Source organism: [Brevibacterium] flavum (assembly GCF_019317305.1).
GTDB classification, from domain to species: Bacteria; Actinomycetota; Actinomycetes; order Mycobacteriales; family Mycobacteriaceae; genus Corynebacterium; species Corynebacterium glutamicum.
Map to the genome: position 1 here is coordinate 922,747 of NZ_CP079240.1, position 115,343 is coordinate 1,038,089.

Consider the following 115,343-nt stretch of genomic DNA (forward strand, 5'->3'; position numbering starts at 1 on the left):
AAGCTCAACAGGGCGAGGAAGACCATGACGATGGCGATCATCCACATCCACACTGCTCCGTTAGAAAACAGGTAGACGGCTACGGCTCCGCCGCCGAGGATGAGTCCAAGGCACAGTGCTGAGATCTGGAGTCGCTTTGCGTCGCGGAGGATTTCGTTGTTCTTCTTGGCGTAGGATTCGTCCACGTCGAAGGAGAAGTTGTGCACGTTATAGCTCTTTCTTGGGTAGTGGGAAGAGGATGTCGTCGGCGTCGAGGATGCGGTATGCGTAGCCTTGTTCGGCGAGGAATCGCTGGCGGTGGGCTGCGTATTCGGTGTCGAGGGTGTCGCGGCTGACGATGGAGTAGAAGTGGGCTTCGCTGCCATCGTGCTTGGGTCGCAGGAGGCGGCCTAAGCGTTGGGCTTCTTCTTGTCGGCTGCCGAATGTTCCAGAGACCTGGATGGCTACGGATGCTTCGGGCAGGTCGATGGAGAAGTTCGCCACTTTGGAGACAACCAATACGGAAAGTGAGCCGGAACGGAATTGATCAAAGAGGGCTTCACGCTTTTTGTTGGGCGTTTTGCCGTCGATGACTGGTGCGTTAAATTCTGCGCCTAGTTCTTCTAGCTGATCGAGGTAAGCGCCGATGATCAGCGTGGGCTTGCCAGCGTGCTCTTCGAGGAGTTTGCGCACCACGGCCACCTTAGTGTGGGCAGTGGCGGCTAGACGGTAACGATCTGCCGACTCGGCAGTCGCGTACACCATGCGCTCAGCATCGGTCATGGTGGAGCGGATTTCTACGCAGTCGGCGGTGGCGATGAACCCTTGGGACTCGAGGTCTTTCCATGGTGCATCGTAACGCTTGGGGCCGATCAGGCTGAAGACATCGCCTTCTCGTCCGTCTTCGCGCACGAGGGTGGCAGTCAGTCCGAGGCGTCGCCTGGATTGCAGGTCGGAGGTCATGCGGAAAACGGGGGCGGGAAGAAGATGGACTTCGTCGTAAATAATTAAGCCCCAGTCGCGGGAATCAAAAAGCTCGAGAGCTTTGTATTCGCCTTTGGTACGCCTGGTGACTACTTGGTAGGTGGCGATGGTGACGGGTCGGATTTCTTTGCGTTCGCCGGAGTACTCACCGATTTCGTCTTCGGTGAGTGTGGTGCGGCGAAGAAGTTCGTCTTTCCACTGTCGGCCGGCCACGGTGTTGGTGACAAGGATCAAGGTGGTTGCCTGTGCACGAGCCATGGAGGCTGCACCGACCATGGTTTTACCAGCGCCACAAGGCAGCACGACTACGCCGGAACCGCCTTCCCAGAAGGAATCGGCTGCCATTTGCTGATAATCGCGCAGCGACCAGTCTTCAAATTCAGTGGAGAGACCAATGGGGTGGGATTCACCGTCCACATATCCCGCGAGATCTTCCGCTGGCCAACCGACCTTGAGCAGTTCCTGCTTGAGGCGCCCGCGCTCTGACGGATGGACCACGATGGTTTCAGGATCCACTTGTGCGCCCAGCATGGGTTTGATCTTTTTGTGCCGGGAGATTTCCACCAGGATCGCAGGTTCGCCAGATTCAAGGATCAGCCCGTGTGCGGGGTGACGGTGCAGGCGCACACGTCCGTAGCGGGACATCGTCTCTGCGATGTCGATCAGGAGCGCTTGCGGAACGGGGAAGCGTGAAAAACGCTCCAGCATGTCCACGACTTGTTCGGCGTCGTGGCCTGCGGCGCGCGCGTTCCACAACGCCAGAGGGGTGATGCGGTAGGTGTGAATATGCTCGGGTGCACGCTCGAGCTCCGCAAAAGGTGCTAGAGCTATGCGTGCTTCGCCTGCTTGGGGGTGATCTATTTCTAGCAGGACTGTCTTATCGGATTGGACGATTAAAGGTCCATCGCCAAAAGCCACGAAATGCTTCTCCTAACGAGGTTTAAACGTCCATTATGTCACTTCTAGGCTAGTTATCCACTATTACTTCTGTGATCCTGTGCAACATGAAACGATGCACCGCACCTGTGGCTTCATCCACAGCGTCCACCTGCCCGGCGTTGACGGTTAAAGGCTTGACGACGCGGTGCACGGCCACGCCTTGCTTATCGACGAACCCCAACGTCACCGTGCGCTGCCCTCGCACTGCAGCCTGCAGAACCGAGAGCGTCGGCTGTGTGGAAACAGTTCCTTGAGATGCTGAATTTTCCCGTCGGATTGCTTTGACTGCTGCCTGTACCCGGCTTTCATCCAGTGCCGGAACAACTGGTGGTGGGGAAGCTGCGGGCACACGTGCAGGGGATGGCGAGATATTCAGACTTGCGCCTTCGCCGTCTTCTGCCACAGGTTGGAACCCGGCAGCACGCAGCACAGTGATCACCTGAAGCAGGGGTGCTTGAGCAATCGCAACGGTGGGAGCGATCTGCCGAAGCGCCACATCGGCGCCCGCCTCCACTGCGGAATGCAGCAAAGCGGGATCGTCGCTACGGATATAGGACAGTGCAGGGCCGCCTCGGAGGGTGCCGTGCTTTCTGGCGATATCGCTGAGCAAATAGCCCACAGATTGGGGCAGATCTGTCATGGAATGTTTTTTGAGAAACTCCAAGATTTCCGGGGTGGTGAGCCCAAGATCCAGAGCATGCCTGATGGATTTCTCGCTGAGTCGATACACCGAGGCCAAACCAGGTGATTCCAACGATGCGATCGAATCCATGGTTTTTTGCATCGCAGGGGTTAGTGGTCCTGGAACCATGATGGTGAAATCGCCTTGCACGATGAAATTCTCCACCGGCGCAGGAGCCTTGATTACCTCCGTAGGGTTTTCGCCATCAATTAAAGCCTGACCCGCTGCGGTCACGCCTTGAGAATATGCTCCGATCCACTGGGCTTCCTGGACCAGCTGTGTGATGGTGTCAGGATTCATCCGACTCGCCGCAAGGGGATAATGGAATGCTAAATCCGCGTGCAGATTGTCCACTAAAACCCTAGATAAAGAGGACAGGATCTTCGCACGAGCATCAGGAAGCGAATCAATGATGCTTGTTTTACTGAGAACATGGATTGGCTTGTCCTTATCATCAGCCTGACCCACCAACCACGGCGCGTAAGTTTGCTTCCACCAACCAGACATCAACGTGCCCAATTGGTGCGCCAGATCAGATTCCATCCATTCGTCAGCCAGCGGGGTGGGAGCGACGTAATCGCCGCCATCATCATCCATGGGCAATGGATCGGGCACGCCTTTACGGATTAGACCGCTGGCCATACCCAAACTCAGTAGACGTGCCAGCTCGGTCTCATCAAGGTCTAATTCCTTGCTCAGGCGAGTCACCACGCGCACACCGAGGGCTCCGACTTTCAGCGTGGGGGCGGGAACGTGGCTGACGGCGTCGATAAGCAATCGCATGTGCCGCACCACCTCAAGGCCGGCTGCAATGCCGCCATCATTCGAACCTGGCGCCGCCGTGCGCGGAATTGGGCGCACCTGAGCGGGCAGCTGCTCGCGGCCCTCAATCACACGCCGCACCATCGCCGGCAGGCGCACGGTCTGCTCATCCACGCGCGCCAACAACCCCGACGCCAGCAACTGCGGAATCGGCCGCGACGGATCCGCATCAGGCGCCGCATCGCGCGTCAGACCGAAGCCACCCGACGCCGCCAGAGTGTGCAAAAGTTTGCGGTGCCTATCAGAAAGCTTATCGACGCTTTCCCTCACCTGTTCCTCACTCTGCCCGCGATCACTTACCTCCGGAAGCAACCGCCAATGAACAGGCAACGCAGGCATCGTCTCCTGAGCAATCATCAACTGGTCATCGCCATAAACCAACGCGAAATTTTTCAGCGTGGCAAGAGCCGCATCAATCGTGTCTTGCGCTGGAAGATCCTCGGCCAACGCCACATGCAAATATTCCACCACTTCGGGGGCAGTAACCGGGTGGAGTTCACCACCAAGGTTGGCCACGGCCTCCAACACACCAAGTTCCAACGCATTGAGTTTCAACACCGCGCGAATCGCAGACGCCCTCAGCTGTAAACGCGCAGCAAGAGAGGCCAAATTAGGTGGTAAAGGGAGAACCGTATCGGGTCGATTTCTAAGGATTGTGGAGAGCTGATCATCACTTTGAGTATCCAACCACCCCTTGAGGGTGGGGATGGGGGAGTCTTTTTTCATGATGTTGTTAAGTTTAAGCCTAGTTGAGGTGACTTTTGTTCCCAGAGTTTGAAAGAATGTATGGCATGGCAAACGTAGAGAAGAAGCACTTCGTCGATCCGGCATGGCCGGAGCACAATCCAGCTGACGGACACGTCGTTACTGAACTCATCTCCAAGGTCGCAGGCGCGTCCAGCCCATGGGGCGATGACAAGGAATTCCCAGTTTCTGCAGAAGAGACCGGATACGTTCACCCGTACACCCGGATCAACCGCTAAGAAACTTAAAAAAGAGGCAACCCGTTTCGGCGGTGTTGCCTCTTTTTTCATGCGGTTTTTCTACTGGGCGTACTTTTGGCACCAAGGTTTCGGCAAAATGGTGGCCAAAATCAGGAAATCTTGGTGCCCAATTCACAAAAGGGTGACTTGCGCGTCGTGAAATGGCATGCAAAAAGGGAGGGAACCCGTTTAAGGTTCCCTCCCTTTTAAAAAGTGCAGCTAGATTTAGCCGACGAAAGCGTTGTAGTAAGACTCAACCTCAGCTGGAACGGTGATGCCGTACTGAGCGAGGGTGCCGGTGACAGCGCCGTAGGTGGACTTGATGGTGTTCAAGTCGGTGGAGCCAACTGCGATGTTGGCTGCAGGAGCGTTGTACTCAGCAACAGCTGGTGCAGCTGCAGCTGGCTCTGGGGTAGAGGTGGTAGCGGAGAGGTCACGCTGGGTTGGAGCGGAGTTCAGTCCAAGGGAAGCGGAGCAAGCAGGCCATGCGCCCCAGCCCTGACCAGCCAAGGTGCGCTCTGCAACAGCGATCTGCTGCTCACGGGTTGCCTGGTATGCGTAGGTAGCGAACTCCTGGCCGCCGTAAGCAGCCCAGGTGCTAGCGGAGAACTGCAGACCACCGTGGTAGCCGTTACCGGTGTTGATTGCCCAGTTACCACCGGACTCGCACTGTGCGAGGCGATCCCAGTCGGAATCAGGTGCAGCAGATGCGGAAGGAGCCATGATGGTTGCAGCAGCACCGAAAGCGATGGTGGAAGCTGCGAGCTTGGTGAACGCGGAGCTAGTCTTAGTGGAGTGACGTCCCATGAAAAGTTTTCCTCTCATTTGTCGCCGTCGAGGTTAGCTGTCGGGTTAGAGCGGAGGAGTTGCTCTGCCAGTGGATGTCTGGCTTCACCCCAAGGAGTTGGCCTCCATGCCTTCTTTTGTGAAAAGATGGCGGGTGGTTTCCCCGTCCCTGTCTGCAATATGGCCCACATGAATGCGGGAGTTTGTGGTTTAAAGTTCTGTTGCACCAAGGAGGTTGTTCAACTTCCGACCCCAGACAGGGTTTGGCGATGAGCCGGACTTGCAGATGAACTGTTGCGGTGCCTGGGATACACGGTAACCCGAAGGTCACGATTGTGTCACGTTATTTACGAAATCTATATCAATCTGGCTTTGGTGCGACCTTGAAGTCGCAGGTCATCCCGCCTGAAATATCGAGTGTGATTTATGTTACATTTTGGAATATTTCGGGTAACGATGTAACTTTCCGGGAAATTTTTAACGCGATGCTTGCGGTGTATAATAATTTCTTCTGGTCAAAAATAGTTGATCAATTTGAATCAGCATATGAATTAGGAATGAAAGTGGTGAGGACAAGTGCCTGTCGGAACAGTGAAGTGGTACGACGCGGAGCGTGGTTTCGGCTTTGTCTCCAATCCAGGTGGTGAAGATTGCTTCGTAGGTAAGCAAGTACTTCCCAAGGGAGTCACCGAATTGCACAAGGGGCAGCGAATCGATTTTGACTTCGCCGCAGGCCGTAAGGGCCCTCAAGCACTTCGAATAAAGATTCTTGAAACTCCACGCAGGCGTCCACAGCACAAATACAAGCCAGAAGAGCTCAACGGAATGATCTCTGACCTCATCACGCTTCTAGAAAGTGGAGTGCAACCAGGCCTTGCCAAAGGGCAATACCCGGAGCACAAAGCTGGAGCGCAGGTAGCAGAAATTCTTCGCGTTGTTGCGAAGGAGCTTGAGTCTTAAAACAATAAGGAGAGGATCCGAAAACGGATCCTCTCCTTATTGTTTGTGAGTGAGTTACTCGTTCATCGTGGATAGCGACCACGTGACGGTGTAAGGGCTTTCCTCACCATTTTCATCCTCACCGATCATCACAGCGGACACTTCCACTACGACCAGACGTGGGCGCTCCGCACCCTCTTCGGTTGGATCCACAGAACCAGGAACGGTTGCCTCGGTGGCGTCGTAACTGGTGTGGTAGAACTCGTCATTTGCAGCCGGATCATCATAAATGGTCAACAAGTACCAGTCATGATCATGAATTGCCTCTGGAATCGTCAGGTGCAACTCTTCATCAGCACCAACTTCCAGCGTTGGCACCTCGTTCTCTTCGCATTCAACACCTGGTTCACACATGCTGAATGGGAATACCTCGATTTCACCAGCGGGAGAAGATGCTGAGATAGAGATCTCTTGGGGGAGTGGCTCTGGGCGATTGTTCCACCATTGCTGGAACACCACAGACAAAATCACCACCAATAACACAGCAACGATAAGGCTGAGAATCTGAATGAGGTTTTTACGCTTGGTCTTCCGGCTTGCCATGAGTCTTGATTCTAGTCAGCAGGGACGAATCTAACCTCATAGAGGTCAGGCCAACGCTTACCAGTGATATAAAAACGATCGGAATCCGGAATATGTGCAATGCCGTTGAGCACATTGTTTGTATCTGGTGTGGCGTTGTTAGGAATATTTGAGGCATCGATCACTGCGGTGACTTCGCCGGAGTTCGGATCGATTCGCATGATGTCTGTATCGAGGAAAATATTGGCATATACCTCGCCATCGACGCATTCGAGCTCATTGAGGTTCCCAACCGGAGAGCCGTCTAGTGTCACATCTACAGTGCTGTTCTCTGCAAAGGTTTCCGGATCCCTAAAAGTGAGGGTGGAACTTCCATCAGAGGTGATGAGGGCATCGTCAGTTGAGCAAATTCCCCACCCCTGGCCATCATATGAAACGCGATCTAACTCCTCGAGAGTATCTGCATCACGCTTGAAAGCGACACCTTCATTCCATGTCAGCTGCCAGATGGCATCACCAGACTTGGTGATGCCTTCGCCGAAGAATTCTGGATCAAGCGATTGGGAAACAGATTCCTGGCCATCAACGGAGCTGCGATAGATTCGGGAACCACCGTATTGGCCAGTTCCCACAATCAGCTCGTCGCCATCTAATTCCAACCCCTGAGTAAACGAGGTGGAATCAAAAGAGTGGGTGGAGATAATTTCTGGAACCAGATGCTCAACGACAGCCTCTGAATCTGTTGGGGGAGTGGAACACGAAGCCAAAGGGAGGCTGGAGAGGATCGCTAAGGATGCAAGCTTTTTCACAGCCCCGAGAATAACAGTCGAGCGACCTACACTTGCTGTGCAGTGCTCCATAGATAGTCATTGACTTCAGAAAACGTCGGCACGAAAGCTGCCACGGGTCGCGTTTCTGAGACTGGGAATTTGGAACCGTATTCGAGCCATGCAGCGACGCGACGGATGCCGGACAAAGAATCCACCAGCCACACTTCCGAAGAGCGCAAATCATTGATGTTGAAGCCTTGCTCTCGAGGCTTTGCATTACAGCCTTGTTCCTGCAGGTAGGCAATGACCGTTGATTCCAGAACAGACGGCAGCGACCTGGGGTGCGTGGAATGAAACACGGTGTCGCCCTTAATCGCCAAGAGAGAGGCATTGATAGCCATGATCACCTGGCCGGACTCGTCGACAAGCAACCCATCATCGGCGCCCTGGCGGCGGCTGTTTGCGGTGGCCATGTTCTGCCACGCGATATCGTGGCCTTTAATCTTTGGATGTAGACGCTCATCGCGGTGGCCGTGGGTATCAAGGGTGACCAGTGAATTTAACTTGCGGGGCGGGCGCAGCTCGACGTTATAGTGGTTATTTTCAATCGTGACAGCTGCCTGAACACTGCCCGGAGCTTCACGCAATTGAGTGATGATGCGATCATGGAACTGTGAAGCAGTAGGGGCTGCCGCCTCGAGGCGATCGATGTGGCCCTGAAGATTGCGGATGTGTCCGTCAACCATGAGAAAACTTGTGGTCACCACGACGTGTAGTTAGACCTTCCGGAATCGAAAAAGCTGGTGAAAGTGCATTTTATTTGAGATTATCACCCTACTAGCCAAACTACGGATTTAGCGAGTCCACCCCTTGAGTTACAGTGTGGGCGTAGGTGAAATTGGTTTGGGCCACTGGGGTGGGTTTTTGGTGGGTTCATCACTTTTAGGCGGTGGACTTGCCCCATCTGGTAGGCAGATGGAAAAATTCTGTTGCGCTAAAGGTTTCAGCTAAAAGAAGAATCCTTGCTAGTGGAATCAGCTGAGTTTTCCACGAGTTTTCCAGCTTTCTCACAACTTGAATAGAAATTGAGGTATCCGGCAATGACGTCAGGGAAATCAACGAGTGCTAGGGGAGCCCTAGACCGGTATTTCAAAATCTCGGAGCGAGGATCAAGCATTGGCACGGAAATCCGTGCAGGTGTGGTCACATTCTTCGCGATGGCCTACATCATCATCCTCAACCCCTTGATCCTTGGCACCACCCCTGACGTAGAGGGCAACACCCTAGGCATCGCACAGGTTGCAGCGGCAACAGCGCTTGCCGCTGGTGTCATGACCATCGCGTTTGGTTTGATTGCGCGTTATCCATTCGGCATTGCTGCTGGCCTGGGAATTAACACCATGGTCGCCGTGACACTGGTTTCAGGTGAGGGCCTGACCTGGCCGGAAGCAATGGGACTTGTGGTCCTTGACGGTGTGGTCATTGTTATTTTGGCTGTGTCCGGCTTCCGTGTTGCTGTGTTCCGTGCGATCCCAGCATCCATGAAGGCGGCCATCAGCGTGGGTATCGGCCTGTTCATCGCCATGATCGGCCTCGTGGATGCAGGCTTTGTTCGCCGTATTCCAGATGCTGCCGGTACTACTGTGCCAGTGACCTTGGGCATTGATGGTTCCATTGCGTCTTGGCCAACGTTCGTGTTCGTTGTCGGTGTTCTTCTCTGTGGCATCCTTGTTGTCCGTCGAGTTCGCGGTGGACTGTTTATCGGCATTTTGGGAACCACCATTTTGGCGATCATCGCAGAAGCAATCTTTGATTCCGGTGCGTCCTTTGAAAATGGTGAAGCAAACGCAGAAGGCTGGTCACTCGCCGTTCCTGGTCTCCCAGACTCCTTCGGTGGCATCCCGGATCTTTCCATCGTCGGCGCAGTTGATTTGATCGGTGCGTTCAGCCGCATCGGTGTGGTCGCCGCGACCTTGCTGATCTTTACCCTGGTCCTTGCAAACTTCTTCGACGCCATGGGCACCATGACCGCTCTTGGTAAGCAGGGCAACTTGGTTGATGATGAAGGCAACCTTCCAGACATTAAGAAGGCACTGGTTGTGGAAGGCGCAGGTGCCATTGTCGGTGGTGCTTTCTCTGCATCCTCCAACACCGTGTTCGCTGACTCTTCTGCAGGTGTTGCAGACGGCGCACGAACCGGCCTTGCCAACGTGGTCACCGGCTCCTTGTTCTTGGCTGCCATGTTCTTGACCCCACTGTATGAAATCGTCCCCATCGAAGCAGCAGCACCAGTGCTCGTAGTTGTTGGCGCGATGATGATGGGGCAGGTTACCGAGATTGATTTCTCCAAGTTCTACATCGCATTCCCAGCGTTCTTGACCATTGTGATCATGCCTTTCACCTACTCCATTGCAAACGGCATTGGCGTTGGATTCATCATGTACGCCATCATGGCTGCAGCGGCAGGCAAAGCAAAGCAAGTGCACTGGCTGATGTGGCTGGTCGCTGGACTCTTCGTCGTGTTCTTCGCGATTGATCCCATCATGGAAGCTGTCGGCTAATGACAACGCGCACGGTAATTTCTGATCCCGCAGATCCTCGTCTGGATGATGTCCGCGATCTTAACCATTCCGATTCCCGGCCAGACCTACCCGGTGGCAAAGGCCTTGTTGTTGCCGAAGGTCCGTTGGTGGTTGGTCGGCTTCTGGAATCGCGTTACCCAGTGCGTGCGATCGTCGGGTTTAAAAACAAGCTGGATTCTTTCCTCGACAGCATCGATGCATCCCTCGTTGAAGGCATCCCAGTGTATGAGGTATCCCGCGAGCTCCTCGCGGAGGTCGCAGGTTTTGATATGCACCGCGGACTTCTGGCGACAGCTGATCGCACCGAGGAGGCAAGTGTTGCGCAGGTTCTAGAAAACGCCCGCACCGTGGTGGTGCTGGAAGGCGTAGGCGATCACGAAAACATCGGATCCATGTTCCGCAACGCAGCAGGCATGGGCGTTGACGCCATCTTGTTCGGCAACGGTTGTGCCGATCCTTTGTATCGACGTGTCGTTCGAGTCTCAATGGGCCACGTGCTCCGCCTGCCGTTCGCACACTTGGAAGGCACCTACACCACGTGGCAGCGCAGCTTAGAGCAGCTCAAAGAAGCCGGATTCCACCTCGTTTCACTCACCCCAGATCCAGAGGCGGAACACCTCGAAGATGCGCTCGCAGGCAAAGACAAAGTGGCTCTACTCGTGGGCGCTGAAGGCCCAGGCCTGACCGAGCATGCGATGCGCGCCACCGATGTCCGCGCCCGCATCCCGATGGCGCCGGGTACCGATAGCTTGAACCTGGCTACCTCGGCGGCGATTGCGTTTTATGAACGGGATCGCTCACAGCGTTAAGTAACAGCGCTAAGTAGTAGCGCTAGCGGTCAGTATGGCGGAGTCTTTCCGCCATGTTTGACCCGAATTCGCGGCTGGCTCGCCACAGAGATTTACCAAATTTCTGTGCTGAGCTGGCCGCTTTTTTCGCGTTTGAGGTAATGCGCTTGGACACCACTCGATCGGGTGCCTCGTATTCTTCGTAGTCGTCGTAGAAGGCGGATTCGCGCAGTCCTAGCTTTTCGACGGCGGACCTTGTCACTTCCTCGCTGTTAATTATGCGGGGTGCAGCGATGCGCGGCTCGGGGCGACCATCGGTGGCATAGGCAACGACGTTGATGTCAGGGGAGGTGGTGGTGTCGAATCCGAGCCATGCACGTTGTGCTTCGTGGACTAGTTCGATGGGGTTGAAGGGCAACGACAGCGCAGTTTTCCGGGTGCCTTTTTTGCCTGCCCAGTAGGGGGTTTCAAAGCCGCCGGGGATGCCGTTGTCTTCGAAGACGCGCTCTTCATAGGCGATGAAGGATCGTTTGATCTCACCGTTGTAGATGTGTGCGAAGCCACCAAGGGTGGTTTCTTCATTGACGGCGAAAATGTAGACATCTGTTGCCGGGACGCTGCGCAGTAACCGAGGATTCAGCTTGGATAAAGAGGTGACATCTTCCAACACGGTTTGAATGATGGTGATGCCCGGAAAACCAGCGATGTAGAACTCGTTGGCACTAGCAGGAACGGATCTGTTGAGGGCGAACTGCCCGATGGGGGTAATTGGCCACGTTGGGTTGAGCTGTGCCAACAGTTTTCGGCCATATCCACGATCCGCCCGAGGTTCCGAGCGGATGATGGATTGGGGATCGGATGCGCTAACAAACCAGAGGGTGACGATCGCCGCGTTTTCTCCCAATTGACTTGGCATCAGCACATCCTATTTCTTCGGGCGCTTTGTGTTTGCGCGAACTCCTAAAAGAACATCTTCCCAGTGTGGGGTTACTGCTTTTCGACGCCTGTTGCGTGGGCCTTCCGCATCGACTTCAGGTTCGTTGTCGTTGGTGATTTCAGCAACGGCATCGGATTCTGAGTCTGGTGCGTCGTCAGGGCTTGGTACGGTGTCGAAAACATCGGTTTCGTCGTCGTACTGTTCCTGGGTGGAGTTTACGGACGTCAAGGTACGTACCGGCTGAATGAATTCAGGATCGATCAAATCGGCTGCGACTGGGGTCCGCGGATCAGCGGTGGGATTGCTGGTGTTGTGCAGGTTTAACGTCCACTCCGCGTAGTTGTCGCTGAGTCCTGCCTTCCAATCAACTCGCACGATCCACTGGTTGGTGGCGTCTTTGTAGGCGTCCCAGCGTGCTGCGGTGAGATCGTGGCCGCGAGTGGCAAACGCCGTTGCAAGAATTTCCCAGAGGGTCAGTTTTGCAGGACCATTTTCCCTGATGGGGTGTGATTGCTTAGCCAAGTCGGCAATGCGGGCACGTTCCAGCAAAACGGGGTGGGCATAGGGCTCAACGCGGGCTTCGGTGACGCCGATTTCTTCGGCTAATTCTTCGATGGTGGCGCCTGAGCGAACCCGAATCTGAATTTCGCGGGGTGACATCGTCAGGGGAGCGCTGATACGAGGGTCAATTTCTTTTTCCTCACGGGGCTCTTCTACCGCAGCGACCGGCTCTAGAACAGGAGGTGGGACCTCTTTGTGTTCTTCGGGTTCTGGGGCGCTCTTAATCTCGCTATGACCTGCAAGAATGGCGTGGAGTTCATCTGTTACAGCAATGAAAAATTCCTCAGCGCCATCCTCTTCGGAGGTCTTGAAAACCAAGGATGATTCGGTGGAATCACCGCTGATCAGGAATATTTCCCGCATGTTGACTCCTTCTAGCTGGGTTAAGTGATCACCCAAGCTTAACTAAAAAACACCCCGTACTGGTGTAACTGTACGGGGTGTTTTTCAAAGTGGGGGTATTACTTCTTTGCAAAACCGCCATCGAGGATGAAGTCGATTGCTCCGGTGAGCTTTTCCACATCGGTGGAATCGATCGCTGGGAACATACCGATGCGCAGCTGGTTGCGTCCCAGCTTGCGGTAAGGCTCGGTGTCCAGGATGCCGTTTGCGCGCAGTATCTTAGCGATCACTGCTGCGTCGATGGAGTCATCGAAGTCGATGGTGCCGACAACGAGGGAGCGCTTAGCTGCATCTGCCACGTATGGGGATGCCTCCTCGCGAGCCTCAGCCCAGTTGTACAGGGCGGAGGAGCTTGCTGTGGTGCGAGCAACCATTCCATCCAGGCCGCCGTTGGAGTTCATCCACTTGACCTGGTTGTCCAGCATCAGCAAGGTAGCAACAGCTGGGGTGTTGTAGGTCTGGTTCTTCAGGGAGTTATCCACTGCGGTCTGCAGGTTGAGGAACTCAGGGATGAAGCGATCGGAAGCGTTGATCTTCTCGATGCGCTCGAGAGCTGCTGGGCTCATCGCTGCAAGCCACAGGCCACCGTCGGATGCGAAGCACTTCTGTGGGGAGAAGTAGTAAACATCGGAGTTCTTGATGTCTACTGGCAGTCCACCAGCGCCGGAGGTTGCGTCAATGGCAACCAGGGAGCCTTCAGAGCCTTCGGGGCGAAGAACTGGAACCATGGCGCCAGTGGAGGTTTCGTTGTGTGCCCATGCAATAACATCGGCGCCTTCGAATGCCTGTGGGGCCGGAGCGTCACCGGTTTCTGCGGTGACGATCTCTGGCTCGTCGAGCCAAGGAGCAAGCTTAGAAGCCTTTGCAAACTTGGAGGAGAACTCACCGAAAGAAAGGTGACCGGACTTCTTTTCAATGAGTCCGAAGGTTGCTGCATCCCAGAATGCGGTCGCACCACCTAGGGAAAGGATGATCTCGTAGCCTTCTGGAAGGGAGAAGAGGTCGGAGAGTCCCTCGCGGATTGAACCCACGACGTTTTTTACTGCCGGCTGACGGTGTGAGGTACCGATGACGGATGCGGATCCGTCGACAATAGCCTGAATCTGTTCTGGTCGAACCTTGGAAGGTCCGCAGCCGAAACGGCCGTCGCCAGGGATGAACTCAGAGGGCAGGGTGGGGAAGTCGGTCATGTCTTCGGGCAACTTTCTGCGCTTGGAAGTAAAAGGGCCAGGGATCGTTAACGATCTGACCCAACAACTATAACCCTGAAGCTGTCAGTTCCTAGCACCCTAGATTCTTCACGCAGTCTCCCAAACGATGAAAAACGCCCAAAACTGGCGACACCGAACTATTGAAAACGCGGGGGTTAGTTGACCAGCCACCAATTTGGGGGTAGTTCAAAGTTTTGCAAAGTTTTCAATTTCTAGGTTGTTAATATCCCCTGAGGTTGCGTTATAGGGTGGCGAATTGCATGGGGAAAGCTACTTGGCACCCATCCTTGTCGTGTGCATCACAAACTTTGCTAAACTGTGTACCAGTCCACTTATTGTGGGATTTTTAATGCCTTAAAGGCCAGCATTTTCACCCTCTAGCGGGGTTGAATGCTGGCCTTGAGGGTGCAGAACTAAATAGCAGCACATCGGCACAATTGATCTGAGTTCTATTGGCGTGACCGTGGCTACTGATTACGGTGGCTGTGGGTGGTCGGGAATGATGTAACCAACGTGATTGTGGGGGAATTGGCTCTCACTTCGGATATGGCTAAACCGCATTTATCGGTATAGCGTGTTAACCGGACCAGATTGGGAAAGAAATGTGTCGAGTAACAAAAACTGACATGCGCTTGGCGCATCCCAGTTGGTAAGAATAAACGGGACTACTTCCGCAATCCGGAAGAGTTTTTTTCCGAACAAATATGTTTGAAAGGGATATCGTGGCTACTGATAACAACAAGGCTGTCCTGCACTACCCCGGTGGCGAGTTCGAAATGGACATCATCGAGGCTTCTGAGGGTAACAACGGTGTTGTCCTGGGCAAGATGCTGTCTGAGACTGGACTGATCACTTTTGACCCAGGTTATGTGAGCACTGGCTCCACCGAGTCGAAGATCACCTACATCGATGGCGATGCGGGAATCCTGCGTTACCGCGGCTATGACATCGCTGATCTGGCTGAGAATGCCACCTTCAACGAGGTTTCTTACCTACTTATCAACGGTGAGCTACCAACCCCAGATGAGCTTCACAAGTTTAACGACGAGATTCGCCACCACACCCTTCTGGACGAGGACTTCAAGTCCCAGTTCAACGTGTTCCCACGCGACGCTCACCCAATGGCAACCTTGGCTTCCTCGGTTAACATTTTGTCTACCTACTACCAGGATCAGCTGAACCCACTCGATGAGGCACAGCTTGATAAGGCAACCGTTCGCCTCATGGCAAAGGTTCCAATGCTGGCTGCGTACGCACACCGCGCACGCAAGGGTGCTCCTTACATGTACCCAGACAACTCCCTCAACGCGCGTGAGAACTTCCTGCGCATGATGTTCGGTTACCCAACTGAGCCATACGAGATCGACCCAATCATGGTCAAGGCTCTGGACAAGCTGCTCATCCTGCACGCTGACCACGAGCAGAACTGCTCCACCTCCACCGTTCGTATGATCGGTTCCGCACAGGCCAACATGTTTGTCTCCATCGCTGGTGGCATCAACGCTCTGTCCGGCCCACTGCACGGTGGCGCAAACCAGGCTGTTCTGGAGATGCTCGAAGACATCAAGAACAACCACGGTGGCGACGCAACCGCGTTCATGAACAAGGTCAAGAACAAGGAAGACGGCGTCCGCCTCATGGGCTTCGGACACCGCGTTTACAAGAATTACGATCCACGTGCAGCAATCGTCAAGGAGACCGCACACGAGATCCTCGAGCACCTCGGTGGCGACGATCTTCTGGATCTGGCAATCAAGCTGGAAGAAATTGCACTGGCTGATGATTACTTCATCTCCCGCAAGCTCTACCCGAACGTAGACTTCTACACCGGCCTGATCTACCGCGCAATGGGCTTCCCAACTGACTTCTTCACCGTATTGTTCGCAATCGGTCGTCTGCCAGGATGGATCGCTCACTACCGCGAGCAGCTCGGTGCAGCAGGCAACAAGATCAACCGCCCACGCCAGGTCTACACCGGCAACGAATCCCGCAAGTTGGTTCCTCGCGAGGAGCGCTAAATTTAGCGGATGATTCTCGTTCAACTTCGGCCGAAGCCACTTCGTCTGTCATAATGACAGGGATGGTTTCGGCCGTTTTTGCATGAAACCAAAAAATACGATTTTCAAGGAGCATGTACAGCACATGGAAAAGCCACAGATTGAGCTACCGGTCGGTCCAGCACCGGAAGATCTCGTAATCTCTGACATCATCGTTGGCGAAGGCGCAGAAGCTCGCCCAGGCGGAGAAGTTGAGGTCCACTACGTGGGCGTTGACTTTGAAACCGGCGAGGAGTTTGACTCTTCCTGGGATCGTGGACAGACCAGCCAGTTCCCACTCAACGGCCTCATTGCAGGTTGGCAAGAGGGAATTCCAGGCATGAAGGTCGGCGGACGTCGTCAGCTGACCATTCCACCAGAGGCTGCTTACGGCCCTGAGGGTTCCGGCCACCCACTGTCTGGCCGTACCCTGGTGTTCATCATCGATTTGATCAGCGCATAATTTTCTTTACTGCGCTAAACGCTCAAATCGTGTGAAGCGACTGTCGCGTCCCGCCCTCTCCGGATTGTTATCCAATTCGGAGAGGGCGTTGCTGATTGTGCCGAGAATTTCTTCAACAAAGTGCTCGGTTTCGGCGACGATCCCGTCGATAAGCCCTTGGCTTAAAAGTGCGTGCGCCTGCACGCCTTGTCGCTCCATGATTTCCGTGGCGTGGTTGGTGTCGCGGAAGAGGATGGCCGAGGCGCCCTCTGGTGGCAATGCGGACAGCCACGCGTTTTCGGCCGCGTAGACCAGATCGGCGGGAAGCATGGCCAGCGCGCCACCGCCAACGCCCTGACCAATAATGACCGAAACGGTGGGGAGGGGAGCGTCGATAAGCTTGGACAAGGTGCGCGCAATCGAGCTTGCGATGCCGAGCTCCTCAGCCGCCTGTGACAATTCGGCGCCGGAGGTGTCGATGATGGACACGATCGGCAGGTTCAGCTCGCGCGCCAACGAAATGCCACGGCGCGCAAAACGCAGCTCCTGCGGCCCAAGAGTGAAGCGCCGATCCTGCCCAATCAGCACCACAGGCCGGCCCTCGATGCGCGCCAAGGCAACGCGCACAGCCGGGCTCAACGCGCCAGCACGCGCACCAGATAGCTTGACGACGTCTGCCCCCAACGTTTCCATAATCTCCCCGATTCCAGGCCTGTGCGGGTCACGAGAACGCGCAATCGCCTCCATCACAGGAAGCGCTGCGCCAGGAGTTGTTGGAGAAAAACGATCGGTTGCCTCTGCAGGCTGAATAATCTTGAGCGTTTTTGCCACCGCTGCACGCAATTGGAGCGGCGACACAATGCCATCAATCACACCAGTTTTCACCAAATTCTCCGCCTGCTGCACACCATCTGGAAGCGCACGCCCGGTAGTCAACTCCACCACGCGAGGGCCCAGGAAACCGATCTGCGCGCCGGGTTCCGCAAAAGTGAGATGCCCAGATGAACCCCACGAGGCCATGGCGCCACCCATCGTGGGATTGCGCAAATACACCAGGAACGGCAAATGTGCTTCGCGGTGGCGTTGCACAGCCGCGGTTATAGACACCATCATGACAAAGGCTCGATTGTCTTCCTGCATGCGCGCACCACCGGAAGCAGGGGAGACCAGCAGTGGGAGTTTCAGCTCTGTGGCGCGGTGAATCGCCTTCATGATGCGCACCGACGCGACCGTGCCCAAAGAACCGCCGAGGAAGGAAAAATCGGACAAAATAACGGCTACCGGAATGCCGTCCACGGTGCCTTCTCCAGTAATCACCGATTCATCGCATTCGGCCTTGCTTCGAGCCCGCTCCAAGGTCTCTGCATAGCCTTGATTGAGGTTGTCATATTGGGGAGTTTCATCCCAAGAAATGAAGCTGTCAGGGTCCAAAACCGAGTCTATGAGCGTCAATGCTGAAGTGTGTTCCATGCCCCACACCATAGTCGGAAAACGCTTCTCCACGGCTGGAAAAATGGCTTTGTTAATTAATGTGAATGTCTCTGCATACCTATTTAGAAGCGGAAGATCTAGGTCCAATTCAGGCTATCGATTGCGCAAAACTGACGGATTATGCGTTTCATCCCACAAAACTATTTTTTCCTAAACGACCCGAACATAGCCTAAAACCAGACAGAATGGTGATATGTGAAGCCCGTTAACTATTGCACTGTTGTGTTTGCAATCTTTGCAAAAGGGGTATTTCGGGGCAAAGAGGGGGTAGATCGGGAACTTTTATAAATGCAGGTAAAACACTACTTTTAAGTTCAATTTAAGGTATTGGGGGGAGTGAGTTTTCCAAATCGCTATCGCATTGCAATGTGAGTTAGGTAACTTCACATTCACACGTTTAGCTGTGATCGACAACATACTTCGCGGTCGTCGGCCAGATGTGGTGAGAAACATATAAGTTGCTTTATTTTAAAGCCGGCATTGCTTAAAGAGTGGCCGATCACCGACTCCCGCTCGAGGGATATGAAAGCGAGATAAGTTTCCAGTGAATGCAGAACAAATCACCCAGGGGCGTCGCCAGCCGACGGCTCAAGAGTTTCGGGACATGCAGGCGAGCCCAGAATTTGGAGAGCTCCGCAGCAAGTTCCGTTCCTTTGCTTTCCCAATGACCGTTGCCTTCTTCTTGTGGTACGTCGTCTACGTTTTGGTTGCATCCTTTGCGTCAGAGTGGATGGCAACCCCAGTTTTCGGCGCAATCAACATCGGCCTAATCTTCGGCTTCCTTCAGTTCGTAACCACATTCATCATTACTTACATCTACGTCATGTTTGCGAACAAGAACTTGGAGCCTCGTCAGGCTGCTATTCGCCAGAAGATGGAAGGTTAATCAGATATGAATTCCACTATTCTCCTTGCACAAGACGCTGTTTCTGAGGGCGTCGGTAATCCGATTCTTAACATCAGTGTCTTTGTCGTCTTCATTATTGTGACGATGACCGTGGTGCTTCGCGTGGGCAAGAGCACCAGCGAATCCACTGACTTCTACACCGGTGGTGCTTCCTTCTCTGGAACCCAGAACGGTTTGGCTATCGCAGGCGACTACCTGTCTGCAGCGTCCTTCCTCGGTATCGTTGGTGCAATTTCACTCAACGGTTACGACGGATTCCTTTACTCCATCGGCTTCTTCGTCGCATGGCTTGTTGCACTGCTGCTCGTGGCAGAGCCACTTCGTAACGTGGGTCGCTTCACCATGGCTGACGTGCTGTCCTTCCGCCTGCGTCAGAAACCAGTCCGCGTCGCTGCGGCCTGCGGTACCCTCGCAGTTACCCTCTTTTACTTGATCGCTCAGATGGCTGGTGCAGGTTCCCTTGTGTCCGTTCTGCTGAACATCCACGAGTTCAAGTGGCAGGCAGTTGTTGTCGGTATCGTTGGCATTGTCATGATCGCCTACGTTCTTCTTGGCGGCATGAAGGGCACCACCTACGTTCAGATGATTAAGGCAGTTCTGCTGGTCGGTGGCGTTGCCATTATGACCGTGCTGACCTTCGTCAAGGTGTCCGGCGGCTTAACCACCCTGCTGAACAAGGCTGTTGACACTCACGCAGCATCTGAATACGCGACTACCAAGGGTTACGATCCAACCCAGATCCTGGAGCCTGGCCTTCAGTACGGTGCAACTCTGACCACTCAGCTGGACTTCATCTCCTTGGCTCTCGCTCTGTGTCTTGGAACCGCTGGTCTGCCACACGTTCTGATGCGCTTCTACACCGTTCCTACCGCCAAGGAAGCACGTAAGTCTGTGACCTGGGCTATCATCCTCATTGGTGCGTTCTACCTGATGACCCTGGTCCTTGGTTACGGCGCTGCGGCACTGGTCGGTCCAGACCGCGTCATTGCAGCACCAGGTGCTGCTAATGCTGCTGCTCCTCTGCTGGCCTTCGAGCTTGGTGGTTCCATCTTCATGGCGCTGATTTCCGCAGTTGCGTTCGCTACCGTTCTCGCCGTGGTCGCAGGTCTTGCAATTACCGCATCCGCTGCTGTTGGTCACGACATCTACAACGCTGTTATCCGCAACGGTCAGTCCACCGAAGCGGAGCAGGTCCGAGTATCCCGCATCACCGTTGTCGTCATTGGCCTGATTTCCATTGTCCTGGGAATTCTTGCAATGACCCAGAACGTTGCGTTCCTCGTGGCCCTGGCCTTCGCAGTTGCAGCATCCGCTAACCTGCCAACCATCCTGTACTCCCTGTACTGGAAGAAGTTCAACACCACCGGCGCTGTGGCCGCTATCTACACCGGTCTCATCTCCGCGCTGCTGCTGATCTTCCTGTCCCCAGCAGTCTCCGGTAATGACAGCGCAATGGTTCCAGGCGCAGACTGGGCAATCTTCCCACTGAAGAACCCAGGCCTCGTCTCCATCCCACTGGCATTCATCGCTGGTTGGATCGGCACTTTGGTTGGTAAGCCAGACAACATGGATGATCTTGCTGCCGAAATGGAAGTTCGTTCCCTCACCGGTGTCGGTGTTGAAAAGGCTGTTGATCACTAAATCTAGTTTCTGAAGTTATTTAAACCGCCCACTCTCCAGTCGGAGGATGGGCGGTTTTCGCATGCAGTACTATTAGTGGACGTGTCAAGAACTTCTAAGGTTCACCCGGGGTGGCGGGTGTCTACTGTCCTTTTAGCAGGAGTAGTTATTATTGGCGGAATTTTTACTCTCCCTCAGAAGGAGGAAGTAAAGGTTTCCGAATTGCAGCCACAGGCCAGCGCTGCATCCATGCCGTCTTCATCTTCCGCAGCTGCGAAAGCAGTGGAAGAAAGCCCTCTAACGCAGTTTGTGGAAAACTCGACAGGCTCCCAAATTACGTACATGAGCCTGAAAGACGATTTCCATACTGGCACGTCTACGGAACGTTTTGCGCGCCCAGCGTTAAGTTTGGCTAAGCTCTACATCGCTGAATATGTGCTCGAGCACGGCACGAACAATGAGAAGTCTTTGGCGATGGAAATGATCAAAGATTCCTCCGACGTATCCGCCGAAATCTTGTATGAGGCGTACCCAGAATCAATTGAGGAGATTGCGGATCAATACGGATTGCTCTCCACAAGGGGAGACGCGCACTGGGGATACTCGGTGACATCCACTTACGATTTGGTGAAATTTGTCAGCGCTCTCATTATCGATGATCCAGATTCACCGATCCTTGAAGCGATGCGTAATGCCAGCGCAGTCGCGGCTGACGGTTATCCGCAAGACTGGGGGACAGCGGTGCTTGATGAGGCAGAAGGATCCAAATGGGGATGGTCTGATGATCTCATGCTGCACTCCTCTGTGACCTTTGGCGAAGACTATGTTGTGGCAGCTGCTGTGACTGGATCAAAAGAAGACCTCACCCAATTGGTGGAAAACCAATTGGGTGAGGTTGTGAGTCAGCACGGCTAGTTTAGCTAGATAGGGTGCCAAGAATCTTGATTACTTGGTTGATGGTGTCAGCATCAATTCCAGTACCTGTTCCCGTGTTGGAGTTTCCAGGAATGGTGGGGATGGCATCGTCAACCGCGTTGCCTGGGGTCCACTGACCCCAGTCGTCTGCATAGACATTGTTCATGTCGATGCCGACTCCGTCGAGGGTGTCCTTATCAATGCGGATCTGGTGGATGGTGGTGCGTGGGTGGATCTTTCCTTCTGATCCCCAGTTGTGCATCCAGAAGAATTCTCCAAGGCCGTCGGCGATAGCCCAATCAATGACGTTGTAGTTGCCGTAGACACCTAACTGGTAGCCGGCAGCGGACAGCGCAACATTGAATGCCTGGAGGTAGGGGCGAATCTGATTGGTGTATTCAGACCGGCTTGGGTTGTCGTCGATCGCCACGTAGATGGGGCGATTTTTAGGGCCACCAGCTGCCACGTGAAGCGCAATTGCCTGTGGAGCATGGGTTGCCGCTCCTGCGGCGCCGTTCTTCCAATCGGCGGTCTCTTCCTTTCCGTATTGATAGACGGATGCGGTTTTGAGGCCGTTTTGTTCAAAAGTTCGGGTTTCTGCCAGTGTGACTGGCTTGCCGATCATCCAGGATTCAGCGTCGGGGCGTCGCTTTGACACGTAACGGACAGCTCCAAGGTGCCCTGCATTTTTAATGGATGCTGCGCTGGGGACGCCTGCTGCGTAGTCGATGACGGTGCCCTTGATTGCTCCAAGGGCGTTGGCCTTTGGCATAAACATGCTGGCAGCGCCGATAGTGGCAAGTCCTGCGGTGGCTTTTAAGAAGCCTCGGCGGTTTATTTGCATGTCCAAAAGTTCTCCCAAAAATAAGTATTAATCCCACCAGTAACAGTGGTTAACAATAACAACACTCATTTAAAAGGGCTAGGGGTGGGATTTTTCGACCTGTAACGACACCATTATCTTGTGATGTTGCTCACGGTGAAAGGTTTGTTTCCTGCAAAAACAAGAAATTGCCAGAAAAACATGAGGGTTTAGTCATCTATTTCGGCTACGCTCACGTAACCTACGCATTCGTAAGTGGTCATGGGTCCAAGAAGCCCATTCCAAGACTTAGGAGCTTTATTTCGTGAGTATTTCTTCACTGACACCGCTGCACTCTTTCAAAGAGCCAGCAATTCTGTACGCCGGTCAGGCTTCTGCCTGGCAGCAGGTGATCGCTGATTCCAGCGAAGACCACATCACCGCAACGCACCTGCGCGAGCTCCTGTCTCGCTCCCGTGCAAAGACTGCACCTTTCGCTCGCCAAATCACCGCCATCGTGCCTGGCTCACTTGCTCGTCTTGAGGAACTGACCCGCGAAGACGCACAAATCGGTGCAGACATCGACGCACAGCCTGCCGTTTCCATTCCAGGCATTCTGCTGGGACAGATCGCTGCAACCCGTCAGCTGCGTGACCTCGGACTCGATGTCGCAGCAGCTTCCCGCCTTGGACACTCCCAGGGCATTTTGGGCGTTGAAGCAGTAGACAATGAAGAAGACGTTTTAGCTTTCGCCATCCTGCTGGGCGCAGCAGCTTCCCAGTTCGCTGGCAAGGGCGCACATATGCTCTCTGTTCGCGGCCTGTCCCGTGAGATCATCCAGGACACCATCGCTGGTGTCGATGGGGTAGAGGTCTCCCTGCGCAACGCTCGTGCACACTTTGTTGTCTCTGGTAAGCCAGAGGCACTGAAGAAGGCTGCTGCTGCTCTACAGCGCGCAGCTGATGCTTACAACGAAGACATCAACGAAAAGCGCAAGGGTGGATCCCTGGCAGAGCCTCAGTTTGACTACTTGGATGTGGCCATTCCTTTCCACCACTCCTCCATGCAGGACGCAGCCGACTTGGCTGTCGAGTGGGCAACCACCTGTGGCCTAAACGTCAACGCGCGCGCGTTGGCAGAAGCAATTCTAGTTAACCCAGCTGACTGGGTTGAGCAGATCGCAAACCTCAAGGCTGATTACGTTCTTTCCCTCGATGCAGGAGTCAGCCGTTTCACCGCTCCATTGCTAGACGGTCGCGGAATCTCTTTGGTTCCTGCGTTCTCCGCTGCAGAGCGCGACAACTTGGCTCGCCCTGGCTTCCACGTTCCTACCGCTGAGGATTGGTCCGAGTTCGCTCCAAAGCTGGTTAAGCTTCCAAACGGTGAGCACAAGGTTCTCACCGGGTTCTCCCGCCTGACTGGTTATTCCCCAATCGTCCTGGCTGGCATGACCCCAACCACCGTTGATCCTGAGATCGTTGCGGCTGCAGCGAACGCTGGACACTGGGCCGAAATGGCCGGTGGCGGACAGTACTCTGAAGAAGTTTTCACCAAGAACAAGGAAAAGCTCGTTTCCCTGCTCAAGGTTGGACGCTCCGCACAGTTCAACTCCATGTTCTTCGACCGCTACATGTGGAACCTGCAGTTCGGTGCACAGCGCATCGTTTCCAAGGCACGTGCAACCGGTACCTCCATCAACGGTGTTGTTGTCTCCGCTGGTATCCCAGAGGTTGAGGAAGCAACTGAGCTGATCAGCGATCTGAACGCTGATGGCTTCCCATACGTTGCATTCAAGCCAGGCACCGTGGATCAGATCCGCGCAACCCTGAAGATTGCTGATGCAAACCCAGAGACCAAGATCATCATCCAGATCGAGGACGGACACGCTGGTGGCCACCACTCCTGGGTAAACTTGGACGATCTGCTCCTGACCACCTACGCAGAGCTGCGTTCCCGCAAGAACGTTGTCGTCATGATCGGTGGTGGCATCGGAACCCCTGCAAAGGCTGCTTACTACCTGACCGGTGAATGGTCCACCGATTTGGGCTTCCCAGCAATGCCAGTGGACGGCATCCTCGTGGGTACCGCTGCCATGGCAACCAAGGAAGCAACCACTTCTCCTCAGGTCAAGCAGGCACTGGTCGACACCCCAGGTGTTGATCCACACGACGCTGGCGGCTGGGTTGGCCGTGGCGATGCTCGTGGTGGCGTGACCTCTGGTCTGTCACACCTGCACGCTGACATGTACGAGCTGGACAACGATTCCGCTGCAGCTTCCCGCCTGATCTCTTCCATCGATTCTGATGATTACGCAGATCACCGCGAAGAGCTCATCGAGGCTATCAACAAGACCGCTAAGCCTTTCTTCGGCGAGGTCGAAGAGATGACTTACGCAGAGTGGATCCAGCGTTGGGTTGAGCTTGCTTACCCAACTCAGGACCCAACCTGGGATGATCGTTTCCTCGATTTGGTTCACCGCATTGAAGCTCGTCTCAACGAGGCAGAGCACGGTGCCATCACCACACTGTTCCCAGACCATGCGTCTGTGGAAAATGAGGAAGAGGCCGTCGAAAAGCTTCTTGCTGCTTACCCGCAGGCCCGCGAGATCCAGGTCTCTGCGCGCGACGCCGCGTGGTTTATTGGTCTGTGCCGCAAGCACCACAAGCCTATGCCTTGGGTTCCAGCAATCGATGCTGACCTGGCACGCTGGTGGGGCCTTGACACCCTGTGGCAGTCCCAGAACGAGCGCTACGGCGCGAACTCAGTCCGCGTTATCCCAGGACCAGTCTCCGTCGCCGGCATCGACCGTGTTGACGAGCCAGTTGCAGAGCTGCTCGGCCGCTTCGAAGCTGCCTGCGTTGACGCTCTCGACGGCGAGCCAGAAGAGATCTTCGCTCGCCTCAACGAGTCCAAGAACGAGCGCGAATTCCTGCTGGCTACCCCACACATCGTGTGGCACGGCAACCTGATCGACAACCCAGCTCACGTCCTCAACGAGGGTGCTTTCGAGCTCATCGAGAAGGATGGCTACTGGGTCATCCGTATCCTGGCTGATTCCTACTTCGACGATCTGCCAGTTGAGCAGCGCCCATACCTGGTTCAGCATGTTGACATCCCAGTTGAGCTGGGCGACGCTGTTGCAACCGGTGGCTCCCCAGTTGTTTCCCGTGAGAAGCTGCCTGAGTCTGTCTTCGCACTTCTTGCTGGCGTTGCTGGTGTTGGATCTGTTTCCGCTGCTGGCGATGAGATCAAGGCACTTCCAGAGGCAGTTCAGGACGGCACCCCATTCGGCACCGTCCGCGATTCTTTCACCCTGCCTGCATCCCTGCTGACCGCACACACCGCAGTCACCGGCGCAGCGCTGGAAGCACACAACGTTGGCACCCCAGACGTCCTCATGGGCGCTTGCTGGCCAGCAATCTACGCAGCGCTTGGCACCGGTAAGCTCTCCGATGGCTATCCAGTCATCGAAGGCCTGCTCAACGCAGTCCACCTGGATCACCTTCTTGATCTGCGCATCCCACTCGAGGAGCTGGCAAACGGCCGCACCATCGACGTTGAGGCACGCACCGACTCCATCGAAGAGTCCGCATCCGGCCGTATCGTTACCGTGCGCATCGTGCTCACCACCGAAGGCGAAGTAGCAGCCAAGCTGGTTACCCGCTTCGCAATTCGTGGACGCATCACCACCAACGAAATGGCTGCACCAGCAGATTCCTACGGCGCACGCGACGAAGTTGTCGAGGCAACCCCTCGTTCCTTCATCCGCCAGGCAACTGTTTCTGCACCTGCAGACATGACCCCATTCGCCATGGTTTCTGGTGACTACAACCCAATTCACACCTCTGACAACGCTGCAAAGCTTGTTGGCCTGGACGCAGCTCTTGTCCACGGCATGTGGCTGTCCGCTACCGCACAGCACCTCGCTGGTCTTGGCTCTGAGGTCATTGGTTGGACCTACTCCATGTACGGCATGGTTCAGCTCAACGACGTTGTTGACATCACCGTCGAGCGTGTTGGCCGCGCAGGTCTGAAGCCTGCATACGAGGTCACCTGCCGCATTGATGGCAACGTTGTCTCCCGCGGACAGGCGCTGCTCAAGGCTCCTTCCACCGCTTATGTTTACCCAGGCCAGGGCATCCAGGCTAAGGGCATGGGTCAGGGCGATCGCACCGCAAGCGCAGAGGCTCGCGCGGTGTGGGAGCGTGCAGATGCACACACCCGCGCAAACTTGGGCTTCTCCATCCAGCAGGTCATTGATGAAAACCCAACTGAGCTGAAGGTTGGGGACACCACCTTCGTGCACCCAGCTGGCGTTTTGAACCTCACCCAGTTCACGCAGGTCGCGCTCGCCGTGGTTGCCTACGCTCAGACCGAGCGCCTCAAGGCTGCAAACGCAATTATCGACGACTCCCTCTACGCAGGCCACTCCCTCGGCGAGTACACCGCACTGGCATCCTTGGGCAACATCTTCGAACTCGAAGGCGTCATCGACGTTGTGTTCTCCCGCGGTTCCGCAATGCACTCCCTGGTTCCACGTGATGAGAAGGGCCGTTCCAACTACGGTCTTGCCGCATTCCGTCCGAACATGATCAACGTTGCAGCCACCGAGGTGGAGAACTGGGTTGACCGTGTCGCTGAAGAATCCGGCGAATTCCTGCAGATCGTTAACTACAACGTTGATGGCCAGCAGTACGCAGTCGCAGGTACCTTGGCTGGCCTGAAGGCCCTCAAGGCTTCTGCATCTGCAAACCCACGTGCTTACGTGAACATCCCAGGCATTGACGTACCATTCCACTCCAGCGTCCTGCGCCCAGGCGTTCCTGCTTTCGCAGAGAAGCTGGACGAGCTGCTGCCAGAGACCATCGACATCGATGCTCTTCGCGGCCGCTACATCCCGAACCTGGTTGCTCGTCCTTTCGAGCTCACCCAGAGCTTCGTGGATGCCATCCTTGCTGTTGTTCCATCCGAGCGCCTCAAGGGCATCAAGGTGGAGGACACCGACGAGAACACCCTGGCACGCCTGCTCCTCATCGAGCTTCTGTCTTGGCAGTTCGCATCCCCTGTGCGTTGGATCGAAACCCAGGCTCTGATCATCGACACCGTCGATCAGATCATCGAGGTCGGCTTGGCAGCATCGCCAACCCTGACCAACCTGGCACTGCGCACCATGGATGTCATTGGCAAGTCCCGCCCAGTATTCAACGTGGAGCGCGACCAGGACACCGTTATGCTCAACGATGTTCGCCAGGCACCAGTTGCAGAGGTTGAAGAAGAAGCAGTTGAGGAAGCACCTGCAGCAGCCGCAGCTCCAGCAGCTGAGGCACCAGTTGCTGCAGCTCCAGTAGCCGCAGCCGCACCTGCACCTGTTGGAAACGCACCTGAACTGAAGTTCAACGCTGCCAATGCCATCATGGTTCTCTTCGCTTTCCAGAACAAGATCAACATTGATCAGATCACCGCAGCGGACACCTCTGAGACCCTGACCAACGGTGTGTCCTCACGCCGTAACCAGATGCTCATGGACATGTCCACCGAGCTGTCCGTCCCAACCATCGACGGCGCAGCTGACGCTGACGTAGCTACCCTGCAGGGACGTGTTGTCACCGCAGCTCCTGGCTACAAGCCTTTCGGACCAGTTCTTTCCGAGACCGTTCGTGCACGTCTGCGCGCACTGACCGGTGCAGCAGGTCTGAAGACTTCCTACATCGGCGATCGCGTGACCGGCACCTGGGGACTTCCAGAAAGCTGGACCGCACACGTTGAGGTTGAATTGCTGTTGGGCACCCGCGAAGGCGAGTCCGTCCGCGGCGGCAACCTGGGTAGCCTGCCAGCTAACGCATCCAGCAAGGCCGATGTCGATGCGCTTATCGACGGTGCCGTGCAGAATGTTGCTGCAGCCAACGGCACCAGCGTCTCCATGTCCTCCGGCGGTGCAGCTTCAGGTGGCGGAGTTGTTGATTCCGCAGCACTTGATGCCTACGCATCCACCGTCACTGGTGAAGAAGGCGTCCTGGCAAATGTTGCTCGCGGCATTCTTACTCAGCTTGGTCTAGACACCAAGGACGAGGTTGAAGGCGCAGAGATCGACACCGAACTCTACGACGCTGTCGAAGCAGAACTGGGCACCGGCTGGCTGAAGCTTGTCACCCCAGTGTTCTCCGCTGATCGTGCGATCTTGTTCGACGACCGTTGGGCATCTGCACGTGAAGATCTGGCACGCCTTGCCAACGGCGAGGATATTGCCGTCGAGCGCTTTGCTGGAACGGGGGAGACCGTCGTCAAGCAAGCTGCATGGTGGGCTGAGCACGTTGAAGACACCGCTCTCGCTGCAACCCTGAAGCAGGTTTCCGAGGTGGCTGCGAAGCCAGCTAACGAGCCACACATCGACGATGTTGCGCTGGTTACCGGTGCGGCTCCTGAGTCGATCGCCGGTGCAGTTGCGGCTCGCCTGCTGTCCCAGGGCGCGACCGTCATTCTCACCGCATCGAACGTCTCCCAGGCGCGTAAGGAATACGCACGCAAGCTCTACGCTGCGAACGCAACCCCTAACGCAAAGCTGTGGATTGTTCCTGCGAACATGTCCTCCTACCGCGATGTTGATGCAGTCATCGACTGGATCGGCAACGAGCAGCGCGTCACCGTCGGCAGCACCGTCACCGTGACCAAGCCAGCTCTGACCCCAACCCTTGCGTACCCATTCGCAGCTCCATCCGTATCCGGTACCTTGGCGGATGCAGGCCCACAGGCTGAAAACCAGGCACGCCTGCTCCTCTGGTCCGTGGAGCGCACCATCGCAGGACTTGCAGATCTTGCATCCCGCGGTGTCGATGGACGCGTCCACGTTGTACTCCCAGGTTCCCCGAACCGCGGAATGTTCGGTGGCGACGGCGCTTACGGCGAAGTCAAGGCTGCTTTCGACGCCATCCTTGCCAAGTGGGGCTCCGAGACCGGCTGGCCACAGTTTGTCTCCCTCGCACAGGCACGCATCGGCTGGGTCGCAGGCACCGGCCTCATGGGTCGCAACGACGTGCTCATCCCTGCCGCTGAAAAGCTGGGCATCCACGTCTACACCCCTGAAGAGATCTCTTCCGAACTGCTGGGTCTTGCATCCGCAGAATCCCGCGAAAAGGCTCTGGAAGCACCGATCGATTACGACCTGACCGGTGGACTTTCCGGTGGAGTATCCATCGCAGCACTGGCAGCATCCCTCGAGTCCGATGCAGCAGAGACCACCTCTGCAGCAGAAGACACCATCAAGGCGCTTCCATCACCTAAGCACCCAGAGCAGCCAGTGGGAACGCCAGTTGGAGAGGTCAAGACCGATCTCGAAGACATGGTTGTCATGGTTGGCGTTGGCGAAGTCTCCTCATGGGGCTCCGGACGTACCCGCTTCGAAGCTGAGTACGGCATCCAGCGCGACGGCTCCGTCGACCTCACCGCAGCAGGCGTCCTTGAGCTTGCATGGATGATGGGTCTGATCTCCTGGAGCGAGGATCCAAAGCCAGCCTGGTACGACGCTGACGGCACCGAAGTGCCTGAAGAAGAGATCTACGAGCGCTTCCGCGACGAAGTCATCGCACGATGCGGTGTCCGTGAGCTTGTCGACGACGCATTCCTCGTCGACGGCGGCTCCCTCGACGCAGCTGAAGTCTTCCTCGACCGCGACATCTCCTTCTCCGTAACCTCTGCTGAAGAAGCACAGGCCTACGTCGATGCAGATGCTTCCGTGACCGTTGAAGAAGCAGACGGCGAATGGATCGTGACCAAGAAGAAGGGCTCCACCTCCTTCGTGCCACGCAAGGCAACCCTGACCCGCTCCGTAGCAGGCCAGCTGCCAACCGACTTCGACCCTGCCAAGTGGGGTATCCCAGCCTCCATGATCGATGCACTCGACAACATCGCAGCGTGGAACCTGGTCACTGCAGTCGACGCCTTCCTGTCCTCCGGCTTCAGCCCAGCAGAACTCCTGCAGTCCATCCACCCAGCTGACGTGTCCTCCACCCAGGGCACCGGTATCGGTGGCATGCAGTCCCTGCGCAAGCTGTTCGTCAACCGCTTCCTCGGCCAGGATCGTCCATCCGACATCCTCCAGGAGACCCTGCCAAACGTTGTGGCTGCACACACCATGCAGTCCTACGTCGGTGGCTACGGCCAGATGATCCACCCAGTGGCAGCATGTGCAACCGCAGCTGTCTCCGTGGAAGAAGGCGTGGATAAGATCCGCCTCAACAAGGCAGATTTCGTTGTCGCCGGTGGTATCGATGACATCCAGGTTGAATCCCTGACCGGCTTCGGTGACATGAACGCCACCGCAGACACCCAGGCAATGCTGGACAAGGGCATCGACCCACGCTTCATCTCCCGCGCAAACGATCGCCGTCGCGCAGGCTTCCTCGAAGCAGCAGGTGGCGGTACCGTCCTCCTGGCACGTGCATCCGTTGCTGCTGAACTGGGACTGCCAGTTCTCGCAGTTGTTGCACACGCACAGTCCTACGCCGACGGTGCTCACACCTCCATCCCAGCACCAGGACTTGGCGCACTGGGTGCAGCACGTGGTGGCAAGAAGTCCGTACTTGCTCGAGAACTGAACAACTTGGGTCTGACCCCAGATGACGTTCGCGTGGTCTCGAAGCACGACACCTCCACCAACGCCAACGATCCAAACGAGTCCGAGCTGCACAACCTGCTGTGGAAGACCATTGGACGCGAAGCCGACAACCCGATGTTCGTCGTCTCCCAGAAGTCCCTTACCGGACACTCAAAGGGCGGTGCAGCACTCTTCCAGATCGGTGGACTTGTCTCCATCCTGGAAACCGGCAAGCTGCCACAGAACGCATCCCTTGACTGCGTTGACCCAGAGATGGAAGCAAAGGGCGAGAACTTCGTCTGGCTGCGCAAGCCACTGGATCTCGGCGCAGGCTCCATTAAGGCCGGCGTACTTACCTCACTGGGCTTCGGCCACGTGGCTGCAGTCGTCGTGCTGGCAACCAGCGGCATCTTCGAGCAGGCAATGCGCAACGCAGGCCTCGACGTCGAAGCATGGCGTGCACGCGCAACCCAGCGCCTGCGCACCGGTGCAAACCGCCTAGAAGCTGGCATGGTTGGCCGAGCACCATTGTTCGAGCAGGTCGACGGACGTCGCCTGCCAGAGCATGGCGCTCACCAAGCAGAGATCAACTTGCTTATCGACGCTGACGCTCGCCTCGGTGCTGACGGCATCTACCAGGGCTAAACGTTAGATAGCTAAGAAAGCTGCATTCCCTAACGGGAATGCAGCTTTTTGTGTTCCTAGTGCAAATCGAAATCTCATGTGATTTACTTAAACCCTAATTAAATCTACTATCGGAGATCTCATGAAACTTCTCAAGTTTGCTGCAGCAGGAACCTTCGCACTAGCCCTGGCTGGCTGCACACAGACTGAGTCTCTCGTAGCAACAATCGAATCTGCAACCTCTGCGGCACAGGCATCCGGAAACGACGTAGAAGGAGACCAAACCTCCGCGTTCGAACTCTCCGTTGGCGAATGCTTCAACGACACCTACGAAGAAGAAATCTCCGAAGTACCCATCGTCGACTGCGCAGAACCTCACGACAACGAGATCTACTACATCTACGACATCGAAGGCGACGACTTCCCAACCGACATCACCACCACAGGCTACGAAGGCTGCCTCCCAACATTTGAAGGCTTCGTAGGAGCTCCTTACGAAACCTCCATCTACGAGGTCTACCCAATGACCCCAACCTTTGGCTCCTGGACAAACGGCGACCGCGAGGTAGTGTGCTCCGTGTACTTGGCCACCGGTGAGCAGATGACCGGAACCGCAGCAGGAACCGCGCAGTAGATTTTGGAAAGGGAATTTTGAGCCACCAAAAATTGTTAGAAGACTTCATCACAGAAGCACGGGATATTACAGATTCCATGATTGCCAATGCGCAGCGTTACGGCATCATCGACAGTGATCCCTGGGGTGAAGAATCCTTGAACTCAGTAGCCTCGAAATTCTTTGCAGAGGAAAACTTCACCAAAGAATCCTTAGCGATATTCTTTGGTGAAGGGTTGGTTCGAGTCCACGGTGGTCAATGGAAGATCATGGCCGGTGAAAGAACCGAAAACCTCCAAATCTCACTCGTCTTCTATGTGGACTTCGGAGAAAAAGGTGGAACACTCCCATATGGGACCATCAATTATTTCTCAGATAGCCAGGATCCCACTGGGCTGAAAAGGCTCTTTGACATCAGTGTTTAGCTCTCGAACAGCTCTTTCAGATTTTTGTCGATCTGTGGGATGTAATTCTCAGAGACGTTAAAAAGCCCAAGGTGACCGGCGATGTCTTCGATCACTCGAAGCTCGCTGCCTGGGATGAGTGCTTGTTCTGCGGCACAGTCACGAACAGGAAAGAACATGTCCTCGCTGATGGGCATAACGAAGGTCTTAGCCTTCACTCGGCCAAGAGCCGCTGCCAAGTCGCCGCCGGTGTGGCGAGAGACATCGCCATGCTGCCACTTCCAAGCGTTGTTGAGCAAGGTATTAGGATCCATGGACATGAACAGCGGATCAAGGAAGTCCGCGAGCACTGACTCCTTACTTTCAAGTCCCAGGCGACGCCATGCCTCCTGCTTCCAGAACTCTGTGGAAAATCCCATGGCAGCCCAAAGATGCGATTGACGGCGAAGTCCATCAGCTACCTCTTCATGGGAGGAGTATTCGCCGCCATTGAACCCTGGATCGGCCTCAACGGTCTCATTAAGAGTCTGGGTGAAGATGAAATCATGAGGAGTGTTCTTCGCAGTGCCCGCGATCGGAGCTGCTCGATGAACTTGGTCAGGGAAGCGAACAATCCACTCATAGGTTTGCTGCGCACCCATCGAACCACCAACGACGGCAAAGAGCTCGGTAATGCCAAACTCTTGGCGCAGGAGCCGGTCCTGGGCAACGACATCATCACCAATGCGAACATTCGGGAACTTGGACATCGAGATGCTGTCATCAGCCGTGTTGGCAGGGGAGACCGACAAACCATTACCGATTTGGTTGATGGAGATGATGAAATACTTTGATGGATCCAGCGCATGATCAGTGCCGATGTACTGCTGGAACCAGGTCTGATGGGTTCCGGAGTACCACGTCGGAATGAGGATGGCGTTGGACTTGTCCTCGTTGAGCGTTCCAGCTGTAGCGTAAGCCAACCAGCAATCCTCAATCACACCCCCTTCTTCGAGTTCGAGCCGGCCAATGGAAGCGGTTTCGTATGGGCCCTGAACCTCTGCGGTGTAAAAACTATTGTCGAGCATGAAAACTCCTAACAGTATGGGGTGTAGGTCACAATATGCGACAAAGTTAATCTACACAACACTCGGGCTTCGATCAAGGGTGTACAGACTCGAGAATCCAGCCATCGTTAGCGGTGAATTCCAGCGTTGCAGCAGTGGGGAAGAGCGTGAAGTCAATCCTTGGTTCAGAGCAAAAGTCGAGGTTTGACCTGCGATATCGCACCCATTTGTATTCGCCCGTGTCACTTTTTAGGAGAAGAAAATTGGTTTGTTCGTCTGGCCACTTATCTGGCCAGGGGGTATCTCCGACGTCAAGTTCCGCCTTCGCATAGTCACTTGGCGTGTAGGGGCAAACGACTGCAAATTCGGACCATTGATCGTTGTAAATGTCGTTGAGGGAAACTTGAGCTGTAGCTGTCTCAATGGAGGTGAGATAACTGGAAAGCTCGTCGTTTGCCCCACACGCGGTGAGCGTGAGCAATGCGGCGGACAGGCCGATGGCTCTCTTCGGGCTCTGTAGCATGATCTACAGTGTACGTGAGCGTGTATTTTTGCACTTTGGAGGAAATAATGAACCCCCATTGATGCTGTTCAATGGGGGTAAATTGTGCCCTGGAGAGGAATCGAACCTCCGACACCCGCTTTAGGAGAGCGGTGCTCTATCCACTGAGCTACCAAGGCGTACCGAACTAGATTACAACACGCGGGGGTGGGAAGAAAAAGAGGGGGTTGCTTTTGCTACGACAAGCTGTTTCCACGGGTAAGGTGGGAGTTAATACTTCCCGACCTTAAGGAGCGGAAATGACCAGGTATAAGCCTTCATTTCATGATGTGCAGCGTCGTCCAATTGTGGTCAATCAGATCACTAAAGATAGTGTTCCAGTGCTGGCGGTTGATGAGATCCAAGATGATGGAACGCCTCGCCGGATTATGCTGCTCAACAAGTATGATGCCAAGCAGTTGAGTGCGGCATGTGACCGTTATTTGCAGGAGATTTTCTCCGCGACATTTGCGGGAGTTAATACGGATTTGTCTCCCGATGATATGGCCAAACTGTTTGGTGATGAATAAGAAAAAAGAGCCGAAAGGCTCTTTTTTTGCGTTTAGGCTAATGCTTCGATTTTGGCGATTACTTCCGCAGCTGGGGGATTAGTTGCGTGGGTGCCATCGGAGTAGCGCACGGTTGGGACGATGCGGTTGCCGTCGTTGACTGACTTAACCCACTCGCCGGCTTCCTCATCTTGGTCGACGTCGATGAGGTCGTACTCTTGGCCGTCGAGACCTTTGAGGAGGGATCGGCAGTAAGGGCACCAATCTGTGGCGTAAATGGTTACGTTGCTCATGTTGTTTGCTCCTTAAACCTTGATGTAGCGCTGGAACTTGTAACGATACTCGCCTGAGGTAAACCACTCGGATTCGTCATCGAGGTTGAAGTTCGCCGGGATTTCGGGTGCGTAGACGGGAGTGGAAACATCGAAGGTGGCGTCGATAAGCGTTATTTCTAAAACGTCGGCGCTGCCGACGGTGGCCTTGTAGACCTCGCCGCCGCCCATGATCCAGCCGCTTTTAGGGATTTCGGTGACCACTGTGCCGCCGGCGGACCAGTCGCCGGGCTCGCGTGAGGAGAGAATGAAGTTCTCGCGGCCGGGAAGCGGCTTGAACGGCAAAGACTCCCACGTGCGACGACCCATGATGACCGGCTGGCCCATGGTGATTTTCTTGAAGTGTTTGAGGTCTTCCGGGATGTGCCAGGGCATGTCGGTGCCGTCGCCGATGATACCGTCGCGGCCTTGTGCCCAAATCGCACCGATCATACGGCGACCTTGCCGCGGATCAATGGGTGTGGATCGTAGCCGGACACGGTGATGTCATCGAAGCTGTACTCAAACATGGACGCTGCCTTGTTGAGCTCCAAGGTGGGGTAGGGGCGAGCTTCGCGGCTCAGCTGCTCCGCGACCTGTTCCTTGTGGTTGTCATAAATGTGGCAGTCGCCGCCAGTCCAAATGAACTCGCCGACTTCCAAGCCTGCCTGCTGGGCAAACATGTGGGTGAGCAGTGCATAAGATGCGATGTTGAAAGGCACACCCAGGAACATGTCCGCAGAACGCTGGTAGAGCTGGCAAGACAGTTTGCCATCGGCGACATAGAGCTGGAAAAGCAAGTGACAAGGGGGAAGAGCCATGTTTTCAAGCTCGGAAACATTCCACGCCGAGACAATATTGCGACGTGAATCAGGGTTGTTTCGCAGAGTTTCTAAAGCACCTGAGATCTGGTCAATGTGACGACCATCAGGGGTTGGCCAAGAACGCCACTGGACACCATAAACAGGGCCCAGCTCGCCGTCCTCATCTGCCCATTCATTCCAAATGCGGATGTTGTTATCCTGCAGCCATTTGACGTTGGAATCTCCCTGAAGGAACCACAAAAGCTCACCCACAACAGAGTGGAAATGGACCTTCTTGGTGGTCAGAAGGGGAAAACCTTCATTGAGATCAAAGCGGATTTGTTGTCCGAATAAAGAAGTAGTGCCGGTGCCGGTGCGGTCGTCCTTGTGGGACCCTTCTTCAGCAATCTTCCGAAGAAGGTCTTCATAAGGCGTTGGAACAGTCATGCCGTCATCATAACAGCGTTAGTAAGTTCCATTCTCCTCGTAGAACTTCGCGCACATCTCGAGGAGTTCATCTGCAAGCTCAGGGCGACAGATCAAGATGTCTGGCATGTAGGTGTCTTTGTTGTTGTAGGTCAGCTCGGAGCCGTCGAGCCTGGAGCAGTGCAAGCCTGCTGCCTTGCAGACGCCGACTGGTGCTGCGGAATCCCACTCGTATTGGCCGCCGGCGTGGATGTAGGCGTCGTAGTCACCGAGGAGAACGTGCATTGCTTTAGCGCCTGCGGATCCAAGGGCCTTGGTTTCAAAGCCGAGCTGCTCTGCGCAAGATAGAGCAACCTTTGGTGGGCGGTTGTGGGAGATGGCGATGACCTTGGAGTAAGGGCCAGTCACGGCGCGGGCATCAGCGGAGTGGAACACCACGCCAAGGTCGGGGAGGCCAACAGCGGCGTGGGTGGGAACACCGTTTTCTACCAGTGCGATGTGTACTGCCCAGTCCTGGCGGCCGGTGGCGAATTCTTTGGTGCCGTCGAGGGGATCGATGATCCACACGCGGTCCTTGGATAGGCGGTCTGGGTTGTCGGCGGCTTCTTCAGACAGGAATCCATCGTTGGGGCGGTGCTGCTCCAACACTCGAGCAATCCAACTTTGTGCGAGTTCGTCGCCGGCATCACCGAGATTCCGACCTCTTAACACCCCAACATTGCGGACACCTTTGAGGATTTCTCCGGTGCCTTGGGCGAGACGATGGGTGAGGATCGAATCATCAATCTGAGCAGTCATGTTCTCAATTCTAGATGTTTGGTTACATTAAGGCATGGCTAAAAGCATTCTTTCCCGATTCCGACCTCAAGTAGCGGAGTGGTTCCGGGATGTCTTTGCATCTCCGACCCCTGTTCAGGAGGGAACGTGGGAGGCGGTATCTAAGGGGAAGAATGCCCTCGTGGTGGCGCCGACCGGTAGTGGTAAAACCTTGGCTGCGTTTTTGTGGGCGTTAGATTCCCTCACTGAACAAACAGGTCAACAGGTTTTAGACACGGGAACACCGGTGCCTGTTCGTGGTGGGAAAGTGAAAGTGCTCTACATTTCCCCACTCAAAGCGCTTGGCGTGGATGTAGAAAATAATCTGCGTGCACCGTTGACTGGTATTGCGAGGACTGCCTCTCGGATGGGTTTGGATGTGCCCAATATCACTGTGGCGGTTCGTTCGGGTGATACGCCATCGGCGGAGCGGGCCCGGCAGGTGCGTAAGCCTCCAGACATTTTGATCACCACTCCGGAGTCGGCGTATTTGATGTTGACCTCAAAAGCGGGGGCGACCCTTTCGGATGTTGATGTGGTGATCATCGATGAAATCCACGCCATGGCCGGAACCAAGAGGGGAGTGCACCTGGCGTTGACGCTGGAGCGTTTGGAAAAGCTCGTGGGGCGGCCTGTGCAGCGAGTTGGTTTGTCTGCAACGGTGCGTCCTTTGGAAACGGTGGCGGGTTTCTTGGGCGGTGGCAGACCCGTTGAGATTGTGGCTCCACCTGCGGAGAAAAAGTGGGATCTCACTGTCACTGTGCCGGTGGAAGACATGTCGGATTTGCCGGTTCAGGAGCCGGGATCAACTATTGGTGAACTAGTCATGGATGATCCGTTGGGGATTACTGGCGAATCAGCGCTGCCTACTCAGGGCTCGATTTGGCCACACATTGAGCAGCAGGTGTACAACCAGGTGATGTCGGCGAAATCGACCATCGTGTTTGTAAATTCCAGGCGTTCCGCAGAGCGTTTAACCAGTCGGTTGAATGAAATCTGGGCGATGGAACACGATCCGGAATCGCTGTCGCCGCAGCTGCGAAGAGATCCGGCGCAGATTATGTCGTCAGCGGATGTGGCAGGAAAAACACCACAGGTGATCGCACGTGCGCACCACGGATCCGTATCCAAAGATGAACGTGCCACCACCGAAACCATGCTGAAAGAAGGTCGGTTGCGCGCAGTTATTTCCACCTCCTCGCTGGAGTTGGGCATTGATATGGGTGCCGTGGACCTGGTGATTCAGGTGGAATCGCCACCGTCCGTGGCAAGTGGCCTGCAGCGCGTGGGGCGTGCGGGGCACACGGTGGGGGCGACGTCGATAGGCTCCTTTTATCCCAAGCACCGCTCCGACCTGGTGCAAACCGCGGTGACCGTGCAGCGGATGAAGGAAGGGCTGATCGAAGAGATCCACGTGCCCAAAAACGCGCTTGATGTGCTGGCGCAGCAGACGGTGGCGGCTGTCTCGATTAAAGATGTGCAGGTCGATGAGTGGTACGAGACTATTCGCAAGGCGTATCCGTACCGGGATTTGGCGCGCGAAGTCTTCGATTCCGTCATCGACTTGGTCAGCGGTGTGTATCCCTCCACAGATTTTGCCGAGCTGAAGCCACGTGTGGTGTACGACCGCGTATCAGGCGTGCTGGAGGGCCGGCCAGGATCCCAGCGCGTGGCCGTGACCAGTGGCGGAACAATTCCCGATCGAGGAATGTTCGGAGTCTTCCTCGTCGGCGATGGACCCCGGCGCGTCGGCGAACTCGATGAGGAAATGGTCTACGAATCCCGCGTGGGTGATGTGTTTACGCTCGGGGCGTCCAGCTGGCGGATTGAAGAGATCACCCGCGACCAGGTACTGGTCACTCCCGCGCCGGGGCATACGGGTCGGCTGCCTTTTTGGACGGGTGATGCCGCAGGTAGGCCCGCTGAGCTGGGCAAAGCTTTAGGCGCTTTTCGACGCACGACCCTCGCCGATCCATCCAGCTCCGGCTTGGAAGGCTGGGCGCACGACAACCTGATCGCCTTTTTACAGGAGCAGGAAGAATCCACCGGTGTGTTGCCGGATGAGAAGACGTTGGTGTTGGAGCGTTTCAAAGATGAACTGGGCGACTGGCGCATTGTCCTGCACACTCCTTATGGACGAGGCGTAAACGCAGCGTGGGCTTTGGCAGTCGGTGCGAAAATCGCTGAAGAGACCGGCATGGATGCTCAAGCTGTCGCAGGTGATGATGGCATTGTGCTTCGGTTGCCGGAAGGGGATGAAGATCCCAGCGCAGCGTTGTTTATGTTTGAGGCGGAAGAGATCGAAACGCTAGTGACAGAGCAGGTGGGTAACTCTGCGCTGTTTGCCAGCAGGTTCCGTGAATGCGCCGCGAGGGCCCTATTGCTGCCGAGACGAAACCCCGGCAAGCGCGCACCGCTGTGGCAGCAACGACAACGAGCAGCACAGCTTCTTGATGTGGCCAGAAAGTACCCGAGTTTCCCGATCATTTTGGAAACAGTGCGCGAATGTCTTCAAGATGTTTACGATCTGCCCGCTCTGAAGAATCTCATTGAGGATCTACAGCTACGGAAGGTAAGAATCGCGGAAGTCACCACCCAGCAGCCCAGTCCTTTTGCCTCCGCATTGCTGTTCAATTACACCGGTGCATTCATGTACGAAGGCGACAGCCCGCTCGCAGAGAAACGTGCCGCAGCGTTGGCCCTGGATCCGGCACTGTTGGCGAAATTGCTGGGTGAGGTGGAGCTTCGACAATTACTGGATCCCGACATCATCGCAGAAGTGCACCAACAATTGCGCAGGCAAGGCGATCGTGCGGCGAGAAACAATGAAGAACTCGCAGATTCTTTGAGGATTTTAGGACCGATTCCTTTGGATGAATTGGGCGAACACATCACCTTTGAAAACCCCGACCTGGAGGATCGAGCGATGACTGTTCGGATCAACGGTCGGGAACATTTAGCGCAGGTCTTGGATGCACCTTTGCTTCGAGATGCCTTAGGTGTTCCCGTACCGCCTGGTGTGCCCGCGCAGGTAGAAACCATTACGGATGCGTTGGAACAGTTAGTCAACAGGTGGGTTCGTACCAGAGGGCCATTTACTGCGAATGATTTGGCAGAAGCCTTTGGACTGGGCATCGCCACGGCGATCACCGCCCTTCAAAGCGCACCTGTGATTGAAGGCCGCTACCGACAAGGCGTGGACGTGCAGGAATACTGTGCGACAGAAGTGTTGTCGATCATCAGGCGACGCAGCCTCGCCGCAGCGAGGAAACAAACCAGGCCGGTTTCACAATCAGCCTTTGCGCGGTTTCTGCTCGATTGGCAACAAATTGCACCGGTGGGCGCCTCACCTGAACTTCGAGGTGTCGACGGCACCTACACAGTCATCGAACAACTCGCCGGTGTACGTCTTCCCGCCAGTGCGTGGGAAGATCTCGTGTTGCCACGCCGGGTTGCCGACTATTCACCGATCCATCTCGATGAGCTGACCTCCAATGGGGAAGTCCTCATCGTGGGAGCGGGCCAAGCCGGAAGCCGCGATCCGTGGATTAGCTTGCTGCCCGTGGATTATGCGGCGCAGTTGGTGGGGGAGGCGTCGACAAGCATGAGCCCATTGCAGGACGCCGTGCTTGACCAGCTGCGTGCGGGAGGCGCCTTCCTGTTTTCCGACATTCTCGAAGAGAATTTCGGCTACACCACAGCCCAGCTGCAAGAAGCGATGTGGGGGCTGGTGGAAGCAGGCCTGGTCAGCCCTGATAGCTTCGCGCCGATCCGCGCGCGCCTAGCGTCGGGAACCACGGCGCATCGGGCGAAACGTCGACCAGCGAGATCCCGGCTGCGCACCCGCACCAGCTTCGCGAGCGACGTGCCCCCAGACATGCGCGGACGATGGACGCTGTCCGTGCAACCCGCCGACGCCACCAGCCGCTCCGTCGCACACGGCGAAGGCTGGCTCGACCGCTACGGCGTGCTCACCCGCGGGAGCGTCGTCGCCGAAGACATCGTCGGAGGCTTCGCCCTGGCCTACAAAGTGCTCTCCGGCTTCGAAGAAAGCGGCAAAGCGATGCGCGGCTACTTCATCGAAGGGCTCGGCGCCGCGCAATTCTCCACGCCCGCCATCATCGACCGCCTCCGCGGCCACGACGATTCCCCCGACGTTGAAGGCTGGCCCTCCGGCGCCACCGACCCAGACGTCTACCTCATAGCCGCCGCCGACCCCGCAAACCCCTACGGCGCCGCACTTCCCTGGCCTGAGCAGGGTCCCAGCCGCGCCGCCGGAGCCATGGTCGTGCTTTGCGACGGACTCCTCCTCGCCCACCTCACCCGCGGCGGGCGCACCCTCACCGTGTTCTCCGACAACATCCCCAAAATCGCGACAGCCCTAATCACATACGAAAGGCTCACGGTAGAAAAAATCAACGGCGACAACGTCTTCGACTCCCCACTCCTGGAACAATTCCGCAAACACGGCGCCACCATCACCCCGAAGGGAATGCGATTTCGACCACCAGTGGCACGGGAAACCCCCTCAGATACGCTTCCCACCAGGCCTTTTCGTGGAGGCTTCGGACGGCGCTAACCTGATGACATGCCAGAAGGTGATTCCGTATTCCAACTCTCCCGCAAACTTCAATTCATGCGCGGAAGAGAAGTGCTGGAAACCTCCCTGCGTGTGCCATCAGTGGCACTTCACGATTTCACCGGTCAAACCGTCAACCGCGTATGGCCCTACGGAAAACACCTCTTCATGCAATTCGGTGAAGAGATCCTCCACACCCACCTCAAAATGGAAGGGACGTGGGCTGTCCACCGCAAAGGCGATCGCTGGCGCAAACCTGGACACACCGCGAGGGTAGTGCTTGTGCTGTCGGAAAACATCGAGGTGGTGGGGCATTCCCTCGGCTTTGTCAGAGTGTTCCCCGCAAACCGCTACTCCGAAGAGATCGCTTACCTCGGCCCCGACGTCCTTGCCGAAGAATTCGACATCAACACAGCACGGAACAATATTGCATCGAACCCTTCCCGAACAATTGGCGAAGCCCTCCTCGACCAATCCAACCTCGCTGGAGTAGGCAACGAATACCGCGCTGAGATCTGCTTCCTCATGGGCGTCCACCCGGCGACACAAGTAGGATACGTTGACGTCGAAAAGGCTCTGAAGATTACCCGAAGACTCATGTGGGAAAATCGAAATTCGCCGATTCGAGTGACCACTGGGGTTCGACGCGCCGGGGAATCCACCTATGTGTTCGGGCGTAACAATAAACCGTGCAGGAGATGCCGAACCCCAATCGTGAAAGCCGAGTTGGGGGAGCGAATAATCTGGTGGTGTCCGCGCTGCCAACCGCTAAACTCGTGAAGCATGAGACTAATACTCAACCTGATTTGGTTATTCTTCGGTGGCATTTGGCTCGCGTTGGGATACGTATTCTTCGGAATCATCGCATGTATCTTCATCGTGACGATTCCCGCCGGTATCGCAAGCTTCCGCATGGCTAACTACGCGCTGTGGCCGTTTGGTAGGACGGTTGTTCGTAATCCTAAAGCCGGAGGGTTTTCTGCCCTGAGCAACGGACTGTGGTTTATCATTGCTGGACTGTGGCTGGCGATCGGGCACCTCACCACCGCGGCTGCCCAGGCGATCACCATCATCGGAATTCCACTGGCGATCGCAAACATCCGCATGATCCCCGTGACGTGTTTCCCATTCGGCAAAGAAATCTACGACAGCAACCGCATTCCCTTCGGCTACGAACCGATGGTCAAGTTTTAATTCGGCGACGGACTAAAACAAACAACACGTAAGCCACAATGAGCGCGATTCCTACGTAAATGATCGTCGAATAGCGTTCAAACCACATCGACACCGTCTCCCATTCCGCCCCCAACCACACACCAGCCCAAATCAGAACCGCATTCCAAATGGTGCTGCCCACCGCAGTGAGCACACCGAAGAGAACCGGATTCATCTGGTCGACGCCCGCCGGAATCGAAATCAAACTTCGGACACCCGGCACCAACCGACCGAAAAACACCGAATACTTCCCGTACTTTTCGAACCACGATAGGGATTTATCCACGTCGGTCGCGTCGACAAGCCACATCCAGTCGGCGACCTGCCGCAACCGTGCCGCCCCGATTGAGCGCCCCAACCCGTAAAGCAAAAACGCTCCGGAAACCGACCCGATCACCGACCACATAAGCGCCGCCCACACATTGAGATCGCCCTGCGTGGTGGTGAAACCCGCGAGCGGAAGCACCACCTCACTTGGAATCGGCGGGAAAACGTTCTCCAAAAACACCGCGACACCCACGCCAACGGCGCCGAGTGCCTCCATGATGGAGATAACCCAATCCAAAATCATCGTTTACTCCGCGCGATCACCGCATGTGAAACAAGCGGATACGCAATGAGCATCCCCCACGCCCACTGCACATCAAACACCCAATTCAACACCGCAATACCCACCAAAAACAGCAGCGTCGCGATCACACAAGCAGCGTCAGATTTTTGCGGCATAGCGTCATCCTAGCGATTTAAAAGCTTTTCGACGTAAACCTGCCTTGTCGCAAAGTAACCGCCTCCAATAACGAAGAGTGTTGCAACCGCAAAAAGCACAAAGATTGTTCGGAAGCTGCCTGTCGCATCGACAATGAAACCAGTCAACAAGGGACCGAAACACGCAATCGTATAACCCAAACCCTGCCCGAAGGAACTCAACGCAGAAGCACCAGCACTAGTTTCAGCACCAACATTAATGAGCGTCAACGCCATCGGGAACCCAAGGGGACCAAGACCAGACAACGTCGCCCACAACCACGGCGCAACATCCGGAGCCAAACAAAACCCACCATTACCGATGAGAAACATGACACTGGCGATAGCAACCATCGGAAAGCAATTATTGAAACGCGTCACCAACCACGGTCCCAGAATGTTCAGCGGCAATCCCAAAATTGACCACCAGCCTAACAACACCGCACCGAGCTGAGGATCACCTACCATCTGCGGCATAAAACCCATGAGGATATACGTCGCAAACGAAGTAAACCCAAACATCAACCCGAGCCCCACACCAACCGAAGACTTCCACACAGGAAGAGAAACCTTCGACGGCGCCGCAACAACCCTGGCAACCTGCAAACTCAACAGCGGAATCCACGAAATCGCCGCAACCAACCCCAGCAGCGCCCACGAACCGAGCGACACCCTCCAACCGGTCAACCCCACATGTGTAGCCCACTGAGAAATCGGCACGGCAAGCGTCGGAGCAAGTGCCTGAACAATCTGGAACGACACCAGATAAGTTGTCGACATTCCACCGACGTGACGCGGAAAATACTTCCTAACAGCAATCGGAAGCAACACATTGGTAACTCCGATCGCAAACATCGCGAACACAGTACCGACCATCAACAGCGAAGCAGGTCCAGCGACACGAATAATCTGACCGGCAGCAGTCAACAGCATGGCAAACATCAACAGTTGGGAAGTAGTGAACTTCCTCTTCAACGACGGAAGCGCAAACGCAGCAACCGCGAACATAGCAGTCGGTCTCATGCCCAACACACCAATAAGAGAAGCACTGACCCCTAAATCATCCCGAATCTCAGAAACCAGCGGAGCTAAAGCAGTAATAGCTGTTCGCAGATTGAACGAGGTCAGGATGATAGCGGCCAGTGCTATGAGGCGAGGATTCTTCCCGCCCCTGATCCTATAAGCAAGCGACTACCTATTTGCGCGGTACCACTTAATCAGTGAATCAGTGGAAGAATCTCCCGAGTCAACATCCTCTTCACCAGAGACAGCCGGAGCGAGGTCATTTGCCTGCTGTTTGCCCAGTTCAACACCCCATTGGTCGAAGGAGTTGATGTCCCAAATCACGCCCTGAACCATCACGATGTGTTCGTACAAAGCGATCAACGCACCGAGAATAGAAGGGGTAAGTTCCTCCGCCAAAATGGTGGTGGTTGGGCGATTACCTGGCATGACCTTGTGGTTGACCAGCTCAGGTGCGACACCTTCCGCAGCGATCTCTTCAGCGTTCTTACCGAAAGCCAAAACCTTGGTCTGTGCGAAGAAGTTGCTCATCAAAAGGTCATGCATGGTGCGCTCACCGGCAGGAAGATCCTGCTTTGGACGAGCGAAACCAATGAAATCTGCTGGAACAAGGCGAGTGCCCTGGTGGATCAGCTGGAAGAAAGCGTGCTGGCCATTTGTGCCAGGCTCACCCCAGTAAATTTCGCCAGTGCCAGTGGAAACAGGGGAGCCGTCGCGGTGGACTGACTTGCCATTTGATTCCATGGTCAGCTGCTGGAGGTAAGCAGCAAAACGGCTGAGATCCTCGGAATAAGGTAGGACAGCGTGGGTTTCTGCACCATAGAAATCGGAGTACCAGACACCGAGCAGAGCCATCAAGATTGGAACGTTCTCTTCGAACTTGGTGGTGCGGAAGTGTTCATCCATCGCGTGGAATCCACCGAGGAAACGCATGAAGTCGCGAGGGCCGATCACTGCCATGAGGGAAAGACCAACTGCGGAGTCCACGGAGTAACGACCTCCGACCCAGTCCCAGAAGCCGAACATGTTGTCCGTGTCGATACCGAACTCTGCGACCTTTTCAGCATTGGTGGACACTGCGACGAAGTGCTTCGCGACAGCCTCTTCACCGAGCTTCTCTACCAGCCAAGCACGAGCTGCACGAGCGTTAGACAGCGTCTCCTGGGTGGTAAAAGTTTTCGAAGCGATCACGAACAATGTGGATTCTGCATCGAGGTCTTCCAACACAGAAACGAGGTCTGCTGGGTCGACGTTGGAGACGAATTCTGCTGAGATACCAGCGGTCGCGTATGCACGCAGAGCCTTCGTAGCCATGGCTGGTCCGAGGTCAGAGCCACCGATACCAATGTTGACGATCTTCTTGATCGTGTGGCCGGTGTGTCCCAACCAGTTGCCTGAGCGCAGCGCAGTAGCGAAGTCACGCATGCGTCCCAAAACTTCGTGGACATCAGCAGCAACATCTTGGCCATCTACTGACAGATCAGCTTCGGGAGGAAGGCGCAGCGCGGTGTGGAGGACAGCGCGGTCTTCGGTGTTGTTGAGGTGTTCACCGGCAAACATCGCGTCAATGCGTTCGCGAAGGCCAGATTCTTCGGTCAGTGCAAGGAGCTTGGTGAGGGTGGCGTCGTCAAGCAGATTCTTCGACAGGTCGACGTGGAGGCCAGCCGCGGAGAAGGTGTACTTCTCGGCGCGGTTCTCTTCCTTGAAAAGTTCACGCAGAGTGGTTGTCTGGAAGTTTGAGTAATGATCGGTCAGGTCTTGCCAAACCTGGGTGGTCGAAATGTCCGCCATGAAAACTCCTTTATTGTCGTTAAATAACATCTTCAGGTTAGCTTGCTTTTGTGGCCAAGCGCATCGAAGAGTGTTCAAAGTGGGAAACACGACAAATTTAGGTGCGTTTATTGGGCTGCTTTTCGACGTGGCCATCCGGCTACTTGGCGTCCTCCTTAACCCAACGCTTGTGGTGGCGTGCCCGGTGTTGGGCGACTGTTTGCGCCCATCTCGCATTTTTGGGATTGAGCGGCCCGTTGGGTTCTGACACTGCCCATGTTCCGTCACCCATGAGCCAGACGATGATGCCGGAGAAGGGATCGAGAAGGTAGGTGACTCGGCCGTCGGTTTTCATGTTGTGGTGGTGTTGACAGAGGCAGCCGATTCCGCCCAGGCAAGTTTCTCCGCCTTCTTCGTAGGGGATGCGGTGGTCGGCTTGGGTTTTGAGCGCTGGGACTGAACAGCCAGGGAATCGGCAGGTGCCATCACGACCAATGAGTGCGTCACGCAACGCTGGTGGAGGATCGTGTTTGTCGGTGCTGATTTTGGCAGCCGCATCCATGTCTTGTTCTTTGTTGGCTTTCTCTGACCAGAATGTTCCAGTCTTGGCATCCAACCAGCCGATTCCGCTGGCCCACACTGGGGCGTTGGCGAGGTCTTTGGCGGTGTACAAGTTGAGGACTACCTTGACTTGGATATTGTTCCGAAGGATGTCGCTGAAAGCTTCGCCGTAGGTGAGGTCGTTTTTCTTCGCGTGTTGGGTGACGGCGTCGTTGATGATGTGCCCGTCCACAGCATCGACGGAGGCTCCGATTTCGGCGGTTCCGTCTGGGGAGAAGGTCACTCCGAAAGAGCTGTCGTCTTGGGTACCGCGCGAACCGGTGGCTCTTGCGTCGTCAAGCAAATCTCTTATTTCTTTTATCTTGCGTCCTATGGACGCCGGGCTTGGCAGAATCTGGTTGGGGCTGGTGGCGGTGAGGTATTCGGTGAGGATTGCGTCGGCGCCGGCGAGGTTGTCGGGGTTGATGCCGGCGAGTTCGTTGCTAATGGTGATCAGTCGGGAGAGGTCGAGGTGGTACAGCTTTTGTTGCAGGGCTTTGAGTTCGGGCAAGTCGGCGAGCGTGGCAAACGCGATGGATATGCGGGAGACCTGCGCTTTTGTTAGACCTGTGACGATGGCGAGGCTGGAGATTGCGGTGGAATGGTCATCGTCGTCGCCTGGCAGGTGTTCTTGCCAGAAGCGGTGTTCCAGTTCTCTGAGTTTGGTTTTTTGTCGTGCGGGCGGACTGTCTGGGTTGTTGACTGCGAAGAAGTTGGTAAACAAGGAAGGCACCTCCATTCGGGATTCTGCCCTGTAACCTATCCACTATTTTCTTCGTCGGAAACCAGCTCGCTAAAAACCTGTGGATAACTCTGCCCATCAACGGCTAAAACCCTGACCAAAACTAAAAGCCCTGGTCAGGGTATATAAATATTTTTCTACCTGTGGATAACTTATCCGAGCTTTCCGCGTCCCATGCGCAGCAAAATTCCAGCGAGGGCAGGTCCTTCCTCGCCGATCTCTTCACGGAACTGGTTGATGATTGCTACTTCTCGGGTGTGCACGAGACGTGTTCCGCCCGAGCTCATGCGTGTTTTTCCGATGGTTTGGGAAATCTTCGTGCGGCGTTTCACCGCATCGAGGATTTCGCGGTCCAAGCGGTTGATCTCCTCGCGATACTTTTGGATCTCCGCATCGGACAATGGGTCATCCGTGCCAGAAGGCATCCTGATCTCGAAGTTGTCACCTGCATTAGTCATGCACACTATTCTGCCACGTCTGGCTGTCGACTATGCGTGTCCACCCCACCTAGTAGGTTATTGGGGTAATGAATACTTCTCCTTTTACCCCAGGTTCCCCCGATCTCATCGATGGCTTGAATGAGCAACAGCGTGCTGCTGTGGAGCATATTGGTTCTCCGCTGCTGATTGTCGCTGGTGCTGGTTCAGGCAAGACTGCTGTGTTGACCAGGCGTATTGCTTATTTAATGCGTTACCGTGGTGTGCATCCGCAGCAGATTTTGGCCATTACTTTTACTAATAAGGCTGCCGCTGAAATGCGTGAGCGTGTCAGTCAGCTGGTTGGCCCAGTGGCGGAGCGCATGTGGGTGGCTACGTTCCACTCGGTGTGTGTGCGTATTTTGCGTCAGCAGGCGCAGTTGGTGGAGGGGCTGAACACTAACTTCACCATTTATGACTCGGATGATTCGAGGCGTTTGCTCACGATGATCGCCAAGGATCTGGAGTTGGATATTAAGAAGTTCTCAGCGCGCACATTGCTGGGTGCTATTTCTAATTTGAAGAATGAGTTGGTTACTCCGCAGGAGGCTCTTGCGGATGCTGAACGCACGCATAATCCTTATGAAACAGTCGTGGCCAGGGCGTTTTCGGAGTATCAGAGCAGGCTTCGCCGTGCCAACGCTGTGGATTTTGATGATTTGATTGGGGAGACTGTTCGGATTTTCCGGGAGCATCCACCTGTTGCGGAGTATTACCGCAGACGTTTCCGCCACGTGCTGATCGATGAGTATCAGGACACCAACCACGCTCAGTATGAGCTGATTTCTACGCTCGTCGGCAAGCCTGACCAGGATCCGTCTGAGCTGTGTGTTGTGGGTGATTCGGATCAGTCTATTTATGCTTTCCGTGGCGCCACGATTCGCAATATTGAAGAGTTTGAGCGTGATTTCTCCAACGCCCGCACCATTTTGCTGGAGCAGAATTACCGTTCCACCCAGACGATTCTTTCCGCTGCCAACTCGGTGATTTCTCAAAATGAGAACCGTCGACCTAAAAACCTGTGGACTGCGCTGGGGGAGGGCGAGCAGATCATTGGTTATGTTGCCGACAATGAGCACGATGAGGCCCGTTTTATTGCTAGTGAGATCGACAATTTAGTTGACCACGGCATGAACTATTCCGACATCGCGATCATGTACCGCACGAACAATTCCTCGCGCGCACTAGAGGATGTCTTCATGCGCACCGGCGTCCCCTACAAAGTAGTCGGCGGCACGAAGTTCTACGAACGCAAAGAAATCCGTGACATCATCGCTTACCTGCGCGTTTTGGAAAACCCCGATGACACCGTCAACCTCCGCCGCATCATCAACACCCCCAAGCGCGGCATCGGCGATCGCGCGCAGGCGTTCATCGCGCTGCACAGCGAGAACAATCAGATCAGCTTCGGGCAAGCGCTTCTCGACGCCGGCCTCGGCAAAATCGACCTGCTCGGCGCACGCGGCAAGAATGCGGTCATCAAGTTCAATGAGCTTTTCGACGCCCTCCGCACCGAACTTCCCACCATGGTCAATGAGGTCACCGGCCTGCCAGATATCGGCCAAGTCATCAGCCGCATCCTCGATATCACCGGCTACAAAGCAGAACTTGAGGCCTCCAACGATCCACAAGATGGCGCACGCCTAGACAACCTGAACGAGCTTGTCTCCGTGGCCCGCGAGTTCTCCTCCGACGCCGCAAACCGCATGGTTAATGAAGTTCCAGAAGGCGAAGCCCAACCGGGCAGCTTACAGGCATTCTTGGAGCGCGTCTCCCTGGTTGCCGACGCCGACCAAATCCCCGATTCCGACAACGGCGTAGTCACCCTCATGACCCTGCATACCGCCAAGGGCCTTGAATTCCCCATCGTGTTCCTCACAGGCTGGGAAGACGGACAGTTCCCACACCTGCGTTCCCTTGGTGATGCCAAAGAACTTGCCGAGGAACGCCGCCTCGCCTACGTGGGTATCACCCGCGCCCGCAAGGGCCTCTACATGACCAGAGCCATGCTGCGCAGTTCTTGGGGTAATCCCGTGACCAACCCTCCGTCGCGTTTTCTGCAAGAAGTCCCAGCAGAGCTGATTGATTGGCGACGCGAAGAACCCCAAATGTCTTCAGCATGGGCTCCTCGACCAACCAGAAGTATCCCATCAAGTATCCCCACCAAAACTCGCACCAACAATAAACAATTGGAGCTGTCGGTGGGGGACCGTGTTAATCATGACAAGTACGGACTGGGAACAGTGATTGCTTCGGATGGCAGCGGCCCACGAGCCACTGTCACCATCGACTTCGGTTCCTCCGGAAAGGTCAAATTGATGCTTCTTGGCGGGGTTCCGATGGAGAAACTATAGCCCCAATTACGGCACACACCAGTGGGGCAATAACAATAAGCCCCACTATCAGTGTCCATGACACAGTCATGTGATCGAGCGTGCCGTAATTCAAAATTGTTCCATCAACAATTTCATCAGTGGTGCCTGTCAGCAGCGCTGCAATCCATCCGGAAACTAAGCCCATGATGCCTCCGACAAGGGCAAGTAGTGCTGCATTTAAGGCATTGACTTTGTAGATTGTTCCAGGGGTTGCTCCGATGGCAATCAAGGTGTGTTGTTGACGTTTGCGATTAGCCAGCACGATCACAAGGGAAACGACCACAATCGCCACCACAGTTAGTACAGCACTGGAAGCAAGTGAAGAATCATGCGCGTCGTGGCTGAAATGCGCATCTCTTGAGCGGTTGACTTCCTGTCGGGTTTGGTCATCTAGCTCTTGGGGAAGCACGATTGTTCCCAAGAATTCTGTTTGTCCTCCGATTTCTTCAAAGGTTTCTGGGCTTAATAAAACGTGTGAGTACAGCGGCGGTAAAACAGCAGCGGTGTCTAGCGTGTGGGTTTCATCACCTGGGTATATTGCGTATTCTTGCGGCCCGGAATTATAGGTTGATGGCGCGTAGATGTCGGCTTGTTCGTGGACGCCAAACATGTCTAAAAGCTCAGGCGTGGCGATGATCGGTCCGCCAAAAAATGAGGTCAGTGCAGGCACATAGTTGGCCGAGTAGAAATCTACATCTAGTTCATAGATGCCAAGGCCATGGTTGTCGCCGTACACCTCAATTTTTTGCCCCATGAGTCCAGGGATTTGTGTGTCACCGCGTAAGAATACGGCCTCAGGATACACCGAGGCGGTAGCTTCTCTATCGCTGGCTTGGATTGCAAGTCCAGTTGTTTGCATAAAAGTGCCAAGCATAATCACTGCCGCCAGCGCACCAATCGCAGGAATGGAGTGCATTGATCGGCGCAGCATATCGCGCGTAGCTAACTTGAACGTCAAACCAGGCAGGCGCCCAAGCGCCCACAACACCGCAGGCACTGAGGCTGGCAGGGCGATGACGGCTGCCAGGAAGCATAATTGCTTGACGACGCCTCCCCACTCTCCATCACCGATAAACAAGGCGATTACCGCAGCTGCAATTAGGACGATTGGCCCGATGAGCATTCGAGAGCTCCAGCGGATGATTTTGTCGGAGACTCCTCCGTAGATTCCGTTGATGATGCTTGATCTACTGACAAAAACTGCCGGTAAGAATGCAGCAATCGTTGAAGCGATGATTGCCAGCGCCCAAAAACCTACAAGAATTAACCAGGGAGTGGTGAGGGAGAATTCGGGATAGGTGTATTTCCACCAGCCGTAGATGCCAATTTGTCCCAGAACTAAACCAATGGATGCCCCAACAAGACCTGCAAAGAGCCCATATGTAAGCACTGCCCACCGAATGTGTCTAGGTGTGGCACCCTGTGAGGCAAGCAGTGCGAAGGTTCTGGTTTGCCTCGAGGCGGAAATTGTAAATACTGGCGAAATTAGCATTAAGGCAACGACGGCGAGAATTGTCGTCGATAAGAATCCCATGATGTAGCTTGGGATCAAATTTGGGTCGACGGATATGAGGCCTCGCCGATAGTCATTAACTTCAAAGCCAACTGCTTCTAGTGCTTGTCGGTTTTCTTCGGTGAAATTCGATCCGGGAAAGTACCAGGTGCCGGAAAAAGTTTCCGATTCGGAGAAATTTTCAAGAGAAAACAGAGTGCCTTCGGGCAATAAAATATTCGTAGGAGAAATCGATTGAACTTCCACGGGAATGCCGTGAATGGTGACGGTATCTCCGACTGTGGCACCTAAAGCATCAAGTACAGAGGTTGGAAAAGATGCTTGTTGTACGTTTGCTGATTGCACAACGAAGAAATTAACCGTTTCATCACCAAAGGAGACTTCTGGATAACCATTGACAAAGAGTTCCGTGTGAAAGTCTTCCGGAAGGTTTTCGTGGAGGAGTTGGTAGGCTCCCTCCCCGTCGTAGTGTGCTTGTACCTGCGAACCAGGATAGCTAGCTGCATTGTTGATTGATTGATCATAGGTTAGAAAGAAACTCACCAGGAACATCGGTACGGCCACTAACAAGATGGCTGCCAGCGATCGCCATGGGTGTTTAATGGCATCGCGCCGGGTGGGGCGGGTTGCTGCTAGAAGTGTGGTCACTGGATTTCACCGTCCCTAAGCATGATTGTTCGGTCGGCCCACGCGGCGAAGCGGGGTTCGTGGGTTACTAATAATCCTGCGGCTCCGGAATCTACGCGTTGTCGAAGTACTCGGAGGACGGCGTCGCCGGTGGAGGTGTCGAGGGCGCCGGTGGGTTCGTCGGCAAGCAATATTTTTCGGGACCCAATAAGAGCTCTGGCGATGGCGACGCGCTGGGCTTGGCCGCCGGAGATCTCTTCGGGGAAGCGGTTGTCGAAGCCTTCTAACCCGACTTCGCGCAGCGCGATTGCTACTGCTTCGCGGTCGATGATGCCGTCGAGTTCTAGGGGAAGGCCGACATTTTCTCCGACGGTGAGGGTGGGGATGAGGTTGTAGTTTTGGAAAATAACTCCGATGTGGCGACGCCTGGTTTCAGCTGCGCGTTTGGCGTTGAGGTCTGAGGCGCTGGCGCCGTCGATAAGCACATGGCCCGAAGTTGCGCGCTGCAGGAGGCCAGCGACATTGAGCAAGGTGGATTTGCCTGAGCCAGACGGGCCCATGATGGCAACGAGTTCGCCGGGATTGACTGCCAGCGAGACGTTGTTGAGCGCGGAGACGTGGCGTGGGCCTTCTCCGAAGGCGCAGGAGATGTTTTGAAGTTCAAGGGGGAAAGGCGTGTTTGTCATTTACTGCTCCAATGCTTCAATTCGGTCGAGCCAACGTGCCTGGGCTTCTAGTTCGAAGATTCGCTTTTCGACGAGGAGTCGCTGGGTGTTTCTGGTTTCGGCGAGATCGCGGCTGGATTTGTTGAGTGCGCGTAGTTCCGCCATGACTGTGTTGCGTTGAATGTCTAAAAGTGGAATCAAATTGAGGCCACGTGATTCTGCGATGGCGATTTTGGTGACTAATTCATCGCGTTCGGACAGTGTGACGGTGACGGGACTTTCGAACCACTGCGCGACAAGTTCGCGACCTAAGTCCGTGGGCTGGAAAGTGTCTACGGTGCGGCCGTTGGAACTGACGGTGGTGCCTGCGGTTTCCGCCAGGCCGTCGCGCTGTAGCCGCTGGATGGTTTGGGTGACTTGGCCGATATTGAGCTGCCAGATCCCCATTGTTTCTTCAAACTTGGTTTGCAGCTGACTTGCCGAGGTTGGTTCGTCGAGCATGAGCACCAAGAGTGCATGTTTTATGGACATTGTTCCCCAATCAAGAGTTGGATACCCAGTAACTTACTGGGTATGTTTTGGGAACGCAAGAGGACGACCGTAAAAGGTCGCCCAAAAGTTAATTAAAGAGTAATGCCGCGCTCTGCAAGCCAAGGAGCTGGATCAACAGCGCCGCCGCCTGCAGGGTAAACCTCGAAGTGGAGGTGGGAGCCGGTGGAGAATCCTCGGTTACCCATGCCTGCGATGCGGTCTCCAGCGCGGACAACCTGACCAACAGTAACCTCAACAGTCTCCATGTGGCCGTACACGGTGATGGTGCCATCTTCGTGCTGGAGGCGAACCCAGTTACCGAAACCGGAAGCAGGACCTGCATCGATAACAGTGCCGTCCATGGCAGCGAGGATTGGAGTGCCGATTGCGTTAGCGATATCCACACCATTGTGGTTGGTGCCCCAACGAGCACCGAAGCCGGAAGTGTAAGAACCTTCAGCAGGGCGAACCACTGAAGGGCCACGAGCGTCCAGGTCAGCCTGAATGCGGTCAGCGTTGTACTGAATGGTCTTTGCGATCTGATCGCCCAAGTTCACAACTGGCTTGAACTCAGCGATAGACAGGATCTGAGGGGCGGAGCTTCCAGCCACTAGGTCAGTTGTGTCGTTTGCAGTAAGCTCGAAGTTGACCTCAACCGGCTGATTGGAAGCCTGTGCAGCAACTGCTCCGCCTGCGCCTGCAGTTGACACGGCACCGGTAGCTACTGCAACAAAAGCGACACCACCCTTAGTTACTGGGGAGGTAGTCTGCTTGCGGTGCTTGCCACCTCGAGTGTGCTTCTGCAATTTCGCCTGTTTCCGATTTTTGCCACAAAACTTTTCGAAGCTTATATCAAGCTATCGAAGTTTAATTGTGACCATCTTGTTATCTACCGGAAGTAACACTAGCCGGAGATTCCCGATCGGGCAAGCGAAAAGCCAAAGTTTGATTACTTTTTAGTAAATTGTGCAAAAAGTAACACTTTTCTCACAGGGTTACTCTCCGACGTGCCATCGCCAAAACTATCCGTATTAGTGGCACAGTTGTTTGTTGATGAGCAAGAAAAATAGTTCGCAGACACGACCCGGTCAGATCCGACGTCGCCGGCCAAAACCGCAAGCACCTGCGCAAACGCCACAGAAGGAAGCTCGGCAATCAAAGTTGCTGCGTTTCCTTCCAACCGTGCTGATTCCGCATGGCGTGGCGGTGCTTTTGGTTATTATTCTCGCCGTAGCCTCCCTAATGTTCACCAATTCTTCAATGGTGAATCTTTCGGCAACGATTGCACAGCTGTGGCTTTCCCTAAATCTCGGTGCGGTGGCCGGCAGTGGGGAAGTGATCTCGGTACTGCCCACGCTTCCCGGCTTTATATTCCTCTGGGCCATCGCCGCGCGCATCCACCGCGCAGTCAAAGATCGTGTCAGCATCGCCGACTTAGGCGTCCTCGCAGCACTCGTCCTCGGCATCCCGCTTGCGCTCACCGCCATCGCAGCGTTCATGCTTTTCGACGCCTCCAGCGTCCTCAACGTCGAGGTCCCGCCAATCACGCGCCTCCTACGCGTGATGTTGTTCCACCTCAGCGCCCTCTTCCTCGGTATGGGGCCACGCCTGTGGCAGGCGTTGGCGCGCCGCTACGGTGCTCCAGAATGGCTTATCGACGCCATCACCCAAGCTTTCCGCTTCCTCATCGCATTTGGAACAGTCTCCTTGGTTTCCGTGCTCGTGATGACCGCGATCAACCACAGCGCATTCACCGCGACCATGCAGGGCTACGACGACTCCGCCTCTGTTGTGGCCTTGATCGTCCTGAGCATTCTGTATCTGCCCAACATGATGATCTTTGCGATGGGCAATCTGATCGGCTCACCTCTTTACTTCGGTGACGCCTCCATCAGCGTCTTCAGCGTGCATTCCGTTCCATTGCCACCGCTTCCCATCCTCGCAGCTCTCCCCAGCGAAGCCCCCTCATGGGCAGTGGCCTTACTGGTCATCCCTGCAATTATTGCCACCTGGGTCTGCGTGAGAAACCCCATGCGCCTCGCCGTGAACACAACAGCAGCAGTCATTTCAGCACTGTGTTTCCTCGTCCTGGCAGTTTTCGCCGGCGGAACCTTGGGCGTATACAACTACGTCGGACTCAACCTCCTGGCGTCAGTTGGCCTAGTTTTCGTCTATTTCGCCCTCGTTGGACTCCTCATCGCCGGAATCGACAAGCTGCGCAACCCCGTAGAAGTTAAGTCTGTTAAAGCTGTGCCTGTTGTGGAGCCCGAGTCTGAAGAAGTTGAAGAGCACGAAGAGGAGGAAGAGGAAGTTGAGGAAGCAGTAGAAGAGGTCGAAGAAGACGACGCAGAGGATCCTGAAGAGAATCCTGAAGAGGAAGAATCCGACGAAGAAATTGAGCCAGAAACTGAGGCTGAAGAAACCAATGATGGTTCCGAGGCCGAAGACCGTTAACATATCTGTTGTGAATTCTGACTCTACGACCACCATTGTCGTGCTAGCTTCCGGAACAGGCACCCTCCTTCAGTCACTCATTGAAGCGCAAGGTACCTATTCGATCGTGGGCGTTGTCTCTGACGTCGAATGCCCTGCACTTTCCAGAGCCGCAGACGCAGGTATTGATACTGCAGTTGTTCCGCTTGGAAAAGATCGTGCACAGTGGAACCACGAGCTTGCAGACGCAGTTGCAGTAAGCGACCCAGATTTGGTGGTCTCTGCGGGATTCATGAAAATTTTGGGCGAAGGTTTCCTCTCAAGGTTCCCGTCCCGCATCATCAACACCCACCCAGCTTTATTGCCTTCTTTCCCTGGTGCCCACGCGGTTCGCGATGCTTTGGCATACGGTGTGAAAGTGTCAGGTTCGACAGTTCACCTTGTCGATGCTGGTGTGGATACCGGCCCAATTATTGCTCAACGAGCAGTGCCGGTAGAAGTGAATGATGATGAATCCAGCCTGCATGAAAGAATCAAGCAGGTTGAGCGTAAACTCATTGTAGAAGTCCTGAACAGCGTGGAATTTTCGCGTCAGGGTGGCGTACAACTCAACTGGAGAGGCTAAATCCTTCATGAGCGATGATCGTAAGGCAATTAAACGCGCACTAATTAGCGTGTATGACAAGACTGGCCTGGAGGATCTAGCCCAGGCACTTCACCGCGCGAACGTGGAAATTGTTTCCACCGGATCCACTGCGGCGAAGATTGCTGAGCTTGGTATTCCTGTTACCCCGGTTGAGGAGCTCACCGGTTTCCCTGAGTGCCTTGAGGGCCGTGTGAAGACACTGCATCCTAAGGTTCACGCTGGCATCTTGGCGGACACCCGCAAGGAAGACCACCTGCGTCAGCTCAAGGAACTTGAGGTCGCCCCATTCCAGCTTGTCGTGGTGAACCTGTACCCATTTGCTGAGACCGTTGCGTCCGGCGCCGATTTCGATGCTTGCGTTGAGCAGATCGACATCGGAGGCCCATCCATGGTTCGTGCTGCGGCAAAGAACCACCCATCTGTCGCTGTGGTTGTTTCACCAAACCGCTACGAGGATGTCCAGGAAGCTTTGAAGACCGGTGGATTCTCCCGCGCGGAGCGCACCAAGTTGGCTGCTGAGGCTTTCCGCCACACCGCAACCTACGATGTCACCGTTGCAACCTGGATGAGCGAGCAGCTGGCTGCCGAAGATTCTGAGACTGAGTTCCCAGGTTGGATCGGCACCACCAACACCTTGTCCCGCAGCTTGCGTTACGGTGAGAACCCTCACCAGTCTGCAGCTTTGTACGTGGGCAACACCCGCGGACTTGCACAGGCTAAGCAGTTCCACGGCAAGGAAATGAGCTACAACAACTACACCGATTCTGATGCTGCATGGCGTGCAGCGTGGGATCACGAGCGTCCTTGTGTAGCTATCATCAAGCATGCAAACCCTTGTGGCATTGCTGTTTCTGATGAGTCCATCGCAGCGGCACACCGCGAGGCACACGCATGTGACTCTGTGTCCGCATTCGGTGGCGTCATCGCGTCCAACCGTGAAGTCAGCGTTGAGATGGCTAACCAGGTTGCAGAGATCTTCACTGAGGTCATCATCGCTCCTTCCTACGAAGAGGGCGCTGTGGAGATCCTGAGCCAGAAGAAGAACATCCGTATTCTTCAGGCTGAAGCACCTGTGCGTAAGGGCTTTGAGTCCCGTGAGATCTCCGGCGGTCTGCTTGTTCAGGAACGCGACTTGATCCACGCTGAGGGCGACAACTCCGCAAACTGGACTCTTGCTGCCGGCTCTGCTGTTTCTCCTGAGGTTCTGAAGGACCTGGAGTTCGCGTGGACTGCAGTTCGTTCCGTGAAGTCCAACGCAATTCTGTTGGCTAAGAACGGCGCTACCGTTGGCGTTGGCATGGGACAGGTCAACCGCGTTGACTCTGCTCGCTTGGCTGTCGACCGTGCAGGTGCAGAGCGCGCTACCGGTTCCGTTGCTGCTTCCGATGCGTTCTTCCCATTCGCTGACGGCTTTGAGGTTCTCGCTGAGGCTGGCATCACTGCTGTTGTGCAGCCTGGTGGATCCATTCGCGACAACGAGGTCATTGAGGCAGCCAACAAGGCTGGCGTGACCATGTACCTGACTGGTGCGCGACACTTCGCTCACTAAAGTTTTTAAAGATTTCGCTTGAAGGCAGACCATAAGGTCTGCCTTTTCGCGTATTAATGAGTACATGTCTGAACTTATTTGTGGACCAGCTATTCTCTTCGCACCAGCTGGACGTGCTGAGATCATTCCAAAAGCAGCATCGAAGGCCGATATGGTCATCATTGATTTGGAAGATGGGGCAGGGGAGGTAGACCGTGAGGTCGCCTATAGGAACATTAGGGAATCGGGGTTGGATCCTAAACGAACCATTGTGAGAACCGTAGGGCCGAGCGATCCACACTTTTTGGCTGACGTGGAGATGGTGAAGTCCACGGATTTCACACTTGTTATGGTTCCTAAACTTCTTGGCAGCGTGCCTGAGGAATTAGATGGCCTCAACATTATCGCCATGATTGAAACCCCTCAGGCTGCAACCAGCATTCCTCAGATTGCTGCGGACCCTAAAGTCGTTGGAATGTTCTGGGGCGCGGAGGATCTCACACACCTCTTGGGAGGCACTCATTCTAGGTTCTTGGGTGATGAGTCCAATGAAGGCTCCTACCGAGACACCATGAGGCTTACACGCGCCCTGATGCACCTCCACGCGGCGGCGAATGGGAAGTTCACCATTGATGCCATCCATGCGGATTTCCACGATGAAGAGGGCCTCTATTTAGAAGCGGTCGATGCTGCGCGGACTGGTTTCGCTGGTACCGCATGCATTCACCCCAAGCAGATCGAGACTGTTCGGAGAGCATATCGGCCAGAGGCTAACCAGTTGGAATGGGCGAAGAAAGTGGTGGAGGAAGCAAAAAACCATCCAGGTGCGTTCAAACTGGATGGTCAGATGATTGATGCTCCGCTGATTTCGCAGGCGCGGATGGTTATTTCGCGTCAGCCTGCTTGATTAGTTCAAGCGTTTTTTCGACCCGGTCGGCGGGCAGCGACGCGCCGAGGACGGCGAGGGAGGCGTCGGCAAGCATAATTGCGGTCTCCGGGAGGCTGTCTGCGGAAAGCGGGCTTGGAATCTTGCCGTCGTTGCGACGCATTTCGATCACCGACATGGTGATGTGGAAGGGGAGTTCTGCGCGGGGGTCGTCACCGACGATTTCGGTGGCGAGGTCGCGGAAGACGTTGGTGAGGGCTTCGCGCTGGCTGTGGTACTCGGCGAACTCTTCAGAACCAACGATGGGGAGTTGGTACAGGCGACCGACGTTCCACTTGGTGGACAGCAGCAGACGCACTTCGGAGGCAACGATTGCCCAGAGGCGCATCTCAGGTCCTGCATCCAGGATGCTTAAGTCTTCGGCGAGCACAGTGGACGGCTCGACGGTAGATTTCAGGAGGGTGAGGAAGATTTCCGTCTTAGACGGGAAGTGATAATACAGCGAGGCTTGGCGGATTCCCACGGCATCAGCGATTTGATGCGTGGAGGTTGTTGCGAAGCCTTGATGGGTGAAAAGCTCAGCAGAGGCGTCAAGAATCTCCTCGCGAGGATTCTTGCCTGCCCGTCGCGGAGCTGATCTCCGGGGGCGTCCCACTGCTCCTGCCATAGCGTAATTCTACTTCCTTAAAGTTTTGGCCTATTGATCTCAAGAGATTGTAGCCAGTAATTGTGCAGAGTTCCTATTTGGTATCGATTTCACGGGCTTCAACGGACCGCAACACCTCAGAAAGCAACCGAGCCGATGCGCCAAAAGTGGCACGTTGCAGCGCGGGAAGCTCCCAAGCGGTGGTTTCTTGATCATGGATGTGATCCATCCAACGTTTCGACTGCAAGCTCAGTGCGGAAGTCCACACCTGTGTCAGCGCGTCGACTTCATCATTGGTGAGCACACCACGGGCATCCACGAGGCGCTGCGCAGTCGTAGGCGCCAAAGAACCAGCCTTGTGTGCTGCCCAGCGAGCGATCTTCACCGTGGGAATCATGAGGTTCTCACGAATGTTTACCACCATGTCCAACGAAGGAAGACCCTCATAAGTTTCCACCGCAGGCGGCCTAGATGACAACGCATCCTGCAACAGTGCTTTGTCATCTACTTCAGCGATCGCCGCGACCCACGTGCCAGCATCCAAATAGACCTCTGGATCCTCACCAGCGCGCGCACGCTGCTCCCACTCCTCACGAGTTGCCGCACCGATCGGCTCCGCAATGAAGCCCACCTCAGTTAACAGCGCTGAAATCTTTTCATTCGGATCTTCTTGGCTATCGACGACCGCCAGCCACCTCACGGGCGAGGTAGGCAGCGCGTCTCCACGCCCCACGGGGCCGGTGAGCACCACGTGGGCATCCAAGCCAGGGGAGTGCAAAACATCAGTAATAACTTGTGACAGCCACCCTGCAAGCTCCGCGGGCTCTTCACCGTGGTTCAGTGCATTGCCCAACAAATCCAGCGATTCCTTCAGCACACCGCGGACGGTGGCAAAATCCTGTGCAAGTGGGGCAGCATCCGCTAGCTCAGTCAATGAGGGGTGAAGCACGAGTGATTCCTTCCAGTTCTCTAGTAATTCTAAAACTACACTGCGCATGCGACACCAATAGAATCAGACATAGAATTAGGCATAGAAAAAACCACCCGCACTCGAAATGAGTGGGATGGTTCTTTGAGAAGTCGCTGTTACGTTATTCCCAGTCTTAGCGGCTGGTGAACGGCAGGAGAGCCATTTCGCGTGCGTTCTTCACGGCGGTTGCAACCTCGCGCTGCTGCTGCGGGGTCAGACCGGTGACACGACGTGAACGGATCTTGTGGCGGTCGGAGATGAACTGACGAAGGGTGTTGATGTCCTTGTAGTCCACCTTCTCGATGCCCGCTGCCTTCAGCGGGTTCTTCTTTGGGCGGCGAGTCTGCTCAAGGCGGACGCGCTTAGCGTTGTTACGCTGCTTCATTGGTAAAAACTCCCTTACCAGCTGGACTTACGAACGCCCGGCAGCTCACCACGGTGAGCCATCTCGCGCATACGGACACGGGAAAGACCGAACTTACGGAGGTAGCCGCGTGGGCGACCATCGTGTGAGTCGCGGTTACGAACGCGGACAGCAGCAGCATCACGTGGCTGGCTGTTCAGTTCGAACTGTGCATCCAGACGATCCTCGTCAGAGGTGTTTGGGTTACGGATAATTGCCTTGAGCTCAGCGCGACGCTCCGCGTAGCGGGCGACGATTTCCTTGCGCTTCTCGTTCTTGGCGATCTTTGACTTCTTAGCCATTGATTATCGCTCCTCGCGGAATTCGACGTGCTTACGGACTACTGGATCGTACTTCATGAGGGAAATACGGTCCGGGTTGTTGCGCTTGTTCTTACGGGTGACATAGGTGTAACCAGTGCCAGCAGTAGACTTCAGCTTGATGATAGGGCGGATATCATTACGTGCCATCTTTAGATCTTCTCCCCACGTGCGCGAATCTGAGCAACAACGGCTTCGATGCCGTCGCGGTCAATGACCTTCAGACCCTTGGTGGAAACGGTCAGAGTGATGGTGCGTCCCTCGGAAGGGACATAGAACTTGCGACGCTGCACGTTGGGGTTCCAACGGCGGGAAGTGCGTCGGTGCGAGTGTGAGACAGACTTGCCGAAACTCGGCTTGCGTCCCGTTACCTGGCAATGTGCCGACATAACTTACTTTCTCCTAGCCGCCCACATTCAGTTAGAAGACGCGCCGCACCGGGTGACCGGGGCGCGAGCATGCCAGCTGACGGGGCGATAACGAATATTTACGACAACAGCAAGGGACAAGTTTACATACGTTGCCCCAAAACACCTAATCGCCTATTCAATGCGGGTTTAGATCGCCCCGGAAGCCTTAACTGTTGTCGATCTTAACGTGTTTTCGGGCATGTTCAACCGCTGGGGCGAGGTCATCGAAGAGGTGGTTCTGATGCCGCAGTGATCTGATCGCTCCGAGGACGCCGAGAACGTGAATGTGTTCTTTCCGGACGCCCTTTATTAGTACAGTGACATTTTTTCTTTCCAGCGCATTGACAAGTTCGGTGAGCTGGTGGGCGCCGGTGGCGTCGATCATTTGGATGTGTGACAGGCGCAGGATCACCACTTCGAGGTCGTCATAATCAAGGATTTGCTGCGAAAGACGTTCAGCTGCGCCAAAGAACAATGCGCCCTCGATACGGAAAAGGCCGATCTTTTCGTCGTTAAGCGTGGCCGGTTCGGGCAAGGTTTCCCGGAAGACGCCGGCGTTCATGCTCATGCGTCGCAGTATGAAGAACGCCGCGACGGCAATGCCGATGCCCACTGCGATGACGAGGTCGACGCTGATGGTGACGATCGCGGTGATGACAAAAACGATCGCATCGGAGCGAGTGGAGCGCATGACGCGCGAGATCACTTCAATGGACACCATGCGGCTCGCGGTGACCATGAGCACGCCCGACAGTGCGGCGAGCGGAATGACCGCGACGATATTCGCCGCCACATACACAACGCCGAGCAGCACAAGCGCGTGAATAATCGACGCCATACGGGTACGCCCGCCGGAGCGCACATTGACCGCCGTACGCGCGATTGCGCCAGTTGCCGGCATGCCGCCAAAAAAGCCAGCGCTTATCGACGCCAACCCCTGACCGACCAATTCGCGGTCAGCATTATAAGGACCCGTATCGGCCATGGAGGCTGCCACACGAGCGGAAAGGAGAGACTCAATAGCAGCGAGCGCGGCGACAGCAAAAGCTGGCCCCAGCAAACTCGTGAACATCTCCAGGTTCACATCAGGCAGGTGAGGGGCAGGAAGGGAATTGGGGAGCTCACCGATCAACTCAACGGGAAGCTTGAGTAGAGCCACGCCAATGGACACCACCAAAATGGCAATGAAGCTGGCAGGGAGCTTTGGGGCGATCTTTCCCAACACAATCATGATTGCAGCGGTGACGATAATAATTAAGAGAGGTAGAATTGCGTCCTTCGTGGCGTGTGAAACAGTGTGAATCGCAGCGAGGAGCGCATTGGTGGGCAAATGGCCCGAATAACCAAACGCAGCTGGCACCTGTTGCAGGAAAATAATCACACCGATGCCTGCCGTAAATCCTTCGATGACCGGCCACGGAATGAAACTCACCGTTCGGCCTAATCGAAGCACTCCGGCGACAAGGACGATAACTCCAGCCATCAGGCTGAGTAATGCAACCGCACCGACACCATATTGGGCGACGATTGGAGCGAGAATAACCACCATCGCTCCGGTTGGTCCTGAAACCTGCACATTGGAACCGCCGAAGATTGCTGCAACCAGGCCAGCAATAATCGCAGTCACTAATCCTGCCTCGGCTCCGACTCCAGAACTCACACCAAAGGCGAGAGCGAGGGGGAGGGCAACAATGCCCACGGTGACGCCAGCAGCAATGTCCATCTTCCAGGAGAAGCGGAGTAGCTGATAGTCGTCTCTAGAAGGTAAAAGGTCACGCATCTTCGCCAGCCATCCTCTTTAATAGTGAGCGGCTCACCTTAAGAAAGTCTGCGACCTCCGGGTAGGTGAGACGGTAATAAACAACTAAGCCTTCGCGTTGGGAGGAAACCAGCCCAAATTTCCTTAAAACCTTAAGGTGCTGGGACACGTGAGAGGCTTCCAAATCCATCTCTTTGGTTATCTGACCGACTGAAACTTCATTATTCGTGGCAATGATTTCCAGGGCTCTGATGCGGTATGGATGTGCCAAACCCTTGAAAAGGTCAGCTTTGCGCTGATAAATCGGCAAGTCCTTGGAACTCAACATTATTCCTCCGTGACTAGGCTAGATGACGGATCCATCATATAACTCGCGGGAGTTTTTGGCCTGGGCTGGACATATTCCATAATCAATTTTTAGTTACAGCGCAACAGGTGTAAGGTATTGGAGGTTCATTGCCAAATCATGGTGATGCATACTTACCGAACCCAACTCGGGCACGATCTGGCATCCGCTGGAACCGACCTGAAGTTTCAATCCTGAGGGAATCGAGAGTAAATGAAAAAGGATATCCACCCTGACTACCATGCGGTAGTCTTCCAGGACGCAGGTACTGGCTTCCAGTTCCTGACCAAGTCCACCGCTTCCAGCGACCGCACCGTGTCCTGGGAAGATGGTAACGAGTACCCACTGATCGTCGTTGACGTCACCAGCGAGTCTCACCCATTCTGGACCGGCGCTCAGCGTGTCATGGACACCGCTGGTCGTGTTGAGAAGTTCGAGCGCCGCTTCGGTGGCATGGCTCGCCGCAAGAAGAAGGCATAGGAGGGAAAACAATGGCAGTTCCAAAGCGCCGTATGTCCCGCGCAAACACCCGCATGCGCCGTTCCCAGTGGAAGGCCGACAATGTCGCCCTTCAGGAGGTCAAGATCGACGGTCAGACCGTTCGCATCCCACGCCGTCTGGTTAAGGCAGCACAGCTCGGTCTCGTGGACGTAGAGCAGTTCTAAACCTTAAATTCATCTCCTACGACCTTTTGTAGGTAAGAATTTAACAAGAGCCAGTTATCTTCTCTTAAAATGAGGAGGTAACTGGCTTCTTTATGCTTAAGAGGTGTTAGCATAAGTGAAACATGTTCCAACGCGTGGACGTCTTCATTGGGAAGAAGTCTGTCACGGACTGGAAGACGAAAAGGGTATCGATGAAAATTCTAGTTGTTGATGACGAGCAAGCTGTACGTGACTCCTTGCGACGTTCCCTTTCGTTCAACGGATACAACGTTGTTCTCGCAGAAGACGGCATCCAAGCACTAGAGATGATTGACAAGGAACAGCCTGCTTTGGTGATCCTCGATGTCATGATGCCTCGTATGGACGGACTTGAGGTCTGTCGCCACCTTCGCAGCGAAGGCGATGATCGGCCAATTCTTATTCTTACTGCCCGCGATAATGTTTCTGATCGTGTTGGTGGCCTCGATGCTGGCGCAGATGACTATTTGGCTAAACCATTTGCTCTTGAAGAGCTGTTGGCGCGCGTCCGTTCACTGGTGCGTCGCTCTGCAGTGGAATCAAATCAGAGTTCCAACATTGAACAGGCTCTATTATCTTGTGGCGATTTGACGCTTGACCCAGAAAGTCGAGATGTCTACCGCAACGGACGCGCCATCAGCCTTACTCGAACAGAGTTCGCGCTCCTGCAATTGCTCCTCAAAAACCAAAGGAAAGTGCTCACTCGCGCCCAGATTTTGGAAGAGGTCTGGGGCTACGATTTCCCCACTTCAGGCAATGCCCTCGAGGTCTACATTGGATACCTTCGACGCAAGACTGAATTGGAAGGAGAAGACCGCCTGATCCATACAGTACGAGGAGTCGGATACGTCCTGCGAGAGACCGCTCCGTGACATTAAGGCGAATCGGCGCAGGGGAAAATGAGCCTGCCCCTACCGAAAGTGATGACTCCGACGGTTCAATGTCGTTGCGTTGGCGCTTGGCTTTGCTGAGCGCCACTTTGGTAGCTTTCGCCGTTGGTGTTATTACTGTTGCTGCATATTGGTCTGTCTCCAGCTATGTCACCAACTCAATCGATCGTGATCTGGAAAAACAAGCGGATGCAATGCTTGGACGAGCCAGTGAAGCGGGATTCTATGCAACCGCAGAAACCGAAATTGCTCTGTTAGGTGAATATGCCAGTGACACTCGAATCGCCTTAATCCCACCTGGGTGGGAATACGTCATCGGTGAATCCATATCACTGCCTGATTCAGATTTCCTTAAGAGCAATGAAGCGGGGAAACAGATCCTCGTAACAAGTGCTGAGCGCATTCTCATGAAACGAGATAGCTCGGGCACAGTGGTGGTTTTTGCTAAAGATATGGTGGATACCGATCGGCAGCTCACGGTGCTTGGCGTCATTCTCTTGATCATTGGCGGCAGTGGTGTTTTGGCGTCGATTCTGCTTGGTTTCATCATTGCGAAGGAGGGTCTGAAACCACTGTCAAAGCTGCAGCGCGCCGTTGAAGAAATCAAACGAACTGATGAGCTTCGTGCGATTCCTGTGGTGGGAAATGATGAGTTCGCTAAGTTGACTCGTAGTGTCAATGACATGCTCAAGGCACTGCGGGAGTCTCGTACCCGGCAATCTCAGTTGGTGGCAGATGCAGGACACGAGCTGAAAACTCCACTGACCTCAATGCGGACAAATATTGAATTGCTGTTGATGGCAACCAACAGTGGAGGATCGGGAATCCCCAAGGAAGAATTGGATGGCCTTCGGCGTGATGTATTGGCGCAGATGACCGAAATGTCTGATTTGATTGGTGATCTTGTTGATCTTGCGCGTGAAGAAACCGCCGAAACGTCAAGCATTGTAGATCTCAACCAAGTGTTGGAAATTGCGCTTGACCGAATGGAAAGCCGTCGCATGACGGTGCGGATAGATGTTTCCGAGACTGTGGATTGGAAACTGCTGGGCGATGATTTTTCCTTAACCAGGGCATTAGTAAATGTTTTGGATAATGCCATTAAATGGTCGCCTGAGAATGGCATTGTTCGAGTGTCGATGTCACAGATCGACAAAGCAACGGTCCGCATTGTTATTGATGATTCAGGGCCTGGAATTGCTGAAAAAGAACGAGGATTAGTTTTGGAACGGTTTTATCGCGCCGTCAGCTCCCGTTCCATGCCGGGATCGGGATTAGGTCTTGCCATCGTGAATCAGGTTGTGAATCGGCATGGTGGCCAACTCGTTGTGGGTGAATCAGATGATGGCGGAACGAGAATCACTATTGATTTGCCAGGGGAACCCATTCGCAGCGGGTTCGAAAATGTCGATGATTAAACCACTAAAGAGCTCACAGGAAGTGTTCAGACTACTTAGAGTGACGCCCCAGCCACAGGGTTCATAATCAAATCATGACAAATCAATTCCCCACAAACAACGGTGAGAACCCGGACCGCGCATCGGAAACTCCATCAGAAACCAACTCCTTCGAACATGTGCGTAGTTCATATCCGCAGTGGGGTAACACTGCTTCCAATCAAAACCCCTATCCTGGTGCGGGCTTCGGCTCTGAACAAAACACTCAACAAGGAAATGAGCAACAAGCTCCAGCCTGGACCAGTTGGGATAATCAGCCTCTAAGCACAGATGTAAAGCCAGCTAAAGAAAAGCGAAAAGTTGGCATCGGAACGGCACTCGCGTTAATGCTTGTTGGTTCTATTGCTACCGGTAGCGTTGTGGGTGTTGCAGCAACCCAGCTTGGTTCGGACTCTTCAACCCCAGTTAATGCTCTTGAGCAGCCCAGCGTGCAGCGCACCACTAATGCTGAACCAGGTTCAGCGGAACAGGTTGCTGCCGCAGTTTTGCCTTCTGTCGTCTCTATTCAGGCCATTACTAGGACGTCTGCTTCTGAGGGCTCTGGATCCATTATTTCCTCCGATGGTTACGTCATGACCAATAATCACGTCGTGGCAGGCATTGAACAATCTGGTGTGTTGGAAGTAAATTTCTCCGATGGAACTACAGCGCAAGCTGATTTTATTGCTGGTGATCCTTCCACAGATATTGCTGTGATCAAGATTAGGGATGTGTCCAACCTTCCAGTTATGAGCTTTGGAGATTCGGACGCATTAGGCATTGGACAAAGTGTGATGGCTGTTGGTTCTCCACTGGGTCTGAGCTCCACTGTGACCACCGGTATTGTGTCGGCCGTGAACCGTCCTGTGCGAGCTTCTGGTGATGGCGGAGAGTCGTCCCTCATCGATGCTATCCAGACCGATGCTGCGATCAACCCTGGTAACTCTGGTGGTCCGCTGGTTGATATGGATGGCAACCTCATTGGCATGAATTCGGTAATTGCATCGATTTCGAGCACCAGCGATTCCGCAGGTTCCATTGGTCTTGGTTTTGCTATCCCATCCAACTTTGCCAAGCGCGTGGCCGATCAATTGATCAGCACCGGCCAGGTAACTCAGCCGATGATCGGTGTGCAGGTTGGCACTGATAACTCAGTGACAGGCGCTGTGATTGCCAGTGTTCAAGATGGTGGACCGGCCGCAGATGCTGGACTTCAGCCAGGCGATATCGTGACCAAGCTCAATGATCGAGTTATTGATAGCCCAGACTCCTTGATCGCTGCTGTTCGTTCGCATGATTTTGGCGAAACCATCACTTTAACAATTACACAGCCAGATACCTCGCAGAGCCGGGAGGTAGAGGTTACTCTGACGAGTGAGTAGGTTTAAAAGAGTTAATCTGCATCTAATCAAGTAGCCAAGTATGAGTGAGGAACAATGAGCAAGGATCCATTGGGAAGTCTTACCGATGTTGTAGACACACGAGTTCCGCTTCCGGATGTTGAACCGGATCCGGAGTTCCTGAAGGCTACGGAAAAAGAATTCCACATGGCATCCCAGAAGCGCGCTCTTGTTGTCCTGGTGGGCGATCATGTCGCTGAGGCAGATGGGACTGGCCGTTTGGTTACGGAGCTGCTCTTAGAGTCTGGCTTCAACGTGGACGCTGTGGTCAGCGTGAAGTCTAAGAAGTCTCAGATTAGGCAAGCTATTGAAACCGCAGTTGTTGGCGGCGCTGACCTTGTGCTGACCATCGGCGGAGTGGGCGTTGGTCCTCGGGATAAAACTCCTGAGGCAACCAGCGCTGTGTTGGACCAGGACGTCCCAGGAATCGCGCAGGCGCTTCGTTCCTCCGGTTTGGCCTGTGGCGCGGTGGATGCAAGTGTTTCCCGAGGCGTAGCGGGCGTATCCGGCTCAACCGTGGTGGTCAACCTCGCTGAGTCTCGTTCGGCAATTCGTGATGGCATGGCAACTCTGACACCGTTGGTTGATTTTGTTGTAGATCAGCTTCGCACTTCCGTGGTTTGAGTTGGTCGGGTGTGAGTAGACAACGTAGACGAGCGTTCCGTGCGTCAGATGCAAAGGACTATGATCGCACGGCAGATTCTCCTCTGGAATCAACAACTAACGATGATGTCCGGGAAGTTTCTTTAGATCCAGAACAAGATGACCAACCAACAGGTGAGGAATTCTGGAAAGAACAGCAACCACCGCATCATGGTTAGCAGCATAATTTAGGCAACAAAAAGTGCGTCTGAGTGAAATACTCAGACGCACTTTTGTGCTTTTAGGGCCTTTTAACTACTGAAGGCGCTTTTGCTCCTGCAGGAGATCGCGGATCTCGGTGAGGAGTTCTGCTTCGATGGAAGCTGGGGTCTCGTCTTCTTCAACACGCTTGCGTTTTGCGAGGGTTTCGCTGAGCTTGTTCATTGGAGCAACGAGGACGAAGTAGACAATTGCTGCGATGATGAGGAAGTTGATCGCTGCGGTGATGACGGCGCCGAAGTCCACGAACGTTGCGGCGTTGCCTGCGCGGATGTGGAAGCCGAGGCCTTCAACCTCTGTGCTGCCGATGGAAGCGATTAATGGGTTGATGATGTTCTCGGAGAATGCTGTCACGATAGCGGTGAAGGCAGTACCGATGACCACGGCAACTGCGAGTTCGATGACATTTCCGCGAAGGATGAAATCTCTAAAACCTTTAAGCATGGTTGTTACCCCTGACGATAGTGTGGACAGTAAGAACGACAAATGAACTGTAGCGGAAAGTACCTTTTTTTTGAATAGGGAACTATTCGGCGGTTGTGTAATTATCCGCTCGGTCTCCGGTGAGGACTACCGCCAGAGGGGTATTGAGCGATTGTGCTGCAACCTTTTCAGCGATTGATTGTGGAAGCGCAATCAAGATGGTTGAGGGGTCTGTACCACCCGCCAGAATTACTGTTCCACCTGCAGCAATGTTCTCTGGGAGACCGGTGTCTGGGTCTTGGGAAACAACCGAAATGGTGTCCCCATGCTGCAGTAGGGGGATGACGGAAGGTTCAGCCAAACTGAGTGGAACCATGTTAATTTCTTCCACCAAAGAGCTATCAGTGACGTTTGTCGCAATGGAGTTTATCAATTCGGTGCCCACGAATCGAGGCTTTGTGGCTATTTCCCCGGAACTTAATGTGGAGGCCGCAACGAGCCCAACTACATCGTCAATCGAATCGTAGGAGGTGCTGGGCAGTAGGGAAGTGGGGATTGCCTGAAGTCCAAGGTCAGAGGCCTCAACCTTGGTGCCAGCAGGAATTTCTTGCACTATGACAACGGCAGTTGGATCCTTCTTGAGCCAAGAATGTGCTATCAGCAGTCCTGCAATCCCGATCAGGATGAAGGCGATTATTCTTCTTAAAACTAGGGTGCGGTGCCAACTCGGGGTGGTGAATGTCTTTTTTAAGTCCATATAGTGGTTGGACTGTTTTTTAGGCTCCTAGGTTCCGAACACCTGCGGGGGTAATTATGACGTTGACGGGAAGATCATGTTCTTCCACTTCGATATCATCGCGGATTTCTCCGTTGAAGAGCAAAGTAACCACGTCAGCCTTTACTCCGGCGGCTAGAGCGCGGTCGTAGAAACCGCCACCTTTACCTAGCCTGATTCCACTGGGGGTGCATGCCAGTGCGGGGGCGATGACAAGGTCGCAGAAGTTGAGAGCTTCAGGTCCAAGGCGAGTGCCACCGGGTTCCTGGATGCCAAATGCGCCAGGAACAAGGCTGGTTGGGCCTTCATAAAGAGCCCAGTCGAGGCGTCGATCCTCGAGGGAGACTGGCAAAATAAGCGCGGAAGTTTCGGCGTGGAGGGCGTCGAGAAGCAATCGCCCACCAGGTTCGGTACGGACCGGCACGTAAGCGGCAATCCTTTTTGGCTGCTTTGAGCGGATGTAATAAGAAACGTTGGCAATGATGGCTGCGTTTTCTCGCGTGCGAGAAGCCTCATCCATATTGGTGCGCGCTTCCCGAAGCTTCGTGCGCAGTTCCTGCTTAGTTTGGCTCATAAATCTAAGGATAACCGTTATTTTCGGAGGGGTACGACGATTGGGGTTTCGGGGGCAGGTACTCTTGGTTCCATGAGTTTGCCTATCGATGAGCACGTGAACGCGGTTAAAACCGTCGTAGTGCCTGCTGCAGGACTGGGAACCCGATTCCTTCCGGCCACCAAAACCGTACCCAAGGAGTTGCTGCCGGTTGTCGATACCCCAGGTATTGAGCTGATTGCTGCTGAAGCTGCCGAACTTGGTGCGACCAGGCTGGCGATCATCACTGCGCCAAACAAAGCTGGGGTACTTGCACACTTTGAGCGTTCTTCTGAATTGGAAGAAACGCTGATGGAGCGTGGCAAGACTGACCAGGTGGAGATAATCCGCCGCGCCGCCGATTTAATCAAGGCAGTTCCAGTAACCCAGGACAAGCCGCTGGGGCTAGGTCATGCTGTTGGTTTGGCTGAGTCTGTGTTGGATGATGATGAAGATGTCGTAGCGGTGATGTTGCCGGACGATCTCGTGTTGCCAACCGGTGTTATGGAGCGCATGGCTCAGGTCCGAGCAGAGTTCGGTGGATCTGTCCTTTGTGCAGTTGAGGTTTCTGAAGCTGACGTTTCTAAGTATGGCATCTTTGAAATCGAAGCTGACACCAAAGATTCCGATGTCAAAAAGGTCAAGGGCATGGTGGAAAAACCAGCCATCGAAGACGCGCCATCACGCCTCGCCGCGACTGGCCGCTACCTGCTTGACCGAAAAATCTTTGACGCCCTGCGCCGCATCACACCAGGCGCTGGCGGCGAGTTGCAGCTCACCGACGCGATTGATTTGCTTATCGACGAAGGCCATCCGGTCCATATCGTCATTCACCAGGGCAAACGCCACGATCTTGGCAACCCTGGCGGGTACATTCCGGCGTGTGTTGATTTCGGTCTGTCCCACCCTGTTTATGGTGCGCAGCTAAAAGATGCAATCAAACAGATTTTGGCTGAACATGAAGCTGCGGAACGTATTGCAGACGATTCTCAAGTAAAATAGCTGCCTGGTTCCGATTAGGAGGTCCGTAGTGCGATCAGTCGAGCAACAGCTATCCATTGTCACCGAGGCAGCGGTAGCTCCAGAGCCAGTGCGTATTGCTATTGCAGAGGCACTGGGTTTGATGTGCGCGGAAGAGGTTCAAGCTAGTCGTGCTTTGCCGGGTTTCGCGCAAGCAGCGATTGATGGTTATGCGGTTCGAGCAGTCGATGTCGGCGGCGAGAAGTCTCTTAGCCAGCAACTGCCGGTTGCTCCTCCGGAAAAATCCCTGCCCGTGGTGGGTGAAGTAGCTGCGGGTTCTCAGCAGCCGTTGCGCCTGCAGCCTAAACAAGCAGTCATGGTCCACACCGGTGCGCCACTGCCGATGCTTGCGGATGCGGTGCTGCCCATGGCGTGGTCAGATCGTGGCCGCAAACGAGTAACCGCGCAGCGACCTGTGCGCTCTGGCGAGTTTGTGCGCAAAGAAGGCGATGACATCCAACCGGGAGACATCGCAGTCAGTGCTGGCGCGGTCTTAGGCCCTGCCCAAATTGGTTTGCTCGCAGCTGTTGGTCGCTCCAAAGTGTTGGTGTACCCACGCCCACGCATGTCGGTTATCTCCGTCGGCGCTGAACTTGTTGATATTGATCGCCAGCCAGGCCTCGGCCAGGTGTTTGACGTCAATTCCTATTCTTTGGCTGCCGCCGGTAGGGAAGCGGGCGCAGATGTGTACCGCTACGGCATTGCTGCCGGTGAACCTCGTCGCATCAAAGAGATCATTGAATCCCAGATGCTGCGCTCGGAAATCATCGTCATCACCGGAGCTGTTGGCGGTGCTGGTTCAGCTGGCGTGCGCCAGGTTCTCAACGAGCTAGGCGATATCGACACCGAACGCGTCGCAATGCACCCCGGTTCTGTCCAAGGATTCGGTCTGCTCGGCGAGAACAAGATTCCATGCTTCCTTCTGCCTTCCAATCCGGTGGCGTCGTTAGTTATTTTTGAAACCTTCGTCCGCCCGGTCGTGCGCATGAGCCTGGGCAAGAGCAATGCGGCGCGCCGGGTTGTTCGAGCTCGAGCGCTCAACCACGTGGTGTCTGTGGCGGGTCGAAAAGGTTTCATCAGGTCCAGGCTCATGCGCGATGCAGAAACCCAGGACTACCTCGTGGAGGCTTTGGGTGGTGCAACGGGCGCACCATCGCACCTATTGGCAGGATTGTCCGAAGCAAACGGCATGATCCGCATTCCAGAAGATGTCACAGAAATCCGACCGGGAGATGTCGTGGACGTGATCTTCCTTGCCCAAGGTCGATAGTTCGATGCGTAATGCACCGTCAGGTCCGACGCATTTTCGACACCCCGGCTGGCCAGAGTCAACGCAAACGGTCATTTTGCCGGATGGTGGCAGGCTACGTTTGAGGCCCTTGAAGCGCCGTGATTTCCGCGCATGGTCGGATTTACGCATGCGCGATAAGGAATTCCTCAAGCCCGTGGAGCCCACGGTTCCCACGTCCTGGAGTGAAGCGCATTCGCGGTTGTCCTGGTGGGATAACATCACCTATTTGATGCGCGCTGCGCGAAAAGGCACCGTGGTTCCCATGGTCATCGAGTTGGATGGCCGGTTCGTGGGGCAGTTGACTATCGGCAACATCCAGCACGGCGGCATCTCCGATGCCTGGATTGGCTATTGGGTTTCCAGCGCGGTGACGGGGCGAGGTATCGCTACGGCTGCCTGCGCGCTCGGCGTGGATCATGCTTTTCGACGCATAGGTCTGCATCGCCTCACCGCCACCTATCTACCCAGCAACCCAGCATCCGGGAAGGTGCTCGGACATAGCGGTTTCCGCCCAGAAGGCTATCTCATTAGAAATCTGCATATTGATGGACAATGGATGGATCACCATTTTGTGGCATTGCTGGCGGATGAGTATTCAATAACCGCGGTGGAACGTCTCACTAGAGAGGGACGATTGCGCCGATGATTATTAATGCGAAGAAATTTTTCGGCGTGGCACCCAAGAGGGGTGTGAGATTGCCGATACCCTCAAGTTCAGATTTAAATTTTGCACCCGTACGGGAAGGTTAGGTGCTCCACGTGTCCGGAATCCTTGTGATCGGCCTGATTGTGGTGGTGTGGCTTGTTGTGCTCGCACCGCTACTTCTTCGAGGCCAAAAGCCCATTGCTAAGGCTGGAGAAGCATTCGACGACACCCGCGTTATCTCTGAAGGCGGAAGCAACATTCCGTCTCCTCGTCGCCCTGGCTTGAGTTCTGCTCAGCTAGACGATGAGGAAGATACAGATGATGTGGATGATGATTATGAGATCGTCGATTCTCCCAGCATTTTCCGACCACGCAAAGAAGAACCCGTCGAGGAAGATCTCGACACCGATGTTGAGCTTGAAGAAGACATCGAAGTTTCTCTAGAAACTGATGACTACGTTGAGCCTGCTCCCGTCGTGGAAGTTTCACAAGAGTGGAATGTGGAAGATCATTACGAGCTAGATGATTCCTACGACACCCCGCTTGATCACCTGCACCCAGCTGCCAGGGCTCGTGCATATGAGGACTTCCAGGAACACCAGCCTGAGCAGCAGCCTGAGGTCGAAGAATTTGATGCAGACGATGAGCTGACTGAAGAAGATGTTGCCTTTGCACAGCGTCGACGTGGCCGTGGCTACTACGACCCAGAGGCTGACCGTGAGTTCGCTGCCTCCCAGTATGTTCGCCGCCAGCGCACCCTGTTGGGTCTTGCAGCCACAGTCGTTATCTCTGTAATTCTCGGATTCGTCTTTGGCGGTTGGGTCTGGGGACTGCCAGCAGTAGCATTGGCTGCGACCGCATTGTACCTGATGGCTCTGCGCAGTCAGGTTCGTGAGGAGAATGCTCTTCGCGCTCGTCGAATCCGCAGGCTCCGCCGCTCCCGGATGGGTGTACGAAACTCTGAAGACCTTCCTTCCCGTTTGCGTCGTCCAGGTGCAGTTGTCCTCGAGCTTGATGATGAATCGCCAGATTTCGAAGGCCTCCCAACGGTGGCAATGCCGGAGGAACCTTACTACGAGGAGCCACGTCGAAACATTCGACACCTGGGTCAGCGTCGCGTGAGCTAGCCACAGAGTAAGGTTTCGGACTATGTCCGGAACCTCCCCAAAACTAAAAGTCTTTACCTTTCTAGCTGTCCTCGTGGCAGCTTTTAATTTGCGCTCAGCCATCGTGTCGGTCGGCGCAGTGCTTGATGATCTCGTCCATGATTTTGGGGCGTCCGGATCAACCGCAGGAATTATCACAGCCATACCAGGAATCGCCTTCGGCATTTTTGGTGTGGCTGCTGTGCCTTTAGCGAAGAAAATCGGACTCAGTGGTGCACTTACATCCGGAATGATCGTTGGACTCATCGGGTTGTCAATCCGCCCATGGGTCGGCAACATTTGGGCATTTATCTTCCTCACCGGCTTCGTGGTGATGGGAATTGCGGTCGCCAACATTTTGCTTCCGGCATGGATCAAACTCCACGGTGGCAAAAGCACTGTCGCATTGATGACGGTGTACACCACCGTGCTTGGTGTTGGATCTACCTTGGGGCCGTTGTCCACATTGCTGTTTAGCGGATCGAATGCGTGGCGCTGGGCAATCTTTATTTGGGCACTTCCTGCCGTTTTGCAGGTGGCAATCTGGCTGCCCATGTGGTGGGACAAGAAGTATGACTTCCCAGCCGAGACTGTGAAATCTGGTTCGACTGGAAAGATCTGGACATCGCCAACAGCATTCTTCATCATGCTGTTCTTCGGTTTGCAGTCCATGAACGCATATATCCAAATGGGATGGCTGCCCAAAATCTTTATCGATGCCGGTGTAAGTCCCGCACATGCCTCTATCGGATTGTCGATTGTGGGCATCATGGGCATTGTTGGTGGATTCACAATGCCTGTCGCAATCGCTAGGACCAGGGATAAGAACCTCGTGTGGTTCCCAGTGGTCTTTGGTGCATCGATGTTCCTCGGTTATGTGGGAACGTGGCTGTGGCCGTCCCAAGGCTGGTACCTGTGGTCATTCCTTCTTGGTTTAGGTGGACTCTGCTTCCCGATGGCTATCGCCCTGATTCCAGCGCGTACGAAAGATCCGAGAATTACCGCAAGCTTGTCTGGATTTGTGCAGCCGGTGGGTTACATTCTTGCAGCCCTTGGGCCATTGGCAGTGGGAGCGATCTACCAGGCGATTGGCTCCTGGTCAGAGATCCTCGTTGGTTTGGCCTTGGGCACAATAGTGTTGTCGATTGTGGGATTCAGAGCAGCACGCAATGTGACGGTTGATGATGAATTGAGGAGATCAAAGTAGCCTCAACTAAGCGTCGCGATAAGAACGAGGGGCAAGGCTGATGTACTCTGTCAACCATGGATAAACCGGTCGTGAGGGATGCAGCTCTGCTGATTTTTCGCGCTGTGCTCGGAGTGATCTTTGTGGCACACGGGTGGGAAAAGCTGTTCATCTCCGGAGTTACCAAGACAACAGGACAATTTTCAGCCTGGGGAGTGCCTCAACCCAAGCTCTCGGTGTGGATCACATCGATCTCTGAGCTGCTCGGTGGTGCCTTCCTAGTGGTTGGTTTGCTCACCACCTTTGTTGCTGGTGCATTAGCGCTGTTGATCGCCGCTGCTATTTACTTTGTGCACTTGAGTTCGGGCTTTTTCACAGTTGATAACGGCATCGAATTCCCCTTGCTCATCATTGTTTCTTTGCTTGTGATCGTTGTGTTTGGTTCTGGTAGAGCCAGCGTTGATGGGGTGCTCACGCGTGGTTGACTGTAGTGCCATTCAAGCCGCGCTGTCCGCCAAATTAGATGGTGAGCCGACAGGCTTGGATGATGCAGTAATTGAAGCGCACCTCGCTAATTGTGAAGAGTGCAGAAATTACTACAACCGTGCTGCTGAGTTGAATCGGATGCTCAATTTTTGCGCCGCGGAACCTCGCACCCTGACCCCGCCTGATCTATCAGAGATCATTCTGGCAGAGGTGGAACCAGAATGGCGCAGGCATGCCAACGCCAAGGTTGTGGGATCCCTGCTATCGCGAGTGTTGTTGGTGATCCTGGGTGTGGTTTACCTCGCCTGGGGTATCACAATGTTGGGGGATTCGGCGTCGATAAGCGTCCAAGAAGACCCGCTCACCTCGCGCCTGCTCGCGGAGGCCGTTGCCTACCGCATTGCTCTTTCTGTGGGGCTGTTATTTGCGGCGTGGAAGCCGCGGATTATCGCGGGCATGCTCCCGATTTTTGGAACGTTGTGGACATTTAGTGCTGGTTTTGCTGCGCGCGATCTCGTGTTTGGCGTCGCCGATTCACAGACGGGACTGTCCATTGGTCTGCTGTTGATTTCTACGATTGTGCTGTCGTTTGCGTTGGTGAATAGTTCTGGACCGGGTATTTTGCGGCGTACATGGAACTCATTGAACGCCGCGCCCGGCTAAGGTGGGAGGCATGAGTTTTGCTGAACATGCGATCATCTGGCACGTCTACCCCCTGGGCGCTTTGGGTGCTCCCATCCGGCCTGAATCTCCCGCGCCTGTCACACATCGGCTCCCCAATCTAATTGGGTGGCTGGATTATGTTGTCGAACTAGGCTGCAACGCCCTCATGCTGGGACCGGTATTCGAGTCCGTCAGCCACGGCTACGACACCCTCGATTTCTACCGCATCGACCCGCGCCTCGGCACCGAGGAAGACATGGACGCGCTGCTGGAGGCTGCGAATCAGCGGGGCATTGGAGTGCTTTTCGACGGCGTCTTCAATCATGTTTCCAGTTCCTCTAAATATCTCGACCTGACCACCGGGGCGTCATTTGAAGGCCACGACATCCTGGCGGAACTCGACCACACGAATCCCGCCGTAGTGGATCTGGTTGTCGATGTCATGAACCACTGGCTCGACCGCGGAATCGCAGGCTGGCGACTCGACGCTGTCTACGCCATCGCCCCTGAATTTTGGGAAAAAGTCCTGCCAGAAGTGCGACGAAAACACCCACACGCATGGATAGTGGGAGAGATGATCCATGGAGATTACTCCGACTACGTACAAAAGTCCGGCATTGATTCCGTCACAGAATACGAACTGTGGAAAGCCATTTGGAGCAGCATCAAAGAGCGAAACTTCTTTGAACTCGAATGGACTTTGAGTCGCCACAATGAATTCCTCGATACTTTCGTACCGCAGACATTCATTGGTAACCATGACGTCACCCGCATTGCCACCCGAATCGGTCAATCAAATGCGATCCTGGCCGCAGCGATCCTCTTCACGGTCGGAGGAACCCCAAGCATTTACTACGGCGATGAGCAGGGCTTTACGGGATTGAAAGAGGATAACGTTTTCGGTGACGATGCCATTAGGCCACCTCTTCCTGCCGAGTTTTCTCCACTGGGCACCTGGATTGAAAACATTTATAAGGCTCTGATCGCGCTGCGCAGGCAACACCCGTGGTTGTATCAGGCGCACACCGAAGTCCTTGAGATTGCTAATGAAGCGATGACCTATAAGTCCGTCGGTCTTGGAGGTGAAGAGCTGACAGTGCATCTTGATTTGGAAGAGGTGTCTGTTCGGATCCTTGATGGAGAGAAGGTGCTGTTTCAGTACAGCGCTTAGTTGTCGGTTCAAGGGTGGGGGAACAAAATTGCGAAAATACACCACAAATCACTTGATAATGGTGGCGTGTGGTGTATTTTTGCGCTTCCGGTTGGGTTCGATGCAAAAATCTGTTCGATTTTAAGGTCTGGCCACAGGTTTGTGGTGAGTTCTTGATCAGCAAGCTCGCAGGAATCACACCTGCCCCACAGGCCCCAAAACGGACCCGGCCTAGAATCGCCTTTAAGCACCCAAACGTACTCAACCCATACCCAGGCCTACTTGAGGAAGTTCAACCCCTTAAATCGCCTTCTCCGGTCAAGGCACAATCCAAACAGGTGACCGAAAAACCTCCGGCCGATCAATTTCGGCCATATGGGACGGCTATGCGCTCTCAAAACCAAACCAGGTGACCGGTCACCCAGTGAAAAGAGCTGCATTGGTCACTTGGTTCGGCCAAAGGGGAGGTTAGCGCCAGCTTGGGAACCACATCAAGGATTCGTAGACATAATCTGGGATGACAAATCCGTAAAACAGTGGCGAAAACGCGAGAAACATCATCACCACGAGGGAAATGTAGGTGACCACTGCCATTGATCCGCGGGTTAAGCCAGTGGGGGTCATTTTTCCACGGCCCCACAGTTCACCGCAGGCGAGTGCCAACATGATGATGGTGAATGGCACCAATGCGGTGGCGTAGAAGAAGTACATTTGGCGGTCGTATGCTGCAAGCCACGGCAAAAATCCTGCAGCGAAGGCCACTAGTGGGACAATATAGCCACGACTCCGACGTGCGAAGAAAGACCACAGCGCCCACAGAATGACTGGGACTGTCAGCCACCAAATGGCGGGCGTGCCGAAGAGGTAGATCATGCGTCGGCAGGTGCCGCCAACGTCGCAGGAGATGTCGGTGGAGGAGAAGTAGAGGATGGGTCGACCGGAGACAAGCCAGGCCCACGGCTTGGAATCCCAGGGGTGGCTGTGACCTGAGGATGTGGTCAGTGAGCCGTGGAATTCCAGGACGCTGATGTGATAGTGGATCCAGCCCGCAATTGACTCAGGGAAGAGCTGCAGGATGGAGTCTTCTGTGATGGTGCCGTCTGTTTTGGCGTGGCGGTAGACGGAGGTTTCGGAGGCGAACCAGGCTCGCCAGCTCCAGATATAAAGCAGGGCAGGGATGATCACCAAGGAGCCGAGCGCTGGGATGACGTCATTTTTTAGGGTGCCGGTGACGTAGCGTCGGACGCCGTAGCGTTTGCGCAGCCACAAGTCTAGGAACACGCTGGTCAGGCCGAAGAATGCGATGTAGTACAGTCCGGACCATTTGACGGAGAGCGCGAGACCAAGGAATACACCTGTGGTGAAACGCCACCATCGGAAGCCGAATCGGGGGCCAAAGTCTTTGGTGATTTGGCCGTTGGTGAGGAGTAAATCGTTGAGGCGTTGGTGCATTTGTTGGTGATCTCGGATCAATGCCCATGCTGCTGCGGTGATGAAGAAAACAAGGAAGATGTCCAGCATGCCGAAGCGTGATGAGACGAGGAGGACGCCGTCGGCAAGCGCGAGAATTCCGGCGATGAAAGTCACAATGGTGGATCCGCTGAGGCGCCGTGCGATTGCCATGATGGCGAAAATGGTGAGTGTTCCGAAAATGGCGACCATGATGCGCCAGCCGAGGGGGGTGTATCCGAAGACCCATTCACCGAGTGCTTCAAGTTGTTTGGCCAACGGTGGGTGAACGACGAGTCCGTATCCGGGGTTGGATTCAATGCCGCCGGTGATGGGGTTGATCCAGGAGCGGACCATGTCCCAGGCTTGTGGGACGTAGTGTTTTTCATCAAAAACTGGGGTGCCTGAGGCGGTTGCACTGCTCAAACCTGTAAAACGCGTGACTAAAGCAAACACCGCGATGATCGCCCAGGTATAGGTATCCAGGCGGGTCCACTTGAACTTTGGCGGTGCGGGCGGGAGAGTACCAGCGAAAATCCCCTGGTCCCGCCCCTGGTCACGAACAGGTAGGGCTTGGCTCACTCGGTTGATTGTAGAGCCTTGGCGCGCATTTGTGGGAAGCTAGATGCATGCATGTTGCTGAATTATCTTTGCCCACTGGAATTATTATCGCGGCGACTCCGCTCGGCAACATTGGGGATGCGTCTCCGCGCCTGGTCCACGCGCTTGCCAACGCCACTGTGGTAGCTGCGGAGGATACCCGCCGGACGGCGTCCTTGGCTGCTGCGTTGGGGGTGGAAATTAAGGGGCAGTTGGTCTCGAACTTTGACCATAATGAACAGGCGCGCGTCGGCAAGCTTATTGAAGCCGCACGCACGGGCACGGTGCTGGTGGTCAGCGATGCCGGCATGCCTGTGGTTTCTGATCCGGGTTTTGCGCTTATCGACGCCGCCCACGAGGCGAACATTCCGGTCACCTGCTTCCCCGGGCCGTCAGCTGTGCCAACTGCGTTGGCATTGTCGGGCCTTCACGTGGGCCGCTTCGCCTTCGACGGTTTCGCGCCGCGCAAACAAGGTGCGCGCACCACGTGGTTGGAGTCGTTGAAAACCGAAAAGCGCGCGGTATGTTTCTTCGAATCTCCTCACCGCATCGCAGAAACCCTGGCTCACGCAGCCGAAGTTTTAGGTGAACGACGCGCAGCAGTGTGCCGTGAACTGTCCAAAACCTACGAACAGGTAAAGCGTGGAACCTTGCCAGAGTTGGCAGAATGGGCACAAGATGGGGTGCGTGGCGAGATCACCGTTGTCATCGAAGGCGCGGGCGATATCGCGGTCGATGTCGATTCGCTTATCGACGCCGCCCAGCAGCGCGTCGATTCCGGCGAGCGGTTGAAAGCGGTGTGCGCAGACCTCGCGAAAATCCATGGCGTGAGCAAAAATGAACTCTACGATGCGGTTATTTCTGCCAGGGAAAATTAATCGTTATGTCATTGTGATGCTCCCGTGAACATAAACGGGACCTACTGGCTTTACTTAAGTAACAGCTATGTAAAAGACCAGGTCAGGTTCGGGTCGGTTTAGGTACGAAACCCATTTTTCGGTTTGCTTTCCAGGTTTCCCCAAGTAAAGGTGAGTTTTATGACTACATCTGACCCAAATTCGAAACCGATAGTGGAGGATGCTCAGCCAGAGCAGATCACCGCAACCGAAGAACTGGCGGGTTTGCTTGAGAATCCAACTAACCTGGAAGGGAAACTGGCCGACGCCGAAGAGGAAATTATCCTCGAAGGCGAAGACGCCCAGGTCTCACTTAACTGGTCAGTCATCGTTCCAGCCCTAGTCATTGTCCTAGCGACAGTGGTGTGGGGTATCGGATTCAAAGATAGCTTTACCAACTTTGCTAGTTCTGCGTTGTCAGCAGTAGTTGACAATCTCGGCTGGGCCTTCATTTTGTTTGGCACAGTCTTTGTATTTTTTATCGTTGTTATCGCCGCTAGTAAATTCGGCACGATTCGCTTAGGCCGCATTGATGAAGCACCAGAGTTTCGCACGGTGTCATGGATTTCCATGATGTTTGCTGCAGGTATGGGTATTGGTTTGATGTTCTACGGAACCACAGAACCTTTAACCTTCTACCGCAATGGTGTACCTGGATATGATGAACACAATGTTGGCGTTGCTATGTCCACGACAATGTTCCACTGGACCTTGCATCCATGGGCTATCTACGCAATTGTGGGCCTAGCCATTGCCTATTCGACCTTCCGAGTGGGCCGTAAACAGCTTCTAAGCTCTGCATTCGTGCCACTCATTGGTGAAAAAGGTGCAGAAGGATGGTTGGGCAAGCTCATCGACATCCTGGCGATTATCGCCACAGTATTCGGCACCGCATGTTCCCTTGGCCTGGGTGCGCTGCAGATCGGTGCAGGACTTTCCGCAGCCAACATCATTGAAAATCCGAGTGACTGGACTGTCATTGGTATTGTTTCTGTCTTGACCTTGGCATTTATCTTCTCTGCTATTTCTGGTGTGGGCAAGGGAATCCAGTACCTCTCCAACGCCAACATGGTTCTGGCAGCTCTGCTCGCGATTTTCGTGTTCGTTGTCGGACCAACCGTGTCGATTTTGAACCTGCTGCCAGGTTCTATTGGCAACTACCTGTCCAACTTCTTCCAAATGGCAGGCCGCACTGCCATGAGTGCCGACGGCACAGCAGGTGAGTGGCTAGGTAGCTGGACCATCTTCTACTGGGCATGGTGGATCTCTTGGTCACCATTCGTAGGAATGTTCTTGGCACGTATTTCCCGTGGCCGCTCCATCCGTGAGTTCATCCTGGGCGTGTTGCTCGTCCCAGCAGGTGTGTCCACCGTATGGTTCTCCATTTTTGGTGGCACTGCGATTGTCTTCGAACAAAATGGGGAATCCATTTGGGGTGATGGTGCAGCAGAAGAGCAGCTCTTTGGATTGCTTCATGCACTTCCAGGTGGGCAAATCATGGGCATCATCGCCATGATTTTGCTGGGTACTTTCTTCATTACCTCTGCTGACTCTGCTTCCACCGTCATGGGCACCATGAGTCAGCACGGCCAGCTGGAAGCCAACAAGTGGGTGACAGCTGCCTGGGGTGTTGCTACCGCAGCTATTGGACTAACGCTATTGCTTTCTGGTGGTGACAATGCCTTGAACAACTTGCAAAACGTCACCATCGTGGCTGCAACACCATTCCTGTTTGTGGTTATTGGATTGATGTTTGCGTTAGTCAAGGACTTAAGCAATGATGTGATCTACCTCGAGTACCGTGAGCAGCAACGCTTCAACGCGCGCCTTGCCCGTGAACGTCGTGTTCACAATGAACACCGCAAGCGTGAACTGGCTGCAAAGCGACGCAGGGAGCGTAAGGCGAGTGGCGCGGGGAAGCGTCGATAGGCAATTTTTAACCCCTGATACCCCTTTCCGGCCGGGCATAAATTAAGGTGGTACGCATGACGAAGAACGTGCTCGTATCTGTTGCCTGGCCGTATGCCAACGGACCCCGTCACATTGGACATGTGGCGGGGTTTGGTGTCCCCTCCGATGTGTTCGCAAGGTTCCAGCGAATGTCTGGCAACAACGTGCTCATGGTGTCCGGCACCGATGAGCACGGCACGCCACTTCTGGTTCAAGCAGACAAAGAAGGCGTCACCGTTCAAGACCTCGCGGATAAGTACAACCGCCAGATCGTCGAAGACCTCACCGGCCTGGGCCTGTCCTATGACCTTTTCACCCGCACCACCACCTCCAACCACTACGCAGTAGTGCAGGAACTGTTCCGTGGTCTGTACGACAACGGTTACATGATCAAGGAAACCACCCTCGGTGCGATTTCCCCATCCACTGGCCGTACCCTGCCAGACCGCTACATTGAAGGCACCTGCCCAATCTGTGGCACCGACGGCGCTCGTGGCGACCAGTGCGACAACTGCGGAAACCAGCTCGATCCAGCGGACCTGATCAACCCGGTGTCCAAGATCAACGGCGAAACCCCAGAGTTCGTTGAGACCGAACACTTCCTGCTCGACCTGCCAGCACTAGCTGAAGCACTAACCGAGTGGCTGAAGGGACGCGAAGACTGGCGTCCAAACGTGTTGAAGTTCTCGCTCAACCTGCTGGACGATATCCGCCCACGCGCAATGTCGCGCGATATCGACTGGGGCATCCCAATCCCAGTTGAAGGATGGCAAGACAACAACGCCAAGAAGCTCTACGTCTGGTTCGACGCTGTCGTGGGCTACTTGTCCGCATCCATCGAATGGGCCTACCGCTCCGGCGACCCAGAAGCATGGCGCACCTTCTGGAATGATCCAGAAACCAAGTCCTACTACTTCATGGGCAAAGACAACATCACCTTCCACTCCCAGATCTGGCCAGCTGAACTTCTCGGCTACGCAGGTAAGGGCTCCCGCGGTGGAGAAAACGGTGACCTGGGTGTTCTGAACCTGCCTACTGAGGTTGTTTCCTCTGAGTTCCTGACTATGTCTGGATCCAAGTTCTCCTCATCCAAGGGCGTTGTCATCTACGTGAAGGACTTCCTCAAGGAGTTCGGCCCAGATGCGCTGCGATACTTCATCGCTGTCGCAGGCCCAGAAAACAACGACACCGACTTCACCTGGGATGAATTTGTCCGCCGCGTAAACAACGAATTGGCAAACGGCTGGGGCAACCTGGTCAACCGCACCGTTTCTATGGCGCACAAGAACTTTGGTGAAGTACCAGTACCTGGCGCACTGGAAGAATCTGACAAGAAGATCCTTGATCTTGCTACCGCTGCCTTTGAATCCGTTGCTGCGAACCTGGATCAGTCCAAGTTCAAGGCCGGTATCTCTGAAATCATGCACGTTGTCGGTGAGGCCAACGCCTACATCGCAGAGCAAGAACCATGGAAGCTTGCCAAGGATGACACCAAGCGCGAGCGTCTTGCCACCGTGCTGTGGACTGCGCTGCAGGTTGTTTCTGACTGCAACACCATGCTGACCCCATACCTGCCACACACCGCCCAAAAGGTGCATGAGACCTTGGGCCGTGATGGAATCTGGGCTGCAACACCACAGATCGTGGAAGTCACCAACGAATCACCACGCCAGCCAATCGGCGTGGGGCTACCAGATCCAGAGCACACCTACCCAGTAATCATGGGCGACTACAAGACCCAGCTGGCTAAGTGGCAGCGCATCGACGTCGTGCCAGGCACCACCTTGGAGAAGCCAGCACCGCTGATCGCTAAGCTCGATCCAGAACTTGGCGAAACCGGCCCAGAATGGGCACCAGTGCAGAACTAAAGCACCTTTCGCGTGAACCGGGCAGGTTGATCAGAAATATCTGATTGACCTGCTCTTATTAGTTGGCGGGGGTGGGGCGGGGGAGTGTGTGTCCACCCCGTGGTGTTAGGTGGAAGGCATGAACGCAACGAGGGAAGAAGCCAACAACTTACTAGCTGGAATCGCCGGACCTGGCGCACAGCTCCGCGATGATCAATGGGTAGCAATTGATGCATTGGTAAACCAACGCAAACGCATGCTGGTGGTGCAAAGGACCGGTTGGGGTAAATCAGCCGTCTACTTCATCGCCGCCAAACTGTTAAGAGCACGCGGTGCGGGCGCAGCCGTGATTATTTCTCCACTACTAGCCCTCATGCGTAACCAGGTGGCGTCCGCCGAACGCGCCGGGATTAAGGCAGCGACACTCAACAGTGCCAATATGACGGAATGGGAAACCATCCAGCAACAAGTCGTTTCAGGCGACGCCGATGTGCTGTTAATTTCACCTGAACGCCTCAACAACCCAGACTTTAGAGACACCATTTTGCCTCGACTAGCAGCTGAAACAGGCCTAGTGGTGGTCGATGAAGCCCACTGTATTTCCGACTGGGGTCACGATTTCCGCCCCGATTATCGCCGCATCCGCGACCTGTTAGCGGGACTTGCGCCCAATATTCCCGTGCTAGCAACCACAGCCACCGCCAATGACCGCGTGGTTGAAGATGTCCGTGCCCAACTAGGAGATGGCACAGGTTTGCTTCGTGGTGGGCTAGACCGTGAATCCCTTTACCTATCAGTGGTGAACCTGCTCAACCCCACCGAACGCCCAGCTTGGCTTGCCACCCACCTCAAAGAACTGACGGGTTCGGGCATCATTTACTGCCTCACTGTGTCAGCTGCACATGATCTTGCCGATGCACTTAATTCTGTTGGATGGAATGTTGCCGCGTACACCGGTCGAACCGAAGCAGGAGAGCGCGAACGTTTAGAACATGCCTTGATCAACAACGAGATCAAAGCACTAGTAGCAACCTCTGCACTGGGAATGGGCTTTGACAAACCTGACCTTGGATTTGTTGTGCACATGGGCAGCCCCAGCTCACCGGTGTCTTATTACCAGCAGATTGGTCGCGCCGGGCGCGGCACCGCTCGTGCCGATGTCATCCTGCTGCCAGGAACTGAAGACAAAGAGATCTGGGAGTACTTTGCATCAGTATCGTTCCCACGCGAAGAGGTAGTCCGCCAACTGCTTGCGGTGTTAACCGATGAGGCGCAATCCACTGTCAAATTGGAATCACAAGTAGATCTTTCCCGATCACGCCTTGAACAAGTACTTAAAGTGCTAGACGTAGATGGCGCAGTCAAACGTGTACGTGGCGGATGGGTCTCCACCGGGCAAGAGTGGATCTACGATGCGGAACGCTACGCAGGACTTGAACAAGCAAGGAAAATTGAACAGCAAAGCATGGTGAACTACCAGAACACCACTGAGTGCCGCATGCTGTACCTCCGCAAAGAACTAGACGATGTGGAGGCAACTACTCCGTGCGGGCGCTGCGACAATTGCACGGGCAAAACGTGGGGGCTCGACACCGATGCCTCGATCACTTTGAAAGTGGACCAACAGCTTCAAACACCCGGAGTGAAAATAGCCCCACGAAAAATGTGGCCGACTGGCATTAGTGTCAGAGGAAAAATCGCAGGGCTAGAAGAAGGACGAGCACTGGGACGACTCAATGACATTGCCCGTGGACCTGCACTAAAGGCCCTGCTGGACAGCGGAGCTTATTCTGATGATCCATGGATGGCACGCATCATCGAAGTGCTGAAAAACTGGGATTGGACCAACCGGCCTGCCAACGTGGTCGCTCTCGGCAATACCAACTTTGGATCAACTGAGATGATCATCCAGGTAGCTCAATCAATCGCAGCGGTGGGACGAATGAACTTTGCGGGTGTACTTCCCGCCGCGCCGGGTGCTGAAGAAGTCATGGCTCAGAATTCCGCATACCGAGTAGAAGCCCTATTGAAACAATGGGACTGGTCGAAAGGCTTGCAACTAGTTCCCGGTCCTATTTTGCTGGTGACAGACCTTATTGATACTGGCTGGTCGGTGACAGTTGCAGGAAATGGCATTGCGCAGCGGACCTCAGAGAAGGTGCTGCCGTTCGCTTTAGCGAGTAGGGGATAGGTGCTCTGGGACGAGAGCAATTGGACGCACTGGGAAACTAGCACCATCTTTTGGAACTGGCCAAGGACAAGCAATCATCGCACCCGTTGCAGGAACCTTGTCCAAATTGGTGAGGTTTTCAATCTGCCAATGGTCATGGCACAGCCACCAACGCTGTGCCTCCAGTGAAGGGTCTGTATCGGGAAGATCGTGGCCAATGGCAATGACTCCACGGGCATGGAGGATTTCTAAAGCCTCGATAGACCAGCCGGGTGCGATCCCTTGTTTACCCCATTCCCATCCAGTGTGGAGTGCGACGAAGGATCCTGGTTCGATTTTCCCGTGTGTATGTTCAAACGCTTCTATATCAGCAGCAGTACATAGATCGGGGCGAGAAAACCTCAGGCAATAAAGGGGTAAATGCGTTTCCTCCACAGGGATCTGATCAAGCGTCCGACCTTGTGGATCGAAATGTGCAGGTGCATCTACATGCGTTCCCCAGGGACCAACAAGTCTGTATTGATGCATTAAAAAGCCATCGTTTTCAATCGTGGAGACCGTCTTAATTTCTTGATCTGGATCCCCAGGGTAGTGGGGTTGTCCGGGCGTGAACGCATGAGAGAGATCAATGATCTGCATGGGTTAAAGATATCGGAAACTTAGTGAATTCTAGGGCGGCGACTTTTCAGGAAGTTGAGGAAAAGTAAAAAGAGTTTATTGCCTTATTTGGTACGATCCTTCGCTTACAAAATATTTTGATGTCGTTTGATGACTTCCAAGGCAATTCGGCGGTTCTTTACCTACCCAGCGGTGAGATTGACGAAGAGTGGTAGGCGTTTATCACAGATCGAAAAGAATCAGAGCTTGTGACGATTATCAATGATGAGAATCTGAAAAACCTGAAGAGTCTAAGGCGTTTGTCGAGACCGCCTTCCGCGATGGTGGAATCCAGTATCAGTCCACACGATGGTTAATGGTGTTGTTACAAACAGGGATTTCGGCTCACTCACTATTGGTTAGCGTCCAGCGCACGATAGGTGATAGTTCTGTTAATTGGTTCGAAACGCGAGTTTGTAACAACATCCAGGGTACTAATTCGTGGGGGGGCGGGCCGACCACCACGACATCGAGTTCAGCTTGGACTTTCGCGAATGCTTCAGCAGGAAAAAATGGCTTCCCCCCGTCCTCCAGCTGAACTCGAGCATTAGTCGGAGTGTTTATGTAGTCAAAGAACTTCTCGAATACCTCTGTGGTGAGCACTCCCAGCATCTGGGTATTGTGCCCTGCGAAGGCGAAAGAGTGGATGGTTCCGGCTGGGGCATGAACGTAATCCCCACGGGAGAGGATGATCTCTTGACCGTTGACGTGCAGTTTGACGCGCCCGTCCAGACAGATGAAGTTCTCGGTGTGAAGGCGGTGGAAATGACGAGGTATATAAGGCGTCTTGGCACCCTTGGTCTGCATAGCGAGGAACTGATTTCCGGTGTGTCTCGGACGGCAGACGAAGCTGTTGATCTGTTCGAACTGCTCAAGCCGGTCCCCCTCACCATCGTTCAGGGCAAACGCCTTCATATCTTCTGGGAGGCGATCGAAATGCGGCCCGAGCTCGGCAAGGTAGTCCCGCTCATAGAATGTGAATCCGCAATCCTCCAGTTCCTCGTAGGGAAGCCCTGTGACCTCGCCACTGATGCGGAAGGTGTGGGAGAACGAGGACGTGCCAAGTTTCTCTGCCGCGTGTAGGAATGCATTCGAGGATGAGTACACTAGAGCTGAATTTACTAGGCCCTCACAGGCGAAGGACCAGGGCGTATTCGCAGGAATGGTGGCACTGCCGCCAGCGATGATCTCTTGACGTCCATCAGCGAACCAGAGAGTCAACCGCCCCTCCATCATGTAGAGGAACGTCGGTCCTGCGACAGAGAAGAACCGGGTGGCGGGAGTCTTGCCTGCGCTCACACGAGCCAGCGAAAATATTCCACCGTTGTCTTCGGGACGGGACATAACTGTGAGATGGTAGGGGCCAAGCTGGTGTTGTTGTCCCTGACCTGCAGCCAGAGCATAGGGAACTGACTCGCAGGGAAGTGAATCCAGGATCGGGGTCAGGGAGTGACGCTTTTCTACGGTCTCCTCGGAATCCGGTGTAATCGTCGTGGGGAGGCTGGTGGTAGCCATAGCAGAAGCCTTCTTTCAGTAGATGATGAGTTGGGTGAAGGTAGAGTCTTAGCGAAGGTGCAGGGTGAAAAAGCGCTTGATCATCTCATGGTCGGCGGCAAGTCCCTGTAGTTCAAAGGGGTTTCCCGGACTCTGCTGCGCGCTGAAATTTGTCTGAGGCTCCCGCTCGAGCCGACCATTGTCTAGTCGAACGTTTGGCCCCAGCTCCGCGACTTCCCCGGGATTGAGGAAACCGTGGCCAAAGCCCTCAATGAGTACCAGGGTGGACTGCCGACCAGCCTGCACAAGATGGGTGTGCAGCGCAGCCGATTGCTCCGGAGGGACCATCCGGTCACCAGTGCCGTGCATGATCAGGAAGTGCGGTGCCTGTGCCGCATTCTGATGCACCGGACTGGCGTCGACTGCGTACTGCAGCTGGTGGTCGTAGTTTTCCGGCGAGGTTGCAGCTCCGCCGAGGAGATCTTGCTCAGGCGTCGTCGCTGGATTATTCCCGGCTGTGTTGACCTGTGTGTATGCAGGTAAGAGCTTTTCGATCTGGGTAGGTCCGTAGCCTTCCATAACGCAGCGGACATGGGAGGACACCCCCTGGTAATTGGTGGGGAGCTCTTCTAGGTCAGTGTGCTTGAGGTTGCCCAGCAAGGCTGCCATGGCAGCGATATGCCCTGCGCCCGTATGGTGATTTGAGACAGGGTCTAGGAGAGTTAGTTCCATGTCGAATCGCACGTCATCTTCACCGAAGAATTCAAAGCAGGAGCTGTGCAACTCGTCGTCTCCTCAGGGCGCTCGGTCAAGGAAGTGGCCACCGAGTTGGGTATCAAAGAAGGAACACTGGGCGCGTGGGTAAGAACCTGGAGGTCCGAGCATCCAGACGCCGGTGTGGATGAACCAGGCCCAGTCGAATGGGCGAAATACAAGGCCCTGCAGGCTGAGAACGCCGCGTTGAAACGGGAAAACGAGTTTTTGGGAAAAGCCAGCGCCTTCTTTGGAAGCCGAAGCACCTGTAGAGGATCTCTCAGCGTTCATCGAGCAAGAGAAGGCGTCGTTTCCCATTACATGGATGTGCACAAAGTTGGGCGTGTCCAGGGCGTTGTATTACCGGTGGGCCAAGCCTGCGGGTCTGACTCCGACAGCCATAAGGCATTCAGAACTCAGGGCTGAGGTTGCCCAGGAGTTTGAAAAAAGCAACCAGATGGCGGGTAGGGATCAGCTGACCACGTTGCTCAACCAGCGTGGTGTCAAAGTTTCTACTGGGACTGTGGGATCAATTATGAACGAATGAGGAGTGCGTGCCAGACGAATGCGGGCCTGGCAGAACACCACGGTCAGTGACCCTTCTGCCCGGACCGAGCATATTAAAAATCATATGCTCGATAGCCACGGGAAACGAGACTTTACCGCTACCGTGCCTGGGACCAGGCTCGTTGGTGACATTACGTACTTAAAGACGGGTTCCGGGTGGCTGTATGTGGCTACCGTGATTGATTTGGCTACGCGGATGGTGGTGGGGTGGTCTATGGATTCTACTATGCGCACACCGTTGGTGATCAACGCGCTGGCCATGGCACGTAATCATGGGTGTCTTCATCCTGAAGGCGCAATTTTTCACTCCGATAGAGGATCGCAATACACCTCCGAGCAGTTCCAGACATGGTGCGCCGGCAACAAGATCACCCAATCCATGGGATTGACCGGGGTGTGTTGGGATAACGGAAGTCGCGGAGAATTTTTTCTCACATTTGAAGACCGAAATGTATCACCACTATGATTTTGAGAATCACCTGTCGGCCCGAACCGCGGTGATGGAGTACATCGAGGGGCAGGTCACAACCGGCGTCGCCCGCATAGCAATAACCAGGGGCTCTCACCGGCTAGTGCTTTGACCGCATATCAGCAGCAGTATGGATTAGCAGCAGCGTAAGAAGAAAAATCAATCAAGCTGTCTCAAAAACTTGACGAGCGCAACCTGGGGGATCTACCAGCGGATGATCGCGGCCTACCGCGAGAAGGACCGATCCCTCGGCTGCGCGGCGATGGAGGCGCTCATCGACGCCGTCAGCCAAGACGTCCCCGCCGGGCTGGACGAGTTGCGCAAGCTCGGTCGGACCCTGAAGGCTCGCGCCACCGACGTGCTGGCCTACTTCGAGCGGCCTGGCACCAGCAATGGCCCCACAGAGGCGATCAACGGACGCCTGGAGCACCTGCGCGGCTCGGCCCTGGGCTTCCGCAACCTGACCAACTACATCGCCAGATCCCTGCTCGAGTCCGGCGGATTCAGACCTCAACTACACCCTCATCTGTGAAGAGCCACTTTAGACATCCCTCATCGTCACGGACCACTATGAACGATGTCCCGACTCACCTATGAACGATGTCCTGAACCTACACACCTTCAGCTCCACCAATATGTTCAGGCAATGTGTTTCAGCAATAGCCTCCGGGCTCGTCGATGTCGCCGGTGGCGAGGATTTCGCCGGTGTGCCGGCCGTCGCGGGTCAGCTGACGGCGTGAGGCGATGATCCGTTCTCGGACCGGGCGCGGCCCTCGCCGCCACGCGATTCTATGGCCTGCCCAGCCTCTGACCGATGTCTCGACTCATCCGTCCCGGTGGACCTAGGGAGTCGAGCCCTAGGTCCACCCGAGATGGATAAGACATCGCTCAGGCTCTCACGGCGTCGCGCTACCTTGGGGACTTAGGCCCAGTCCTTGTGCGGCGACGTGCCGCCGATACCGGCGTTGAACGTATTCGTCGGATCGAGCTCCTTGAAGTGCTCTTCCATGGACTCCGGCAGCTTGTAGATGCGACCGTAGTTGTGCTCGGCGGGCAGCTTCGCGCCGCGCTCCTCCAGCAGGTGCTGGATGCGGTCGTGCAGCGCCTCGGGATCCACGCCCTGCTTGGCGACATAGTCCTGGTGCATCACATGGCAGAAGAAGTGCCCGTAATACGCCTTGACCTCAAGCTGGTCGTCGATCTCCTCCGGCAGCACCTCGAGCCAGTTCCAATCGTCGCGACGCAGGGCCACATCGATGGGGATGAGCCCTGCGATGTGCCGGCGCTTCAACGCGGCGTAGCGAGTGGCGGCACTGGCCGCGCCGAACCGGTTGAGCGACGCGCTCTTTTCTTCATCAGACTTGCAGATGAAGAACTCACCAGTGTGCTCGGGCTCTGCGAAGAACTCCTTGAGCATCTTCTCGCTCGCGGCCTTCTGCGACTCGCTGACGGTGAGCAGCAGGTGATGCTCGAAACGGTTGCGGTACTCCATCATGCGCTTGGGCAGCTGGTTGGGCAGCACGCTGAACATGGCTTGCGATACCGTGTCGGCGAAGGTCGGACCAATGCCGGGAATCTTCGAGAACAAGCCGTTGGCCCACGTCTTGAACGAGAACATGCGCGTCTGCAGCGCTGGACTCATGAACTTCAGGAAGACGAAGGTGTCTTTGCCGTACTTCTTGGCCAAGTCGAAGGCACTGCGGCCCATGTACTCACCAGAGATAGGCAGCGGCATGTCGGCTTCGAGGAACAACCGACGGATCTCTTCGAGCTCGTGCGTGTTGTTCGTGCCGATGTAAAACACGGTCGGGTGCACTTCGCGAGGGAAGGTGCGGGTGCGCACCGCGAACACCATCAGCTTGCCGGCCGAGCCGGAAGCCTCGAACAGGTACTCGGGGTTCGCATTGTAGCGAGCAGGCGAAGGCACGATCTTGCGCAAGTGCTCGGCGTACTCGGTCTCGTTCGAGTCTTCGGGAGCTGGGGTGACATCCTCGGGAGACCACTCGCCGCGCTGTAGACGGTCGAGTGCGACCTCAGGGTCGTCTCCGAGCGAGATGCCCAGGTGATTGACCAGCTCGACCTTGCCGTCGTCGTTGACGCGGGCGAAGATCGCTTCGCGCGTGAATGCCGGACCCTTGCGAATCTGGCTGCCACCCGAGTTGTTCGCGATGCCGCCGATGACCGAGGCGCCGATTGATGTCGACCCGATCACCGAGTGCGGCTCGCGCTGGTGCTTGGCGAGCGCGTCGGTCAGGTGTGTCAGCGGGGTGCCCGCGAGCGAGATCGCCTCGCGCGCGTCGTTGATGAGGTGCACCTCATCGATGCGGTGAGTCGAGATGATCACAATGGGGCGATCGTAGTCTTGGAAGCCGGGGCCGGATCCACCAGTCAGGCCCGTGTTCGATGCCTGCGGGATGACGATGAGGTTGTTGTCGACGGATACCTGCAGCGCCCGCCACATCTCGACCAGCGTGCCGGGGCGCACCACGGCGAAGACTGGTCCTCCGCCGAATCGATAGCCTTTGCTGAATGGCATCGTGGCACGCTCAGAGGTCAGTACATGTTCGTCGCCGACGATTCTCTTGAACGCATCGATCGCTTCGTGCGAAGTCGTGGTGGTCTGTCCTGGTTGCGTCATCTCTAAGCTTCCTATATTCAGTTGCATCACAAGCGCGTCATGATGCTGAGGGGATGTCGCCTTGATCCGAGCTAGTCCGCGGTCGTTCATTTTTTGATGGGCGGGGAAACGAGCCAGGGGGACGACGTCTGCGACCGTCTGCCCGGAAGCTCGCTACGGCGTCCAAGGAGTGTGCGTGTGCGTATGCATGTGCATACGCGCATCCTCATTGTACAAGATGCGCATCAGATAGTTTCGGACCGCGGTACTTTCGGACTCCGGTAGGTTCGGACCGCGATAGTTCGGACCGCGATAGTTCGGACCGCGATGTCGGCCACTGCCCTCACCCCATAGATCGACGCAGCAATCAGACTCGCCTAGCGCCGCTTGAACCGTCCCAGGTTTGGTGGCTCTTCACAGATGAGGGTGTAGCGCGTAGTCAAGGATCGAACGGCGTGGCGCTGCCCGGGTAGGCCCCTCCTTCATGTCCCGCCTAATAGGCCAGATCGGCGTCAGGCCATCCTGCGGACTGAAGTCAGGAGTTTCGTCAAGTGGCAATGCTTCGCCCGCGTGGCTGAGTCGCCCAGTCGACTCATCGAACCACACCGGATAGAACATATCTTTACGGTCAGCTCGAAGCGAGTCGTCGCCCGACCGCAAGAGCCCCTTCCATCGAGGCCTCTGCAGTTCCCCTTCAGCATCGGCCATGTCTCGATGCGTCAGAAGGTCGTCATCGACCGAACCGATTCGCGCGTCAGGACCAAATACAAAGAACGCATACTCTTCGACCCTCGAAAGATATCCCTGAGTAACGCCTTTAGGGTTGTTGACAATTGTGACGAGTTGCCGCGTAGATTCCGGGAAGAGCTGATCTAGCAACACGCCCAAACGGTTTACTTCATGCTCATCGATAGTTGCCACAAGAGTAGCATCGCTACGCATGAGCTCCCGACAGATATTCAACCGTCGCTCCATGAACGCCAGCCATTTCGAGTGTCGATAGTCGTCATCACTCGCGACGTAATCGTTGTCGTACTTCCAGTCCCTCGCCCCGGTGTTGTACGGCGGGTCGATGTAGATGGCGTCGATGGAATGCCGGTGCGTATAGGTCAGCATCTCCAGCGCGTGGTAGTTCTCAGCGTTGACGACCGTGTGGAACGGCTTGTCGCCGCCCCGCTCAACCCTGCCTGTCTCCACCAGGCCGGGGTAGATGCGATCCCGGAACTCCGCGACGACCACCACGTCGTCGGCAAGCACTGCCCGAGTCTCGGGTTCTTCGACGTCGAGCTCCGCGAGATGAGCCACACGCTGTCCGTCGACGCACTCGATCCGAGTTGTCCGCCACAGCCGTTGGTCACCTGCCTTTGTCCCCCCTCGCGGAGGCAGCACCCGTACCTTGTCGTCGCGACGGACGACCCTGCCGGGCAGCTCGACAGCCTCAGGCTGATGCTGCTCAAAGACGAGCCCGAAGGTGCGACGCTTGGTCAGCGCAGCGACCTCGGCTTCCAGGTCAGTACCAAGTTGCGCGTCCGCCTTGCGCACCTGTCGCAGCAGTTCCGTCAGTCTCGACACGGATAGGGCTCCTTCGTCATCATCCGTAGCGCGTCCGGGCTATTTCTTACTTCCAGACGTAAGTCCCGTCCGGAACTCCACCACGTGATCCTTCAACCTGTATGCAACTAATCTAGCCAGTTTAGGACTAACAAGAATTTCTCTCTTGATTTACAAATACACATATATTTGTGTATTTGTAAATCAATCTTCGCACTCGTTAAGGTATCTGACTACTGATTGCTCTACGATTTCTTTCATCGTGCGATGTTCTTTAAATGCCTGTAGTTTCAACCGTCTATGCACACTGGTGGTCATGCGGACATTGAACATAGTGCTTTCCTCAGTCTTGGAGGCGGAATTGGTATCGACAAACGCTTCAACAATGGAGCGGCGCTGGTGGGGTTTCCCCGGCCCAAGACTCAACTTTGCAACAGCACCTTATTAAGTGCCCTAGAGTTATTCAGCCTTAGGGCACCGCTCTATTTCTTACGGCATTTCCCACTTTTCTCAATGGCTTAAAGAGCATGAAACCGCAGGAAACCGTTGTATTTCTGACGTGCGACCACATTATGTAAAAGACTCACCTGTCAGGGATCTATCTCCTTGTAGAGGAACTATTCCAGTCTTCTTTAAAAACACTTATGATCGCTGTGATCAGGTAATTTAATGAAAAAACTTATAGCGTTAAAACGTGATGATTTTTTGACGTCAAAAAGTTTTAGCACTATAACGTTATGACGTTTTAGTGCTAAAGTGTGGCTTGTCAGATTCGTGTTGGTCGGGTGATGTAGGAAGTTTATGAGTTCAGCTCCAGCGTGGAGGGTCGGGGGAGTGAATGCTGGGTGAGAACGAGATAACCTGCAAGCATTAATGAGGCCTCAGCCATCAAGATGGCTGAGGCCTCATTATCGTCCCCGTGATCCTCACTGGAGCGGCTAGCGTTCTAGTCGATCCTCAGCGCACGATTTCTTCGTGGCGTTAAATGCTGCACCGTGGCTCGGATGAGGTAGTGCGCCCGTATGGTGATTTGAGACAGGGTCTAGGAGAGTTAGTTCCATGTCGAATCGCACGTCATCTTCACCGAAGAATTCAAAGCAGGAGCTGTGCAACTCGTCGTCTCCTCAGGGCGCTCGGTCAAGGAAGTGGCCACCGAGTTGGGTATCAAAGAAGGAACACTGGGCGCGTGGGTAAGAACCTGGAGGTCCGAGCATCCAGACGCCGGTGTGGATGAACCAGGCCCAGTCGAATGGGCGAAATACAAGGCCCTGCAGGCTGAGAACGCCGCGTTGAAACGGGAAAACGAGTTTTTGGGAAAAGCCAGCGCCTTCTTTGGAAGCCGAAGCACCTGTAGAGGATCTCTCAGCGTTCATCGAGCAAGAGAAGGCGTCGTTTCCCATTACATGGATGTGCACAAAGTTGGGCGTGTCCAGGGCGTTGTATTACCGGTGGGCCAAGCCTGCGGGTCTGACTCCGACAGCCATAAGGCATTCAGAACTCAGGGCTGAGGTTGCCCAGGAGTTTGAAAAAAGCAACCAGATGGCGGGTAGGGATCAGCTGACCACGTTGCTCAACCAGCGTGGTGTCAAAGTTTCTACTGGGACTGTGGGATCAATTATGAACGAATGAGGAGTGCGTGCCAGACGAATGCGGGCCTGGCAGAACACCACGGTCAGTGACCCTTCTGCCCGGACCGAGCATATTAAAAATCATATGCTCGATAGCCACGGGAAACGAGACTTTACCGCTACCGTGCCTGGGACCAGGCTCGTTGGTGACATTACGTACTTAAAGACGGGTTCCGGGTGGCTGTATGTGGCTACCGTGATTGATTTGGCTACGCGGATGGTGGTGGGGTGGTCTATGGATTCTACTATGCGCACACCGTTGGTGATCAACGCGCTGGCCATGGCACGTAATCATGGGTGTCTTCATCCTGAAGGCGCAATTTTTCACTCCGATAGAGGATCGCAATACACCTCCGAGCAGTTCCAGACATGGTGCGCCGGCAACAAGATCACCCAATCCATGGGATTGACCGGGGTGTGTTGGGATAACGGAAGTCGCGGAGAATTTTTTCTCACATTTGAAGACCGAAATGTATCACCACTATGATTTTGAGAATCACCTGTCGGCCCGAACCGCGGTGATGGAGTACATCGAGGGGCAGGTCACAACCGGCGTCGCCCGCATAGCAATAACCAGGGGCTCTCACCGGCTAGTGCTTTGACCGCATATCAGCAGCAGTATGGATTAGCAGCAGCGTAAGAAGAAAAATCAATCAAGCTGTCTCAAAAACTTGACGAGCGCAGGGTGTCCCACTTCCTAGGAAGTGGGACACCCTGATCGGTACGTGGGCCGCTGGCCTAGGCCGGAAGCTGCCGGCAATAGCCCTCACCTTTAAATCACGTCGGGAACACCGCCAACTAGGCAGCCGCTTCCTTCCTGCGCAGTGAAGGCCTCAGCCTGAAAGTGCAGACGACCTCTGGCAACGACGCCACCCCATGTTGAAGTTAGTTCAGCAACAGCTGTATAGTTCAGCACATGCTGACTATTGCTTCTCGTCTAGACGTGATGAACCGGTTGGGTCGGGCCATGGCGGATCCGACTCGTTCCCGCATTCTCCTGGCGCTGCTGGAGGGGCCGGCCTACCCGGCCGCTCTCGCCCAGGATCTGGAACTGACGCGCTCGAACGTGTCGAACCATCTCGCCTGCCTGAGGGACTGCGGAATTGTTGTCGCCGAACCGCAGGGGCGACAGACCCGCTACGAGATCGTTGATGCTCATCTGGCGCAGGCGTTGAACGCGTTGCTGGATATCACCCTGGCCGTCGATGACAACGCCGAATGCATCGACGCCGGATGCGCCGTACCTGGGTGTGTCACTGGACAGGAGAGTGCGTAGTGGTAACCGGTCTACTGTCGGCGATTGGTCTGTTTATCGCCACCAATATCGACGACATCATCGTGCTCTCGCTGTTTTTTGCCCGCGGGGCGGGGCAAAAAGGGACCACGCTTCGGATTCTGGCTGGTCAGTACCTCGGCTTCATGGGCATCCTCGCGGCCGCAGTCCTGGTCACGCTGGGGGCAGGAGCATTCCTACCTGCTGAGGCGATCCCGTACTTCGGACTAATTCCCCTGGCCCTGGGACTATGGGCGGCCTGGCAGGCCTGGCGAAGCGATGATGACGACGATGATGATGCGGAGATCGCCGGGAAAAAGGTGGGTGTGCTGACCGTCGCCGGTGTGACGTTTGCCAACGGTGGCGACAATATCGGCGTCTACGTCCCGGTCTTCCTCAACGTGGACACTGCCGCCGTCATCATCTACTGCATCGTTTTCCTCGTCCTGGTGGCAGGCCTGGTCCTGCTGGCAAAGTTCGTGGCCACCCGCCCGCCCATCGCAGAAGTCCTTGAGCGCTGGGAGCACGTGCTGTTCCCGATCGTCCTGATCGGCCTGGGCATCTTCATCCTCGTCAGCGGCGGCGCCTTCGGCCTCTAATAAGCCCATCCCGAGCGCCCGGGTGGCCTATCCAGGTGTTGTCATCGGCGTCGACTGAACCGCCATTCGAAGCCGCGGAAAAACCGCCAAACGAAGCTGCAAGTCACAATTTCCGCTGTTTCATTAAGCACCAAACCATTAGTTTTGATCCCCGATTGGAATAGCTAATAACCCTATTAAGACAGAGAACGGGCATGCCATGCTGTGGCATCTACAAAGTTCTGTGCTGTGAATGCAAGGTCAGGTCCGTCTGTTTTTCATTGGGTGTACAAGCTCAATCACTATTCGCATGAAACTTCCTTACTTCGGATAAGCTGGGTTTAGTGCTGATGTAACACGTGTGAAATGCAGTTATGTCACAAAGCAGTTATGTCACAAACTATCGAGTTGCAACGCCATCTTCTTGTTGCCCAACGAAACGGATCTTAACTAGAAGAGCCAGGTCTTGTTTATTTCGACTACTGATTCAGTAGCTGCGCTCCGATAGGATTCTTAGTTTTCAGTTCAGTATCTTTGAGCCACGGCTAGAATGTGAATCCTATGTCTAAGAAGAAGCCTCGCCCCATTCCGGTTCCTGCCCAATTTATCCCTGGTCTCATTGATGCGCATACACATTTGGCATCGTGTGGAGGAGATCTTGCAGGGTTGGTGGAAAGGGCCAAGGAGGCGGGCGTCGAAAAGCTTTGTACCGTCGGTGATGGTTTGGCTGAGGCCGAGCTTGCGCTGGAGGCCGCGCAACAGTTTGGCAACGTTTTTGCTGCGTGTGCGATTCATCCGACGAAGGCGGATCAGTTGGATGGGGCTGCGCGTGCGCGGCTGACGCAGATGGCGGCGGATCCGAATTGTGTGGCCATTGGTGAGACTGGTTTGGATTCGTATTGGATCAAGCACGATCCAGAGGACACTGCGGCGTTGGATGTGCAAGAGGAAGCGCTGCGCTGGCATATTGATTTGGCAATTAGTGCGGATAAGCCGTTGATGATTCACAATCGTGAGGCGGATGCTGATTTGATGCGAGTGTTGGCGGATGCTCCACCTCCAAAAGATACGATTCTGCATTGTTTTTCTTCGCCGTTGGACGTGGCGAAGGAAGCGTTGGATCGTGGATATGTGTTAAGTTTTGCGGGCAATGTGACGTTTAAGCGTAATGAGGAGTTGCGGGAGGCTGCTCGTATTGCGCCGATTTCTCAAATTCTGATTGAAACTGATGCGCCATATATGACGCCGGAGCCATTTCGGGGGAGTAGGAATGAGCCGTCGTTGATCGGTCATACGGCGCTCTGTATCGCGGAGGTTCGGGGGATGGCTGTGGAGGATGTTGCGGCGGCTTTGAATGGGAATTTTGATCGCGTTTATGGGGTCACAAATCTATAACGTGAGGTAGCTCACAGTTAATCTGTTGGCCGTGGTCAGCTGTGGGGGTTGTGGTGGGTGTGACTGAAGTTTATGAAGTTGCACGCCACGGCGTTTTGGTGATGGACGGGGGTAGTTTGTTACCGTATTGTGACTAATTGTTAATTCCCCCGAGAGCGAAGAAGTTTTACATGGCGCCCCATCAGAAGTCACGGATCAACCGGATCAACAGCACCCGCTCGGTGCCGTTGCGTTTGGCTACCGGTGGCGTGCTCGCCACCTTGCTTATCGGCGGAGTCACCGCTGCAGCTACCAAAAAGGACATCATTGTTGATGTCAACGGCGAGCAGATGTCCCTAGTGACTATGTCCGGCACTGTTGAAGGTGTGCTGGCGCAAGCTGGTGTGGAACTTGGTGACCAGGACATTGTTTCCCCTTCACTGGATTCATCCATCAGTGATGAAGACACTGTGACTGTTCGTACTGCCAAGCAGGTGGCGCTCGTGGTGGAAGGTCAAATCCAAAACGTGACCACCACTGCGGTTTCCGTGGAGGACCTCCTGCAGGAAGTCGGTGGCATTACCGGTGCTGATGCGGTGGACGCTGATCTTTCAGAGACCATCCCAGAATCTGGTTTGAAGGTGAGTGTTACCAAGCCGAAGATTATTTCCATCAATGATGGTGGCAAGGTCACTTACGTTTCTTTGGCAGCTCAGAACGTACAGGAAGCCCTAGAGCTGCGGGATATTGAGCTGGGTGCTCAGGACCGCATTAATGTGCCTCTGGATCAGCAGCTGAAGAACAACGCTGCGATCCAGATCGATCGCGTTGACAACACCGAAATCACTGAAACTGTGTCTTTCGATGCTGAGCCAACCTACGTGGATGATCCAGAAGCTCCAGCGGGCGATGAAACCGTTGTTGAAGAAGGAACCCCTGGTACCAAGGAAGTTACTCGCACCGTAACAACCGTTAATGGTCAGGAAGAATCTTCCACGGTGATCAATGAAGTTGAAATCACCGCAGCAAAGCCAGCAACCATTAGCCGTGGCACCAAAACTGTTGCTGCAAACTCCGTGTGGGATCAGCTGGCACAGTGTGAATCCGGCGGAAACTGGGCAATCAACACAGGTAATGGCTTCTCCGGCGGCCTGCAGTTCCACCCACAGACCTGGCTCGCATACGGTGGTGGAGCTTTCTCCGGTGACGCTTCCGGTGCAAGCCGTGAACAGCAAATCTCCATCGCAGAAAAGGTTCAGGCTGCACAAGGTTGGGGAGCATGGCCTGCTTGCACCGCAAGCTTGGGCATCCGATAGTAGAAATCTGGCATCCAATAGGTAGATTGGGATGCTATGGAAGAACCCTCAGGTGCACAGCTGCTCGGCCCGGTAGAAATCCGTGCGCTGGCAGAAAAGCTCGACGTCACACCAACTAAGAAGTTGGGGCAGAACTTTGTTCACGATCCCAACACGGTGCGTCGCATTGTTGCTGCCGCAGAGCTCACCCCAGACGATCACGTGGTGGAAGTTGGCCCTGGTCTGGGCTCTCTGACCCTTGCCCTGGTGGAATCTGCTGCTTCAGTAACTGCGGTGGAAATTGATCCCCGGTTGGCTGCGGAATTGCCGGAGACTTTTCAGTGGCGCGCGCCGGCCCTTGCTCACAAATTGAGCATCGTGCTGAAAGACGCCCTGAAGGTGCAGCAATCTGACATGGAAGTCCAGCCCACCGCCTTGGTGGCTAACTTGCCGTACAACGTCTCTGTCCCTGTCTTGTTGCACATGATGGAGGAGTTTCCCACCATCAATAAGGTGCTTGTCATGGTGCAGGCAGAGGTTGCTGATCGTTTGGCTGCGGATCCAGGATCGAAGATTTATGGTGTGCCTAGCGTGAAGGCGTCCTTCTACGGTCCGGTTACTCGCGCCGGGTCGATTGGTAAGAATGTCTTTTGGCCAGCTCCAAAGATCGAATCCGGTTTGGTGAAGATCGTGCGCGAAGATACCGCGTGGAAGCAGGACGATGAGACGCGTAAGAAGGTGTGGCCGATCATTGATGCTGCTTTCTTGCAGCGCCGTAAAACCCTAAGAGCTGCGCTTTCTGGACACTACGGTTCTGGCCAGGCAGCTGAGGAAGCTTTGCGGGCCGCTGATATTGATCCAACGCTTCGTGGCGAAAAGCTTGATGTCACTGACTATGTGCGCCTAGCTGGGGTGTTGCAGCAAAAGGACGAGAAGTGAAAATTACCGCGAAAGCGTGGGCGAAAACCAACCTGCATTTAGGTGTGGGACCGGCTCGCGACGATGGATTTCACGAGCTCATGACGGTGTTTCAAACCATTGATCTGTTTGACACCGTCACCTTAACCACCCTCGATGAGGAGTTGGTGGAGGAGGGGAGCGTCGTCAAGCAATTATCTGTGACCGGTGCCCGTGGCGTGCCCGAGGACGCCAGCAATCTTGCGTGGCGCGCTGTGGATGCGTTGGTTAAGCGGCGCGCGGAAAAGACGCCGCTGCCTGCAGTTTCGCTGCATATTGCCAAGGGGATTCCGGTGGCTGGCGGCATGGCTGGCGGCTCTGCGGATGCGGCTGCGACGCTGCGCGCGGTGGATGCCTGGATTGGGCCTTTCGGCGAGGACACATTGCTGGAGGTCGCTGCGGAGCTCGGCTCAGATGTGCCGTTTTGCCTGCTTGGTGGCACCATGCGCGGTACCGGTCGCGGCGAGCAGCTGGTAGATATGTTGACGCGCGGCAAGCTACATTGGGTGGTGGCCGCGATGGCGCATGGACTGTCCACGCCTGAGGTATTCAAAAAGCATGATGAGCTGAATCCGGAATCGCATATGGATATCAGCGACCTCAGCGCCGCACTTCTCACCGGCAACACCGCCGAGGTGGGGCAGTGGCTGCACAACGATCTGACCAGCGCCGCACTCAGTTTGCGCCCTGAACTGCGCAGCGTCCTCCAAGAAGGCATCCGCTCCGGCGCGCATGCAGGAATCGTCTCCGGCTCCGGCCCGACCACGGTATTCTTGTGCGAATCGGAGCACAAAGCGCAAGACGTTAAAGAGGCGCTAATCGACGCCGGCCAGGTGTACGCTGCTTACACCGCCACCGGCCCTGCGGCCTCAACCGCCGACCAGCGCGGCGCACATATTTTGACTGTTTCACAATAAAGACAAACTTAAGTATCGGAGTCGAAGAAAAACCACAATGGCCAATCTGATTAATCTCGAGAACGTCTCCAAAACCTGGGGATTAAAAACGCTTCTCGACGGTGTCTCCTTAGGTGTTCAAACCGGCGACCGCATTGGCGTCGTCGGCCTCAATGGCGGCGGAAAAACCACCCTGCTGGAAGTACTCACTGGCATCGAAAAGCCGGATCAGGGCCGTGTGTCTCACAACTCTGACCTGCGCATGGCTGTGGTGACGCAGCGTGCTGAACTCAATGATGACGACACCGTCGCTGACGTGGTGCTTGGACCTTTGGGTTTGGAAGTTTTCGAATGGGCATCAAACGCCACGGTGCGCGACGTCCTCGGTGGCTTGGGCATTGTCGATCTTGGCCTCGACACCAAAGTGGGCAACCTTTCCGGGGGCGAGCGCCGACGCACCAACCTGGCCGCCGCGCTGGTTCGCGACCTTGACCTGATCGTGCTCGACGAGCCCACCAACCACCTCGACGTGGAAGGCGTGCAATGGTTGGCGTCCTACCTGCTGTCACGCCGCATCGCCATTGTTGTGGTCACACACGATCGCTGGTTCCTCGACACAATTGCCACCACCACCTGGGAAGTTCACGACGGCGTGGTGGATTCCTACGAAGGCGGCTACAACGACTGGACCTTCGCCCGCGCCGAACGCGCCCGCCAAGCAGATGCCATTGAGCAGCGCCGCCAAAACCTCGCGCGTAAAGAACTCGCATGGCTGCGCCGCGGTGCACCAGCACGAACCTCCAAGCCTCGATACCGCATCGAAGCCGCCGAAGCCTTGATCGCAGACGTGCCAGCACCACGCGACAAAGTCGAGCTCATGGCATTTTCTAAGTCCAGGCAAGGCCGCGTTGTCATTGAACTTGAAGACGCCACAGTTGCAACTCCGGATGATCGCATCCTGGTAGAAGACCTCACCTGGCGTTTGGCTCCAGGCGAGCGTATCGGTCTTGTCGGCGTCAACGGCTCCGGCAAAACCACCCTGCTGCGCACCCTTGCCGGCGAGCACCCACTTCAGGCAGGCAAACGCATCGAAGGCCAAACCGTCAAACTGGGATGGCTCCGCCAGGAACTCGATGACCTAGACCTCAGCCGCCGCCTCATTGACTGCGTTGAAGATGTTGCTTCCTACGTGATGATGGGCGACAAGCAGGTCTCCGCTTCCCAACTAGCTGAACGCCTCGGATTTTCACCCAAGAGGCAACGCACCCCAGTTGGTGACCTGTCCGGTGGTGAACGCCGCCGACTCCAACTCACCCGCGTGCTCATGGCCGAACCAAACGTGCTGCTCCTCGACGAGCCCACCAATGACCTGGACATTGACACCCTCCAAGAGCTGGAATCCCTCCTCGACGGATGGCCAGGCACCATGGTGGTTATCTCCCACGACCGTTACCTCATCGAACGCGTCACCGACTCCACCTGGGCACTCTTCGGCGATGGCAAGCTCACCAACCTGCCAGGCGGAATTGAAGAGTACCTGCAGCGACGAGCAGCGATGGCCGCCGCCGAAGACAGTGGAGTGCTGAACTTGGGTGCGGCCACGCAGGCTGGAACCTTTTCTGCTGCAACAGAGCAGGCTGCCACTTCTGTGGAAAGTTCCGGAATTTCCTCCCAAGAACGCCACCGCATCACCAAGGAAATGAACGCCCTGGAGCGCAAAATGGGCAAGCTTGACCAGCAAATGGACAAGCTTAATCAGCAGCTCGCTGATGCAGCGGAGGCCATGGACACCATAAAGCTCACCGAGCTGGACACCAAGCTTCGCGCTGTGCAGGAAGAACACGGCGAGCTGGAAATGCAGTGGCTGGAACTCGGTGAGGAAATCGAGGGCTAGTTCATGCCGTCGGCAGGCGAGGAGATTTTAGAGCAGCGCGCGCAGCTGGAGTTTGTCCAGCGTCGCGCCGATGTGGTGATGATCGGCAGCCAGGTGGTTTATGGTTCCGTGGGGCTCAGCGCTGCCATTCCGGTGATGCACAACGAAGGCCTCCGCGTGGTCGCTGTCCCCACCGTGGTGTTAAGTTCCATGCCGCGTTATGCCAGTTCTCACCGCCAGCCGATGTCGGACCAATGGCTCGCCGACGCGCTGCAAGACCTGGTGGATCTGGGGATTATCGATGAGGTTTCCACCATTTCCACCGGCTATTTTGCCTCTGCATCTCAGGTGCGTGTGGTCGCTGCGTGGCTGCAGAAAATCCGCGAAACCCACCCGCATGTGCGCATCGTGGTGGATCCCATAATGGGGGACAGTGACGTGGGAATTTATGTCGCCGACGAGATCGCAACCGCCATCTGCCAGGACTTATGCCCTCTGGCTACCGGAATCATTCCAAATGCTTTCGAGCTCTCCCACATGGTTGGCTCCGGCGATCCGCGCTCGCTGCTCGGCCCGTTTGGCGAGTGGATCATCATCACCAGCGCCACTGAAACTATGGGCACCACCGTCACCCGCATCGTCACCCGTGACAGCGTCCAGGAAATCGCCTCTGCCACAGTCGATACCACGGCCAAAGGGGCAGGCGACGTCTACGCCGCAGCATTAATCGCCGCCCTGCATAAAGATTTTTCGCTTATCGACGCCGCCACCCACGCATCCAACACCGTCTGCGCCGGCCTGCAGACCAAAGCGCTCTAGGTTTCGTCCGTTTCTGACAGCAAACTACCGAGCAGCAACCCCAGCACGAAATCATCAACCTGCCCGAACTGCACCTGACGAATCCGCCCTTTTCGATCAGCCAAAATGATGCTGGGTGTACCTTCCAAACGATACTTTTTCATCGTCGAAGGAATCCGCTGGCCTTCCCTCGGCATATCCACTGCCACGGGGAACTTGATCCCAAACTCATCGATGAACACTTTCAAAGCCTCAGGCGTCATCACATCATGGTGCTCAAACACGCTGTGCAGCCCGATGACTTGCACTTGGGATTCATCAATCATGCGGTGGATTTTTTGAGCCTGAGGGACACCGTGATTCACACATCCAGGACACAGCATCTGAAACACCTCCACCACCACAACCTTGCCGCGCAGGTCCTCATTGCTCAAGCCTTCGTGGTTTACCCATTCCTGAATATCCAATTCCAGCAGTGGGGCATTATCGAGCGAACTCATGGTTGAACTCCCTTCATGAAATGTGTGCGGGGTCACTGGTTCCCAGCCTAGTCTGAACTGGCTAAACAAGATCGGTACAGTGGTGGTCGTGATTTTGATTAATGTGAAATTCAAGCCATTGCCAGAATATGTAGACACCTTCCGCGAGCAGGTAGCGGAGTTTACGGAAAAGACCCGTGCAGAAGAAGGCAACATCTTCTTCGATTGGTCAATTAACACCGACAACCCAAACGAGTTCATCCTCATCGAAGCATTCCAGGACGACGCTGCCGAAGCTCACGTCAACAGCGACCACTTCAAGGCGGCCTGTGAGCTGTTCCCAACCATCCTGTCTGAGACCCCAGAGATCATCAACACCCTTATCGAGGGCAAGACTGAGTGGGACCGCATGGCAGAGTTCGCAGTCAACTAAAATATGACCTTTGCTGGTTGGCTAATTTTGGGTCAAAGTTTTGTGAAACGAAGTAAGCTTAAGTTATGCATATCGTCAACATTCGCTTCAAGCCCAAGGCTAAGTACGTGGATACATTCCGCTACACAGTCGACAAATTCACTGAGTCAACCAGGACAGAGGAAGGCTGTCTCTACTTTGATTGGTTCCGCAACACCGATTACCCAGGCGAGTACCTTGTAATTGGTGTGTGGACGGATGAAGGTGCGGCGGAACATAAGAAGAGCGAGCACTTCTTGCGAGCTCAAGAAACACTTCCACCGTTGCTGCAACAAACTCCAATGATTATTCAGAGTGAGTTTTCCAAGAAGAAGGATTGGGAACGTTTCAGCGATTTCACCGTCTACTAAGGAGCCCGTAAAAGCTTTGTTGCTAGCGGAAAGACTTTAGCGACAAGGCTTTTTGCATGTTTTAATGCAGGGAATATTAACTTTTTGTTAATCTCTGACCATTGACCTTGTACGCTTAAAACATGCGAAAGAAAAAAGACGGTCAAAATCTCCCAGACTTCCGGAAAAATCCGTCAAAGCTGGATAAAAAGGCTTATGAACAAGAACTAAAAAGACTTCAAGCCGAACTCGTCGATTTGCAACAATGGGTTGTGGAAACCGGTGCGCGCGTGGTCATCGTCATGGAAGGCCGCGACGCCGCTGGTAAAGGTTCTGCGATCAAGCGCATTACGCAGTACCTCAACCCCCGGTCCGCAAGGATCGAAGCGCTGCCCACCCCAAACTCTCGGGAAAAAGGGCAGTGGTATTTCCAGCGCTACATCGAAAAATTGCCGACTGCTGGTGAGATCGTTATCTTTGACCGCTCCTGGTACAACCGTGCAGGAGTCGAGCGCGTCATGGGATTTTGCACCTCCCAGGAGTACCGCCGATTCCTTCACCAGGCACCAATCTTTGAACGCCTGTTGGTGGAAGATGGCATTCACCTGCGTAAATACTGGTTCTCTGTATCTGATGAAGAGCAGATTGAGCGTTTCGAAGACCGCCTGAGCGATCCGCTGCGCCGGTGGAAGTTGTCGCCAATGGATTTACAATCGATCACCCGCTGGGAAGATTACTCACGCGCAAAAGATGAGATGTTCATCCACACGGACATCCCGTCAGCACCGTGGTACACGGTGGAATCTGAGGACAAGAAGCGTTCCCGCATCAACGTCATTTCGCATCTGCTCTCGACGATTCCTTATGAGAAGATCGATCGTCCATTGCCGGAAATCCCTCATCGCCCAGATTCTGAATCTGATTATGTACGTCCCCCTCGCGATGAGTTCCGTTATGTTCCAGATGTGGCAGCACACTTGGAAGAAGAGCGCATCAAGAAAGAAGAAAAAGCCAAGAAAGCAAAGAAGCCAGCTAAGGCTGCAGGAAAGAACTCGGATAAGAAGAAGTCTTCCGGAGGGAAAGGCAAGAAGAAGTCCAAGAAATAGAACGCCTTTTAAGGGGTTGAAAAGCCCCAAATAGGACTTCAGTGTGGGTGGGGCTCGTTCAGGCGCTTAAAAGTGATTCTGGAAGGGCTCCATTTTGAGGCTGGTGGGGCACAAGTGATTCCTGAACAGTTGCTACAGGATTACTGATCAACTTCTCGTCACGAATCGCTGGCGAGTTCTAAAATCGAACAAATATTTGCATAATAGGGATCTATTAGAGCAAATTTTCGATTGAAATTGGACATTTGCTGCGGTCCGGGGGCGGATTTTTGCGGTTCGCCAGGCCTTAAGCCTCAAAAGCTACTTTCTGAAAGTCTCCTGCAAGGTTCCAGGACAAGGACTCACCACACCGCCCAAGAATCGACGGATCTGTGGTGGATCCTAACCATTTCGCCTGAACCCGCTGCCTGTAATCGTTAACCGTTAAGCAACTTCTCCAGCACCACAATAACGCCCTCTTCAATGTTGGATGGTGCAATTTCGTCGGCCAATTCTAAAATGTCCGGGTGGGCATTGGACATGGCGTAAGACTTGCCGGCGGCCTTGATCAATTCAGTGTCGTTGAGGTAGTCGCCAAACACGAGAGTTTGGGATTCTTCCAATCCGAGGGCATCGCGGAGAGCAGCCAAAGCTTGGCCCTTGTTGGCTGAAGGATCCATGACATCGACCCAGTGCTGGCCGGAGACAACAACGTTGGCGTTGGGGGAGGCTGCGCGGATGATGGGGGCACAGTCCTTTTCGGCATCTTGGAATGTAAAGATCGCTACCTTGATTACTTCATTGTTGACTGCTTCGTGGAGGTCTTGGACTTCCTCGATGGAGACGTAGTATTTCAGGCCTTCGGCGCGGAAAGCTTCGTCGTTGCGTTCGACGTAGGCGCGTTCTGGTCGGCAGACCACTACTCCCATATCGATGTCGGATGCGCGCACGGCATCGATGATGGAGTGTACGGTGTCGGAGTCGATGGTGGTCAGGGAGATAATTTCGCCGTCGTGGACTACCACGGTGCCGTTTTCTGCGATGTAAGAAATGGGTTCACCGGCGTGCCCGAATTGTTTTTGCAAGGTGGCTAATTGGCGCCCGCTGGCTGGTGCGAAGGCGATTCCTTTGGCACGCATTTGTTCCAGGATGTCCCAAAATTTCTCTGGGACTTCGTGGTGGGTGTTTAAAAGTGTGCCGTCCATGTCTGTCGCGACGAGGCGAAAGTCCATTTGTTTGGATTCCTTTCCGATTATGTCTTGATCGCCCATTCTGTCACATCCGGGTTGTCTAAACACCCGCGAAGATTTCCTGTGATGTGCCACACTGGTTCTCATGTCTAACGTAGTGAACACTTTTGTCCAGAATTCCACCGGTATGGTGGAGCTTAATCGTCCCGAAGCGCTCAATTCTCTTAATCAGGAAATGATCGATCTCGTTCAGGAAGCTCTAACCACTTGGGCTGATGATGATCAGGTGCAGCAGGTTCTCATTTACTCATCCTCGGAGCGTGCATTTTGTGCCGGCGGTGATGTGCGCGCGGTCCGTGAGAGCGTGTTGGAGGGCGATGTTGCGGCCGGCGATAAGTATTTCATCGATGAGTTCGCGATGAACAACACGTTGGGAACCTATCCGAAGCCGGTCATTTCTGTGATCAACGGCGTCGCGATGGGTGGCGGAATGGGAATTTCCATGCATGGATCGCACCGGATCGTCACGGAAAAAGCGTTCGCGTCGATGCCTGAGATGGCGATCGGCTATGTTCCCGATGTGGGCTTTACTTATTTCGGTCAGCGTGCATCGTCGCTGGCCATCGCCACATTTTTGGCGGTGACCGGGTGGCGCATGAGCCCTGCCGATATGCTGTGGGCTGGCGTCGCAACGCATTTTGTTGAGGATGCGCAGGGGTTCATTGATGCGGTCTTGAACGAGTCGCTTGATGGCGCGCTGGAGAAATTCTCCACGCAACCTACGGGCAGCAGCGAGTTGGCCGGCGTCGCCAGCCAGATTGAGGAGACCTTTGGGCACAGCTCTTGGGCGCTTATCGACGCCTCCCTCCGGTCTCACCCCGATGCTGAATTTGTTGCCAAGGTGGATGAGCTGATGGCGTCGGCAGCACCGGCATCGGTGGTGGCTACCGTGAAGCTGATGCATCAAAACAGTGAGGCGACCACTCTGCGTGAAGGCTTGGACAATGAATTGGCGATGTCTCTTTATATGATCCGCCAGCCTGATTTTGCTGAAGGTGTGCGTGCAGTGTTGGTTGATAAAGACCGCAATGCAGCCTTCTCCCCAGCCAACTACGAAGATGTTGATGAGTCACATTTTGTGACCTTGTTCCAGCACAGTTCATAAAACCGCCAAACTTTTGATAGCGTAGCAATGGCCCTTTCGGTGGATGGGGCCATGTTTGCACAATGCTTGAAGAAGGGTAGGGCAGTGAAGCCGCTGGGCAAGATCGCCGTTCCTTGGACTTGGTACCTGGGAATTGTTGGGGTCATCATATTTGATGTGGTGGCAGCAATAACGATGCTCACCCTCGTGCCCAACAAAATGCCCGAAAGAGTCAACAGTGGGCTTGTCGCGCTGGGTGGATCGTATGCACCCCCGATGAGCCGGGAAACACTCATTGCCAGAGTCATTGCCGGTGCAGTGCTGGTTCTGGTGATTTCTTTAGGTATTTCGCTGCTGATTTCCGCGCAGTCCAAGAACCTCGCGTCCGATCACCCGGATGCATCTGCCATTCAGATTGCTCGGCGTTGGGCGTTTTTGAACAATATTCAAAGCTGTATCGGCTGGTTTAGTTTCTTCCTCGCAGCGATTTTGAGCATCTCATCGCTAAGACTCAACGGCCCAGGTGCCACCACGCATCTTGAGATGGCCGTTTACATCATCGCTGTGTCGGTGTTGGCTTGGGCGTTGATGATTTCCTTGCGTCGCGGCCAGGTGGCGATTGATCGTGCCATTCCAATTCGGGAAGATGATTCCGAACTGAAATGGGGCATGATCTACCACGATGCTTCAGACAAACGAGTTTTCGTGGAACTCGATGATGGCCACACGACCGTCATCAACATGGCGCGCGGGGGAGCGTGGCTGCTCATCGCAGTGATGGTGCTGCCTGCGCTGGCCATCGTCGGTTGGGTTTTGCTAGAAAACTAGCCCACCTTTGTTAAATGCTCGCCGTCAAAAGTCACGCCGACTTGTTGGCCCTCAACGGTGAGTGCGTAGCCATCAAAAGGAAGCTGTCGGTGAGCTGCATAGGACGCCACCGCGCGGCGGGCATCAATATCGCCTGGTAGCTGGTGATACAGCGTGGCCTCAACAGCTGCATGTGATGCTGGCGGAAGCTGCAGCCGAGGATGATCCAGCAGCAGGACAATTCTGGTGCCATCAGGTTGCTGCACGATGGTGTGCGTCCAAGTGTTGAGCACCTGTTTAGCCACATCAATCAGGTTGAATGCGGTGGCTTCCTCAGCAAGGATCTCTGCATTGGTGAGCAGTAGTAGGCCGTTATCGAAACCAAAGCGGCCAAGGCCTTCAGTTGCTTGACCATTGAGTTCTTTTAAAGACCATGTCCATACCCAACGCGTGCCGTCGATAACAGCAAGGGGGATGGCGTGAACTTGGTGTTCGTTTGCCACGGTCGCCACGTTGGTGTGTGGGTCAAAGGTGACGTTGTGAGACGATGAGATGGCGTCGAAAAGCAATTGATGCTCAGCGGACATGAACGCCGCATCCGCGCGTACGTCGCGCAAGCTCAGCCCGCCTGCGATTTCGATGACTTTGCCGCCACGAAGCAACAGTGAGGTGCCATCGCTGAAGGAGATGCGGTTGTCATCGAATCGGATGCCCAGTTCGCAGAATGCAGCAAATGAAGTCAATGCCCGTTTGAGGTCAGTTCCAGGCTTCAGCGCCTGCAGGCCTTCGATGAGCGTGCGACGGATATCAACCAGTTTTGGCGTGTGATTGATCGCAACCAACGCCCTGCGACCATCGCGCAGCGGGGCGATGAACGCCGGCGCATTGCTATACAGCGTACGTGCGGCGGTGATCAGATCATCGTTGAGCGGCTGAATGCCCTGCAATTCAGGCAGTCCCAAATCCTCACCGCGCGAGCTGACCCACTCAAATTCCTGATTATTAATCCACGCAATGACTTCACCGGTGGTATCAAAAGGACTCCCCGACGCCTTATTGATCCTCACTTCAGCCGCGGTTTTATCGTCAGAAAGGTTGAATTCGACACCAGTAACTCGCCCCAATTGGGCAGCAAATGCCTGATCAATGCAGGTTTGGCCGAGGGCACCATCAGTGATGACATCGATAAGGGATGTGGGCAGCGGAATTTCCATACCTTTAAGGATATGCACCGGGGAAACTTTAGGGATTTTGGGGGAGGTTGTTACAAAACCATACGTCTGTGAAGATATGACAAGTGCATGCCCAAAATAATGCATAGGAAAAAGGAAGAGTTAACAGTGCGTAAAGGAATTTCCCGCGTCCTCTCGGTAGCGGTTGCTAGTTCAATCGGATTCGGAACTGTACTGACAGGCACCGGCATCGCAGCAGCTCAAGACTCTGCATTTGACTACGGCATGGATCCAAACATGAACTACAACCCGATCGACGACATCAAGGATCGTCCCGAAGGGTTATCCAATCTTCCCTACTTCGGAAGCAAACTAACCAGCTGGGGCTCATCAGATGCCACCGCCTCATCTGGCGTCGTGACCTCCGCACTCCCGCAGTACACCGATCCGCGCTACCCCCTCGGCAAAGACGACCTACCCAAAGCAACCATCGACATGGAGCCAGAAGTTCTTGCGCGCCTTGAGCGATTCGTCGGCGTTGACGGTGATCGCATCCGCCAAATCAACGCGTACTCGCCATCAATGGGACGCACCATTCCTCTAGTCTGGGTCGTGCCAGAAGACAACACCGTGCCTGGCCCAACGGTCTACGCACTCGGCGGCGGCGACGGTGGCTAAGGCGGCCAAAACTGGGTCACCCGCACCGACCTTGAGGAATTAACCAGCGACAACAACATCAACCTCATCATGCCCATGCTCGGATCTTTTAGTTTCTACGCTGACTGGGCAGGCGAAAGCGAATCCATGGGTGGTGCGCAACAGTGGGAAACATTCCTCATGCACGAACTACCCGAGCCGCTAGAAGCGGCCATCGGCGCAAACGGGCAACGCAGCATCGTCGGCATGTCCATGTCCGGGGGATCGGTGCTGAACTTTGCGACGCATGACCCCAACTTTTATTCCTCTGTCGGCTCATTTTCTGGATGTGCCGAAACCAACTCCTGGATGGGACGCCGTGGCATCGCAGCCACCGCCTACAACGGCAATGTCGTGCCTGAGCAAATCTTTGGTGAAGTAGACAGTGATTACTCCCGCTACAACGATCCGTTGCTCAACGCCGCGAAGCTGGAAGAACAAGACAACCTCTACATCTTCGCCGGTTCCGGTGTGTTCTCTGAACTAGATGTCATCGGTGACAACGCACCGATTGATGAGGATGCGTTCAAAAACCGCGTTCTGGTCGGATTTGAAATCGAAGCTATGTCCAACACCTGCACCCATAATCTTAAGGCTGCGACTGATCAAATGGGCATTGACAACATTAACTATGATTTCCGACCAACCGGAACCCACGCCTGGGATTACTGGAACGAAGCGCTCCACCGCTTCTTCCCGTTGATGATGCAGGGCTTCGGGCTTGATGGTGGTCCGATCCCGATCTATAACCCTAACGGTGTGTCCTCTAGTGAGTCTTCTTCTGAGCTGTCGTCTGATGTGAGTCTTGGCACCGTTATCGGCAGCGTAGCGGGAAGCTCTGGATCCAGTGAAGGCAGCAGCGTCCGAGAGTTCCTTGCAGGAAGCTCCGGATCAAGCCAATCAACAGGAAGCTTCTACGAATAAAAAATTGTGGTGTGTGAATCTTGGGGGAGGTTTGGGGGAGGTTCACACACCACAATTTTTATTTCTTAATCCAGGCGCATGCCCGACGGATCAATGCGACTCCATCTTCTATGTCCCGGGGCTCGGGAGCTTGGTAAAACGTATGCAGCGAGGTTGCAATTGCCGCTGCATGCAAATGGATCAGAGTTGCCGCATCGAACTTGTCAAGGTCTTTGTCACGTTCAACCATGAACTCAAGCAACGGAGCAATGAGTCGCTCCTTATCGATAACACACTTGATGGGGTCAAGATTTTCAAGGATCTCACCGATTCGAAACATTGCGCTGAAAGAATCCATAGCGTCATCGCCATCCCGCAATTGGTTGATCACCAATTGTTCAATGGCATCTCGTGGGGGCACGCTTGTAGGAAACTCGTATAGCTGATCCGTGAGTTCCTGAACGCGAATGACCACAAATTGCACCAATGCGTCTTCCCGAGAAGGGAAGTAGTTATGAAAAGTCCGGGGGGAGACCCCGGCTGCAGCTGCAATGGCCGCAACCGTGAACGCCTCAGGGCCTTCCATCAAGGCGATCTCCGCAGCAGCACGTGACAATGCTGTCCGCGTAGCAGCCTTTTTTGTTTCTCTAAGCCCCGACACCTACATTTTCCTTCAG

105 protein-coding genes, 1 tRNA gene, 4 pseudogenes and 1 riboswitch (2 of these 111 only partly in view) are annotated in these 115,343 nt (G+C 54.9%); of the genes and pseudogenes, 58 read left to right on the forward strand and 52 right to left on the reverse strand.

The annotated features are described in order from the left end of the window. The 3 genes in view from KW808_RS04465 to KW808_RS04475 are tightly spaced (at most 49 nt apart) and all read right to left on the reverse strand, a layout consistent with a single transcriptional unit that may run on beyond the window. Positions 1–206: the beginning of a DUF3239 domain-containing protein gene (locus KW808_RS04465; RefSeq protein WP_003862353.1), read on the reverse strand. Its footprint begins 436 nt before the window's first position; the window shows 206 of its 642 coding nt (coding positions 1–206); the start codon lies at positions 204–206; the stop codon falls past the left edge of the window. Between the two features lies 1 nt (position 207). Then, positions 208–1,881, reverse strand: a complete 1,674-nt coding sequence (locus tag KW808_RS04470; protein WP_003858302.1) for a DNA repair helicase XPB — start codon at positions 1,879–1,881, stop codon at positions 208–210. Between the two features lie 49 nt (positions 1,882–1,930). After that, positions 1,931–4,132 (reverse strand): helicase-associated domain-containing protein, encoded by a 2,202-nt coding sequence (locus KW808_RS04475; RefSeq protein ID WP_003862354.1) that lies wholly within the window; start codon positions 4,130–4,132, stop codon positions 1,931–1,933. Between the two features lie 65 nt (positions 4,133–4,197). Here KW808_RS04475 and KW808_RS04480 point away from each other — a divergent pair, with 65 nt between their 5' ends. Then, positions 4,198–4,389, forward strand: coding sequence for a hypothetical protein (locus KW808_RS04480; RefSeq protein ID WP_003858306.1), 192 nt, complete (start codon positions 4,198–4,200; stop codon positions 4,387–4,389). Between the two features lie 225 nt (positions 4,390–4,614). Here KW808_RS04480 and rpf1 read toward each other — a convergent pair whose 3' ends face one another. Further along, positions 4,615–5,196: a resuscitation-promoting factor Rpf1 gene (gene rpf1 / locus KW808_RS04485; protein WP_003862355.1), complete on the reverse strand. Its 582-nt coding sequence runs from the start codon at positions 5,194–5,196 to the stop codon at positions 4,615–4,617. A gap of 6 nt (positions 5,197–5,202) precedes the next feature. Next, positions 5,203–5,371, reverse strand: a riboswitch (cyclic di-AMP (ydaO/yuaA leader). A gap of 380 nt (positions 5,372–5,751) precedes the next feature. On the opposite strand from rpf1, the gene KW808_RS04490 reads away from it, so the two are divergent. Continuing rightward, positions 5,752–6,135, forward strand: coding sequence for a cold-shock protein (locus KW808_RS04490; RefSeq protein WP_003858310.1), 384 nt, complete (start codon positions 5,752–5,754; stop codon positions 6,133–6,135). A 54-nt stretch (positions 6,136–6,189) separates the two neighbouring features. Here the strand turns inward: KW808_RS04490 and KW808_RS04495 are convergent, their stop codons facing one another. From KW808_RS04495 to KW808_RS04505, 3 genes are read right to left on the reverse strand one after another with little or no spacing between them, the layout of a single operon-like run. After that, positions 6,190–6,717 (reverse strand): DUF2771 domain-containing protein, encoded by a 528-nt coding sequence (locus KW808_RS04495; RefSeq protein ID WP_003858312.1) that lies wholly within the window; start codon positions 6,715–6,717, stop codon positions 6,190–6,192. 11 nt (positions 6,718–6,728) lie between these two features. Beyond that, the gene (locus KW808_RS04500; RefSeq protein WP_003862356.1) at positions 6,729–7,556 is read right to left on the reverse strand and encodes a glutaminyl-peptide cyclotransferase; all 828 of its coding nucleotides are present in this window, start codon (positions 7,554–7,556) and stop codon (positions 6,729–6,731) included. Next, positions 7,532–8,233: an aminotransferase class IV gene (locus tag KW808_RS04505; protein ID WP_003862358.1), complete on the reverse strand. Its 702-nt coding sequence runs from the start codon at positions 8,231–8,233 to the stop codon at positions 7,532–7,534. Before KW808_RS04505 ends, KW808_RS04500 begins: the two co-directional genes overlap by 25 nt. Positions 8,234–8,683: 450 nt before the next feature. Between KW808_RS04505 and KW808_RS04510 the strand changes: the two genes are divergently transcribed. Further along, positions 8,684–10,027 carry an NCS2 family permease gene (locus KW808_RS04510; RefSeq protein WP_003862359.1) on the forward strand — a complete coding sequence of 448 codons (1,344 nt, stop codon included), beginning with the start codon at positions 8,684–8,686 and terminating at the stop codon, positions 10,025–10,027. Beyond that, a complete protein-coding gene (locus tag KW808_RS04515; RefSeq protein WP_003862361.1) occupies positions 10,027–10,857 on the forward strand; it encodes a TrmH family RNA methyltransferase in 831 nt (276 codons plus the stop codon). The genes KW808_RS04510 and KW808_RS04515 overlap by 1 nt, the downstream gene beginning before the upstream one ends. Positions 10,858–10,879: 22 nt before the next feature. On the opposite strand, the gene KW808_RS04520 is transcribed toward KW808_RS04515, so the two are convergent. The 3 genes from KW808_RS04520 to serC all read right to left on the reverse strand — a co-directional run bounded on the left by KW808_RS04520 (position 10,880) and on the right by serC (position 13,926). Further along, entirely contained in the window at positions 10,880–11,752 is an 873-nt protein-coding gene (locus KW808_RS04520) for a DUF6928 family protein (RefSeq protein ID WP_003862363.1), read from the reverse strand. Between the two features lie 9 nt (positions 11,753–11,761). Continuing rightward, on the reverse strand, positions 11,762–12,697 hold the full coding sequence (sepH, locus tag KW808_RS04525) for a septation protein SepH (RefSeq protein ID WP_003862365.1): 936 nt from the start codon (positions 12,695–12,697) through the stop codon (positions 11,762–11,764). Between the two features lie 98 nt (positions 12,698–12,795). Next, positions 12,796–13,926, reverse strand: a complete 1,131-nt coding sequence (gene serC / locus KW808_RS04530; RefSeq protein ID WP_003858322.1) for a phosphoserine transaminase — start codon at positions 13,924–13,926, stop codon at positions 12,796–12,798. A 725-nt stretch (positions 13,927–14,651) separates the two neighbouring features. Between serC and KW808_RS04535 the strand changes: the two genes are divergently transcribed. Both KW808_RS04535 and fkpA read left to right on the forward strand, forming a co-directional pair. Then, positions 14,652–15,965, forward strand: coding sequence for a citrate synthase (locus KW808_RS04535; RefSeq protein ID WP_034983619.1), 1,314 nt, complete (start codon positions 14,652–14,654; stop codon positions 15,963–15,965). A 124-nt stretch (positions 15,966–16,089) separates the two neighbouring features. Continuing rightward, positions 16,090–16,446 carry an FKBP-type peptidyl-prolyl cis-trans isomerase FkpA gene (fkpA, locus tag KW808_RS04540; RefSeq protein ID WP_003858324.1) on the forward strand — a complete coding sequence of 119 codons (357 nt, stop codon included), beginning with the start codon at positions 16,090–16,092 and terminating at the stop codon, positions 16,444–16,446. A gap of 6 nt (positions 16,447–16,452) precedes the next feature. Here fkpA and KW808_RS04545 read toward each other — a convergent pair whose 3' ends face one another. Then, positions 16,453–17,907, reverse strand: a complete 1,455-nt coding sequence (locus KW808_RS04545; protein WP_003862368.1) for a carboxyl transferase domain-containing protein — start codon at positions 17,905–17,907, stop codon at positions 16,453–16,455. A gap of 613 nt (positions 17,908–18,520) precedes the next feature. Here KW808_RS04545 and KW808_RS04550 point away from each other — a divergent pair. From KW808_RS04550 to KW808_RS04560, 3 genes are all read left to right on the forward strand, one after another. Then, the gene (locus tag KW808_RS04550; RefSeq protein ID WP_003858328.1) at positions 18,521–18,802 is read left to right on the forward strand and encodes a DUF485 domain-containing protein; all 282 of its coding nucleotides are present in this window, start codon (positions 18,521–18,523) and stop codon (positions 18,800–18,802) included. 6 nt (positions 18,803–18,808) lie between these two features. After that, positions 18,809–20,464 (forward strand): monocarboxylic acid transporter, encoded by a 1,656-nt coding sequence (locus tag KW808_RS04555; protein WP_003862371.1) that lies wholly within the window; start codon positions 18,809–18,811, stop codon positions 20,462–20,464. 117 nt (positions 20,465–20,581) lie between these two features. Continuing rightward, the gene (locus KW808_RS04560; RefSeq protein WP_003862372.1) at positions 20,582–21,358 is read left to right on the forward strand and encodes a hypothetical protein; all 777 of its coding nucleotides are present in this window, start codon (positions 20,582–20,584) and stop codon (positions 21,356–21,358) included. A 1-nt stretch (position 21,359) separates the two neighbouring features. On the opposite strand, the gene KW808_RS04565 is transcribed toward KW808_RS04560, so the two are convergent. Continuing rightward, positions 21,360–22,202, reverse strand: a complete 843-nt coding sequence (locus tag KW808_RS04565) for a DUF1906 domain-containing protein (protein ID WP_034983621.1) — start codon at positions 22,200–22,202, stop codon at positions 21,360–21,362. A gap of 283 nt (positions 22,203–22,485) precedes the next feature. On the opposite strand from KW808_RS04565, the gene KW808_RS04570 reads away from it, so the two are divergent. The 3 genes from KW808_RS04570 to KW808_RS04580 all read left to right on the forward strand — a co-directional run bounded on the left by KW808_RS04570 (position 22,486) and on the right by KW808_RS04580 (position 32,412). Beyond that, positions 22,486–31,395, forward strand: coding sequence for a type I polyketide synthase (locus KW808_RS04570; RefSeq protein ID WP_003862376.1), 8,910 nt, complete (start codon positions 22,486–22,488; stop codon positions 31,393–31,395). 121 nt (positions 31,396–31,516) lie between these two features. Next, a complete protein-coding gene (locus tag KW808_RS04575; RefSeq protein WP_003862378.1) occupies positions 31,517–32,008 on the forward strand; it encodes a septum formation family protein in 492 nt (163 codons plus the stop codon). Positions 32,009–32,025: 17 nt separating this feature from the next. Further along, complete coding sequence (locus KW808_RS04580) at positions 32,026–32,412, forward strand: hypothetical protein (RefSeq protein WP_046552180.1); 387 nt, start codon at positions 32,026–32,028, stop codon at positions 32,410–32,412. Here KW808_RS04580 and KW808_RS04585 read toward each other — a convergent pair. The 3 genes from KW808_RS04585 to KW808_RS04595 all read right to left on the reverse strand — a co-directional run bounded on the left by KW808_RS04585 (position 32,409) and on the right by KW808_RS04595 (position 34,118). After that, positions 32,409–33,458 carry an alpha/beta fold hydrolase gene (locus KW808_RS04585; RefSeq protein WP_003862382.1) on the reverse strand — a complete coding sequence of 350 codons (1,050 nt, stop codon included), beginning with the start codon at positions 33,456–33,458 and terminating at the stop codon, positions 32,409–32,411. The genes KW808_RS04580 and KW808_RS04585 overlap by 4 nt on opposite strands. Positions 33,459–33,531: 73 nt before the next feature. Beyond that, positions 33,532–33,960 carry a hypothetical protein gene (locus KW808_RS04590; RefSeq protein ID WP_003862384.1) on the reverse strand — a complete coding sequence of 143 codons (429 nt, stop codon included), beginning with the start codon at positions 33,958–33,960 and terminating at the stop codon, positions 33,532–33,534. A gap of 85 nt (positions 33,961–34,045) precedes the next feature. After that, positions 34,046–34,118 (reverse strand) — tRNA-Arg (locus KW808_RS04595). A gap of 120 nt (positions 34,119–34,238) precedes the next feature. Between KW808_RS04595 and KW808_RS04600 the strand changes: the two genes are divergently transcribed. Next, positions 34,239–34,508, forward strand: coding sequence for a cg0963 family protein (locus tag KW808_RS04600; RefSeq protein WP_003862386.1), 270 nt, complete (start codon positions 34,239–34,241; stop codon positions 34,506–34,508). 32 nt (positions 34,509–34,540) lie between these two features. Here KW808_RS04600 and KW808_RS04605 read toward each other — a convergent pair whose 3' ends face one another. From KW808_RS04605 to KW808_RS04620, 4 genes are read right to left on the reverse strand one after another with little or no spacing between them, the layout of a single operon-like run. Further along, the gene (locus KW808_RS04605; RefSeq protein ID WP_003858351.1) at positions 34,541–34,780 is read right to left on the reverse strand and encodes a mycoredoxin; all 240 of its coding nucleotides are present in this window, start codon (positions 34,778–34,780) and stop codon (positions 34,541–34,543) included. Between the two features lie 12 nt (positions 34,781–34,792). Beyond that, positions 34,793–35,251 (reverse strand): dihydrofolate reductase, encoded by a 459-nt coding sequence (locus KW808_RS04610; protein WP_003862388.1) that lies wholly within the window; start codon positions 35,249–35,251, stop codon positions 34,793–34,795. Then, complete coding sequence (locus KW808_RS04615) at positions 35,248–36,048, reverse strand: thymidylate synthase (RefSeq protein WP_003862391.1); 801 nt, start codon at positions 36,046–36,048, stop codon at positions 35,248–35,250. The genes KW808_RS04610 and KW808_RS04615 overlap by 4 nt, the downstream gene beginning before the upstream one ends. Positions 36,049–36,066: 18 nt before the next feature. Further along, entirely contained in the window at positions 36,067–36,825 is a 759-nt protein-coding gene (locus KW808_RS04620; protein WP_003862394.1) for a 3'(2'),5'-bisphosphate nucleotidase CysQ, read from the reverse strand. Positions 36,826–36,859: 34 nt separating this feature from the next. On the opposite strand from KW808_RS04620, the gene KW808_RS04625 reads away from it, so the two are divergent. The 3 genes from KW808_RS04625 to KW808_RS04635 are packed head-to-tail and all read left to right on the forward strand — an operon-like array spanning position 36,860 to position 42,616. Next, complete coding sequence (locus tag KW808_RS04625; RefSeq protein ID WP_034983623.1) at positions 36,860–41,422, forward strand: ATP-dependent helicase; 4,563 nt, start codon at positions 36,860–36,862, stop codon at positions 41,420–41,422. Positions 41,423–41,431: 9 nt separating this feature from the next. Then, on the forward strand, positions 41,432–42,202 hold the full coding sequence (locus KW808_RS04630; protein WP_003862398.1) for an Fpg/Nei family DNA glycosylase: 771 nt from the start codon (positions 41,432–41,434) through the stop codon (positions 42,200–42,202). A 3-nt stretch (positions 42,203–42,205) separates the two neighbouring features. Then, complete coding sequence (locus KW808_RS04635; RefSeq protein WP_003858364.1) at positions 42,206–42,616, forward strand: YccF domain-containing protein; 411 nt, start codon at positions 42,206–42,208, stop codon at positions 42,614–42,616. Here the strand turns inward: KW808_RS04635 and KW808_RS04640 are convergent. The 6 genes from KW808_RS04640 to KW808_RS04665 all read right to left on the reverse strand — a co-directional run bounded on the left by KW808_RS04640 (position 42,606) and on the right by KW808_RS04665 (position 47,974). Beyond that, on the reverse strand, positions 42,606–43,208 hold the full coding sequence (locus KW808_RS04640) for a DedA family protein (protein WP_003862400.1): 603 nt from the start codon (positions 43,206–43,208) through the stop codon (positions 42,606–42,608). The genes KW808_RS04635 and KW808_RS04640 overlap by 11 nt on opposite strands. Then, a complete protein-coding gene (locus tag KW808_RS04645; RefSeq protein WP_003862401.1) occupies positions 43,205–43,363 on the reverse strand; it encodes a hypothetical protein in 159 nt (52 codons plus the stop codon). The genes KW808_RS04640 and KW808_RS04645 overlap by 4 nt, the downstream gene beginning before the upstream one ends. Before the next feature lie 9 nt (positions 43,364–43,372). Continuing rightward, complete coding sequence (locus KW808_RS04650) at positions 43,373–44,557, reverse strand: CynX/NimT family MFS transporter (protein ID WP_034983625.1); 1,185 nt, start codon at positions 44,555–44,557, stop codon at positions 43,373–43,375. 15 nt (positions 44,558–44,572) lie between these two features. Continuing rightward, the gene (pgi, locus tag KW808_RS04655; RefSeq protein ID WP_003862406.1) at positions 44,573–46,195 is read right to left on the reverse strand and encodes a glucose-6-phosphate isomerase; all 1,623 of its coding nucleotides are present in this window, start codon (positions 46,193–46,195) and stop codon (positions 44,573–44,575) included. Positions 46,196–46,334: 139 nt separating this feature from the next. Continuing rightward, positions 46,335–47,507, reverse strand: a complete 1,173-nt coding sequence (locus KW808_RS04660; protein WP_230622908.1) for an HNH endonuclease signature motif containing protein — start codon at positions 47,505–47,507, stop codon at positions 46,335–46,337. Positions 47,508–47,668: 161 nt separating this feature from the next. Continuing rightward, positions 47,669–47,974, reverse strand: a complete 306-nt coding sequence (locus KW808_RS04665) for a chorismate mutase (RefSeq protein ID WP_003858377.1) — start codon at positions 47,972–47,974, stop codon at positions 47,669–47,671. Positions 47,975–48,042: 68 nt separating this feature from the next. On the opposite strand from KW808_RS04665, the gene pcrA reads away from it, so the two are divergent. Continuing rightward, entirely contained in the window at positions 48,043–50,346 is a 2,304-nt protein-coding gene (gene pcrA / locus KW808_RS04670) for a DNA helicase PcrA (RefSeq protein WP_003862408.1), read from the forward strand. Here pcrA and KW808_RS04675 read toward each other — a convergent pair. From KW808_RS04675 to KW808_RS04690, 4 genes are all read right to left on the reverse strand, one after another. After that, complete coding sequence (locus KW808_RS04675; protein ID WP_003862409.1) at positions 50,303–52,528, reverse strand: ABC transporter permease; 2,226 nt, start codon at positions 52,526–52,528, stop codon at positions 50,303–50,305. The genes pcrA and KW808_RS04675 overlap by 44 nt on opposite strands. Beyond that, complete coding sequence (locus KW808_RS04680) at positions 52,525–53,193, reverse strand: ABC transporter ATP-binding protein (protein WP_003862410.1); 669 nt, start codon at positions 53,191–53,193, stop codon at positions 52,525–52,527. The genes KW808_RS04675 and KW808_RS04680 overlap by 4 nt, the downstream gene beginning before the upstream one ends. After that, a complete protein-coding gene (locus KW808_RS04685) occupies positions 53,194–53,703 on the reverse strand; it encodes a PadR family transcriptional regulator (protein WP_003862411.1) in 510 nt (169 codons plus the stop codon). Positions 53,704–53,795: 92 nt separating this feature from the next. Continuing rightward, positions 53,796–54,509, reverse strand: a complete 714-nt coding sequence (locus KW808_RS04690; RefSeq protein WP_003862412.1) for a M23 family metallopeptidase — start codon at positions 54,507–54,509, stop codon at positions 53,796–53,798. Positions 54,510–54,864: 355 nt separating this feature from the next. On the opposite strand from KW808_RS04690, the gene KW808_RS04695 reads away from it, so the two are divergent. The 4 genes from KW808_RS04695 (at position 54,865) to KW808_RS04710 (ending at position 59,217) form a co-directional block, all read left to right on the forward strand. After that, positions 54,865–56,157, forward strand: a complete 1,293-nt coding sequence (locus tag KW808_RS04695; RefSeq protein WP_003862413.1) for a cell division protein PerM — start codon at positions 54,865–54,867, stop codon at positions 56,155–56,157. Further along, a complete protein-coding gene (purN, locus tag KW808_RS04700) occupies positions 56,132–56,761 on the forward strand; it encodes a phosphoribosylglycinamide formyltransferase (RefSeq protein ID WP_003858391.1) in 630 nt (209 codons plus the stop codon). The genes KW808_RS04695 and purN overlap by 26 nt, the downstream gene beginning before the upstream one ends. 7 nt (positions 56,762–56,768) lie before the next feature. Beyond that, on the forward strand, positions 56,769–58,331 hold the full coding sequence (purH, locus tag KW808_RS04705) for a bifunctional phosphoribosylaminoimidazolecarboxamide formyltransferase/IMP cyclohydrolase (RefSeq protein WP_003862414.1): 1,563 nt from the start codon (positions 56,769–56,771) through the stop codon (positions 58,329–58,331). Between the two features lie 64 nt (positions 58,332–58,395). Then, a complete protein-coding gene (locus KW808_RS04710) occupies positions 58,396–59,217 on the forward strand; it encodes an HpcH/HpaI aldolase/citrate lyase family protein (protein WP_003862415.1) in 822 nt (273 codons plus the stop codon). Here the strand turns inward: KW808_RS04710 and amtR are convergent. From amtR to KW808_RS04750, 8 genes are all read right to left on the reverse strand, one after another. Then, entirely contained in the window at positions 59,195–59,863 is a 669-nt protein-coding gene (amtR, locus tag KW808_RS04715) for a TetR/AcrR family transcriptional regulator AmtR (protein ID WP_003862416.1), read from the reverse strand. The genes KW808_RS04710 and amtR overlap by 23 nt on opposite strands. 73 nt (positions 59,864–59,936) lie before the next feature. Continuing rightward, complete coding sequence (locus KW808_RS04720; RefSeq protein ID WP_003862417.1) at positions 59,937–60,791, reverse strand: putative nucleotidyltransferase substrate binding domain-containing protein; 855 nt, start codon at positions 60,789–60,791, stop codon at positions 59,937–59,939. A gap of 154 nt (positions 60,792–60,945) precedes the next feature. Beyond that, the gene (rpsR, locus tag KW808_RS04725) at positions 60,946–61,197 is read right to left on the reverse strand and encodes a 30S ribosomal protein S18 (protein ID WP_003858407.1); all 252 of its coding nucleotides are present in this window, start codon (positions 61,195–61,197) and stop codon (positions 60,946–60,948) included. A gap of 14 nt (positions 61,198–61,211) precedes the next feature. Continuing rightward, positions 61,212–61,517, reverse strand: a complete 306-nt coding sequence (gene rpsN / locus KW808_RS04730) for a 30S ribosomal protein S14 (RefSeq protein WP_003858409.1) — start codon at positions 61,515–61,517, stop codon at positions 61,212–61,214. Positions 61,518–61,520: 3 nt separating this feature from the next. After that, complete coding sequence (gene rpmG, locus KW808_RS04735) at positions 61,521–61,685, reverse strand: 50S ribosomal protein L33 (protein WP_003858439.1); 165 nt, start codon at positions 61,683–61,685, stop codon at positions 61,521–61,523. Positions 61,686–61,687: 2 nt separating this feature from the next. Continuing rightward, the gene (rpmB, locus tag KW808_RS04740) at positions 61,688–61,924 is read right to left on the reverse strand and encodes a 50S ribosomal protein L28 (RefSeq protein ID WP_003858441.1); all 237 of its coding nucleotides are present in this window, start codon (positions 61,922–61,924) and stop codon (positions 61,688–61,690) included. 187 nt (positions 61,925–62,111) lie between these two features. Continuing rightward, the gene (locus KW808_RS04745; protein WP_003862418.1) at positions 62,112–63,725 is read right to left on the reverse strand and encodes a SulP family inorganic anion transporter; all 1,614 of its coding nucleotides are present in this window, start codon (positions 63,723–63,725) and stop codon (positions 62,112–62,114) included. Next, positions 63,718–64,032 (reverse strand): ArsR/SmtB family transcription factor, encoded by a 315-nt coding sequence (locus KW808_RS04750; protein WP_003858445.1) that lies wholly within the window; start codon positions 64,030–64,032, stop codon positions 63,718–63,720. Before KW808_RS04750 ends, KW808_RS04745 begins: the two co-directional genes overlap by 8 nt. A gap of 231 nt (positions 64,033–64,263) precedes the next feature. Here KW808_RS04750 and KW808_RS04755 point away from each other — a divergent pair, with 231 nt between their 5' ends. The 7 genes from KW808_RS04755 (at position 64,264) to KW808_RS04785 (ending at position 69,280) form a co-directional block, all read left to right on the forward strand. Next, positions 64,264–64,530 (forward strand): type B 50S ribosomal protein L31, encoded by a 267-nt coding sequence (locus tag KW808_RS04755; RefSeq protein ID WP_003858446.1) that lies wholly within the window; start codon positions 64,264–64,266, stop codon positions 64,528–64,530. A gap of 11 nt (positions 64,531–64,541) precedes the next feature. Beyond that, positions 64,542–64,715 carry a 50S ribosomal protein L32 gene (gene rpmF, locus KW808_RS04760; RefSeq protein WP_003858448.1) on the forward strand — a complete coding sequence of 58 codons (174 nt, stop codon included), beginning with the start codon at positions 64,542–64,544 and terminating at the stop codon, positions 64,713–64,715. A 191-nt stretch (positions 64,716–64,906) separates the two neighbouring features. Beyond that, a complete protein-coding gene (locus KW808_RS04765) occupies positions 64,907–65,605 on the forward strand; it encodes a response regulator transcription factor (protein ID WP_003858451.1) in 699 nt (232 codons plus the stop codon). A 68-nt stretch (positions 65,606–65,673) separates the two neighbouring features. After that, a complete protein-coding gene (locus tag KW808_RS04770; protein ID WP_003862420.1) occupies positions 65,674–67,041 on the forward strand; it encodes a sensor histidine kinase in 1,368 nt (455 codons plus the stop codon). A 74-nt stretch (positions 67,042–67,115) separates the two neighbouring features. Beyond that, positions 67,116–68,441, forward strand: a complete 1,326-nt coding sequence (locus tag KW808_RS04775) for a S1C family serine protease (RefSeq protein WP_003862422.1) — start codon at positions 67,116–67,118, stop codon at positions 68,439–68,441. Between the two features lie 54 nt (positions 68,442–68,495). Then, complete coding sequence (locus tag KW808_RS04780; RefSeq protein WP_003858456.1) at positions 68,496–69,083, forward strand: MogA/MoaB family molybdenum cofactor biosynthesis protein; 588 nt, start codon at positions 68,496–68,498, stop codon at positions 69,081–69,083. Positions 69,084–69,094: 11 nt separating this feature from the next. Beyond that, entirely contained in the window at positions 69,095–69,280 is a 186-nt protein-coding gene (locus KW808_RS04785) for a hypothetical protein (protein ID WP_374057886.1), read from the forward strand. Between the two features lie 76 nt (positions 69,281–69,356). Here KW808_RS04785 and mscL read toward each other — a convergent pair whose 3' ends face one another. The 3 genes from mscL to KW808_RS04800 form a co-directional block, all read right to left on the reverse strand. Beyond that, complete coding sequence (gene mscL, locus KW808_RS04790) at positions 69,357–69,764, reverse strand: large conductance mechanosensitive channel protein MscL (protein WP_003862426.1); 408 nt, start codon at positions 69,762–69,764, stop codon at positions 69,357–69,359. Between the two features lie 82 nt (positions 69,765–69,846). Beyond that, positions 69,847–70,401: an SAF domain-containing protein gene (locus KW808_RS04795; protein ID WP_080708852.1), complete on the reverse strand. Its 555-nt coding sequence runs from the start codon at positions 70,399–70,401 to the stop codon at positions 69,847–69,849. A gap of 118 nt (positions 70,402–70,519) precedes the next feature. Beyond that, positions 70,520–71,092 carry a 5-formyltetrahydrofolate cyclo-ligase gene (locus KW808_RS04800; RefSeq protein WP_003862430.1) on the reverse strand — a complete coding sequence of 191 codons (573 nt, stop codon included), beginning with the start codon at positions 71,090–71,092 and terminating at the stop codon, positions 70,520–70,522. A gap of 72 nt (positions 71,093–71,164) precedes the next feature. Here KW808_RS04800 and KW808_RS04805 point away from each other — a divergent pair, with 72 nt between their 5' ends. From KW808_RS04805 to KW808_RS04840, 8 genes are all read left to right on the forward strand, one after another. Next, complete coding sequence (locus KW808_RS04805; protein WP_003858460.1) at positions 71,165–72,112, forward strand: UTP--glucose-1-phosphate uridylyltransferase; 948 nt, start codon at positions 71,165–71,167, stop codon at positions 72,110–72,112. 28 nt (positions 72,113–72,140) lie between these two features. Then, the gene (glp, locus tag KW808_RS04810; protein WP_003862432.1) at positions 72,141–73,400 is read left to right on the forward strand and encodes a molybdotransferase-like divisome protein Glp; all 1,260 of its coding nucleotides are present in this window, start codon (positions 72,141–72,143) and stop codon (positions 73,398–73,400) included. A 4-nt stretch (positions 73,401–73,404) separates the two neighbouring features. Further along, entirely contained in the window at positions 73,405–74,067 is a 663-nt protein-coding gene (locus KW808_RS04815) for a GNAT family N-acetyltransferase (protein ID WP_011265642.1), read from the forward strand. Between the two features lie 113 nt (positions 74,068–74,180). Continuing rightward, a complete protein-coding gene (gene sepX, locus KW808_RS04820; RefSeq protein ID WP_003858464.1) occupies positions 74,181–75,194 on the forward strand; it encodes a divisome protein SepX/GlpR in 1,014 nt (337 codons plus the stop codon). A gap of 22 nt (positions 75,195–75,216) precedes the next feature. Continuing rightward, the gene (locus tag KW808_RS04825; RefSeq protein WP_003858467.1) at positions 75,217–76,419 is read left to right on the forward strand and encodes a CynX/NimT family MFS transporter; all 1,203 of its coding nucleotides are present in this window, start codon (positions 75,217–75,219) and stop codon (positions 76,417–76,419) included. 56 nt (positions 76,420–76,475) lie between these two features. Further along, positions 76,476–76,883 carry a DoxX family protein gene (locus tag KW808_RS04830; RefSeq protein ID WP_003862437.1) on the forward strand — a complete coding sequence of 136 codons (408 nt, stop codon included), beginning with the start codon at positions 76,476–76,478 and terminating at the stop codon, positions 76,881–76,883. Continuing rightward, positions 76,876–77,547 carry a zf-HC2 domain-containing protein gene (locus tag KW808_RS04835; protein WP_003858471.1) on the forward strand — a complete coding sequence of 224 codons (672 nt, stop codon included), beginning with the start codon at positions 76,876–76,878 and terminating at the stop codon, positions 77,545–77,547. Before KW808_RS04830 ends, KW808_RS04835 begins: the two co-directional genes overlap by 8 nt. Before the next feature lie 10 nt (positions 77,548–77,557). Continuing rightward, entirely contained in the window at positions 77,558–78,718 is a 1,161-nt protein-coding gene (locus KW808_RS04840; RefSeq protein ID WP_003862438.1) for an alpha-amylase family protein, read from the forward strand. 447 nt (positions 78,719–79,165) lie between these two features. On the opposite strand, the gene pmt is transcribed toward KW808_RS04840, so the two are convergent. Then, the gene (pmt, locus tag KW808_RS04845) at positions 79,166–80,728 is read right to left on the reverse strand and encodes a protein O-mannosyltransferase (RefSeq protein WP_003862440.1); all 1,563 of its coding nucleotides are present in this window, start codon (positions 80,726–80,728) and stop codon (positions 79,166–79,168) included. Between the two features lie 47 nt (positions 80,729–80,775). Here pmt and rsmI point away from each other — a divergent pair, with 47 nt between their 5' ends. The 4 genes from rsmI (at position 80,776) to KW808_RS04865 (ending at position 87,630) form a co-directional block, all read left to right on the forward strand. Next, positions 80,776–81,624 carry a 16S rRNA (cytidine(1402)-2'-O)-methyltransferase gene (gene rsmI / locus KW808_RS04850; protein WP_003862443.1) on the forward strand — a complete coding sequence of 283 codons (849 nt, stop codon included), beginning with the start codon at positions 80,776–80,778 and terminating at the stop codon, positions 81,622–81,624. A 159-nt stretch (positions 81,625–81,783) separates the two neighbouring features. Beyond that, positions 81,784–83,571, forward strand: a complete 1,788-nt coding sequence (gene betP / locus KW808_RS04855) for a glycine betaine transporter BetP (RefSeq protein ID WP_003862445.1) — start codon at positions 81,784–81,786, stop codon at positions 83,569–83,571. 56 nt (positions 83,572–83,627) lie between these two features. Further along, positions 83,628–85,460, forward strand: coding sequence for a methionine--tRNA ligase (gene metG, locus KW808_RS04860; RefSeq protein WP_003862447.1), 1,833 nt, complete (start codon positions 83,628–83,630; stop codon positions 85,458–85,460). Positions 85,461–85,578: 118 nt separating this feature from the next. Beyond that, entirely contained in the window at positions 85,579–87,630 is a 2,052-nt protein-coding gene (locus KW808_RS04865) for a RecQ family ATP-dependent DNA helicase (protein WP_003862449.1), read from the forward strand. Here the strand turns inward: KW808_RS04865 and KW808_RS04870 are convergent. Next, a complete protein-coding gene (locus KW808_RS04870) occupies positions 87,613–88,248 on the reverse strand; it encodes a cyclase family protein (protein WP_003862451.1) in 636 nt (211 codons plus the stop codon). The genes KW808_RS04865 and KW808_RS04870 overlap by 18 nt on opposite strands. A gap of 95 nt (positions 88,249–88,343) precedes the next feature. Here KW808_RS04870 and KW808_RS04875 point away from each other — a divergent pair, with 95 nt between their 5' ends. Then, positions 88,344–88,442: a hypothetical protein gene (locus KW808_RS04875; protein WP_326998608.1), complete on the forward strand. Its 99-nt coding sequence runs from the start codon at positions 88,344–88,346 to the stop codon at positions 88,440–88,442. Positions 88,443–88,611: 169 nt separating this feature from the next. Here the strand turns inward: KW808_RS04875 and KW808_RS04880 are convergent, their stop codons facing one another. Then, entirely contained in the window at positions 88,612–89,781 is a 1,170-nt protein-coding gene (locus KW808_RS04880; protein WP_003862453.1) for a cupin domain-containing protein, read from the reverse strand. 48 nt (positions 89,782–89,829) lie between these two features. Next, on the reverse strand, positions 89,830–90,543 hold the full coding sequence (locus tag KW808_RS04885; RefSeq protein ID WP_230622911.1) for an alpha/beta hydrolase: 714 nt from the start codon (positions 90,541–90,543) through the stop codon (positions 89,830–89,832). On the opposite strand from KW808_RS04885, the pseudogene KW808_RS04890 reads away from it, so the two are divergent. Both KW808_RS04890 and KW808_RS04895 read left to right on the forward strand, forming a co-directional pair. After that, positions 90,508–91,699 (forward strand): annotated as a pseudogene (locus KW808_RS04890) (IS3 family transposase). The gene KW808_RS04885 and the pseudogene KW808_RS04890 sit on opposite strands and share 36 nt — an antisense overlap. 40 nt (positions 91,700–91,739) lie before the next feature. Further along, a pseudogene (locus tag KW808_RS04895) lies at positions 91,740–92,081 on the forward strand (transposase); the annotation flags it as partial. 390 nt (positions 92,082–92,471) lie between these two features. On the opposite strand, the gene dld reads toward KW808_RS04895, so the two are convergent. Together dld and KW808_RS04905 are read right to left on the reverse strand one after the other, a co-directional pair. Then, on the reverse strand, positions 92,472–94,187 hold the full coding sequence (dld, locus tag KW808_RS04900) for a D-lactate dehydrogenase (RefSeq protein ID WP_034983630.1): 1,716 nt from the start codon (positions 94,185–94,187) through the stop codon (positions 92,472–92,474). A 393-nt stretch (positions 94,188–94,580) separates the two neighbouring features. Beyond that, entirely contained in the window at positions 94,581–95,738 is a 1,158-nt protein-coding gene (locus KW808_RS04905) for a DNA methyltransferase (protein ID WP_074495359.1), read from the reverse strand. A gap of 1,055 nt (positions 95,739–96,793) precedes the next feature. Here KW808_RS04905 and KW808_RS04910 point away from each other — a divergent pair. After that, positions 96,794–97,985 (forward strand): annotated as a pseudogene (locus KW808_RS04910) (IS3 family transposase). Between the two features lie 132 nt (positions 97,986–98,117). Here KW808_RS04910 and KW808_RS04915 read toward each other — a convergent pair. Beyond that, positions 98,118–98,261, reverse strand: a complete 144-nt coding sequence (locus KW808_RS04915; RefSeq protein WP_155268199.1) for a hypothetical protein — start codon at positions 98,259–98,261, stop codon at positions 98,118–98,120. On the opposite strand from KW808_RS04915, the gene cmtR reads away from it, so the two are divergent. The 8 genes from cmtR (at position 98,262) to KW808_RS04955 (ending at position 106,410) form a co-directional block, all read left to right on the forward strand. After that, entirely contained in the window at positions 98,262–98,621 is a 360-nt protein-coding gene (cmtR, locus tag KW808_RS04920; protein WP_011013963.1) for a Cd(II)/Pb(II)-sensing metalloregulatory transcriptional regulator CmtR, read from the forward strand. Beyond that, a complete protein-coding gene (locus KW808_RS04925; RefSeq protein ID WP_196768777.1) occupies positions 98,579–99,217 on the forward strand; it encodes a cadmium resistance transporter in 639 nt (212 codons plus the stop codon). The genes cmtR and KW808_RS04925 overlap by 43 nt, the downstream gene beginning before the upstream one ends. A 540-nt stretch (positions 99,218–99,757) precedes the next feature. Then, complete coding sequence (locus KW808_RS04930) at positions 99,758–100,591, forward strand: TatD family hydrolase (RefSeq protein WP_034983633.1); 834 nt, start codon at positions 99,758–99,760, stop codon at positions 100,589–100,591. A gap of 170 nt (positions 100,592–100,761) precedes the next feature. After that, a complete protein-coding gene (gene rpf2, locus KW808_RS04935) occupies positions 100,762–101,886 on the forward strand; it encodes a resuscitation-promoting factor Rpf2 (RefSeq protein WP_003861160.1) in 1,125 nt (374 codons plus the stop codon). Between the two features lie 36 nt (positions 101,887–101,922). Next, the gene (gene rsmA, locus KW808_RS04940) at positions 101,923–102,804 is read left to right on the forward strand and encodes a 16S rRNA (adenine(1518)-N(6)/adenine(1519)-N(6))-dimethyltransferase RsmA (RefSeq protein ID WP_003861157.1); all 882 of its coding nucleotides are present in this window, start codon (positions 101,923–101,925) and stop codon (positions 102,802–102,804) included. Then, positions 102,801–103,739 (forward strand): 4-(cytidine 5'-diphospho)-2-C-methyl-D-erythritol kinase, encoded by a 939-nt coding sequence (locus KW808_RS04945; protein WP_003861155.1) that lies wholly within the window; start codon positions 102,801–102,803, stop codon positions 103,737–103,739. Before rsmA ends, KW808_RS04945 begins: the two co-directional genes overlap by 4 nt. Before the next feature lie 37 nt (positions 103,740–103,776). Next, positions 103,777–105,612 carry an ABC-F family ATP-binding cassette domain-containing protein gene (locus tag KW808_RS04950; protein WP_003861152.1) on the forward strand — a complete coding sequence of 612 codons (1,836 nt, stop codon included), beginning with the start codon at positions 103,777–103,779 and terminating at the stop codon, positions 105,610–105,612. 3 nt (positions 105,613–105,615) lie between these two features. Further along, positions 105,616–106,410: a pyridoxal kinase gene (locus tag KW808_RS04955; protein ID WP_003861150.1), complete on the forward strand. Its 795-nt coding sequence runs from the start codon at positions 105,616–105,618 to the stop codon at positions 106,408–106,410. Here the strand turns inward: KW808_RS04955 and KW808_RS04960 are convergent. Then, entirely contained in the window at positions 106,407–106,889 is a 483-nt protein-coding gene (locus KW808_RS04960; protein ID WP_003861148.1) for a peroxiredoxin family protein, read from the reverse strand. The genes KW808_RS04955 and KW808_RS04960 overlap by 4 nt on opposite strands. Before the next feature lie 88 nt (positions 106,890–106,977). Here KW808_RS04960 and KW808_RS04965 point away from each other — a divergent pair, with 88 nt between their 5' ends. From KW808_RS04965 to ppk2, 3 genes are all read left to right on the forward strand, one after another. After that, positions 106,978–107,301, forward strand: coding sequence for a putative quinol monooxygenase (locus KW808_RS04965; protein WP_020948541.1), 324 nt, complete (start codon positions 106,978–106,980; stop codon positions 107,299–107,301). 65 nt (positions 107,302–107,366) lie between these two features. Then, a complete protein-coding gene (locus tag KW808_RS04970; protein WP_003861146.1) occupies positions 107,367–107,690 on the forward strand; it encodes a putative quinol monooxygenase in 324 nt (107 codons plus the stop codon). 122 nt (positions 107,691–107,812) lie between these two features. Beyond that, entirely contained in the window at positions 107,813–108,775 is a 963-nt protein-coding gene (gene ppk2, locus KW808_RS04975; protein ID WP_003861143.1) for a polyphosphate kinase 2, read from the forward strand. Between the two features lie 416 nt (positions 108,776–109,191). Here ppk2 and KW808_RS04980 read toward each other — a convergent pair whose 3' ends face one another. Continuing rightward, positions 109,192–109,986: a Cof-type HAD-IIB family hydrolase gene (locus KW808_RS04980; RefSeq protein WP_003858506.1), complete on the reverse strand. Its 795-nt coding sequence runs from the start codon at positions 109,984–109,986 to the stop codon at positions 109,192–109,194. Between the two features lie 103 nt (positions 109,987–110,089). On the opposite strand from KW808_RS04980, the gene KW808_RS04985 reads away from it, so the two are divergent. Then, a complete protein-coding gene (locus KW808_RS04985) occupies positions 110,090–111,109 on the forward strand; it encodes an enoyl-CoA hydratase/isomerase family protein (protein ID WP_003861142.1) in 1,020 nt (339 codons plus the stop codon). A gap of 84 nt (positions 111,110–111,193) precedes the next feature. Beyond that, on the forward strand, positions 111,194–111,916 hold the full coding sequence (locus KW808_RS04990) for a hypothetical protein (RefSeq protein WP_003858512.1): 723 nt from the start codon (positions 111,194–111,196) through the stop codon (positions 111,914–111,916). On the opposite strand, the gene KW808_RS04995 is transcribed toward KW808_RS04990, so the two are convergent. Continuing rightward, the gene (locus tag KW808_RS04995) at positions 111,913–113,109 is read right to left on the reverse strand and encodes a DUF6882 domain-containing protein (protein ID WP_034983635.1); all 1,197 of its coding nucleotides are present in this window, start codon (positions 113,107–113,109) and stop codon (positions 111,913–111,915) included. The genes KW808_RS04990 and KW808_RS04995 overlap by 4 nt on opposite strands. Before the next feature lie 126 nt (positions 113,110–113,235). On the opposite strand from KW808_RS04995, the pseudogene mytF reads away from it, so the two are divergent. Further along, positions 113,236–114,687, forward strand: a pseudogene (gene mytF, locus KW808_RS05000) (mycoloyltransferase MytF). Positions 114,688–114,745: 58 nt separating this feature from the next. On the opposite strand, the gene KW808_RS05005 reads toward mytF, so the two are convergent. Both KW808_RS05005 and KW808_RS05010 read right to left on the reverse strand, forming a co-directional pair. Beyond that, positions 114,746–115,327, reverse strand: coding sequence for a TetR/AcrR family transcriptional regulator (locus tag KW808_RS05005; RefSeq protein ID WP_003859090.1), 582 nt, complete (start codon positions 115,325–115,327; stop codon positions 114,746–114,748). After that, positions 115,314–115,343: the final stretch of an MMPL family transporter gene (locus tag KW808_RS05010; protein ID WP_003859086.1), read on the reverse strand. 2,346 nt of this gene lie beyond the right edge of the window; only the last 30 of its 2,376 coding nucleotides appear in the window; the start codon falls outside the window, past its right edge — the gene reads right to left on this strand; it ends in the stop codon at positions 115,314–115,316. The genes KW808_RS05005 and KW808_RS05010 overlap by 14 nt, the downstream gene beginning before the upstream one ends.

Coding starts and splice junctions, on each gene's coding strand:
- KW808_RS04475 (WP_003862354.1), bottom strand. CDS start 4,132: ATGAAAAAAGACTCCCCCATCCCCACCCTCAAGGGGTGGTTGGATACT.
- KW808_RS04480 (WP_003858306.1), top strand. CDS start 4,198: ATGGCAAACGTAGAGAAGAAGCACTTCGTCGATCCGGCATGGCCGGAG.
- rpf1 (WP_003862355.1), bottom strand. CDS start 5,196: ATGGGACGTCACTCCACTAAGACTAGCTCCGCGTTCACCAAGCTCGCA.
- KW808_RS04495 (WP_003858312.1), bottom strand. CDS start 6,717: ATGGCAAGCCGGAAGACCAAGCGTAAAAACCTCATTCAGATTCTCAGC.
- KW808_RS04500 (WP_003862356.1), bottom strand. CDS start 7,556: ATGGAGCACTGCACAGCAAGTGTAGGTCGCTCGACTGTTATTCTCGGG.
- KW808_RS04510 (WP_003862359.1), top strand. CDS start 8,684: ATGGCCTACATCATCATCCTCAACCCCTTGATCCTTGGCACCACCCCT.
- KW808_RS04515 (WP_003862361.1), top strand. CDS start 10,027: ATGACAACGCGCACGGTAATTTCTGATCCCGCAGATCCTCGTCTGGAT.
- KW808_RS04520 (WP_003862363.1), bottom strand. CDS start 11,752: ATGCCAAGTCAATTGGGAGAAAACGCGGCGATCGTCACCCTCTGGTTT.
- sepH (WP_003862365.1), bottom strand. CDS start 12,697: ATGCGGGAAATATTCCTGATCAGCGGTGATTCCACCGAATCATCCTTG.
- serC (WP_003858322.1), bottom strand. CDS start 13,926: ATGACCGACTTCCCCACCCTGCCCTCTGAGTTCATCCCTGGCGACGGC.
- KW808_RS04535 (WP_034983619.1), top strand. CDS start 14,652: ATGTTTGAAAGGGATATCGTGGCTACTGATAACAACAAGGCTGTCCTG.
- fkpA (WP_003858324.1), top strand. CDS start 16,090: ATGGAAAAGCCACAGATTGAGCTACCGGTCGGTCCAGCACCGGAAGAT.
- KW808_RS04545 (WP_003862368.1), bottom strand. CDS start 17,907: ATGGTGTGGGGCATGGAACACACTTCAGCATTGACGCTCATAGACTCG.
- KW808_RS04550 (WP_003858328.1), top strand. CDS start 18,521: ATGCAGGCGAGCCCAGAATTTGGAGAGCTCCGCAGCAAGTTCCGTTCC.
- KW808_RS04555 (WP_003862371.1), top strand. CDS start 18,809: ATGAATTCCACTATTCTCCTTGCACAAGACGCTGTTTCTGAGGGCGTC.
- KW808_RS04565 (WP_034983621.1), bottom strand. CDS start 22,202: ATGCAAATAAACCGCCGAGGCTTCTTAAAAGCCACCGCAGGACTTGCC.
- KW808_RS04575 (WP_003862378.1), top strand. CDS start 31,517: ATGAAACTTCTCAAGTTTGCTGCAGCAGGAACCTTCGCACTAGCCCTG.
- KW808_RS04585 (WP_003862382.1), bottom strand. CDS start 33,458: ATGCTCGACAATAGTTTTTACACCGCAGAGGTTCAGGGCCCATACGAA.
- KW808_RS04590 (WP_003862384.1), bottom strand. CDS start 33,960: ATGCTACAGAGCCCGAAGAGAGCCATCGGCCTGTCCGCCGCATTGCTC.
- KW808_RS04600 (WP_003862386.1), top strand. CDS start 34,239: ATGACCAGGTATAAGCCTTCATTTCATGATGTGCAGCGTCGTCCAATT.
- KW808_RS04605 (WP_003858351.1), bottom strand. CDS start 34,780: ATGAGCAACGTAACCATTTACGCCACAGATTGGTGCCCTTACTGCCGA.
- KW808_RS04610 (WP_003862388.1), bottom strand. CDS start 35,251: ATGATCGGTGCGATTTGGGCACAAGGCCGCGACGGTATCATCGGCGAC.
- KW808_RS04615 (WP_003862391.1), bottom strand. CDS start 36,048: ATGACTGTTCCAACGCCTTATGAAGACCTTCTTCGGAAGATTGCTGAA.
- KW808_RS04620 (WP_003862394.1), bottom strand. CDS start 36,825: ATGACTGCTCAGATTGATGATTCGATCCTCACCCATCGTCTCGCCCAA.
- KW808_RS04625 (WP_034983623.1), top strand. CDS start 36,860: ATGGCTAAAAGCATTCTTTCCCGATTCCGACCTCAAGTAGCGGAGTGG.
- KW808_RS04630 (WP_003862398.1), top strand. CDS start 41,432: ATGCCAGAAGGTGATTCCGTATTCCAACTCTCCCGCAAACTTCAATTC.
- KW808_RS04635 (WP_003858364.1), top strand. CDS start 42,206: ATGAGACTAATACTCAACCTGATTTGGTTATTCTTCGGTGGCATTTGG.
- KW808_RS04640 (WP_003862400.1), bottom strand. CDS start 43,208: ATGATTTTGGATTGGGTTATCTCCATCATGGAGGCACTCGGCGCCGTT.
- KW808_RS04645 (WP_003862401.1), bottom strand. CDS start 43,363: ATGCCGCAAAAATCTGACGCTGCTTGTGTGATCGCGACGCTGCTGTTT.
- pgi (WP_003862406.1), bottom strand. CDS start 46,195: ATGGCGGACATTTCGACCACCCAGGTTTGGCAAGACCTGACCGATCAT.
- KW808_RS04665 (WP_003858377.1), bottom strand. CDS start 47,974: ATGACTAATGCAGGTGACAACTTCGAGATCAGGATGCCTTCTGGCACG.
- pcrA (WP_003862408.1), top strand. CDS start 48,043: ATGAATACTTCTCCTTTTACCCCAGGTTCCCCCGATCTCATCGATGGC.
- KW808_RS04680 (WP_003862410.1), bottom strand. CDS start 53,193: ATGACAAACACGCCTTTCCCCCTTGAACTTCAAAACATCTCCTGCGCC.
- KW808_RS04685 (WP_003862411.1), bottom strand. CDS start 53,703: ATGTCCATAAAACATGCACTCTTGGTGCTCATGCTCGACGAACCAACC.
- purN (WP_003858391.1), top strand. CDS start 56,132: ATGGTTCCGAGGCCGAAGACCGTTAACATATCTGTTGTGAATTCTGAC.
- purH (WP_003862414.1), top strand. CDS start 56,769: ATGAGCGATGATCGTAAGGCAATTAAACGCGCACTAATTAGCGTGTAT.
- KW808_RS04710 (WP_003862415.1), top strand. CDS start 58,396: ATGTCTGAACTTATTTGTGGACCAGCTATTCTCTTCGCACCAGCTGGA.
- amtR (WP_003862416.1), bottom strand. CDS start 59,863: ATGGCAGGAGCAGTGGGACGCCCCCGGAGATCAGCTCCGCGACGGGCA.
- rpsR (WP_003858407.1), bottom strand. CDS start 61,197: ATGAAGCAGCGTAACAACGCTAAGCGCGTCCGCCTTGAGCAGACTCGC.
- rpsN (WP_003858409.1), bottom strand. CDS start 61,517: ATGGCTAAGAAGTCAAAGATCGCCAAGAACGAGAAGCGCAAGGAAATC.
- rpmG (WP_003858439.1), bottom strand. CDS start 61,685: ATGGCACGTAATGATATCCGCCCTATCATCAAGCTGAAGTCTACTGCT.
- rpmB (WP_003858441.1), bottom strand. CDS start 61,924: ATGTCGGCACATTGCCAGGTAACGGGACGCAAGCCGAGTTTCGGCAAG.
- KW808_RS04745 (WP_003862418.1), bottom strand. CDS start 63,725: ATGCGTGACCTTTTACCTTCTAGAGACGACTATCAGCTACTCCGCTTC.
- KW808_RS04750 (WP_003858445.1), bottom strand. CDS start 64,032: ATGTTGAGTTCCAAGGACTTGCCGATTTATCAGCGCAAAGCTGACCTT.
- KW808_RS04755 (WP_003858446.1), top strand. CDS start 64,264: ATGAAAAAGGATATCCACCCTGACTACCATGCGGTAGTCTTCCAGGAC.
- rpmF (WP_003858448.1), top strand. CDS start 64,542: ATGGCAGTTCCAAAGCGCCGTATGTCCCGCGCAAACACCCGCATGCGC.
- KW808_RS04765 (WP_003858451.1), top strand. CDS start 64,907: ATGAAAATTCTAGTTGTTGATGACGAGCAAGCTGTACGTGACTCCTTG.
- KW808_RS04770 (WP_003862420.1), top strand. CDS start 65,674: ATGTCGTTGCGTTGGCGCTTGGCTTTGCTGAGCGCCACTTTGGTAGCT.
- KW808_RS04775 (WP_003862422.1), top strand. CDS start 67,116: ATGACAAATCAATTCCCCACAAACAACGGTGAGAACCCGGACCGCGCA.
- KW808_RS04780 (WP_003858456.1), top strand. CDS start 68,496: ATGAGCAAGGATCCATTGGGAAGTCTTACCGATGTTGTAGACACACGA.
- mscL (WP_003862426.1), bottom strand. CDS start 69,764: ATGCTTAAAGGTTTTAGAGATTTCATCCTTCGCGGAAATGTCATCGAA.
- KW808_RS04800 (WP_003862430.1), bottom strand. CDS start 71,092: ATGAGCCAAACTAAGCAGGAACTGCGCACGAAGCTTCGGGAAGCGCGC.
- KW808_RS04805 (WP_003858460.1), top strand. CDS start 71,165: ATGAGTTTGCCTATCGATGAGCACGTGAACGCGGTTAAAACCGTCGTA.
- KW808_RS04815 (WP_011265642.1), top strand. CDS start 73,405: ATGCGTAATGCACCGTCAGGTCCGACGCATTTTCGACACCCCGGCTGG.
- KW808_RS04825 (WP_003858467.1), top strand. CDS start 75,217: ATGTCCGGAACCTCCCCAAAACTAAAAGTCTTTACCTTTCTAGCTGTC.
- KW808_RS04830 (WP_003862437.1), top strand. CDS start 76,476: ATGGATAAACCGGTCGTGAGGGATGCAGCTCTGCTGATTTTTCGCGCT.
- KW808_RS04840 (WP_003862438.1), top strand. CDS start 77,558: ATGAGTTTTGCTGAACATGCGATCATCTGGCACGTCTACCCCCTGGGC.
- rsmI (WP_003862443.1), top strand. CDS start 80,776: ATGCATGTTGCTGAATTATCTTTGCCCACTGGAATTATTATCGCGGCG.
- betP (WP_003862445.1), top strand. CDS start 81,784: ATGACTACATCTGACCCAAATTCGAAACCGATAGTGGAGGATGCTCAG.
- metG (WP_003862447.1), top strand. CDS start 83,628: ATGACGAAGAACGTGCTCGTATCTGTTGCCTGGCCGTATGCCAACGGA.
- KW808_RS04865 (WP_003862449.1), top strand. CDS start 85,579: ATGAACGCAACGAGGGAAGAAGCCAACAACTTACTAGCTGGAATCGCC.
- KW808_RS04870 (WP_003862451.1), bottom strand. CDS start 88,248: ATGCAGATCATTGATCTCTCTCATGCGTTCACGCCCGGACAACCCCAC.
- KW808_RS04880 (WP_003862453.1), bottom strand. CDS start 89,781: ATGGCTACCACCAGCCTCCCCACGACGATTACACCGGATTCCGAGGAG.
- dld (WP_034983630.1), bottom strand. CDS start 94,187: ATGACGCAACCAGGACAGACCACCACGACTTCGCACGAAGCGATCGAT.
- cmtR (WP_011013963.1), top strand. CDS start 98,262: ATGCTGACTATTGCTTCTCGTCTAGACGTGATGAACCGGTTGGGTCGG.
- KW808_RS04925 (WP_196768777.1), top strand. CDS start 98,579: ATGCGCCGTACCTGGGTGTGTCACTGGACAGGAGAGTGCGTAGTGGTA.
- KW808_RS04930 (WP_034983633.1), top strand. CDS start 99,758: ATGTCTAAGAAGAAGCCTCGCCCCATTCCGGTTCCTGCCCAATTTATC.
- rpf2 (WP_003861160.1), top strand. CDS start 100,762: ATGGCGCCCCATCAGAAGTCACGGATCAACCGGATCAACAGCACCCGC.
- rsmA (WP_003861157.1), top strand. CDS start 101,923: ATGGAAGAACCCTCAGGTGCACAGCTGCTCGGCCCGGTAGAAATCCGT.
- KW808_RS04950 (WP_003861152.1), top strand. CDS start 103,777: ATGGCCAATCTGATTAATCTCGAGAACGTCTCCAAAACCTGGGGATTA.
- KW808_RS04955 (WP_003861150.1), top strand. CDS start 105,616: ATGCCGTCGGCAGGCGAGGAGATTTTAGAGCAGCGCGCGCAGCTGGAG.
- KW808_RS04960 (WP_003861148.1), bottom strand. CDS start 106,889: ATGAGTTCGCTCGATAATGCCCCACTGCTGGAATTGGATATTCAGGAA.
- KW808_RS04970 (WP_003861146.1), top strand. CDS start 107,367: ATGCATATCGTCAACATTCGCTTCAAGCCCAAGGCTAAGTACGTGGAT.
- ppk2 (WP_003861143.1), top strand. CDS start 107,813: ATGCGAAAGAAAAAAGACGGTCAAAATCTCCCAGACTTCCGGAAAAAT.
- KW808_RS04980 (WP_003858506.1), bottom strand. CDS start 109,986: ATGGACTTTCGCCTCGTCGCGACAGACATGGACGGCACACTTTTAAAC.
- KW808_RS04985 (WP_003861142.1), top strand. CDS start 110,090: ATGTCTAACGTAGTGAACACTTTTGTCCAGAATTCCACCGGTATGGTG.
- KW808_RS04995 (WP_034983635.1), bottom strand. CDS start 113,109: ATGGAAATTCCGCTGCCCACATCCCTTATCGATGTCATCACTGATGGT.